Consider the following 115,343-nt stretch of genomic DNA (forward strand, 5'->3'; position numbering starts at 1 on the left):
GAACTACTACGGCGCACACGCTGAGTGGGCCGCGCACCTCGCCGCCCGGGTCTGGACCATCGTCGCCACCGCGGAGCGTAACGGCCGTGAACCCCTCGCGTTCCTGACCGGCTACCTGAACGCCTGCGCCACAGCCGGCGGGAAAGCACCCGCCGGCCCCGCCCTCGAACCCTTCCTCACCTGGCAGACCACCACCCAGACCGGCAGCCCTCCCAGCACCGACCCACCCCAGGACGGCCCACCCGACGGGCCCGAGCCCTAACCCCACCCACAAGCCGAAAACCACCCGACCGGCAACACCGGCCGGGCCTTCGGCCCGCCCACCCACGCCATCACCGAACTCTTACCAATCACCAGTCTGCCGACCCACCAGGCCAGCCACGACCTTCTCACCAGCCTCACCCGCGGCCGCTGGTCCATGGAGAACCGGCTGCACCGGGTGCGCGATGTCACCTACGACGAGGACCGCCACCAAGCCCGCACCGGCAACGTACTCCAGATCACGGCCAGCCCGCGCAATCTCACGATCACCATCCTGCGCCTGACCGGAACCGCCAACAATTCGACGTGAGAGTTCACCCCACGACGGCTGTTCTGCGCTCTGGAAGGCAGCAAGTACGCGGCGATCACTGCGGCCGGTCAGGACGCCAGTTGGCTGGTCGCGAGATGCAAGGACCGGCCCAGATGTCGCATCGAGATCACAGATTAGTGTCGGGCTGCTCTCACTCAACTTGAAGTTGACCCGATTCTGTTCACACCTGGGCTCTTAAAGATAATGGCCCCAGGGAGGAGTGCAGGTGCCGAGATCAAAACCGCCGTGCATTGCAGATTTCCGCCGGCATTTGGTAAATCTTGTCCGTGCCGGTCGGATGCCCGAGATCCTGTCGAAGGAATATGGCCCGCCGGGACAATTGATCCGCAGCGGGGCCCAGGACGTCTCCCGGGAGGAAGATGCCGCAGTGGATGAGCTGACCACAGCCGCATGCGAGGAGTTGAACCGTCTCCGGAAGGAGAACCGGCAGCTCCGCGAGGAACGCGACATCCTCCGTGTGGGCGATCTCGTTATTCCCCAGGGGTTGCGAGCAGGTAATTCCCCAGGTGGCCCGTGGTGTTGATGTTAGCGGGTGGTCTCGGTGGCCGGGGGGATCGCGGCTGTTCGTGGGCGTTTGTTGGGTCGGTAGCTGTGGCCGTTCATGAAGATCTGGTGGCTGGCGTTGACGAGCCGGTCGAGCAGGGACTCGGCGACGACGGGGTTCGGGAACAGCGGGTACCAGTCGACGGGTGACCGGTTCGACGTCAGGATCATCGACTTACCGGCGCGTTCCCGGACGAGTTCGTAGAGGTCGTCGGCTTGGGTGGCGGTGAGCTCGCGCATCGCGAAGTCGTCGAGCACGAGAACGGCGGGTCGGGCGAGTTCGGCCAGGCGGCGGGTCCAGGTGCCGTCGGCGTGCCCGCCGGCGAGGTCGGCCAGAGCGCGGGACAGGGTGGTGAAGCGGACGTCGGCGCCGGTCCGGACGGCTTGGTGGCCCAGCGCCTGGGCGATGTGGGTCTTGCCGACGCCGACGGGGCCGAACAGGATGACGGACTCGCCGTTACCGAGCCAGCGCAGGGCGGCGAGGTCACGGATGGCGGCGGCGGGCAGCTTCGGGTTGGCGGTGNAGTCGAACCCTTCGAGGGTGGCTTGTTCGGGGAAGCGGGCGCGGCGTAGCCGGCGGGCCAGGGCGGTGGCGTCGCGGCGGGNGATCTCGTCGGNGCAGAGGACCTGGAGGAACTCCAGGTGGCCGAGCTGGCCGGCGGCGGCTTGGGCGAGACGGGCATCGAGGGTGTCGAGCATCCCGGACAGTTTCAGCGCGCGCAGCGTGGTCTGAAGGGCGGCGCGGTCGACGACGGCGGGCGGAAGGGTGGTGGTCATGGTCGGGTGTCCTGCCTGCTCGGTGGCGGCTGGGGGGATCACGGTGTTCGCGACGCTGGTGGCCAGGGCCGGCGGGTTCGGGCTGGTCACGACGCCTCCTCGGCCGGGTCGGGGCCGGTCGTGGTGGCCGGGTCCGTGCCGGTGGCGGTGGGCGGGACGGCCAGGGGGATGACGTCGGCGAACAGCGCCTGGGGGCCGTGGAGGAACGCCGCCGCTCCGCCGTCCCCGCTGCTCGGGGGCGCCGGAGCGCGCTCGGTGCCGGCGGCGAGGATGCCCTTGACGGTGCGGTAGGACGGATCCCCGACCGTGATGGCCTTGACGCAGGCGGCCTCGAGCCTGCCCGGGTCGTGCCTCTCGGCGAGGCCGATCACCCCTTGGGCGGCGCGCAGCCGGTAGAGAGCGTTGTCGGCGAGTAGGGCGGCGATCAGCTCGACGCAGGCCGGGCCGATCTTCTCGGCCTGGGTGCGGCACCAGGTCGGAGTCCGCAGGTGGAAAGCGATCTTCTCGGGTGGGTAGTCGTTCAGGTCGGTCTGCTTGCCCCTGTCCTTGCGAGGATGGGTCTTGACGAGCTGCCCGTCGACGAAGAACTGGACCATGGCCGCGGTCTGGCGGGCGTGCACGGTCTGCCCGAGGTAGCGCCAGGGCAGGGAGTAAAGGACACCGTCGACGCGGGCATGGATGTCCGGGCCGACCTTCGCCGTCGACCAGCGCGCCGCCACGAACGGTGCCGGCGGCAGCGGTCGCAACGCCTCCCGCTCCGCCGCGGTGAACACCGCCAGCGGGGCGGCGCCGTCCAGTGGCCGGCACGCCCGGGCACCTGCGACCTCGATGCACCAGGTCAGGGCGGCCGCGCGCATCTCGGGCAGCGAGGCGAAGTCCCGTCCGCGCCAGAAACTGTCGCGGACGTAGGGCATCTGCCGCTCGACGTGCGGCTTGTCGCGGGGCTTGAACGCCCGCGCCGGATCGATGAGCACCCCGTAGTGCGCGGCGAGCTCGGCATAGGCCCGGTTCAGCTTCGGATCGTAAAGATCCGAACGGTCCACCCCGGTGCGCAGATTGTCCGGCACGAGCCGGCCCGGCGCGCCACCGAAGAAACCGAACGCCTCGACGTGCGCGACCGTCCAGGCATGGGAGTCCATGGTCAGAACCGGTCGGACGAACATGTGCCGGGAGAACGCGAGCACCATCACGAACGCCCACACCGTCCGCCGTCGCCCCGACACCGGGTCGGTCCACATCCCGAGCCGGCCGTAGTCGACCTGGGCCTGCTCACCCGCCTCGGTCGGGGTCAGCGCGCGGACGGTCACCCCCGCCCGGCGGGCCTCCTCGGCGACGTTCGCGCGAATGTAGCGGCGCAGCGAGGCCACCGACACCGCCAGGCCATGCTCGTCGACGAGCCGCTGGTGGATCGTCGACATCCGCACCCCCGCCCTCAGCTGGCCGGTGATGAACTCGTGATGGGCGCCGATCGCCGGCCACGTGACCTGCCGCAACCGAGTGTCGGCCAGCTCCGGGAACCAGCCGCGCACCCGCGCGGCCCATTCCGTCTCCGACAGCCCAGGTCCGCCCGGGGTCAGACCGGCGGCCTCCGCCGGGGCCAGGTACTTGCGGATCGTCTTGCGGTCCACGCCCAGACTCGCCGCGATCTCGTTGCGCGACCGGCCAGCGTGCCAGTGAACCAGGATCTCCACAATGTCGATCACTTCGAAGGTTCTCCTCGCCATCGCACCCCCCGCCTGACCTGCGCAGACGAGGAGCAACTGTGCTCCAACGGGAGGACCACCCCAAGCCCGACACGCACCCCGTCCCCCCGGGGAATTACGTGATCCGGCTNGGGAATTACGTGACCGTCAGCCCCTCNCGACTGAGGAATTACGTGATCGTCCACATCCGTAAGGCCACGATTTTTTACGCGTGGCCTGTCCTGTGATGTGCGGCCCCCCGCCGGGTCACGGCCGGACGGCTGTGTGGCCTGATAGGAGCCTGCCTGGTGCCCAGGGCCGCGGCAAAGTTGCTGGTTAGCAACTGATCTTCTTGATTGTTTCGAGTGGTCGTTGTGGTCGGCGGGCGTGGTGGCGTAGCGCTTGGGCGATGTTGGTGGTGCCGGTCAGGCGCAGGATGGTGATCGCGAGGTTGCGGAGGCTGGCCATGACCTGGGGTGCGTTTCCGGTGCGGGCGCGGTGGTGGTCCTCGTCGTAGGTGACGTCGCGGACCCAGTGGAGCTGGTTCTCGATCGCCCAGTGCCCTTGGGCGAGTTCGGCGAGTTGGGCCGGGCTGGCCTGGTGGGAGGGCAGGCTCGTCACCGCGTGGATGGTCTCGCTGGTGACCGCGCCGCTGGTCAGCGACCGGCGGCGGCGGGTGATCCGGACGGCCTGGACGGCGTGCGGGAAGTCGATCCCGGCGCGGATCTCGGTCGCCTTCACGGTCCGGCGTTCGGCGCGGCCGTGGCCGCGGCTGGTCGTTGTCGACGCGGTGCGGACCTTCGTCCAGGGCAGGGCCGTGAGCTGGGCGTGCAGGGTCGGCCGGTTCGCCTTGACGACCATCAGGTAGTGGGCGCCGCGCTCGACGAGCCAGGCGGCGGTGTCGTCCTGGGTATGCAGCGCGTCTTATGGTGACGTCTTCGTTATGCCGACGTGCCGTGGTCGCCGCTGGTGGGGGCGGTGGCCACGGCCGTGAGGTCGGGATAATGCAGAGGTTTTCGAGGAAGCTGATGATGGGGTCTGGTGGCTGGTATCGGCCGGGGGTTGTTCCGGCTGGCGCGGTGCGGGCGAGGGCTTTCTCCTTGAGCGCGAGATCGGCGTGGATGTAGATCTGGGTCGTCGCGACGTTCTCGTGGCCGAGCCAGAGCGCGATGACGGTGATGTCGACGCCGGCGTGCAGTAGCCCCTGGGAAGCCACCCGCGGCCCGTCGCCCACCGAAACCTGACTTCGCCGGCCTGCCTCTGATCGACGGCATACAGAGAGCCGGCGGCCCGACTCCCTCTGCGGGGGCCGGGCCGCATTTAGCATGATCATTGTGGTCGCGATGTGGGCGCGGACAACGCGGTCAATCCGCGCGGGGCACGTCCGGGCACTACGCGCCGCCAACCACGCTGGTAACGNCTTTGTCGACCTTTGGCGGCGGACACCTGGCCAGGCCTGCTTTTAACGTACTGGCGGAATAGGTCAGAGCGCGGCTCCCCCGCGCCGTTCCCTCCGCCAGGGGCCGCTTCGGCGCAGCGGCCCGGCCCTCACACGGCGGCCGGATCCGTGACGACAAGCCGGGCCAGATACGCGGCCGTCGGCCCGCCCGCGGCGGCGATCTCCTCGGGCGGGCCCTCCGCACAGATCCGTCCGCCGGCATCCCCGCTGCCCGGTCCGAGATCGACCACCCAGTCGGCGGCCGCAGCCACGTGCAGGTCGTGTTCGGCGAGGACCACCGTGCTTCCAGTATCGAGAATCGCGTCGAAGGTATTCACCAGCCGCTGGACATCGTCCGGGTGCAGCCCGGTCACCGGCTCGTCTAGCAGCACGAGACCCGGCCGCCTGCCCCGAGAGCCGCGGGTGAGCGTGGCCGCGAGCTTCAGGCGCTGGGCCTCGCCGCCGGATAGCTCCGTGGAGCTCTGCCCCAGTTGGAGGTAGCCGAGCCCGACCTGGCGCAGGGTCCGCAGCACCGCAGTCAGTGCCGCAGGCTTCGTCAGAACCTCGGCGGCCTCGTCGACNGTGAGAGCTAGGACCTCGTCGACGGAGAGGCCGCAGTACCGGACCGAGAGGACGGCCGGACCGAACCGCCGGCCGGCGCACGCCTCGCACACCACAGTGACATCCGGCAGGAAATGCATGTCCACGGAGCGGAGGCCGTAGCCGGCGCAGGCCTCGCAGCGGCCCCCGCCGGAGNTGAAGGAGAAGTCCGCGGCGCTGAGGCCCTTGGCGCGGGCCGCGTCCGTGTCCGCAAAAAGCGCTCTAATGGAGTCGAACGCCTTGGAGTATGTCGCAGGATTAGACCGTGGCGTGCGGCCAATCGGTTCCTGGTCGACCAGACTGACCCACCCAACGGCTTCCCCGCCGCGCAGACTCCCGAGCGAGCCGGACCGTCTGCCTTCGATCACAGTGGCGACACCGTCGCCGAGGCAGTCGCGAAGCAGGCTGCTCTTCCCGCTGCCACTGATCCCGGTCAGGCAGGTGAGCACACCGAGCGGGAGCCGGAGCTCGGGCAGGTGCACGTTGTGGCTGCGGGCGTCGAGGAGGGTGAGCCAGCCGAGTGCCGGCGCGCGGCGAGGCCGCGACACGCGTGGCTTCACACCGGACAAGTAGGGGGCCGTCCGCGACTGCGGGAAGTCGGCCAGCTCCGCCGGCGGGCAGGACGCCACTAACGTTCCGCCGCGCTCGCCAGCGCCCGGGCCGATCTCGACGACCCAGTCCGCCTTGGCGATGAGTTCGGTATCGTGTTCGACGAGCAGGACGGTGTTCCCTGCGTCGCGAAGGCCGCAGATGATGTCCACTAGGTGCACCTTGTCCGCCGGGTGCAGCCCGCTGGTCGGCTCGTCTAGGACGTACACGATCCCGGTGAGCCCGCTGGCGAGTTGCCCAACCATCCGGGCACGCTGCAGCTCCCCGCCGGACATCGTCGGGGCCGGCCGGGAGAGCTGGATGTGGCCGAGGCCAAGCTGACCGAGCAGCCCAACCCGGCCGGCCAGCTCCGGCACGAGCGCCTGCGCGACCTCGCGCTGGATCGACGTCAGATCGGTTTCGATCCTGGCGAGCCACCCTGCGGCTTCGCTGACCGGGCGCCCGACGACTTCCGCATAGGTAAGACCGCCGACCCGCTCGGTCCGGCTGTGGACGCCAAAACCGGTGGCGCCACATTCAACGCAGTCCACCATGCGCATGTAGGGGAGATAGCGCTGCTTGGCGCTTTCTGTCTTCGCCGCGGCGAACAGCCGTTCCACGTCGGCTACCGCGCCGATCAGGGGCTTGGACCAGCGGACGGTGACCTCGCTGTCGGAGTTCTTGTTCGGCAGGTCGATGCTGACATCCACGGCCTGGTCGCCGGTGCCGTGGAGAAGCGCATTCCTGAACTCGGCCGGCAGGGTCCGCCAGGGCTGCTCGAGATCCGCGCCGTACCGCCCGGCGAGGAAGGGCACGGCGGCCTGCTCGCCGGACCGGAACCGGTCGAACCAGGTGGACGCGCCCTTGGCCAGCGGTGCGTCAGGATTGACGATGATGAGGTCAGGATCGGCGCTCAAGGTGACCCCGGCCCCGCTGCAGGCCGTGCAGCCGCCGTCGGCGCTGTACCTGTCGAAATGGGAGGACGAGAGCTCGGCGACCTTGTTTCCGCCTCCGGCCAGCGACGGTATCCGCGAGTACAGCAGCCCGAGGTAGGCGTCCACGCCTGTGAGCGTGGCCAGCGTGGACCGGCTGTTCCGATTGAGACGCCGCTGGTCCACGGCCAGGGTCGCGCCGAGGCCGGTCACCCGGTCGACCTGGGGTCGGTCGCGGGGGGAGATGTACTGCCGGACGAACGGCGCCAGCCCCTCGATGTAGCGCAGCTGGGCCTCGGCGTGCAGCGTGTCGATGGCTAGCGATGTCTTGCCGCTGCCACTGACCCCGACGAAGGCGACGACGGCATCCCGGGGAAGGGTGACGTCCACGCCACGAAGGTTANGGGTGCGCGCGCCGGTGACGGTGATCCATCCGGTAGTGCTTGCGCGGGACGCTTGCGTTGCCATCCCCTATCGGTTCCTCACGGTGAGCCCGTGGTCCGGGCGCCACGACTCGATGACGAGGTGGCGGGACGGCCGCGAAACGGTAGTGGTGAGTGTCACGCCGACGATGTCTACCTGGAAGTAGTGCAATCCCTGACGTCCGGGCTCTGGGATCCCGACGGCGAGCCCGGCGATCTCCGCGTCGTCCGGTTGGGTGACCAGATCGTGTTCCGACGGGTCTGTGGAACCGCTGAACAGGGATACCCGAGGGTCGCGGTGCACGTCCATGNCCTCGACGGAGCCCGCCATCAGGAGCATCACCAGGTCATCGCCGCTGAAGTGGGCCTCGACGGCGCTGATGCGCGGTTCACCGTCCTGCCGCAGCGTGGTGAGTGTCTTGTGTCGGCGGTCCCCGAACCGTCGCCGTACACGGTCCGCGAACTCCGGCTCAGCCGCTGCGATTGCCCGCCACGAGGCCATGCGCACTCCCCAGTCATCAACTAGTTGACGTTACGTGACCACCATGTTTGACCACATGTGACTCTAGTACGACCGGCCGAGTGCTCCGCCAGAATGGTCGCGCGGGTTCTCGGTGATCGCTGGCGGCCGTTGCGCCGGCGGCCTGTGGCCAGTCCGGAAGACCCGCGGGCCATAGATGATCTACGGGCTGGCGGCCGCTGGAACTACGGGCCCATGGGCGGCCGGCGGCAGACGCTGGGGCGATGGTCCGCGACGGTGGAGCAGCCCGCCTTTCTTCTTGTCTCGGCATGGTGATCGTCAACGCGGCCCCGGCCGATCGGTCACCAAGAGTGCCCGCCAGGGCCCAGGTTCACTTGACAGCCTTGCGCACGCGCTCTAGTCGCTGACCTGCGGATTGACCTAGCATGACTAAGTAAAACCCACTTCTTGACAAAACTTGTTATCAACTTTAATGTCTTCATGACAATGAGGAGTCACGATCTGTTGACCGATGGCCTGATGTAGCCCATACGTCGACATGGAGTCAGCACGACCCAGGAGACCGCCCGTGAGCCGCATTGCTTCGCCTGGGCAGTCCACCGCGACCATCGCCGAGGTGCCCGACCTCGCGGTGGGCGGGTGGCCTGAGCCGGCTTGGAACGCAACCGACCGGGATCTAGGAGAGGCCACCTTCATCTCGCTGTTCGAGGCGCAGGTCACGCGCACCCCTGATGCTCCCGCGCTCTGCTTCGAAGGACGCGAACGCAGTTACGCCCAGGTCAACGCCGACGCCAACCGCTTCGCCCGACGGCTGGTCGAGCTCGGTGTCGGGCCGGAGCGGCTCGTTGCGTTGATGCTGCCGCGATCGGACGACGCCGTGGTCGCGATCCTCGCCATCCTCAAGGCAGGTGGCGCGTACCTGCCCTTGGACCCTCGGCATCCGGCCGACCGGACCGCGTCGATGCTGGCCGACGCCCGTCCGTTTCTCCTGTTGGTAGTCCGCGACACCCCGAATCCGGACAGCGCCGCGCGCACCCGGACACCCGTCTGGCGGCTCGACGCCCTGCTCGCGGCGGCGGCGGCGGAACGCGGAACCGACCTCACGGACCGGGAGCGACGAGCGCCCCTGCACGTCGATCATCCCGCCTATCTCATCTACACCTCGGGCTCGACCGGCAAGCCAAAAGGTGTGCTTGTGTCCCACCGGGGCATCGCCAGCCTGGCCACCGCGCAGGGCGAGGCGTTCCAGGTCGGGCCGGGCAGCCGAGTGCTGCAGTTCGCCTCGCTGGGCTTCGACGCGGCGGTATCCGAGCTCAGCATGACGCTGCTGCGCGGCGCCGCCCTCGTGGTCGCGCCGCAGGAGCGCCTGGCGCCGGGTGCGGCCCTTGCCGAACTGATGATCTCAGCCGGCATCACCCACGCCACCCTGCCGCCGGCGGTGCTCCCGCTGCAGGAGGGCGCGGACCGGCTGCCGGCAGACCTCGCGCTGATCGTGGCCGGTGAGGCCTGTCCGNCCGACCTGGTCGCCCGGTGGGCGCAGGGGCGGATCATGATCAACGCGTACGGCCCGACCGAGTGCACCGTGTGCGCGACCATGATTCGGCTGGCGCCGACCGACACGCCACCCCCGCTCGGGCGGCCGATCGCCAACACAAGAGTGCATCTGCTGGACAAGTGGCTGCGTCCGGTGCCGATCGGTACGCCGGGAGAGCTGTTCATCAGCGGGCACGGCCTCGCGCTCGGCTACCTGCGGCGGCCGGATCTTACCGCGGCGCGCTTCCTCGCGGATCCCTTCGGCGCCGCCGGCGCGCGGATGTACCGCACTGGCGACCTGGCACGGTGGCGGCCCGACGGCGCCCTGGACTTCCTCGGCCGGGCGGACGAGCAGATCAGCATCCGCGGGCATCGGGTGGAGCCCGCCGAGATCGAGGCCGTGCTCGCAGAGGACCTGGACGTCGCCCAGGCGCGCGTGACGCTGCGCCACGACGCGGGAGACCCGCAACTAGTGGCGTACGTGGTGCCTGCGGCCGACTGCCTCGTTCATCCATCCGGTCTGCGCCGCTTGGNCGCCGCCCGGCTCCCTGACTACATGGTTCCGCTGGCCTTCGTCGAGCTTGAGCGGCTTCCGCTGACCGCCAACGGGAAGCTCGACCACGCGGCTCTCCCGGCACCGCGGGTCGTGGCCGGCCAGTCCGCAGCGGCACCGCGGACTCCGCAGGAGGAGATGCTCTGCCGGCTGTTCGCGGAGGCGCTTGCCCTTCCCCGGGTCAGCGCCGACGACCACTTTTTCGAGCTCGGCGGGGACTCCCTACGGGCCGCCCACTTGGTGGCGCAGATGCGGACCACCTTCGGCGTGACGCTCCCGCTATCCGCCGTCATCGAGGCCGGAAGCCCGGCCGGCCTAGCCCGTCGGCTGGGCGTGGACAGTGCGGACGCCGCGCTGGCCCCGCTGCTGCGCCTGCGCCCCGCCGGCAGCCGGCCGCCGCTGTTCTGCGTGCATCCGGCGGGCGGCATGAGCNGGTCCTACGCGGGCCTCCTCCCGCATATTGATACCCGTCATCCCGTCATCGGGCTGCAGGCGCACGGTCTGGTCGACGGGCAGCTCCCGCTGCGCGGTCTTGACGAAATGATCGACAAATACCTGGCCGCGATGCGGGAGACGCAGCCGCACGGTCCCTACCATCTGCTCGGCTGGTCATTCGGCGGGCTCGTGGCGCACGCCCTAGCCGCGCGGATTCAGCGCGAGGGCGGGGAGGTCGGACTCCTCGCGCTGCTCGACGCCTATCCGGTGCTTCCTCCCGACCTTTTGCATGAGGACGACGAGCCAGCCTTTCTCGCCGACCTTCTGCATTTCATCAATGTTCCTGCCGGCGATTTGCCGGACCGGCCAGTGGACCGAGCGCTGGTCCTAGAAGTCGCCCGCCGCGAGGGCAGCGCGCTGGCGAGCCTCGATAGCCGTACCATCGAGCGGGTGATTGACGTCTTCGCCGCCAATCACGAGCTGCTGCGCCACTACGAGCCACAGACCTACCAAGGCGACCTGCACTTTTTCACCGCTGTTCGGGGTCGCCGCGACGGGTTGTCGGCCGCGCAGTGGAGCCCTTTCACACACGGGGAGATTCGCGAGCACGAAGTGGACTGCGAACACCGGGACATGGGGCAGACGGGGCCGATGGCGCAGGTAGGCCTAGTTGTCGCAGCCCAGCTCGCCGCGCTGGGCGAGCTGACCGGCCGTCCCACGACCTAGCGCCGTACCGCTTCCCGGTCAGTAGCTACAGCCAGAACCGATCAGGAGGAGAAATGAGCGCACCCACGGCGGAGCTCTTCGACGTCGTCGTCATCGGAGGCGGGCCCGGCGGATCGACGGTCGCCACGCTCACCGCCAAGAGCGGCCACCGCGTACTGCTACTCGAACGCGAGCGCTTTCCGCGCTATCAGATCGGCGAATCCCTACTTCCGTCCACGGTACACGGGGTCGCCCGGCTACTGGGGGTAGACCAGAAGCTGCGCGAAGCCGGCTTCACCCGGAAGCAGGGCGGCACGTTCCGTTGGGGCAGCAACCCCGAGCCCTGGACCTTCTCTTTCGCGGTGTCGCCCCGGCTCGCCGGTCCCACGTCGTTCGCCTATCAGGTCGAGCGGATGAAGTTCGACCAGATTCTGCTGGACAACGCGCGCGAGAACGGTGTCGAGGTCCGTGAGTCGTGCGCCGTCGTAGACGTGACCGAGGACGGCGAGCGGGTCACCGGTGTGCGCTACGCGGACCCGTCCGGACACGAGCGCACCGTGGCGGCGCGCTGCGTCGTCGACGCGTCCGGCAACAAGGGCCGCACCTACCGCCACGTGGGAGGTGAACGGCATTATTCCGAATTCTTTCAGAACCTGGCACTGTTCGGCTACTTCGAGGGCGGGAAGCGGCTGCCCCCGCCCTCGTCGGGCAATATTCTCTCGGCCGCCTTCGACGACGGCTGGTTCTGGTACATCCCGCTGACTCCGGACCTGACGAGCGTAGGCGCCGTGGTCCACCGCGACTCGGCGGAGAAGGTGCAGGGCGATCCCGAGCAGGCGCTGCAGAGCCTCATCGACTCCTGCCCGCTAATCAAGGAGTATCTAGCGGACGCGAAGAGGGTTACCAGCGGGCCCTACGGCGAGCTGCGGGTGCGCAAGGACTACTCGTACTGCAACACGCGATTCTGGCGTCCTGGCATGGTCCTCGTCGGGGACGCGGCCTGTTTCGTCGATCCGGTCTTCTCCTCCGGCGTTCACCTGGCGACATACAGCGGAATGCTCGCCGCCAGGTCCATCAACAGCCTCTTCGCGGGGACGGTGGGCGAGCAGGAAGCGTTCGATGAGTTCGAACGACGGTACCGCCGTGAATACGGCGTCTTCTACGAGTTCCTGGTTTCCTTCTACGGCATGCAGGCCAACGAACAGTCATATTTCTGGGAGGCCAAGAAGATAACGAACTGCCCGCTGTCGGAGTTCGAGGCCTTTGTGGAACTGGTGGGCGGCGTCGCGTCCGGCGAGGAGAAGCTGGCGCCAGGTGCGGTCGCGCGGCATCTCGCCACCACTTCCCGCTCGCTCGCGGACGCAGCCGAGGAACTGACTGAGCAGCGCGGAACACTGCACGCCGCCGGCGTCGTGGCGAACGCAATGGCCGAGGGAGTCCGCGTCCAGGCGCAGGCGTGGTTGGGCGCCGAGGCAGGCGACGAGACACCCCTGTTCCCCGATGGGCTGGTGAGCTCGCTGGACGGGCTGCGGTGGGTTCNCCCGCGCAGCTGATCCCGGCGCCTAATTCCGTCACCCCTTCCTCGGCGACACAGGAGGAACACAATCAACGGTCATCTCGTTCCGATGCCAGACTGGCAGGCGCTGCAGCTTGGCGTGTCCGGCGCGGTGGTGCTACCCAGCGACGCCGGCTACGATGAGGCTCGGAGCCTCGCGGACCGGCAGTTCGGCTCCGTCCGCCCCCAAGCCGTCATCTACTGCGCGTCGCCCGAAGACGTCGCGGAGGCACTGGCGTTCGCCCACAGGTTTGCCATCCACGCCGTGCCTCGCAGCGGGGGCCACAGCTTCGCGGGTTACTCCACCACCTCCGGAATGGTGGTGGATGTCTCCCAGATGAACGCGGTAGAGATCGACGGCGGCGCCGTGCGGGTGCAGGGCGGCGCGCAGATCGTCGATGTCTACGACCGGACGCTGCCGAGCGGTCTGGCCGTGCCGACCGGGTGGTGCCCCACCGTCGGGATCGCCGGGCTGGCGCTCGGCGGCGGCCTCGGCCTCGAGGGCCGCCGCCACGGCCTCACCGTCGACCACGTCCTCGGCATCGAGGTAGTGCTTGCCGACGGCCGCGTGGTGCGGTGCGACGAGCACGGCCACCCGGACCTGTTCTGGGCGATGCGCGGCGGTGGCGGCGGTAACTTCGGGATCGCCACCTCCTTCACCTTCCGGCCCGTGCCGGTGCGGGAGATGACCAACTACTCGCTGAGCTGGGCGTGGTCCGATGCGGTAGCGGTCGTCGAGGCCTGGCAGCGCTGGGCGCCCACTACGCCGGACGAGATGACCCCAGTGCTGAGCATCGAGCTCGAGGATTCGGCCGACGGCAACGAGCCCCATCTCAACGTGCACGGCGCGTGGCTCGAACGGCCGAGCGACCTGGACGGTCTGCTGCGGGCCCTGGTGGACGTCGTCGGGATCGAGCCGGAAAGCTTCTCCCAGCAGACCGGTCCGTATCTGGACGGGTTGCTGCACTGGTTCGGCTGCGAGGGAATGACTACGGCCGAGTGTCATACCGTCGGTCACAACCCCGAGGCGAAACTGCCCCGGGTGGCCTTCGCGCGGGCCCGCGGCAACTTCATCCGCGACGCGATCCCCGGAGAAGGGATACGGGTGATGCTCGGGGTGTTCGACTCGGCCCGACAGGCGGGCCAGATGCGCAATCTGGACTTCCTGACCTTCGGCGGTGCCATCAACCGGGTGCCGCCCGACGCCACCGCTTTCGTCCACCGGGACAGCCGGTTCTACGTGGGCTACGCGGTCGGCATGGTGGAGAGCGTTCCCGACGTGGAACAGAAGGCCGCTGCCGAATGGGCCGACTCCTGCTGGGCAACGCTCCAGCGCTGGGCCTCTCCGTACACCTATCAGAATTTCACCGATCCCGCGCTGCCAGACTGGCGCGAGCGGTACTACGGCTCGAACTACCCGCGGCTGGCCCGGGTGAGGGCTGCCTACGACCCGGCCCACTTCTTTCGCTTCCCCCAGGCCATCACATGACGGGAGCAACTGTCTCTCGCCTCGCCCGCGGGACGCGGCTGGCTGCGACCGCCAACCGCCTGCTGCGCCCTCTTCTTCGAGGCGGGCGATTCCTGCCCGCTGCGGTGGCGATCAGCACCGCGGTGGCAGCCGCCCGCGCGATGCGGCCGCCGCGTGCCGCCGGTACCGAGGCGCCGGCTGACTGCTTTTCCGCCGGCCGGGCGGCGGACCATCTGCGCGAGATCGCCGCCGAGCCGAGGCCGGTCGGCTCACCGGCCAACGACCGGGTGCGCGAGTGGCTCGTGAGCCACATGCGCGACCTAGGCCTGGAGGNGGAGGTCCAGGTCGGCGCGGCAGCGGTCGATCTCGGCCCCGCACCCTACGGCGTGCGTTACCGGGCGGGGGGCCGGGTGCACAATATCGTCGCCCGGCTGCCGGGAACCCAACAGGGTCCGGCGCTGCTCCTGATGACCCACTACGACTCCGTGGAACACAGCCCCGGGGTGAGCGACGCCGGGATGCTCATCGCGGCGGTGCTGGAGACCCTGCGGGCCCTGCGCACCGGGCCTCCGCTGCGCAACGACCTGATCGTCGTCCTGACCGACGGGGAGGAGGCCGGTCTGCTCGGCGCCCGGGCGTTCTTCAATGACCATCCGGCCGCCGCACGCGCCGCGGCGGTGCTGAACTTCGAGTCTCGCGGGACGAGCGGCCCAGCGCTGATGTTCGAGACCGGCCCGCGCAGTGGCCCCCTGGTCCGCAGGCTGGCCCTTACTCCGCACCGTGCGTTCGCGAGTTCGCTGTTCGACGAGGCCTACCGCAGGATGCCGAACACGACGGACTTCACGCTGGCGAAGGAGCGCGGGCTACCCGGCCTCAACTTTGCCAACATCGGTGGGTTCATCCACTACCATGGCCCCGGCGACGACTTCAGCCATCTCGACCCCGGCACCCTCCAACACCAGGGCGAGAACATGCTTAGCCTGGTCCGGGGCCTAGGCCAGGCGGACCTGAACAGCCTCGACGGCCCAGACGAGGTGTATTTCAGCCTGGGCCGGGGTTGGCTCGTGCATTATCCGGCACGTGCGGCACTGCCGTTGGCTCTCGTCGGCGCCTCGGCGGCGGCCGCCGCGCTCCTCGGGCGCCGCACGCCCGAGGGCGGTCGATGGANCNCCGGCNGGGCCGNCNCCGCTCAGNCCGCCCGCCTGCTCGCCGGCCCTGCCCTCAGCACCGGGCTGACCTGGGTGCTGGGCCACCGCAGCCCGCATTTCCGCAGGTCCGGCGACTTTCACCGGACCGACGAAGTGTATGCCGCGATGATCGGTGTAGCCGCGTCGCTGGCCCTGGTAGGCGATGCCACCAGCGCCGGCGGCCCCTGGCAGCGTCTGGGCGCCACCTTGCCGCCGCTGGCGGTGTCGTCGGTGCTGCTGTCAGTCGCGATGCCCGGTGGCAGCTACCTGACCACCTGGCCGCTGCTCGGTGGCACGGTTGGAGTGCTGGCGGGCAGCGGCCATCCCACGGTGGCTCGGCTCGGCGCCGCGACCGCAGCGGCCAGCGGCATGATGCTGCTGAGCCCGCTATCGCGGCTGCTCTATGAAGGTCTCACGCCGCGTCTCGCCGCCGCGCCGGCGCTCGCGTGGCAGCTGTGCGCAGAGATCGCCGCGCCTGCTCTTTGGACGTTGCCACCACGGGCTCGCGCGCTCGTCGTCGCCCTGGGGACGGCGACCGCAGCGGGTGTGGTGGCCTACCGGCTGGCACGTCCAGCCGGCGGCGCGACGCCTCCGGAGACCTTGAGCTACCTGTTGGACACGGACACGAAGGAGGCGCTGTTCGCCAGTAGCGACGCGGCTCCCAGCGCATGGACCAGGCGCTGGCTGGGTGACGCACCACGGCGTGGTCGCCTGCCGCTGTTTTTTCCCGGGTGGGAGCGCGACTTCCTCTACGCCACGGCCGATCCGGTCGACCTGCCTGCCCCTGCCGCAGAGATCCTCGCCGACGTGCCGAGCAGGGTTGGTCGGCGTCAGGTCAGGCTCCGGGTGGTTTCGAAACGAGGCGCGCGCCAGATCTCCGTCGCGGTGCCGCGGGGAGCCGTGCACACATGGTCCCTGGAGGGCCGGTCGACCGCCGCCAGCGCAGGACGGGCCGACGACCGGCCATGGGAGCTGTGGATCTATGCCCCCGGGCCGAGCGGGGTGGAGGTGGATCTCGAACTGGACGAGGCTCCCGTATGGGTGCGCCTGATGGATCGTACCGACGGGCTGACGGTCGGCACGGCCGAAGACGAGCCGGGACCAGGACATCCCGCCGCGGCGTTGGACATTGACGCGTGGGGCAACGGCACGTTCGTGGTCACGTGGCTAAGGCTTTGAGCCGCCACGTGGTGAGGCGAAGTTGCCGGGCCTGACCATTCATCTGTCGCGCGTGGTCAGCGCCGGTAGAGCTCGGCGGTGAAATTCTCCCAATGCGGCTGCCTCCCGTCGATGTCGGTGAAGCCATACCGCTCCATGAGGTGCCAGGAAGCCAGCGGCTGGCCGGCCAGCTTGGCGATGTCCGGGTCGGCGGCAAGGGCTGCCACGGCCCGCCCAATATAGTGCGGCGTCTCCGAACCAGCGAAATGGCGATCCCGGGCGACGCCGTCGCNCCAATTCTCCTCGGTGACGCCGAAGTTATCCAGCATCGCCTCCGAGCGCAGGAATCCCGGCGTGACAGCGAGGGCGGTCACACCGTAGTCCCGTAGCTCCTCCGCCATCGCGAGGGCTAGCCGGATGACAGAGGACTTCGCCAGGTCGTAGAAGAGGTTGCCCCGGTAGTCAGGCTTGTAGCCATCAGTGATCTCGATGATCAGTCCGCTGCGGCGGCCCACCATCAGCGGCGCGCCATAGCGAGAGGTGATGATGTGCGAGTGCACGGCTCGTTGCTGCATGAGAAGGCCCTTGGCTAGGTCCAGCTCCCAGAATGGCGTCTGCCACGAGGTGAGCTCGTCGCCGCCCCAGACATCGTTGACCAGAATGTCGAGCCCGTCCTGCTCCCCCCGGATCCGCTCGAAAAGCGCCTCGACCTGTTCGGGAACGGTGTGGTCGACCTGGACGGCGATGCCGACGCCACCGTCGCGGGCGACGAGTTCCGCCGTCTCCTCGATGGTCTCCGGGCGGTTCCCACTGGCGGGGNGACCGGCGATGCTACGTCCCGTGCAGTAGACGGTAGCGCCCTGGGCGCCCAGCTCACGCGCGATGCCTCGGCCTGCTCCGCGGGTCGCGCCTGCCACGACCGCTACCTGGCCCTTGAGTGAGTTAGACAACGTACTCCTTAGCTGAATCGAGAACCTGCTTGGTGGGGTGGCCATTGACGATGGCTCCCGCTTCAGTCTACGGAGCGGGCGGACCGTCTCAGCTCTGCGCAGCGCGCGTGTCAGGGGGCGTGCATCGCGGGCAGGTGCGGGAGATGTGCGGCCATGATAGCGGCGCAAAGGAATCGCAGGATCGCCGGCCTGCACCGCGACGCTCTCAGCGCTCCACTCATCCCGTGGCGACCGAACCCTAGTTCGACTGGTGCGCGGTTGATCGCGGCGTCGTAGATGGGGCGGCGGCCTGCGAGGTCACCCTCGGGCTCCGGACCGGTGGCTGGGCGCTGGCGCTACAAACCAGGTCCTCGGGATTCTCTATGACCTCAGAACTGGTGGTTCCGGGTGTCCAGGGCCAGGGACCACGCACGCTCTCTACGGCGGGGNGGGCAGGGGGCGGTGTGTCGCCGGGCCAGCGCTCTGATGGCGAGGCGCTCGCCAATACCGATGCCGATGCCGATGCCGGTCAGGACCGCGTGGAGGTAGCCGTGGCAGGGCCTGCCCGCAGCCGAAGTGGAGCGGTCCCGCTTCCGTGGACAGCGAACATGAGGTTCACTGGTCCATAGGGAAGGATCGTGATGGGATCAACTCGCCGGAAGTTCACCCAGGAGTACAAGGCCGAGGCGGTAAGGTTGGTGCTCGACTCGGGCCGGCCGGTCGCCGACGTCGCGAAGAGTCTGGGTATCCACGAGGCCACGTTGGGGAACTGGGTGAAGAAGGCGAAGGACGACAGCGAGGACGAGGAACGGCCGCTGTCGGTGTCGGAGCGCGCGGAACTCGAGGAGCTCCGGAAGAAGTACGCGCAGGCCCAGATGGACATCGCCTTCCTAAAAAAAGCGGCGAGCTTCTTCGCGAGCGAGCAGAGGTAAAGTTCGAGTTCATCTCGACCCATGCTCCGAGGAAGCCTGCCTCCGCCGACGGCGTGCACACGTTCCCCGTCGACTACATGTGCCGGAAACTCGACGTCTCCCGGCAGGGCTACTACGCCTGGAAGAAACGCGGCCCGTCCCAGCGGGACAAGGACGACGCGACCCTGTCCACCATGATCCGAGCCGTGTTCGACCGCCACCAGGGACGCTACGGCGTCCGGCGGATCTTCCACGAGCTCCGCCGCCAGGGCGTCGCCGTCGCCTACAAGCGGGTCCACCGGCTGATGGTGACGATGGGCCTGGTCAGCGTGCACCCCCGGCCCCGCCGGCCGGTCACCACGGTGCAGGCCGCCGCACCCTCGGCGCTGCCGGACCTCGTCGGCCAGGACTTCACCGCGGCCACACCGAACCAGCTGTGGTTCGGCGACATCACCTACATTCGTACCTGGGACGGCTGGGTCTACCTTGCCTCCGTGATCGACGCGTTCTCCCGGAAAATCGTGGGATGGGCTGTCGCCGACCATATGCGCACCGACCTCGTCCTCGACGCCCTACGTATGGCCATCACCNCCCGACGGCCGCCCGCCGGCGTCATCTTCCACGCCGACCGCGGCAGCCAGTACACCAGCCACGAGTTCGTCGCCTTCTGCCGCGCCAACAACGTCCGGAACTCCGTCGGCCGCACCGGGATCTGTTTCGATAACGCCGCCGCCGAGTCCTTCTGGGCCACCCTCAAGAAGGAGTTGATCCACCTCCACCCGTTCGACACCCTCGACCGCGTCCGAACCGGAGTCTTCGAATACATCGAGATCTACTACAACCGGCAGCGGATACACTCCGCGATCGGCTACCTCACCCCCGTCGAATACGAGGAGAAATTTGACAGACAAGTCCTTCGTGTAGCATAGTCAGTACTGTCCACAAAATCGGGAACGCTCCATCCGTCCCGACCGCCGACGTCACCCGACGCCGCCATCCCGGACACCCGGCCCGATCGAACCGTTTCCACTGTCGTGCGGCCTGCCACGATCACCTCGACCGCACGACTCCCCGACCACCGACGGCCGGCGAGGCCGCGGCGTGGCACCCCTGTGCCCGTAATCCGGGACCGCCCGTCCACCCGTCGGCACGGAACCGGGCAGAGCACATCACGCCGTTGCCACGGCCCGGCAAGGTCAGAGCCGGAGAGAGCCCGTTCCGCCACGTCTACCGCGGGCAGGGGCACGAACTCTACGGTCGGGCTCTCCCGACCGTAGGAGCGACGCGCGGTTCCTTCAATGATCTAAGCCGGCGTGTCTGGAGTCCAGCGGACGTCATTCAACAGATCGGTCAAATCGGAAGCTCGCCCCGATACTGCCCGCACTGTGGATCACAGTGGATCACAGCCAACCTCGGCCACGGCTCGCTGACAGTCTCAGCGGCCGACCTGCTCCCAGGCGGGNACGCCAAGGGCTGGGAAGCCTCGGGAGCCGGGAACCCTCAGGAGCCGGGGGTGTTGAAATCCTCCGGGGAGATCGTGTCAAGGAACTCCCGGAACTTCTCCAGCTCGCTCTCCTGTTCTTGTTCCTGTTCCTCGGGAACGGTGATCCCGGCCTCGGCCAGGACCGCCTCGACCCCGTAGACCGGCGCTCCCATCCGCATCGCCAACGCGATCGCGTCGGACGGCCGGGCGGAGACCTCCACCCCGTTGCCGAACACGAGCGTGGCGAAGAAGACGCCGTCCTGGAGGTCGGTGATGGTCACCCGGGTCAGGTCCGTCTGCAGCGCACGCNACACGTCCCGCATCAGGTCATGGGTCATAGGTCGAGCCGTCGTGATGCCCTCCTGGGCGAAGGCAATCGCCGTCGCCTCGACAGCACCGATCCAGATAGGCAGATACCGCTCACCGCCCACCTCCTTGAGCAGGACGATCGGCTGCTTCGACGGAAGCTCGACTCGCACGCCGACGATGTCCAGCCGATGCACCGATCTACCTCCTCGCAGGTGGGGCGGGGCGGGATGTTGTGACCGGAGCCAGAAAACCCCACAGGGGAGACAGTATCCCCGCTTCCGTCCGGCGTCAGCGCGCCCACCGGTTCGGCTGTCCGGCAAGGCACTCCGAGCGCAGCCCCGACAGCCTCCTCNCCTTGGTCTCAACTCGATCGTCCCGCCGCCAGCCGGGAGCGCAACAGGGCCGCGTGCAAGCGGACCAGCAACGCCGCCAGCTCATCGGCGGTCTCGGCGTGCCGTCCCNAGCCCTCACCACCGCGCTGGCCCCGCAACGGGGCGACGGCGGCCTCGATGAGACCAGCCTCACGGTCGGCCACCGTACGGGCGGCCCGCAGATGCCGGGGCTGCACGCCGTGGCCGGCCAGCAGCGCCACGGTCCGCGCGACGAGCAGGGCGTCGGAATCGTAGTACCCGCCGCCGGCGATCGGACCCACCAGGCCGTGCTGTTCCAGCTCGGTCAGGGCCTCGTCGCCGAGCCCCGCGGCGGCGAGAAGCTCCCGGCGCGACATTCTGACCCTTTCCGCCCCGAGGAACGCGTCCAGGCCGGTAGGGGCCGGATGCGGGGGCAGCGCGCGGGGTCCAGGCCGATGCACCGGGGTCTCACCGCGGTCGAGCGACGCCAGCTCCTCCTTGATCACGCGCAGCGGAAGAAAGCGCTCCCGCTGCGCGTGCAGGACGTAACGGAGCCGGGCGACGTCGTCGACCGAGTACTTGCGGTAGTTCGCGCTGGTACGGGCGGGTTCGACGAGTCCCTCCGCCTCGAGATAGCGGATCTTCGACAGGGTGATGTCGGCGAAGTCCGCCCGCAGACGGTCGAGAACCTGGCCGATGTTGAGCACCTTCGCGTTCTGTCCGGCCTGGTCCGAGCGCGTTGCGCCCGAACGCGGGGCCGACGATGCCGCGGCGAGGCCGCCGCTCACCGTGGGTCCTTCCTCGTCACCGTGCCGCTGACCCCCCGTAGCTCGCGCCAGTCAGGAACACCAGTCGGAACTTGCCGATCTGTACCTCGTCGCCGCTGGTGAGCTCAGCCGAGTCGATCCGCTCGCGGTTGAGGTAGGTACCGTTCAGGCTCCCGACGTCGCGAACCGAGAAGCCCTTGGTGTACGGCGAGCGATGGAACTCCGCATGCCGACGGGAGACGGTCACATCGTCGAGGAAGATATCGCTCTCGGGATGGCGGCCGACGGTCGTCATGTCGGCGTCCAGCAGAAAACGACTCCCCGCATTCGGCCCCCTCTTGACGACGAGCAACGCCGAGCCGGGAGGTAGCGCGTCAACGGCGGCCACGGCGTCCCGCTCGGTCGACTCGTCGACGTGATCGCCCTCGATGCCGGACAGCGCGGCCGCCAGGTTCAGCGTTGACGTCTGCTCCGCGGGTCTCTCCGGCGCCACGGGCTCACCCGGACGTACCAGAGGAGACCCGCACCGCGCGCAATACAGCGCGTCGGACGGGTTCTGCTGTCCGCACCTCGTGCAGAACACAGTCGCGTCCGCTTCCTGCCGGGATCCCGCACGGGCGGGGTACCCCAGCCGCTTCGGCCGCCNCCGGACGGGCGGCGGGAACGTCTCTGCCAACACTGCGATGGTGGTAGCCAGACGTCCGCAGCCCACCCCCATCACCAGGATGATCACATGGCGACGGTCGGGCCGTCCACGATCGTGCCCCGGTGCACTCCGAGGCTAGTGCATCGCGGGCACGGTCGTGAAAAGAGTGCGACCCGTGTTGTTCGGCGTGGCGTGGCCCACCACCCACCAGAAGCACAAACCAGATACTCTCAGTTTTCCTTCACGTGCTCCGCGTACTCTTCGGCGGTCAGTAGGCCGGTGACGTCGGCGACATCCGCGACCGTGAGCTCGACGAGCCAGCCTTCCCCATAGGGATCAGAGTTGATCAGTTCCGGCGCACCGGCAAGTGCCTCGTTGCGCGCCGTCACCTCTCCGGCGATCGGCGCGTAGATCTCGGACACGCTCTTGGTCGACTCGACCTCTCCGAAGGACTCACCGGCCTGGACCGCGGAGCCGAGGTCGGGCAGAGAGACAAAGACGATGTCGCCCAGCGCCTCCTGCGCGTAGGACGTGATGCCGACCCGTGCCGTGCTCCCGTCGAGCCGGATCCATTCGTGCTCACGGGTGTACTTCAGGTCGTCCGGGTACACCGGAGATCGCCTCCCCTTGCTCTGACCACTGCGCGGACCGCTCTGCGCCGCCCGGCCCGACGCCATACCGTGCCGCGCCGCGCCGTGAACTCCACCAGGAACCACGTTCCTCGGCTGGCCCGGGGACAGGGGGTCTCCTATCCGGCCGGACGGGCGTAGCGAGGACTCGGAGCGGGTCGCAGCGCACGGATCTCGATGTGCTCGGAGGTCCGAACGGTCGCCTGCGCCCCGTCCCGTGCCGCTACCGTATCGAGCACCCCGCCGGGGATCCGCATCGCCTGGTCCAGCGTGTGGGCGTCGCCCACCACCCGCAGCACGTACGGCGGCGCGATCGACGTGCCGTCGACCACCAACCCCCGCCCGGGCTCGTCGGCCACGTAGGNCGAGACGACCGCTCGGACCCCGGCGATCTCGATCGCCTCGGCGCCCGCGTCCCGTAGCTCCTGCAGGGCGTCGACGAGGATCGAGGCGTCGACCGCGCGGTGAGNGTCCTGGATCGTCAGCTCGAGCCCCGATCCGGTGACCGGCACCATGCCGGTGAGGATCGCCAGCCGGTCGGCCTCGCGACGCACCTCGTCCGGCCCGGCCGCCGGGGCCGGCACCGACGTCGGCACGGGCGGCATCATCGGTTCCGCCTCCCGGCGGAGCTGCTGCTCCCGGGCTGCCAGGGACCGGTCGACGGCGCCGATCGCACCGAGGGTCGCGGCGAGCTCGTCCGGCCGCGCGGTGGCGAGTCCGAAGGACGGCTGCGCGGACCGGGTCGCGGCGACCGCGGCGAAACCGAGACCGGCGAGCAGGACCAGACTCAGGGCACGCCGCGTCCGGGCACGACCCGGCCGGACGTGCCCCGGAACCGGGCTCGGTGTCGGCTCCGACGCGACAGGGACCACGACGGGCGACGTGGGCGGGTCCGACGGCGCATCGGAGACCGGCACCGGATCGGATGCGGACTTCCGTCCGGGCCCGGATTCCGAAGGGTCGCCTGTCGAGGTCACCGCCATCGTCAGACCTTGATCAGATGTTGGCGCAACGCGGTCGCGGTGGTGAAGATGCGGATGCCCAGCACCACGACCACCGCGGTGGACAACGCGCCGCCGAACCCGATCAGGTCGCCGAGCAGCACCATCAGGACGGCGATCGCGACGTCGAAGACGAACGAGACGATGAACACCCGGTCGTCGAACACCCTCTCCGCGACGGCCCGCGCGCCGCCGAGAGCAGCGTCCACCGCGGCCACCACGGCGACTGGGAGGTAGGGATCCATCCAGTCGGGGACGGTCGGGCCCAGCACCAGGCCGGCCGTCACGCCCAGGGCAAGGGCTACCACGGCGATCATGATTCGCTCCGTCGAGCATGCCGCAGCACCTGGGGATCGGCCGCGGGCAGGGTCAGGTTTCTGACGGTGACGACCGACAGGGAGGTCACCGGTGAGTCGGGACGATGCCGCAGCCGGTCGATCACGGCGGACTCCTCGAGACGCCGCACGAGATCGTCCGGATCACCCACCGCTTCGACGGTGTACGGCGCGATCATCGGTACGAATCCGACGAGAATGAGATCACCGGCCGCCCGGATAGCGCTGAGAGCCGTCAGGCGGACGCCGTTGACCGCGACAGCCTCGGCACCCGAGATCCACAGCACGTTGACGAGATCGGCAAGATCTCGATCTTGAATCCGGGTCCAGTCGGACGCCGGTGCGGGGTGGGGACCGGCGAGCCCGGTCAACGGGCGCAGCGGGGTGGGTGCCGTTGACGCACGAGGTGCCGACGGTGCCGACGGTGCCGACGGCCCGGGGGCGGTCCGGTCCGCGAGCTCGATCCGGGCACCCGGTCCACGCACGGGGGACCAGCCTGCCGCCGGCCCGAGATCCGACAGCGCCGCCGTGGCCCAGGCCAGCTCACGCTCGGCCCGGGCGCGCTGTTCCCGCGCCGTCTTCACCCGCAGGCGCAGCTCGCCGACCCGGGTCGCGGCCGCAGTGGTCACGGCGGATCGCTCATGTATCTTCGCGCGCAGGGCCGCGACGAGCTCCGCACGTTCCCCGGCCGTCGTCGCGGCACGCCGGGCCCCGGTCGCGATCACCAGGCCGAGCAGGCCGAGGACGAGGGCCAAGGCGAGGGGACGCTGCCAAGGGCGACGGGGCCGCCCGGAGACTCCGCAGGGATCCGAAGGGCCGGCGGCCCCGGGGCATACCGGCCCTCGGCGTGGCCATCCGGTCCGTTCTCGCACATTCGGCATTCTGACCGACCGGACACCGAGCGCCGCCGACCAAGGCCTCGCCGCGCGTGCCGCGGCTACCGCGCCTCGACCACCTCGACCCAGCGCCGCAGCAGCACGTGGGCCTCCTCGATGTCGGCGCCCTCCGACCACAGGTGGGTGACCGCCTCGCTCGGGTCAGGCAACACCAGGATCCAGGAGCCGTCCGGACCGACGATCCGAACCCCGTCCGTGGTGTCGATGACATACCCCGTATCCGGGTCGACCGACTCCACCACGCGACGCATGACGGTGCCCTTGACCGCCCACGGGGTGGGCACTGAACGGCGCAGGATCGCCACCGAAGGTATCCGGGCGTCGATGGTGCTGAGTGTCAGCCGGGTCCGTGCCACCAGGGCCAGCAGTTTCACGAACGCCGCGATCCCGTCGATCGCGGGGGCGAACTCGGGGACGATGAAGCCGCCCCGCCCGTCGGCGGCGAAGACGATGCCGTCGTCACGGGCGACCCCGGTCAGCGCCGCCGCCGACAGGGAGGTCCGGCGTACCGTCAGCCCGTGGAAGCGGGTGACCTGGTCGGCTACCCGGGTGATGGTCACCGGGAGGGCTACCTCCGCGCCGGGATTCTCCGCCGCGACGAGGTCGAGGAACACCAGCAGGGCCCGGTCATCGTCGATAAGGTCCCCCCGCTCGTCAACGATCGTGACGCGCTCGCCGACATGATCGAACCGCACGCCGAAGGCCGCCCCGGAGCTGGCGACGAGGGCGCCCAGGCGGTCGGTGGCCCGCAGATCCTCCAGGGCGCTGCGGGGCGGGATGGTCTCGTCAACGCGTCCGTTGACGGTGAGCACGTCAACGCCGAGCCGGCCGAGCAGTGTCGGCAGCACCAGGGACGCCGAGCCACCCGAGGAATCAACGACGATCTTGAGATCCGCCTCGGCGACGCCGGCGGTATCGACCCGGTCGAGCAGATCCTGGATGTAGAGATCCATGGTACGGGCCGGGAAACGCAGGTCACCGATCTCACCGGGAAAGGCCCGGCGGAACTCCTGGCGGGAGAAGACCCGGTCTAGCTTGCGCTGTGCCACCGGGGAGAGGTCGTCGCCGTCGGCATCCAGGAAGATGATGTCGATGCGTTCCGGGTCTCCGGGGGTGGTGCGCAGCATGATCCCCCCGGCGGCGTTGGACGAGCGGACGTCGAAGCGGGTGACCGGCATCGGTGCCACCTCGAGATCACGGACGTTGATGGCGCCGGCGGTCAACGCGCTGATGACGGCCCGCTTGAGGGCCCGGGCGGCGCGGGAACCGTCCCGCGCGGTGGTGACGGTGGCCCCCTTCTTCAGGGTCGTGGCGTAGGCGCCGGCGAGGCGCACCACCAGCTCCGGGGTGATCTCCGCGTTCACCAGGCCGGACACCCCGCGCGGCCCGAACAGGGTCCGCTGGCCGCGGGACTCCCAGATGACGGAGGTGTTGACGACCGCGCCGGCCTCGATCGTCTTGAACGGATACACCTTCACGTCATGGGAGACGAACGCCTCCTCGCGGACGACGCACTCGTCTCCGACGACGGCGCCCTCCTCGATCCTGGCCGCCCGCAGCACGTCGGTGCTCTTGCCGATGACGCAGCCGCGCAGGTTCGTCTGCGGGCCGATGAGCGCGTTGTCCTGGACGATCGCCCGGTGCAGGAACGCGCCGCTCTTCACCAGCACGTTGCTGCCCAGCACGGAAAACTCCCGCAGCTCGGCGCCGGCCTCCACCTTGCTGTAGTCACCGACCACGAGCGGCCCCTTGAGGATCGCCTCCGGATGGACCTCGGCGTCCTCACCGATCCACCCCCCGGGGGACCCCTCAAAACCGCCGATCTCCACGTCGACCTGGCGGTTGAGCACGTCGGCCTGGGCCCGTTGGAAGCTCGCGATGGTGCCGACGTCCTCCCAGTACCCGGACGCCACGTAGCCGTACACCGGGGCACCCGCCTCGACCAGCCGGGGGAAGATGTCGCCGGACCAGTCCACCGCCTCGCCGGGCGGCACCTGGGCAAGCACCTCGGGCTCCATCACGTAGATGCCGGTGTTGACGGTGTCGGAGAACACCTGCCCCCAGGTCGGCTTCTCCAGGAAGCGCTGGATCCGTCCGTCCTCGCCGGTGATGACGATGCCGAACTCGAGCGGATCGGGGACGGATTTCAGCGCGACGGTGACGAGCGCGCCCTGACGCCGGTGGAAGGCAACCAGGTCGGTGAGGTCGATGTCGGTCAGCGCGTCCCCGCTGATGACCAGGAACGCCTCGTCCCGCAGGGCGTCCTCGGCGTTCTTCACGCTGCCGGCGGTGCCCAGCGGGGTCGTCTCGGTGGCGTACGACAGGTGCATCCCGAGCTCGTCACCGGAACCGAAGTATGTCCGGATCATCGAGGCCAGAAACTGGACGGTCACCACCGTCTCGTCGAAGCCGTGCCGTTTGAGTAGGCGCAGCACATGCTCCATGATCGGCCGGTTGACGACGGGGAGCAGTGGTTTGGGCAGGTTCGCGGTCAACGGACGCAGCCGGGTGCCCTCGCCACCGGCCATGACGACGGCTCTCACCGGTCACCTCCCACTTGCGCTGGTCCGGGCGTCCGCCCGGAAGCGCCGGACGAGCTGGCCGGCCTGGACGAAGTACAGAAGACCAGACCACCAGTACAGGGCAGTACCCCAGATCGCGAACGCCCATCCGACCGGGCGTGCCGCGGTGGCCAGCCAGGAATCCCCGGCGGACAGCAGCAGGAGAGGGAAGGCGTACAACAGGTTGAACGTCGCAGCCTTGCCCAGGTAGTGCACGGGCAGCGTGACGCCGACCCCGATCCTGCGCAGCAACGGCGGCAGCGCCAGCAGCGCCACGTCGCGGGCAAGGAGCAGAACCGCGAACCAGACCGGCACGATCCCGCGGAGGGTCAGAGCGACGATGGTGGCGAGGATGTAGAACCGGTCGGCGAGGGGATCCAGCAGGACGCCGAGGCGACTCGTCTGGTTCAGCACCCGCGCGAGCTTGCCGTCCAGGTAGTCGCTGATTCCGGCGAACGCGAGAACGCCGAGCGCCGCACCGTCCGCCTTCGGACCCAGCACCAGCCAGAGGAAGACCGGCACGCCGAGCAGCCGCAGGGCGGACAGCGCGTTCGGAACCGTCCAGATCCGGTCCGAGGCGGTGGGCATGGTCATGCGGCCGTCTCTCCTCCACCGGTTGGGCGGCGCGACGCGCCGCGAAGGCGGTGAACGGCAGCCCACCGCACCCGGCGCTCCCGCAGGTCCCCACCCGACGGGTTCGGCGCCAGTGGGGACGTCCGGGCCCGGTGGGGGCCGCAACGCCCCGCCGACGGGCCGGACATCGCTGACGCTAGCGGATCGTGGGACACGGGGAGCGGAGAGGGATCCGCCGGCGGGGTACCCCGGCGTTCGGACCGGGTCGGATGGGACCGGGCTCAGAGGATGCGGCCGACCTTGTAGGTGGAGCTGTAGATGGGCCGCAGCGACACGACACCGCCGGTCTGCGGGGCAGCCCACATATACCCATTCCCGGCATAGATGCCGACATGGTAGATATTCCCAGGAGTACCGTAAAAGATCAAGTCGCCGGGCTGCTTGCCGGACTGGGGCACCTTCATCGAGACCCGGTACTGGTCCTCGGCCACGCGCGGCAGCGAGCGGCCGAGTTGTTTGAAGACGTACTGGACGAGTCCGGAGCAGTCGAACGAGTACGGACCCTCCGCGCCCCAGACATACGGCTTACCCTTGTTCAACGACGCGAGGTAGACGGCCTTCTCCCCGATCGAGCTACCCGGGATGACCTTTGGGATCGCCTGGTCGATGACGGAACCCGACCCTCCCGAACCCGACCCTCCCGAACCCGACCGTCCCGGACCCGTCGGACTCGCGATCGTCACCGTGGCGGCACCGGCCACGGAGGGACGCAGGGCGTTCGATCCGTCGAAGACCGCGGTGATCATCGTCGTGGAGAGCAGGCGCGCGGTGATCTGCGCGGCGCCGTTCGCGTCGGTCCGCAACCTCGTGGAGGTCTGCCACTGGGGACCGTTCACCACGACGATACGGACGTCCTGGTTCGCGAGCGGGGTGCCGCTGTCCGATTCCAACGCCCGCACCGTGAGCACCACCGGGGTGTTGGGCGCGACCGAGGTCTTGTCCGCGGCGATCGAGACGCTGGTGAAGACGGGGTCGTGGTCCGCGATGGCGGTGGCCAACGGGGCGAGCCTGCGGGCCGAGGCCGCATCGCCGCCGGTGGCGTGGTGTCCCGGGACGAGCGCGGCTTCCTGGGTGAGGGAGTTCGACTCCAGTGACGAGGTTCCGTCGGCGCCCCCGGGGACGGTGGCCGCGAAGGCGGCGGTCGAGGCCGCGATCGTCCCGGTGGTGAACGCGGCGATGGTGACCGCGCGTCGCGGAGGAGGAGTGGTACGGCGGCGAGCCGCGCCGGAGCCTGAGGAGCCGTGGGGCGCCGGCGGGCGCTGACGATTCCGGACGAACTGGTCCCAGTCCTCCGGAAGCCAGGCCATACCACGACGGGGCAAGACGTGTCCTTCCCGTGCGCCTACGAGGGAGCTGTCGGGTTCGGGCTGGCCAGCCCGGCGGCCGACGACCCGGTCAGTGCCGTCACCGCCAGAACGCGGCCGGATCCGCCGGCCACACCCGGAACCACGGCTCCCCGCACCTGCCCCGACATACTCGGAGGGGCCGCCGAACCGGGGGCAGGACCAGGCACATCGGTCCGACGGGTATCTCTATCAAAATAGGTATATCTGTATGACATGTAGCAGACACTTCATAATCCGGACACCTATGGATCGGTAGAACAGAAGTGCCGTTGATGACCATAGTGGACATACCCGGGCGGCTCGCAATCACCCCCACCCCAACGCTTGAACACGGCACCAGAAGACCGTCGCTACTCGGCAAGAAGTACGGATGCCGTCACGCCGGGTGTCCGTCGGCGGCTTGATCACGCCACCTCGCGTCAGGTCGTCACGACGCCCCGAGCATCGACGTGTCGTAGATCTCGCCGGCTGTCTCGTCGGCGATCCGGCAGCGGAACGGGCCGGGTCGTCAGGGTGCGGGCGGCGGGTTCACGCTCGGGACGGAACCGACCTGCGCCGGCGGCTGCCCGGGCGACGGCTGCCCGGGCGATGGGTGCCCGGGCGATGGGTGCGCGGGCACGGGCCCCCGCGACGGATCCGGCGGAAGCACGCTCGCCGCAGACCGGGCCGGCACGACGGGCGCGGCTCCTGCCGAGGATTCGGCGTGCGCGTACACCACCAGGTTGTTGAGATAGTGCCTGGCCTTCCGGTCGAAGGCGCCCCCGCAGGTGATCAGGCGCAGTTCAGGGCGGATTACCGGTCCGTAGACCCGGTTCGTCGGGAACCTCGNCTTCACCACGTTCTCCGCGCGATCGACGACGAACGTCGTGGACACGCCGGTCGGCGAAGCGACCTCGATACGGTCGCCGGGCACGAGCTCGTGCAGCCGGTAGAAGACCGCCGGGCCGGTGGTGGAATCGTAATGGCCGACGAGCACGGCAGGGCCGATGCCACCAGGCGCCGGACCGCGGTCATACCAGCCGACATCTCCCCATGCCTTGGGCACCCCGAGCGTGCCATCCGGGTTCAGACCCAGATGAATGATCGGAGCGTCCACCCTGATCCGGGGGATGCGCAGCCGGGACGGATTGTTGACGACCACCACTGGCTGCTCGGGGACGGCGGGAGGTAGCCCGAACCGGCCGGTCGTCGGCACGGGGGTGGGCGGCGGCGGGACGTCGGCGATGTCGGCCGTCGCGTCCGCCCCGGGAGCGCCATGGACGGCATCGAACGCCGGTTCCGCCAGCCGGAAACCGCTGCCGAGGACGAGGACCGCCCCGACGAGGAGAAGCCACCGCCAGAGCGGGATGCGCCGACCCGCGACGGGTGTCCGGACGGAGAAGGCCGTCGGTGCGCCGTTCGCGGGCCGCTGGTTACCGCCGCCCGTCCCACCTTTCACAGCTCCTCCCGCCATCCCGCCCGTCGATCGTCCACGTACGCGTGCGGATCGCTCCCGAGGTGGATCGTCCGGCGCCCCGCCCGCGGCTCCGAACCGTCACGTGCCAGGGTCACGAAACCACCGACGGTGACTCTACCAATCAGTGAAGATACTTTCCGTGAGCGGCATGCTTGTGAGCGAGGTGTACCGGTCTCAACGATTCCGAGATCACCGAAAACTGGACNAACTAGACCGAAAAAGCAACCCGATCGCCGCCACAAGGAGGTCGATCCGGCCGCACCACGCCCGGGCGGTTAACCCGCATCCCCACACTCAGTCGCTATGGTATCACTCGCAGTAACGAATAGATCACCGTACGTGAGAGAGGGGACCAGATGAAGAAAGGTATGGGTCGAAGCGCCGCCGTTCTCGCGATATCAAGCGCGGCGAGCGTCACCCTAACCTTCGGGCCCGGCCTGGCCGCTGCCCACGCCCTCGACGACAAGGACAACCACCGGTGCGACGACAAGAAGGACGGGTGGGGCCTCTTTGGCGACAAGGACAATCTGGACGGCAAGGACCGCGACCGCGATGACAAGATCGACGGCGACAAGCGGNTCCGGGCCGATCGGATCGACGACGGCAGGGACGGCCTGGACGGCAAGAACGGCAAGGACGGTCTGGACGGCAAGGACGGTCTGGACGGCAAGAACGGCAAGGACGGCAAGGACGGCAAGGACGACTGGTTCAACTGGGACGACAAGAAGCGCGACTGCGCCATTGCCGGCGTCGGTGCCGGCGTCGGTGCCGGCGTCGGTGCCGGCGTCGGGCCGGGGGGCGGGCCGGGGGGCGGTGTCGCCGCAGGTGGCGGCGGGATGGCCGACCCCGGGTCCTCGCCCCTGCTCCCGCTGGCCGGTGCGGCAGTGGGCGCCCTGCTGATCGGCGCCGGGGTTACCCGACGGCGCGCCCAGGGTGCGAGCTGACCCTGCTGTTCGGCGGCCCTGCGGCGTGCGGACACCCTCGTGGGTGACGGCCTCGGCCTGGTCCCACGCGGGGCCCACGCACGAGGGTCGGGGGTCGCGTCGTCAACGACGCGACCCCCGGTCACCGTAGTGGTCGCCGGTACGGTAATGTGGCTGCTGTACGGGACGTGGCGCAGCTTGGTAGCGCACCAGACTGGGGGTCTGGGGGTCGCAGGTTCAAATCCTGTCGTCCCGACAGAGGTGGTAAAACCCGTTGCTCAGGCAGGTGAGCCTGCTCAACGGGTTTTTTCGTCGTAAGCCGCCGTCACGCCGGTCCGGCCGGACCGGAAAGCCCACCCGGCTGACGGCCGGAACCCGGTCCAACCGTCAGCCGCCGCCCCTGCGGTCGCCGCGTTCACGCACCCGCACCGAGATCGAGATGGGCGAACCGGCGAAGCCGAAGTCCTCCCGGAGCCGGCGTTCCAGGAATCGACGGTAGGACGACTCCAGAAAACCCGTCGTGAACACCACGAACCGCGGCGGGCGCACTCCGGCCTGGGTCGCGAACAGGACCTTCGGAACCCGCCCTCCACGTGCTGGCGGCGGGGTCGCGGCGACGACCTCACCCAACCAGGTGTTCAGCCGGCCGGTCGGGATCCGGGTACCCCAGGACTCCAGCGCGGTGCGCAGCGCGGGGGCGAGCCGGTCGGTCGCACGCCCGGTACGGGCCGAGACGTTCACCCGCGGCGCCCACGCGACCCGGCCGAGGTCACGGACGATCTCCCGTTCCAGGGTGAGCCGGCGGTCGGTGTCCACCAGGTCCCACTTGTTGAAGGCGAGGACGAGGGCCCGTCCCGCGTCGACGACCATCGAGATGACCCGCTGGTCCTGCTCGGTCACCGGCTCGTCCGCGGCGAGCAGGACGATGGCGACCTCGGCGGCTTCCAGGGCCGAGGCGGTGCGCAGCGACGAGTAGTACTCGGCGCCGGAGGCCTCCCGGACGCGACGGCGCAGCCCGGCGGTGTCGATGAACATCCACTCCTCGCCGCCGACCGTCACCAGCTCGTCGACCGGGTCCCGGGTGGTGCCGGCGACGTCGTGCACCAACGACCGCCGGCTGCCGGCGAGCTTGTTCAGCAGACTCGACTTGCCGANGTTGGGCCGGCCGATCAGGGCGACCCGCCGTGGGCCGTCGGACTCGGTGAGGATCTCGCGCGGCGCCTCGGGCAACGCGGCGAGCACGGCGTCGAGCAGGTCTCCACTGCCCCGGCCGTGCAGGGCCGAGACCGGGTGCGGCTCGCCGAGCCCGAGGCTCCACAGCGCCGCCGCATCAGCCTCGAATCGTACGTCGTCGACCTTGTTCGCCACCAGGATCACCGGCAGCCCGCAGCGGTGCAGCACCCGGGCGACCGCCTCGTCGGCGTCGGTGGCACCGGTGACGACGTCCACGATGAACAGCACCGCATCGGCGGTGTCGAGCGCCGCGCGGGCCTGCTCGGAGACCTGGGCGGCCAGCCCCGTCGCGTCGGGTTCCCAGCCGCCGGTGTCGACGAGGGTGAACCGCCGCCCGCTCCAGACCGCGTCGTAGGCGACGCGGTCACGGGTCACCCCGGGGACGTCCTCGACGACCGCGGCCCGCCGGCCGAGGATGCGGTTGACCAACGTCGACTTGCCCACGTTGGGTCGCCCCACGACGGCCACCACCGGTTGACCGATCCCGGGGCCCGCGAACTCGCCGTCGAGCTCGCCCGCGAACCCATCGGGGCCGCCGACGTCATCGCCGAGGCCACCGTCGGCAAACCGGTCGAACCCGGCCGCGCCGAGGTCCGTTGATAGGTCTTGTCCGCTCATCACTGTCACTGCCAACTGTCATCGTGGGACGGGGATCGCCTGTGATTCCCGGGCTCGGCGCCGGACACGCGAGCGTGGTCGGATCGCCGGGGGCTCTCACCCGCCCGTCCGGAGCGAGCAGCGATCTTGCTCAGATTNCCCGGCGCCGGCCCGGTCAGCTCCGCCGGTCCCGCCCGCCTCGCCGCAGGCCTTTCCGGCCCGGACGGTCGCCAGATGGTCGAGCAGGCGCACCCGGATGTCCTCCGCGACGGCGGCCAGCGCCTTGCGCGAGCGTGGGTTCGCCGGGACCTCCACCGCGAACGGCGCACCGAAGACCACCCGGATCGGCACCGACCGGCGCGGCCAGCGCGCCCCCCGGGGCAGGGCGGCACCGGTGTTGATGCAGGCCACCGGTAGGACGCGGCAGCGGCCGTGCACCGCGAGGTAGGCGATGCCGTGCTGGACCGCCGCCATCTCCCCGCTGCCCCGGGTGCCCTCGGGGAACAGCCCGATCGCCCCGCCACGGGNGAGCTCGTCCAGCGCGGTGTGCAGGGCCTCCCGGTCGGCCCGATCACGATCGATCGGAATCTGACCGCTGAACAGCAGCGCCCGGCCGAGCACCCCCCGGTACATCTCGACCTTGCTCAGGCAGCGCACGGTCCGTGGGGACTCGATCACCACCAACGGGCCATCCAGCCAACTGCTGTGGTTCCCAGCGAAGATCAACGGCTCGTCGAAGGGGACGTTCTCAAGCCCCTCCAGGCTGATNTGCATGACCACCCGGTTGAGGAACCAGCGGACCCCGGGCTTGAGGACGCGGTGCGGGAGGTCGTTGTAGATCGGTGACGCGGCACCCCGGTGGACCGGTCCACGCGCCACCCGGGCGGCCCGCCGGGCCGCCTCCGCGGCACGTTCGCCGGCACCGTCGTCCGGCCGAGCGGCCTCAACGCGGGGCGCCTCAACGCGGGGGTTCGACGTGGTCATCTCGTCCGGTTCGGCAGCTGCTCGCAACGCCGAAGCACCTCGTCGACGACTTCGGACACCGACAGGGCCGTCGAGTCCAGAACCACCGCGTCGGGCGGGATGGCCAGCGGGTCCGCCGCCCGGTTGCTGTCGAGCGCGTCGCGCCGGTCGAGTTCGGCGAGGGTCCGGGCGACGTCGTCGACGCCCTTCTCCCCGAGCTGGCGGGAGCGACGCAGCGCACGGACCTCGGTCGAGGCGGTGAGGAAGACTTTGATCTGGGCGCCCGGCGCCACGACCGAGCCGATGTCGCGACCCTCCACGACGATGCCGCCGGCCGGCAACGCGGCGGCGATCACCTGACGCTGTTGGGTGACGAGCAACGCCCGCACCGCCGGCACCGCCGCGATCGCACTGACCGCGTTGGTCACCGCGCGGGTGCGGATCTGGGCGTCCACCCCGACACCGTCGATGGCGATCGAGGGCTCGTCCGGGTCCGTACCGACCGAGATCACCGCCCGCTCGGCCAGCTCCGCGACCGCCGCCGAGTCCTCGATGTCAATCCGCTGTTCCAGCGCGAGCTGGGTGACCGCGCGGTACATCGCCCCAGTGTCGAGGTACCGCAGGCCGAGGCGGCGGGCGATCTCGCGGGCCACGGTGCTCTTCCCCGACCCTCCGGGACCGTCGACCGCCACGATCAGACCCTCGGCCCCGCCTTCGTGGACCGCGGGACCATCTCCCTCGGACCCGAGCGGCGCAGACGTTCCCTCCCGGCTGTCGGTGACCGTGCTTCCCGCCGACAGCGCAGACCCGTGGTCGGGCTTCACCCGATTCCTCCGTCCCGGTCACATAAAGAGTCGTCGGATCGCGCCCCCGCGGATGCCGACATGTGCAACCCGGATCAGGCTACTCGGTACGGCATCAGGATCGCCGGTATGCCGTCCAGCCGTTGAGCGTCAACCGGTCGACGAGCTCGTCCGCGGCCGTCGGATCCACCGCGAGCTCGACNATGCCGGCGGGTGCGTCAAGGCTGTGCTCGAAGGGCCCGACATCCTCAATGTTGATCTGCCACTGGCTGATGAAGCCGACGAGCGCGGCGAGCTGGCCGGGTCGGTCGTCGAGCACGACCCCCACCCAGCCCCAGGACTGCGCCGGGGCGCCGGGCTTGCGCGGAAGCAGCGCACGGCCGGCCTGGCCGCCCCGCATGAGCCGGGAGACCGCGGCGGTGACCTCGTCACCGGAACCGGTGTCGAGGACGTCGGCGAGCGCGGTGAGCTGGGCGCCGAGGGAACGCACCCGCTCGGCGATCGGGCCGCGGTTACCCTCGATGATCCCCGACCACAGCTCGGCGTCGCTGTCGGCGAGCCGGGTGGTGTCGCGGAACCCCTGCCCGACGAAGGGCACGTCCCGTTCCGGCAGCCCGACGAGCGCCCCCGCGAGCGCGCTCGCGACGATCTGGGGCACGTGGGAGACCGACGCCATCGCCGCGTCGTGACGCTGCGGGGTGGTCCGCACCGGCGTGGCCCCGCAGGCGAACGCCAGCGCCACCGTGGCGTGCACCGCGGCCGACCCGGTGTGCGGGACGGGACAGACCGCCCAGACCCGCTCGGCGAACAGGTCCGCCCGGGCGGAGACGGCCCCGTGCCGTTCCCGGCCGGCGATGGGGTGGGCCGGGCACCACGTCGTGAGGTCGCAGCCGAGCTGGACTCCCTCGACCAACGGTCGGACCTTGACGCTGCCGGCGTCGCTGATCGTGTCCGCGAGGCCGGAGCGGGCCAGGGCGCGTACCTGGACCGCGACACTCGGCAGTGGGGTGGCGACGACCGCATGATCGACCCGCTCCCCCGCCCACGGCCGCCCGGCCCCCATCTTCTCGGCAAGCGCGACCTGTGCCTCGTCCACGTCGCGGAGCAGGACCTCGACGCCCCTTGCCGACAGCGCGAGACCGATGCTGGTCCCGATCAGGCCCGTGCCGACGACCCCGACCCGGCGCAGGCGCGGAAGGCGTGCGGCATCCCATTCCAACCCGACCATGGCCTTGATCCTAAAGCCTCGGGCCTAGAGACCGACGCCGTGATACAGGGCGCCGATCTCGTGACGGGTGAGGTGACGGGCCCGCCCGGCGCGCAGGGTTCCCAGCGACACCGCCCCGAACCGGGTGCGCACCAGTCGATGCACCGGGTGGCCGACGGCGTCCATCATCCGGCGGACGACGTGCTTGCGCCCTTCGTGCACGACGACCTCGACCATCACCCGTCCGTTCGCGTTGTCGACGATGCGCGCCGAGTCCGCGCGCACCGGGCCGTCGTCGAGTTCGACCTCCGCGCGCAGCTGGCGCAGGACGTCACGGCGCAGCGGACCGGACACCTCGACGAGGTAGGTCTTGGGGACGGCGAACGAGGGATGGGTGAGCCGGTGCGCGAGCTCTCCGTCGTTGGTGACGAGCAGCAGCCCCTCGCTGTCGGCGTCGAGCCGGCCGACGTGGAACAGCCCGCCGCCGAACTCCGTGAGCAGATCCGCGATCGTCGGCCGACCCCGGTCGTCCGACATCGCCGAGAGCACCCCGCGCGGCTTGTTCAACGCCAAGTGGACCAGGCCCGTCCGGGTGACGATCCGCTCACCGTCGACCTCGATGAGGGCGGTTTCGGGATCGACCCGGCGGCCCTGCTCGCGCACCACGGTGCCATCCACCCGGACCCGACCGGCAGCGATCAACTCCTCGCCGTGCCGGCGGGAGCCCACCCCGGCGGCGGCCAGCACCTTCTGCAGCCGGATGCCCTGGTCCTGGGGCCCGTCCGGGCGGTCACCGCTACTCATGACGGGAACCTGGTACTCATGACAGCAGCCCGATACTCATGACGGGAACCTGGTACTCATGACGTAACAATGTCATCAATCTCATCGATACCGGGCAGCAGGGGGGCAAGCGGCGGCAGTTCGTCGAGCCCGCGCAGCCCCATCCGTTCGAGAAAGTAGTCGGTGGTGCCGTAGAGGATCGCGCCGGTCTCCGGATCGTGCCCCACCTCCTCGACCAGGCCGCGGGCGGTGAGGGTGCGGATGACGCCGTCGGCGGAGACNNNCCGCACNGCCGAGATCCGCCCCCGGCTCACCGGCTGCTGGTAGGCGACGACGGCCAGGGTCTCCAGCGCGGCCTGCGACAGCCGGGCCGACTGGCCGGCGAGCACGAAGCGCTCGACCCAGGGGGCGCACTCGTCCGCGGTGTAGAAGCGCCAGCCGCCACCGGTGTGCCGCAGTCGGAAGCCACGGCCGTCGCGGACATACTGCTCGGCGAGCTGCGCGAGCAGCCGCTCGACCTCCAGCGCCGGGGCGCCGAGGCCGGTCGCGAGCTCCGCGACGCCGACCGGCTTCTCCGCGACCATGAGGACCGCCTCGAGCAACGCGCCCAGCGGCGGCCGGGCCTCCCCGGCAGCCCCGGCCTCCCTGGTCACGACGCCACCTCCCGCGACTCCTCCTGCGCGTCCCCACCGTACCGATCAGATCCGAACAGCCCGTGGCCGATCGGCGGGGCGTCCGCCTCGACCGCCGGATCCAGGGCGATCCAGCGCACCGTCAGCTCGCCGAGCGGGACCTGCTGGTCGAAGGAGATCCGGCCCTCGCGGAAGAGCTCCAGCAGCGCCAGGAACCGGGCCACCACCTCGATGGTCTGCCGACAGCCGACGCACAGCATCCCGAAGGTCGCGGTGCCCACCTCGCGCAGCATCGCGATGACGGCGAGCATGTGCTCCCGCACGCTGATCCGGGGCAGGTGCACGTGATCGGTCGCAACCAGCGGCGGCAGCGGCGGCTCACGCAGCCGGGCCGCGAGCGCCGCGAGCTCCGTCGGGCCGATGCCGATCTGGACCTCCGGCAGCGCGGCGGCGTAACGGGGCTCCAGGGGTACCGCCCGGGGGGTGTGGCGCGCCTCCAGGGCCATGAGGCCGGCGAAGAGCGCCGCAGCCTCCTTGTACGCCTTGTACTGCAGCAGCCGGGCGAAAAGCAGGTCGCGGGCCTCCAGCAGGGCCAGGTCCGCCGACTCGTCCTCGGACAGGGCGCCCGGCAGCAGCCGGGCCGCCTTCAGGTCGAGCAGGGTCGCCGCGATCACCAGGAACTCGGTGGCCTGGCCGAGGTCGAACCGGTCCCCCAGCCGCCGGATGTGCGCGACGAACTCGTCGGTGACTTGGGAGAGCGCGACCTCGGTCACGTCGAGGCGATGCTTGGCGATGAGCGAGAGCAGCAGATCGAAGGGGCCGGTGAAGTTGTCGAGTTCGACGACGAAGGTCTCCGTGCGCCCACCACGACCCGTCGGCACGCCGGTGCGCGGGGCGGCCTTCCCGTCGGTCTGGTCAGCCGGAGCGGCCTGGTCAGCCGGGGCGGCGCGAGACCGGGTCATGGCGCCACGCTACGCCCCGGCGGCGTCGACGTGATCATCATCACCCCAGGTTGAGGCCTATCAGCGAGGCGAGTCCCCGCAGCAACGGGCCGATGAGCTGGCCGACGACCGAGGGGAATCCGACGAACAGCACCGGCAGCAGCAACAACGCCAGCAGGATGCCCAACCCGATGTTGCGCTCGGCCAACTGGTACCGGGCGTTGCGCCAGCCAGCCGTGGTCGGACCGAGCAGGAACAGCAACCGCCCGGCGTCTGTCGGGGGGACCGGGACGAGGCTGATGATGAACATCGACCCGAACGTGACGGCCATCCACAACGCGAGCTCGGCACCGAAGCTGTTCGGCACCGTCACCTCGGTGACGCGGTCACCGAGTCGCACCAGCCCCGGCTCGCCGAGCGGCTGGAACACCGCCAGGGAGGCCAGGGCGAGCAGGAGATACGTCAGCGGCCCGGCCAGGACGGCAGCGGCCACGTGGAACCGGCGGCGCCGCCACACGTCGTTCATGGGCACCGACTCGGCCCAGCCGTAGCCGACGACGAAGACGGCGACTGCGCTGAACGGGCTGAGCCGGTCCTTCAGGCCCGTCATCATCCGCCCCGAGCGCATCGGGGTCGGGTCACGGACCAGCCGGGCCACGAGCACCTGGGCGGCGTCGTGGGCGAAGATCCCGATGAGGAAGGCGAGGAGGATCCCGAGAAGCGCCGCGGGTTCGGCAAGGTGGAACAGCACGTCGCTACCTTTTCGCCCCGATCGCCTCGTTGTCCCGGTTCAGCCGACGGCTGGCGGCGTGTCGTGCCGGACCATCAGTTCCCGGGCGAGTCGCCGGTAGCCGGCAGCCCCCACCGACGTCGGGGCGTAGGTGGTGATCGGCTCGCCGGCCACCGTGGTCTCCGGGAACCGAACCGTCCTGTTGATCACAGTGTGGAACACCTCGTCCGGGAACCGTTCGACGACCCGGGCCAGCACCTCCCGGGCGTGCAGGGTGCGGGCGTCGTACATGGTGGCCAGAATGCCGGCGAGCTCCAGGCGCGAGTTGAGCCGCTCGCGCACCTTGTCAATGGTCTGCAACAGCAGCGCCACTCCCCGCAGCGCGAAGTACTCGCATTCCAGCGGGACGATGACGGCGTCCGCCGCCGTCAGCGCGTTCACGGTCAGTAGGCCGAGCGAGGGCTGGCAGTCGACGAGGATGACGTCGTACTCGTCGAGGATCGGCGCCAGCGCGCGGGCGAGGCTGTGCTCGCGGCCGACCTCGGTGACCAGCAGCACCTCCGCGGCGGACAGGTCGATGTTGCTCGGCAGCAGGTCGAGCCCATCGACCTGGGTCTCGACGATCACCTCGCGGACGTCGGCGTCCCCGCCCAGCAGGAGGTCGTGCACTGTCAGGTCGAACTGCATCGGGTTGACGCCGAGCCCGACCGACAGCGCACCCTGAGGATCGAAGTCGACGAGGAGTACCCGCCGGNCGTACTCCGCGAGAGCGGCACCCAGGTTGATCGTACTGGTGGTCTTGCCGACCCCGCCCTTCTGGTTGCACATCGCGACGATCCAGGCGGGACCGTGCGACGTCAGCGGGGGCGGGACGGGAAACGACGGCAGCGGCCGTCCGGTGGGTCCGGGCTCGCCCNCCCCCGCATCGACACTCTCACCGCCGGCCTCGAGCCGCCCGTCCTCGGACAGGCGGGGATCACCGACCGTCACCTCCCCATAGAAGCGGCGGGTCGGTGAGGCGACGGACGACGTGTCGGTGAAACGGACCACTGAGGGATTGCTCCTTCTACAAAGAGCAGAAACGGACCGGTAGGAGCGTACCGACACCGACCCGTTCTCGGTGGCGCCGGGTGGCCGTAAAGCGGCGTGTCGCGCCATGAGCGGCGTGACCACGTTGGACGGACCCCACCTGTGTTGGACGGACCCCACCAACGGAGGTAGGAAATCAGACACCGGGGGGTGACCGCTCCGGTTCGACGAGGGATTCATCTCTCCGATCAGTGCTCGAGGAGACTCGAGGAGAAGGGATCCGGGATGGGCGCGCAGACGGTGGAAGCGGTGGTGGCCCGGGAGAAGGGCGCCGCGGTCTCGCTGGAGCAGATCGTTGTTCCAGATCCGGGTCCAGGCGAGGCACGGGTACGGGTGCGCGCCTGCGGCGTATGCCATACCGACCTGCACTACCGCGAGGGCGCGATCAACGACGACTATCCGTTCCTGTTGGGGCACGAGGCGGCCGGCACCGTCGAATCGGTGGGCGAGGGCGTGGTGGGTCTGGCCCCGGGTGACTACGTGGTGCTGGCCTGGCGGGCCCCCTGCGGAACCTGCCGGGCCTGTCGGCGCGGCATGGCCTGGTACTGCTTCGACTCCCGCAACGCGCGAAATCCGATGACCCTGGCGGACGGGACGCCGCTGGCGCCGGCGCTGGGCATCGGCGCGTTCACGCCGCTGACCCTGGTCGCCGCGGGCCAGTGCGTGCCGGTGGACCCCGCGGCCCGGCCAGAGGCGGCCGGGCTGATCGGCTGCGGGGTGATGGCCGGTTTCGGTGCCGCCGTGAACACCGGCAGGGTCACCCGGGGTGAGACGGTGGCGGTGATCGGCTGCGGCGGGGNCGGCGGNGCGGNGNTCGCCGGCGCCNCGATCGCGGGAGCGCGGAAGATCATCGCGGTCGATGTCGACGACCGGAAGCTCACCTGGGCCCGACGCTTCGGTGCCACCGATGTCGTGAATGCCACGGCAGACGATCCGGTGGCGGCCATCCGGGCGCTCACCGACGGCTTCGGCGCCGATGTGGTCATCGATGCGGTGGGCCGCCCGGAGACCTACCGCCAGGCCTTCGACGCCCGCGACCTGGCGGGGCGGCTGGTCCTGGTGGGTGTACCCGNCCCGACGATGACCGTGGAGCTGCCGCTCGCCGAGGTCTTCGGCCGCGGCGGTCACCTGTCGTCGTCCTGGTACGGCGACAGCCTGCCGAGCCGCGACTTCCCGATCCTCATCGACCTCTATCGCCGGGGCCGACTCGACCTCGACGCCTTCGTCACCGAGACCATCGGGATCGGCGACGTCGAGGAGGCGTTCACCCGGATGCAGCGCGGCGACGTGTTGCGCAGCGTCGTCATCCTCTGAGTCGTCGTTCACCGGGCCGCCATCTACTGAACCATCGTTCACCAAGCCTTTGCTCACTGGCGAGCTTCGTTGGCGGCGGGTCCACCCGGAGCCGGGAACCGCCGGATACGGTCGACCCCACCGGGTGCACCGCCGTCCGACGGCACCCGCGACACGCGCAGCGGGCAGCGGGCAGACCGATCGGGTCGAGGAGGGGACGCAATGATCGTCAATACCGGGCTTCGGGTGGATCGGGTGATCACACGCGGCGACTTCACGCTCGACGGTCAGTCGTTCACGGTCGACAACAACGTCTGGCTCGTGGGAAACGACGACGAGGTACTGGTCATCGACGCCGCGCACGACCCGTCGGTGATCGCGGCGGCCATCGGCACCCGCGTGGTCACATCGATCATTGCTACACACGGTCACAACGACCACATCAATGCGGCGACGGAGCTCGCGGACCTGGTCCGGGCGCCCATCGCGCTGCACCCCGCCGACGTGGTGCTGTGGAAGGCGATCTATCCGCACCGGGCGCCCGACCACGCGCTCGCGGACGGACAGCTCATCAGCCTGCCCGAAGGTGGAGCGCTGCGCGTCCTGCACACCCCGGGCCACTCTCCCGGCGGGATCTGCCTGTTCGGGGAGATCAACGGCGACCCGGTCCTGTTCAGCGGCGACACGCTCTTCCGCGGGGGTCCCGGGGCGACCGGGCGATCCTACTCCGATTTCCCGACCATCCTGGCCTCGATCCGTACCAGACTGCTCACCCTGCCCGCGCACACCGTCGTGCACACCGGTCACGGCGACGACACGACCATCGGCGAGGAGGGTATCGACTACGACGACTGGGTGAGCCGCGGCCACTGAGCGGCCACTGAGCGGCCACCGAGCGGGCGCAACCGGCGCGGGCACGACCGAGCCGGTCAGCGGCCGCTGACCGGCCGCTTCCCCGCATCACCGCCTGGTGTGCGCACCGGACCCCGGGTGTGCGCACCAGGCTAGAGTCGGCCCGCGGTGCGCCGGGTGCCGCTGCTCTGCCCGCGACGCGCCGCCCACATCGGGGAGACGATCGCGACTAGCGCGACCGCGACACCAACCTGCAGGATGTGCCGGATCCAGNCGAAGCCGCCGGTGTGGCGCACGCCGAGCGCGCTCGCGATTACGTTACCCACCAGCGCGCCGATGATACCGAACCCGACCGTCAGCCAGAGTGGGATGTTCTGCCGACCCCGGACGATCAGACGGGCCAGAAGACCGATCACCAGACCGGCCAGAACGATCCAGAGAATTTGGAACACCGAACACCCTCCAGAGCCTGAGTCTGCCTCCTCTTCGTCTCCATGAACCCGGCTGCACAAACACCGCGGGCACCCGACCTGCACCGGATGCACAAACCTTCCTTATTTGGTTTTTTCCTGGAAAATAGGCCCAATCCGGCGGAACGCCGCCCGTCCGTCAACGCGGAAGATCCCGGACGTCGACGGCCCGCAGATTGATGTTCGCGAATCCCTGGTGCATTCCGGGTACCAGGTCGACCCAGAAATAACCACGCAGCCGGTAGGAACCCTGCACGTAGCCGAAGGAAGCACCGCTGTGCGCCATCTCGGCAAGGCGGTACGTGCTCCCGAAGCACTCCTTCCCCGGCTCGAAGCCGGGCGGCTCCCCCGGCCCGNGCGCCCCGCACGCGTCGAAGAGGGTGAAGTTGGGCCGGTTGTCCCCCCCAAAGTCCGGTCCGGGGTAGAAGGCCCCTTCGTTACCCTCGGCGAGGGTGGAGATGTCGAGGAAGATGATCTGGGTGTCGTGGGCGGCGACGAAGTCGGTGAACGCCTTGGCCTGTGTGAGCTGGCCGACCGTGCCCCGGAACCCGGGGATCGGCCGCCCCGACGACAAACCGGCGGGAGGAACGATGACAGAGGGTGAGGGGAGCCCCAGTGGCCCAGGAGTACGTCCCGATCGGGCCGGGACGTCGTCACGCGACGACGGGGTGGGTGGCACGTCGTGCGGGCCGGGCTCCAGTTCCCCGCCCGTCGCCCGGGAGCTGGCGGCCGTCCCGGGGGCCCGCGGACCGAGGTCGCTGGCGGCCTCGGATGCGCTCAGGGCGGCCAGGCCCGCGAGTGTCGCGGCCAGGGCGGCCAGACCCGCGGTCCGGCGCGGGTGGCGTCGGGCGCGGGCCCGCCGGCCGGACAGGGGCCGCTTCGCCCCGGCGGAAGCTACCTCGGCGGAAGCGGCCACATCATGATCATCTCCAGTCGGCCGGCCACCGGCCGGACCGTCATCCTCGCCGGGCGCGGACCCGCGGACCCGCCCAAGCTCGCCAACCTGCCCGGACTCGCCAACCTGCCCGGACTCGCCCGCCGGACCACCGGTCCCGAGTGGCGCCCGGTCCGCTGTCCCCGCGCCGTTTGTCCCCGCGCCGGCGCTCTCCGGCGCATCGAGGCGGATCTGCGTCTTGGCGTCGTGGGTATCCTCCTCCACGGCCGGCAGAAGGCTCCTCACACGGGTCGCCACCGGTGGAGCGAGCCAGGCGTCCCGCAGTATCCGGCGTGTCTCGCGCCCCGGGTCGCCAGTAGACCCGATCAGCACGCGCAGCAACGCGTGGGCGCTCGGCCGGGCCATGGGCTCCTTGAGCAGCGCCGCGCGGACCGCTGGGCGCAGGGCCGGCGGAACATCCCCGGTGTCGGCCTCGTCGTGGACCACCCGGTACAGCAGTGCGTCGGGCCGGCCGGTGCCGAAGGGGGGTCGCCCCGACGCGGCAAACAGTACCGTCAGGCCCCAGGCGAAGACGTCCGCCGGCGGGCCGATCTCGCCGCGTCCAGTGACCTGCTCCGGGGCCATGTAACCCGGGCTGCCCAGCAACACCCCCGTCCTGGTAGCGGCCGTCGCGTCGACCGCCGCCGCGATGCCGAAGTCGATCACTTTCGGGCCGTCCTCGCTGAGGATCACGTTGCCCGGTTTCAGGTCCCGATGGACGATGCCGGCGTCGTGGATGGACTTCAGGGCCTCGGCGAGCCCGGTCGCCAGCGCCATGACGACCGGCATGGCCAGCGCGCCCCGGTCGGCGATCGCCTCGGCGAGGCTCTGGCCGTGGATGTGCTCGGTTGCCATCCACGGATCCTCGGCGTCGGGATCGGCATCGACCAGCCTCGCGGTGCAGGCACCGTCGACCGCCCGGGCGGCCGCGACCTCGCGACGGAACCGGCTGCGGAACTCGGGATCGGCCGTGAAGTCCGACCGGATCACCTTGAGGGCGACCGGCCCTCCGGTCTCGTCGTCGATGCCGAGGTAGACGACTCCCATACCGCCGGAGCCGAGCCGCGCGGTGAGCGTGAACCGGGCGATCCGCTCCGGATCGCCAGAGCGCAGCGACATCGCCGGCACCGCGCCCTCCCTTCCGTCGAGCTTTCCGCCGCGAGCCGACCGACAGCCGGCGAGGATTGGCCGCCGGGGCCGACCGCAGCTCCGAACGNTCCGACGCAGTGGCCGAGGCAACGGTCGATGGAGCATCCCGACAGGCCCGGAGCTCCCGGCCGAGGCACAAGCGGTCGATCCCGACCGATCGGCCTGGCCTGCCGGTTCCAATCAGTTCCGGGGAGCCGACCCAACGACTCGATCCCGGTTGCCACGTCCACCGTGCCAGCTAAATCTGTGACGGATCTGTGACGGAGATGTGACGGTCCGCGCGGTCGAATCACAGCGAGCAAACGAGTCCTGCCCGTGAGCGGATTCCGAGATTCGGAGATCAGGAGATTCGAAGATCAGAAAATAGTTTGATGTTCGCGTAGCCGGATCAGGTCCGGATCCTGCTCGATCGCCTGGATGTCCTCGGCCCGGGCATGGGTGACGAAGTGCTCCATGGGTACTTCGACGAACAGCCCTCGGGCCCGGACCGCGACCCGTCCGGTAGGGCTGTTCAACCGTCCCTCGCCACTGGCGTAGACCCGCCGGCCGAGCACGCCCTCGACCCGCGCGCTCAGGTGCAGGACAGTGCCCACGGGTACCGGCCGCAGGAAGTCCGTCTCCAGCCGGCCGGTCACCAGGCTGGTCCGGGTCAGATGCCCGAGCGCACCCAACGCCTCGTCGAGGGCGCAGCTGAGCAGGCCCCCGTGGGCGAGGCCCGGCGCTCCCTGATGATGCTCGGTCACCTCGAACGTCGCGCACAGCGCGAGCCCGGCATCGGCGTCGACCCGTAGGTGCAGTCCGTGGGCGGACTGGTCACCGCAGGCGAAGCACCGCACGTAGTGGGACGGCAGCACGGTGCCAGGCGCCGGTGCGTTCGCTGGACGTGGCGGGAGTTGTGCTCCCGGTGGCAGATCTGTTCGCAACGGCGTCACGACCCGGACTGTACCGACGCGGTGGGATCCGCCTGGCATCTTGCCGACGTCCCTTCCACCAACCGGCTACACCAACCGGCTACCGGCCGACCCGCGGCCAAGGACTCCGCTCAGCTACCGGCGGCTGGCCGCGCGACGCAGGTGGCGCAACTCGCGGCGCAGCCTGATCTGAGGAATGACACCGATGAGTAGGCCAACGACGAGACCGGCGGCGGCCGAGGCGGCCAGTGCACCCGCGACCGACATCTGCTTGGTCGAACCGAACAGCCAGATGCTCACGCGCGCGTCGTTCTGCACGACGAAGACCACGACAGCGATCGCGATGAGCAGCACCAGCACGGTGATCGCATAGGTGGTGTAGGCAACCCCGCGACGCGGGGGCCGGGCGCCGCCAGTGGGCGCACCCGGGACGCCGGGAGAATCCGGTGCGCCCGGGTGGACCGGCTGGTGCGGCACGGGCGCCACCTCGCCTGAACCACCCGGACCGCCCGGACCGGCTCGACCAACCGAACCAACCGGAACCTGGCCGGCGGGCGTTCCAGGAGGCGAGGCCGCGGGGGTCTGCCCGGCCGGCGCAGGCGCCGCGGGCGCGGACGGAACGGCGGACGGAGAGGCCACACGCCCCGCGTCGCCGAACCCTTGGCCCGGCTGCTTCGGTCCCGTCATGATCTTCCTGTTCCTCGACCCGCCGCCATCCCGCCCGATCGGCCGGCTCCGCGCACCGACAGCCCGATCAGCCCTACGCCCAGGAAGCGTGGACCGGGAAGCACTCTATACTGAAGGAAGCGGACGAGTTGGCCGGGCGGCCGCGTCGGCGCCGGCCGGTCCGGCGTCGCCGAGGAAAGTCCGGGCTCCACAGGGCAGGGCGGTGGGTAACACCCACCCGGGGTGACCCGCGGGACAGTGCCACAGAAAACAGACCGCCGGTGCCGGTCCCGGCGCCGGTAAGGGTGAAACGGTGCGGTAAGAGCGCACCAGCGCCCAGGGTGACCTGGGCGGCTCGGTAAACCCCGCCCGGAGCAAGGTCAGAAGGCCCGTGGCCGTCACAGGTCGCGGACCGCGCAGGCGTTCGAGGGCTGCCCGCCCGAGCCTGCGGGTGGACCGCTGGAGGCTGCCGGCAACGGCAGCCCGAGAGAGATGGTCGCCGCCGGCGAGCCGTGAGGCGAGCCGGTACAGGACCCGGCTTATAGGCCACCTCGTCCGCCTCAGCGGCCCGACCGCTCCCCGGTTTGTACAATCTGGGGATGAGTGAGATGCCGATCAGCGAGGCACGCGACCACCTCGGCGAGATCGTCTCCAAGGCGGAGCACGCCCGGGAGCGGATCGTCCTGACCCGTCACGGTCGCGCGGTCGCGGCAGTAATCTCCATAGAAGATCTCCGTGAGCTGGAAGCGGCAGAGGACGAAGCGGATCTCGCCGTCGCCCGAGAGGCGCTGGCCGCCGAGGAGCCTCGCGTACCCCATGCCGACGTCCTCGCCGAGTTCGGCCTGAACTGACGTGGCGCACACCGTCGAGTGGGCGACTGCGGCGCTGCGAGAGCTGCGCAAGCTCGACGCCTCCGCCGCTCGACGGATCCTGATCGCGGTGACACGACTCGCGGCGGAACCCCGCCCCTCCGGGGCCCGGGCCCTCACCGGCCAACCCACCGGGATACTGCGGATCAGAGTTGGTGAATATCGGGTGATCTACCAAGTCGACCACACCCGCGTTCTCGTCACGATCGTTCACGTCGCCCATCGACGTGAGGTGTACCGGCACCTCTGACCCGAGCGACTCGACACAGTGATATCAAGATCGCCCATCACCTGCCTACGTCCACGACAGGGCCGCTGTCCATGGCGCGCGTTCTATCGACGGATCGGGCCGAACCTGGTCATCGGTGTCGAGGCCGACACCGATCNGAAAAGCCGTCAGGTCGGCCGAAGAACGTCTCGACGACGTGGAGGGTGACGCATGAAGCTCGCAGCTCTCAAGCCTCTCGACCAGGTCATTGAGGACAACCGCGCGGATGCCGAGTTCCGTGACGCACCGGACCGCAGGGCTTNCGCCCGCGACGTTGCGAACAAGGTGGTGCGATACCGCACCGAGCACGGTCTAAGTCAGCGTCAGCTGGCGGCTGTCGTCGGCCTGGTGCAGCCCCAGATCGCCAGGCTGGAGAGAGCCGACCACCAACCCTCCTCCGACACTCGGCGCTGATCATCTCTGGAGGGATCGAAACGCTGGGTCGCCGTCCTCACCTGACTGGTCGTTTCTAGCCATGATGTGGTGACACTGCTACGGTAGGTGGCAATGTCGATCGAACGGCCGGATGCGAGCGTCGATGCGCCGGCCGCTCCCTGGAGACCGNGGGCTGGGCCGAGCCAGGCCGAGGTGAAGGCGCGGCTGCTCGACCGGCTCACATCACCGGAGGCAGGCTCCCCCGTTTCCGCCGACGGCACCGAATCCGATGGCTTGGCATCCGCAGGCTCGGCCCCTGAAGGCTCGGCGCGGCCGGAGACGGAACGTTCCAGGATCGACGCCAAGCTGGACGCGCTCGACCGCCGGAACACCTCGGATGATCGTGCCCCGTGGCCGGCCGACCGTCGGTCGGTAGAGGACACGCGGTCCGCCGATCCTTCGCCGGTGGAACGCAAGCTCGCGCTGCTCGACCGCGGGCCCGGCGGTGAGATGGACGCGGCCAGGAAGCAGGATCGGCCGGCCGGACCGGAGAAGCTGGGGTGGCGGCTCACGAGGATCTGGCGGGAAAGCCTCCCGACTCGAGATGGACGCGCCTTCTTCGAGAAGTCCGACACGGACATGCGGAGGACCGCGATGGCCGCCGAGCCGGTCCCGGGAACCTACACAGCCGACCTGCATGGCGACCCGTCGGGATTCCGGGTCGGCAAGGTCGCGCTCGACGCCCGGCAGCTCGGCGCGCTCATCCGCGCCGACGAGAACTGGCGCGGCCGACCGGTGCGGCTGCTGTCCTGCGAGACCGGGCAGGGCGACAACCCCGTGGCCCAGAAGGTCGCGGACGAACTCGGGGTCGCGGTGACGGCACCGACCGAGCTGGCCTGGGCCGACGACCGCGGTAACGTGTGGACGACATCAATGACCGAAAATGAGTACGGTCGTCTGGTGCAAACCGTTCCCCATGACGGCTCCTGGATCAATTTTCATCCGAGAGGCGAGGGCAAACAGAATGCCTGAGGTGTTCGGCAACATTAAGATAGCGAAACTGTTCGACGGCACCCAGGACGGCACCCCCTTCGCCGCCGATCGTCCGAAGCTTCCCGCCGGCCGCGAACGGGCAGCATTTCTCGCCTATCTCTGCAAGGGTGAAGTCATCCTGCGCGCGGCGGGCCTCTCGGTGGACCGTTTGGACGAGTCACGCGGGAAGCAAGTTCCCATCGTGTTCTTGACAGACGGGGAATGGGTGTGGAGCGCATCGATCGCCTATTATCTGGAGGAGCACGATCTTCCGCCGGAGCCGGCGTTTCTCGACTATCTCCGCGGCCGGGACTTCACGTATGTGGCGCCGACGGAGGAACAGGTCAGCGCCGCGGCGGCGGCCCTGCGGGCGCGGTAGCGCCGCGGGGCCGGCAGCCTCGGCCCTGACCCCGCATCAACCCGCCTGAGCTGCCCCTATTCGCCGTAGATCGTCTGGCCCGCCAGGTGATGGGTGTCGTTGAACCCGCGTAGCACCGCCGGGCCGTCGGAGTACCAGTCGATGGTCGTCATCGACACCAGATCCAGGTGGAGGCGGTAGAGCACGGCCGGTTCCGCCGCCAGCGCCAGCTGGGCCAACCCCTTGATCGGCGTGACGTGTGAGACGATGAGGACCCGCCCGCCTGGCTGCTCGGCGAGCAGCCGGTCACGCACCCGCGCTACCCGGGCCACGGTGGCGATCAGGCTCTCCCCGCCGGGCGGCGGGACGTGCGGGTCGGCGAGCCAGGCATTGAGCTCATCGGGGAACTTCTCACGCACCTCGGCGAAGGTCAGCCCCTCCCAGGCGCCGAAGTCGGTCTCCCGCAAATCGTCGACGACGACGTAGTCGCGGCCGAGGGCCTCGGCGGTCTGCCGGGCCCGCTTCAGCGGCGAACTGACGACGAGATCGAACGGCTCGTCGCGCAGCCGGTTCGCTACGGCCGCGGCCTGGCCGAGCCCGACGTCGGTCAGGGCCGCCTCGACCGTCCCGCTGAAGCGCTTCTCCACCGAGAGCGGGGTCTGCCCGTGACGCAGCAGCACGGTCGTCGTCGGCGGTGCGGGCGGCGCCATCCAGCCGGAGAGCCGGTTCGTCGTCGGCGCGTGGTGCGGGACCGGGTCCGGGGACTGCGGGACCGCGGGTTCCCAGGCCCGCCCGGCGGCGGCGGCGTCCATCGCCTCGTTCGCGAGCCGATCGGCGTCGGCGTTGCGCGCGCGGGGCACCCACTGGAAACGGACCGCGGGGAACCGGGCGGCGAGTTCCGTCGCCTCGGCCACCAGCGGCCGCATCGCCGGATGCTTGACCTTCCACCGGCCGCTCATCTGCTCGACGACGAGCTTGGAGTCCATCCGGACCTCCAGCTCGGCGTCCGGGGCGATCTCAGCGGCGGCCCGCAGCCCGGCGATCAGCCCGGAGTACTCGGCGACGTTGTTCGTGGCGCGCCCGATCGAGTCCGCGCGCTCGGCCAGCAGCTTCCCCGAGCCGGCGTCGCGGACCACGGCCCCGTAGCCCGCCGGGCCCGGGTTACCCCGCGACCCGCCGTCGGCCTCGATGACCAGCCTGCGCACGGTGCCCATCTACATGCTCCCCTCGTCTACCCCCGAGGCGGGGGTCCCGCCGACGGTGTTACAGCCCCGATTCGGGGGTACGGACCAGGATGCGCCGGCACTCCTCACAGCGCACCACCTCATCCCCCGGCGCCGCCGCCACGGCGCGCAGGTCGCCGCCCGACAGCTCAAGATGGCAGCCCTGGCAGCGGCGGCGCAGCAGGGCCGCGGCGCCCACTCCGCTGGAGGACGCCCGGATCCGCTCGTACAGCGTGACCAGCGCCTCGGGCAGCTCCGGGACGAGAGCGTCGCGGTCATGGNGCAGCCGCGCCACCTCGGCATCGAGCTCGGCGTAGGCCTTGTCCCGCGCGGCCACCGCCGCGTCGAGCTCGGCCTGCAGGGCTGATCGCTGCTGGGACAACGCGGAGAGCCGGCTCTCCAGGCCCTCGACGATCTCCATCTTCTCGAGCGCGTCGTCCTCGAGCACGCCCTGACGACGGGTCAGCGAGGCGAGCTCCGCCTGCAGGTTCTCCAGCTCACGCGGCGTCGAGACGGCGCCGGAATCAAGCCGCTGGGAGTCACGGGCCGAACGGGTCCGCACGAGGTCGATCTCGTTCTCCAGCTTGCGCTGGGCACGCGCGACGTCGCTCAGCTCGGTCCGCACCCCGACGACCTCACCGTCCAACGAGGTCAGCGCGGCGGTGCGCTCGGTGATGACGGCGTGCTCCGGCAGACCGCGTCGGCGGGCCACCGACCGGTCGATACCGGTGTCGAGCGCCTGCAGATCGAGCAGGCGGAGCTGAACTGCTGGATCGGCCTTCATCGATTCCTCACTGGTACGCCTGAACGACTACACCTGGCCGACCTGACCAGACCCGACGCGGCGCCCTCCGTGACCCGGGCCTCCGCGTGACCCGGGCCTCCGCGCCGCCGGCACCGCCTACCGGGACGGAACGTGCACCCGCCAGGGATCGGTCACGATAGCGGATACCGACGTGCTCACCGTACGTCCCCTCGCACGCAGACCGGTGTGCAGGCGGGTGGCGGCCTGGCTCAGCCAGGGCCATTCACTCGCCCAGTGGGCGACATCGACCACCACGACCCCATGCGCACCGACGGCGTCGAGGACGTGGTGATGCCGGCCGTCCGCGGTGACGAGGACGTCCGCTCCCGCGGCCTCGGCTGCGGCGACCAGTTCNCCCCCCGAGCCGCCGCACNCCGCGATCCGCCGGACGAGCCGGTCCGCGGTACCCGTCGCCCGGACCCCGCCCGCCGTCGCCGGCAGCGCTCGGACGACCCGGGCGCAGAACCGTTCCAGGGACTCGGCCGCGGGCAGGTCACCGATCCGGCCGAGGCCCCAGCACACGCTCGCCCCGCCGACACCGCCCTCATCACCGACACCACCCTCATCACCGGCGCTGCTCCCGGCACCGCCCTCGTCGGCCCCGGCACCGCCCTCGTCGGCCCCGGCACCGCCCTCGTCGGCCCCGACGTTCGCCGGGGCGGACAGCGGGGCCGGGGCGGACAGCGGGGCGACGTCACGCAACCCCAGCGCGTCGGCAAGCGCGTCACTCACGCCCGGCGCGGCGACATCGGCGTTCGTGTGCACGGTGTACAGGGCGACGCCGGCCCGGATCAGGGTGGCAACGACCCGCCCGCCCGGACCGGTCTCGGCGACGCCGTGCACTCCCCGCAGGAACAGCGGGTGGTGGGTGACGAGCAGCTGAGCTCCCGCCGTGACGGCCTCGGCCGCCACCTCGGGGGTCGGATCCACCGCNAACAGGACCGCCGAGGCCGGCGCGTCCAGATCNCCCACCGCCAGTCCCACCGCGTCCCAGGACTCGGCCCAGGACGGAGGGAAGAAACGCTCAAGCACGGCCACACAGTCACGCACTGTCGCTGACGGAAAGGTCACCACCGTGACCCTACCCGCTTCGTCGCAGCGACCTGCCAGCCGGTCACGCTGTCCGGTGCCACACCCGGGCGCCGTGGGGGCGGTCGTTCCGGCCCCGTAACGTCACCGGTGGCAACACGCCTGCGATGTGCTGGCGAGCCGCGAGGAAAGGGCAGTCGTCATGGCGGACGTTTCGGTGCGATTCCAGGTGGCGGGGGATGCCGAGATCGTGCTGAACCTCGCGACCCCGCAGGCTGTCCGGCTGGTGGAAGCCATCATGCGCAAGGTGGCCGAGGCCATGGGTGCGCCGGAACGGCCCGCCGTCGGGGCCATGTGGCCCGACGTGCCATCGGCGCAGGCATCGTTCGCTCCGGACCGGCGCNGAGGCGCTGAGGCACTGAGACGCNGAGACGCCGAGACGCCGAGACGCCGAGACGCCGAGCCACCCGGGCGGCTGCCCGGCTCCGGCCGGGTGGACGCCCGCCGCCGGCTATGTTGGCGCAATCCCTCTGAACAAAGCAGGCGAAGGCACCAGATCGGCACTCTGCGTACTTGTTTTCACAAAAGCCGGCACAACAAAGCCGCAACACGATACAACTCCGCACAGCCATCCCCACCGAAAGGAAAACGATCAAGTATGGCGGGGGNCGTACCGGCCGACGAACACGCGCTCATCATCTCGGCCGGAGGGGAGACGGGCCGAGCACTCCGTGCGGCGTTCGCGGCGATCGCACCCACCGACGCGTCCTCGGATGACGGGGTAGACCAGACCGCCGAGGGCGACGGCTCGCCAGCCGATCCCACCCTGGCCAACGAACGACGGCCGCTGCACCGCTACGGCAGGGTCCACGTGTTGGGCCAGCCTCGGGGCACCTCCACGGCGACGGCGGAGCGCACCGCCGCCCGGCTGGCGGCGGCGGTACTCCCCCCCGCGGACGGCAGCGTCGTGTCGACCACCGGGGTGTCGCCCGGGCTGAACCGCGCCGAGACGCTCGGGCTGGACGCCTTCCGCCTGCGGGCCAGCGCCGCCTACCGGCAGCTCAAGCAGGAACGTCCCCGCGACGGCCGGCCATGGGACATGGACCGGCCCTGCACCGACATCCCGCCGCCCCGGGGCAGCTCGCCTGATCCGGACCAGCCGACACCACATGCCCAGCCGACACCGCATGCCCAGCCGACACCGCATGCCCAGCCGACACCGCATGCCCAGCCGACACCGCATGCCCAGCCGAACGGGCGGGCCGAGGCCCAGAGCCCGACCTCCGCGCCCACGGACACCCGGGCCACGGACACCCGGGCCACCGCGCAGATCGCCCAGGCGTCCTCCCCCACCAGCGCGGCGCTGGAGGGATCGGTGGCCGTCGGGCTGATCCTCGTGGAAGGGCCGACCACCGCGCTGCAACTGACCGCCGCGGAACGCACCAAGATCGTAGCTGAGGTGCAGAACGGGTTGTCCTGGTACGCAACCACGAACCCGGCTGCCGACCTGACCTTCCACTACGACATCCAGATCGTGCGGCTGTCCGTCCCACCGGACCCGAACGCGCCCGACCTCGAGGCGCTGTGGCGTGACCCCACCATGAGCCGGCTCGGCTACGCGGCCAGCTTCGACGGCGTCTACGACTACGTCGACGCGCTCCGGTCCCGGCTCGGCACCCGGTCCGCCTACTGCGCGTTCTTCACCAAGTATCCGCTGGGATACTTCGCGTACTCCTCGGTGGGTGGCCCCCGGCTCGTGATGTCCGTCGACAACGACGGCTGGGGACCGGACAATATCGACCGGGTCTTCACCCACGAGACCGGCCACATCTTCGGCGCTCCGGACGAGTACGCGGGCGCCCAGTGCGACTGCGGCGGTCGGTGGGGGGCGTTCCACGCCCCGAACGGCAACTGCGACGCCTGCGCGCCCGCGCCCGTCGACTGCCTGATGCGCTCGAACAGTTTCGCGCTGTGCCGCTACACCCCCAGCCACATCGGCTGGGGCCACGGAGTAAGCGGCAACCCGGCGCTCGTCCAGGCCAGGGGGCTCGGCCAGATCGGCAACTTCGACGCCGTCGTCCCGTCGGCCTTCGCCGGGCTGACCCACGTCTGGCGGGACAACGACGCGGCTGGCTTCCCCTGGATGGCCCCGTGGCAGACGGCTCAGGAGCTCGGCCGGATCGATGCCGCCACCATGATCCAGAGCACCCTGGCCAGGCCGGGACCCCTCGAGGTCGCCGTCCGGGTCGGCTCGACGCTGTACTTCCTGTGGCGGGACTCCACCGGCGCCTTCGCCTGGCACCCGCCGACCCGCCTCGTCCAGGGGGTGGGGGGCGTTCCGTCGCTGGTGCAGAGCCGGCTGGGCACCAAGGGCAACTTCGAACTGCTCGTGCCCGCCGCGGACGTCGGCATCCTGCACCTGTGGCGCAACCATGACATCCACGGATTTCCGTGGAGCACTCCGAAGCTGTTCGGCGCGAACCTCGGGCGCGTCGACGCCGTCAGCCTCATCCACGGCACGCTGGGCGGCGGCAACGGGATGCTGGAAGCGGTCGCCCGGGTCGGCAACCGGCTCGTGCACCTCACCCGCGACAACGGGGCGGTCTGGCGCACCGGCCCCGTCTTCGCCGAGGGCGTGACGGGCAATCCGGCGCTCATCCAGAGCGCCTTCCCCGACGGCTCCCGCAACTTCGAGGTGGTCGTCCCCGCCGCGGACCGCGGGCTCATCCACTTCTACCGGAACAACGGCGCGCCCTCCCCGGGCTGGAGCGGACCGCGGCCGTTCGCACCGGAGCTGGGCCGGGTGGACGCCGTCTCGATGATCCAGAGCNACTTCGACGGGCATCTGGAGGTGCTCGCCCGCGTCGGCGACCGGCTCCACATGGTCTGGCGTTCGTCGGGCCCCGGTGCAAGCTGGTCGGTCCCCCGGCGCGTGTTCTGAGCCGCCGCGCGTGTTCTGAACCGCCGCGCGTGTTCTGAGCCGCCGCGCGTGTTCTGAGCCGCCGCGCGGGGTCATCCGGCCGGCGCCGCCCCGGGTGGCCGGTCGGGCGGGAGGTACCCCGGCGTGTCCCAGGGCTCACCACCTGCGGGATCGCGGCGCTTGGCGCCCCTCCGCGCCAGCCAGCCGTCGACGAACAGGCTCTCGGCTGCGGTGAGGGTCTCCCGCAGCGCCGGGGGAACCTGATCGATGAAGACCCCGCACACCCCGGGCAGGGCAGCCACCTCCGGCGCCCGGGAGGGGGGCAGCGCCACGAGAGCCAGCCGGGGGCGCAAGGCCGAGGTCACGGTGCCGAGGACGGCCAGTTCGGCCAGTGGGTCGACACCCGTGCCGGTCGAGAAGCCCCGGTCCGGCCGATGGAAGACGACCAGTAGCTCCGGCTCGGTTTCCCACACCGGGCCATTGTCCCGCGAACGAACCCGGATGGAAGGTCCCCAGGCACCGACGGTCCACCGCCCGAACCCGCGCCCGAACCCGCGCCCGAACCCGCGCCCGGTGAGAATCACAGCCCTTCGTGGATGGACACCATGGCTACCGGGGGACAGGGTTGGGACAAACGTCCGACTCCTGGTCGTGGACCCGCCCCAGGCGGTCCTCGCCCGACCGCCGCCGGCCGCTTCCGGTCCCGTCCGGGGCCGGAGAGGGCAGGGCAGGAAGAAGGCACCGCAGTTGAGCGAGCGGCTTCCTCTGTTCCCGCTCGGGACGGTCCTGCTCCCCGGGCTGGTCCTACCCCTGGAGATCTTCGAGGAACGGTACCGGATCTTGGTGCGGAAACTGCTCGAGCAGCCCGCCGACCAGGTCCGACGGTTCGGAGTGATCGCCATCCGGCGAGGCCGGGAGGTGGGTCCGGCCCTGCCGGCGATCCACGACGTGGGCTGCACCGCCGTGCTGCGGCGCGTCCAGGAACACTCCGACGGGCGGTTCTCGCTCATCACGGTGGGCGGTGACCGGTTCCGGATCCGCACGGTGGACCGGCACAGCGAGCCCTACCTCGTCGGGGATGTCGACTACCTGCCGGACGACGTCGGCGACACCGACGACACCGACGACACCGTTCCGGCAGTCCAGCGTCTGCTCCGAACCTACGCCGACCGGCTCGCCGCCACCGGCACCGTGCAGATCTCGCTGCCGGACCTCCCCGACGACCCGATCGCCCTTTCGTACGTGATCGCCGCCGCCGCCGTCACCGACGTCACCGAACGTCAGGGGCTGCTCGCCGCGCCGGACGCGGCCAACCGACTGCGGGCCGAACGGGCGCTGCTCCGCCGGGAGATCGGCCTCCTGGAAAAGATCACCACCATCGGATCGAGCGAGTTGCGCCGGGTCGATCCCAGCCCGAACTGACCCCCGCCCGAACTGACCCCAGCCCGAACCGTGGGACGTTCGCCACCCGGGGGATCGACGCTCAGTCCCCAGCCCCGACCTCAGCCCCAGCCCCGTGGCCGGGCGCGTCGCCGGGCGCGGTCGGACCCCGCCTGTCCTCGGCGGCGTCCGACTGGGCCCGCGAGGTCACCCACAGCCCGACGAGGAGTACGAGCAGGGCGGTCACCGGCATGACAAAGTAGAGCCCGCCCGCGCGGACCTTCATGTCCACCAGGTCGGTGAGCAGCGGAGAGGCGTCCTTCGGCAGCGCGTGCAGCAGCTGGGGCGAGCGCCGCAGGTGGCCGATCCAGCCGGCGATCAGCGAGCCGCCGATACCGCCCGCGGCGAGCCCGACCGGGACCGGCCATCCCGCGTCCCGGACCCGCCAGCACGCCACGGCACCGCCGATCACGCCGGCGACCGCGCAGATCAGGGCGAACCGGACGTCGATGTCGCTCTGGACCGTAAACGCCGATTCATGCCCGTCCAACGCCACGGCAAGATCCAGATGCGGCGCGGTCGCGGCCCAGAGCAGGCCGAGCGGGAAGCCGGCGAGCGCCATCGCCGCCGCGCAGATCAGGCCGGCGACGGCCGCCGAACGAGCACCGAACGCCCGGCCCGGGTTCCGCCCGGGCGGCGCCGGTTCNCCGGCCGCGGGGACGGCGATCGCCGGATCGAGGGTCGGCTGACCAGGGTGGTGCGGCCCGTCCCCGGGTGGGACGTCCCCGGGTGGGACGGACAGCGCGACCGGCTCGACTCCGCGGATGCCCGACGACCGCTCCATCATGACGCGCTTTCTGCCACTGGCTGTCTGTCTCCTCGTCCCCGGCCTACCAGCATCCCCGGCCTACCAGCATCCCCGGCCTACCAGCGCGTTGTCGCCGACCGGCCGCAGGCCGTTGACCCTACCGCGCCGGTCGGTCCCGCGGCAGTCCTGCTACTACGCTGGCCCCGCTAACTATGACGCCCTCAGGACGTGCCGACACGGCGCAGTGCCATCGCCGCGACAGACAGCGCCACCATCCCGACGGCGGCGCAGATCCCGAGGTCGAGGACCACCTTCGCCCAGTCGACACCGGGTTGGAAGGCGGCCGCGAGGGCGTCCACCGCGTAGCTGCTGGGCAACGCGTCCCGCGCCCAGCGGCCGACCTCGGGCAGCCGGCCGGAGGGGATCACACCGAAGAACAGCACGATGCTCATTCCGAGCTGGCCGGCGACGGTCGCGAGCTCCGGCCGAGGGGCGAGCAGGCCGATCGCCGCCCCGAGCCCGGACAGGCAGATCCCGGCGAGCGCCACGACGGGCAGCAGCAGCCACAGGCCGGACAGCGGCAGCCCGTAGAGCAGCGCCCCCAGCACCGCGGTGACGACAGTGCCGGGCGCCGCGAAGGTCGCGTACGAGGCCGCCGTGCCCAGCACCACCGCGACGCCGGGCACCGGCAACGTGAGGTAGTAGTCCAGGGCACCGGCCGCCCGCAGCGCCCCGAACCGCTGGGCCAGCAGGTTCAACGCGACGAAGGCGACCACGAGCACCGTGGAACCCGCCACGACCTGCCCGGCGGCCGTGGTGTCGCCGACGTCGAGGATCCCGCGCAGCAGCACGAGGATCCCGACCGACTGGAACGACGCGACGAACAACAGGGGGATCCGTCCCACCTTGGAGCGGGCGAGCTGCCCGCGGTAGACCGCACCGAACGCGGTGCGGAACGACGTCGGCGGCGGCAGCTGCGGCGGGGCACTGCTCGGCGGGGCGGAGGCCGACACCGGCCGCGTGGCGGGNGCCGGGCGGCCATCCGCGACCGATGGCGCCGGCACCCCGGGTGCCCCGCCACCGGGTGCCCCGCGCGCGTCCGGAACGACGGTCACCGGAAAATCACGATCATGCGCGCTCCAGGTCCCGCGACCTGCCGCCGAGGGTGAGGTACACGTCCTCCAGCGAGGGGGTGGCGAGACTGAAATCGTCCAGCGCGGCGAACGCCGGGCCGGCGGTCAACCGGCCGAGGGCGTCACGGGCCGCGGCCGGAGCCAACCGGATGGTCCACCGCCGTCCGTTGACCACGGCGAGCGCGGCCAACGTCGCGACGGTGGGGTCGTCCGCGGGCGGGTCGTGGCGCCACGCGAGGTCGAGCCGGACGTCACCGGACAACGATGCCTTGAGCTGGCCCGGAGTGTCGCAGGCGATCACCCGCCCGGCATCCAGGACGGCGACCCGGTCAAGCACCGACTCCGCCTCGAGGACGTTGTGCGTGATCAGCAGGACGGTGACACCGACGGTGTCCCGGCGACGTTGCAGCGCCGACCACACGGCCCGCCGGGCGACGGGGTCGAGGCCGGTGGTCGGCTCGTCGAGGACGAGCATCGGCCGGTCCCCCACCAGGGTGGTAGCGACACACGCCAGCCGGCGTTGCCCACCGGACAGCTTCGACAGCGGGCGATGCGCCACCGCCTCCAGACCGAGCTCGCCGAGCACGGCGTCACGGACCGCCCGCACGGCGGAGCGGGGGACGCCGCGCATGCGGGCGGTGGTCGCCACGGCGGTGGCGACCGGCAGCTCGGCCAGCGCGAGATCGTCCTGGCCCAGATAGGCGGCGAGCCGGGCCGGCAGACCGCGGGCGGCCAGCACGTCGCGGCCAAAAAGGGTAATCGTGCCCGCGTCCGGCCGCAGCAGACCCATCAACTGGCGGACCAGCGTGGTCTTCCCGGCGCCGTTCGGCCCGAGCACCCCGAACACCTCGCCCTGCCGGACGTCGAGATCGATCCGATCATTGGCGAGAACGGCATGCTCACCCGTCCCGTGCCGCCGGGTGAGCCCGCGGACCGCGTAGCTCAACACATCGACCATTGTCGCAGTCGGAGCCGGTCGATGGTCCCGGGCCGACAACGGGCGCTGATCACACCGCGCTGCTCATCCACACCACGACGTCGAGCATCCGCAGCGGGGTGATCGGGGGACCCGCGACGGGTACCAGCGCCCCGAGCCGGCGGAACTCCTCGGCGTTCTCCCGCAGGTCGTACTGCATCGCGCGGATGAGCAGGCCCATGTACTGCCGCCAGGACCGCCCGTCCCGCGGCGACGGCGGGACGCAGTCCTCGTGCTGGTAGAAGATCCTCACCTTGGAGTCGAACAACGGGACCAGGGCGGGCCGCTTGCGGTGCAGCACCTTGGCGATGAGGGAGCCCTTGACGTCCCGGTCGGAGACGTCCGGGTCGTCGAGGGGGTCGTAGAGCGCGGCGACCAGATCGAGGGTGACCTCGTCGGCCTCGATGAGCTCGATGCCGGGAGGAAGCCTGTCCAACGCCCGCTGCAGCAACGGCATCAGCGCGGTGAGCGTGTGCATCCGATCCAGGTCCACGTGGACGCCGAGCAGGCACGGGGCCAGGAGATCCCCGGTGCACAGCAGATCCGGATCACTATTGGTGACCAGGCCGTCGTAGTACGGGTAGGCGTAGCGCAGACCTCGCTTGCGCGGCCCCAGGTACTCCTCGAGCAGGCTCTCCGCGTCGAAGACCTCCCGGGTGCCCTTCGCCAGCTTCAACCTGGGTCTCCTCATCATGATCCGTGAACTCCCCGGCCGGTCGCAACCCCAGGTGACGAAGCCGGTCTCGCCCCTCATCCTCTCCTGTCCCGGTCGACGATGGCGCAGGGGTCGGATGCCNCGCCAGAACGGTCACCGTCCGCCACCCGTGCCCGGCACGCCGTCCGATCATGCGGACGGCTCAACCGGATCAGCGACGGTCCGGGGACAGTGGGATGAATCTCACACCCGGCGGCCCGCTTCCCGGTGGGGCCGGATCCACCACCCGCACCCGGGGATCGGTTTCGAGCTGCGAGAGCCGGCCGGCCGGGGCGCGGACCACCACGGCGAACAGACACCCGCACCCGGCCCGCAGGTCGTTCGCCGCTCGCGGTCGGCGGCGGCGGTGTTGCCGACCTGTGTGTCGGCGGCGGCTCGGGCGTCCGCCTGGGCCGCCGCCGACCCGAAGGCCGCCCGGACGTCGGCCACCGGATCGCGCACGACGGCCTGCTCCTGTTCACCCCCGATACCGGCGGTGAAGAACACCTGGACGGTCCGGAAGTCGCCGAACACCTCGAGCAGGTCGGCGGGGGNGCGGGGNGCGGNGAGACTGGCCACGGCGTAGAGATCGGCGCCGGGGGCGGCCGAGGTCAGCAACGCGAGGTTCTGCCGGCTGGCGCCGAGGTAGTCGGCGACCGGGTCGTTCGGCCCGGGGCCGATCGTCACCGCGGGCAGCGCGGGCGCCACCGGCTGGTCGGGCGCCGCCGGCTGGTTCGCGGACGTCGCTGCCTGCTCGGTCGCCGAGGAGGACGGTCCGGACGACGGAGCATGATCGACGCCCTGCAGGATCGCGGCCGTCGCGCTCACCACGATCAACGCGACGAGTCCGAGGACGAGCATCCGGACGCCCCAGTCCACCACCCCGCCGGGCGTGACTCCGGCCACGTCGAGCAGGGCCGGCGGACCGTCATCGTCGTCGGAGCCGGCAGGCGAGGGCCGGACCCGGTCCCGGGTCCGCCGGACCCGGTCCCGGGTTCGGCGGACCCGGTCCCGGGTTCGGCGGACCCGACCGATCTCCCGCTCCGCCAGGCCCACCATCCACGCCCGGACGATCGCGATCGCGCGAGAGGTCGCCGGCAGCGTGCGGGCGTCGACCCGATCGAGCAGCGCCCCCAACCCGTGGACCGGTGGGCGCACGGTGGACCACCCCCGGCAGGCGGGGGCCGGGGCCGGCACCGCTCCCCCGGGTGCCGCGGGAGCGGGCACCGGCGCCGAGGTCGCCTCCCCGAGCGTCGCCGGCTCCGTCATGGCTGGTCCCGCAGCCGTTCCACCGCCTCGGCCAGGTCAGCCGGGTCCGGACTGGTGAACTCGACCCGTCCGCCGTGACCGGGATGATCGAAGGACAGCCGCGCCGCGTGCAGCCACTGGCGGGTCAGGCCGAGCCGCTCGGCGAGCGTGGGATCGGCCCCGTAGGCGAGATCCCCGACACACGGGTGCCGCAGGGCGGACATGTGCACCCGGATCTGGTGGGTGCGCCCGGTCTCCAATCGCACGGACAGCAGGGAGGCGGCCCGGAACGCCTCCTGGAGGTCGTAGTGGGTGATACTCGGCTTGCCGTCCGCGACGACGGCGAACAGCCCCGGCCGGCGCGGATGCCGGTCGATCGGGGCGTCCACGGTGCCCCGCAGCGGATCGGGATGGCCCTGCACCACGGCCCGGTAGCGCTTGTCCACCGTACGGTCACGAAACGCCCGTTTCAGCAGGGTATATGCGCGCTCGCTCTTGGCGACCACCATCACCCCGGTGGTACCGACGTCGAGACGGTGCACCACCCCCTGACGCTCGGCCGCGCCCGAGGTGGAAATGCGGTATCCCGCGGCGGCCAACGCCCCGATCACGGTCGGTCCGGTGAAGCCGGGCGCCGGATGGACGGCGACCCCGACCGGCTTGTCCACCACGATGATGTCGTCGTCGTCGTAGAGAATGCCGAGAGCCTCGACCGGCGTGGGTTCCACCGCCACCGGACGCGGCGGAGCGGGCAGCCGGACCTCCAGCCAGGCACCGCCGCTGACCCGGTCGGACCGGCCCCGGACCTTCCCGTCGAGGCTCGCCTGGCCGTCGTCGACGAGCGCGGCGGCCACGGTCCGCGACAGCCCGAACATCCTCGCGATCGCCGCGTCGAGACGGACGCCGTCGAGCCCGTCCGGGACCGGCAGGGACCGCAGGTCACCGCCCGTGATGGTCACTGCCCCCGCCGGGGGGATGATGCTCGGCGTAGCGCGTGCCGTCCAGACCCACGCCGCGCAGGGACAGGATGACCGCGAGCACGCCGCCGCAGACGATCNCGGAGTCGGCCACGTTGAAGATGGGCCAGTAGTGGAGGTGGACGAAGTCCACGACGTGACCGCGCAGGGGACCGGGCGCGCGGAAGAGGCGGTCGGCGAGGTTGCCCACCGCCCCGCCGAGCAGGGCGCCGAGCACGAGAGCCCACCCCACCGACCGCAGCCGGCGGGCGGTGAACACCACCACCGCGACCACGGCCAGGGCGACCAGGCTGAGTAGCACCGTCGCGCCGCCCGCGAGGCTGAAGGCCGCTCCGGAGTTGCGGGTGAGCTCCAGGTCGAGCAGGCCGGGGATGACCTCGACAGGCCCCCGGTCAGACAGGGTGGCCACCGCGACATGCTTGGTGAGGATGTCCGACAGCAGGACGATCGCCGCCGCGACCGTCAGCGTGGCCACCGCCCGGCGGGAACCGGCGGTAGGGCGAGCCTCGTCCCGCCCGTGCGGCACCGGCGTCGACCCCCCGGGCGGGGCCGAGGGCTTCGTCGACATCGCCGGCGCGACGGACCCCGCGCCCGGGGTGACGCCCCCCGGCGCGGTCACCGCGTGATCGACGGGATCTTCGGACACACCGCTCCCGATGGTCGGCACCTCTCCTACCGGACCACTCTACGGCCCCGAGTCCCGACGATGAACCGGCCGCGCGGCGAAGGGCCGAGCCGGGGACGGGACCACTCGTCCCGCTGAGCTACGCTGATGGACAGCGGTACGGCGTGGACGGGGACGAGTAGCGGCGGGCGCAGCCCGAGCGAGCCGGGGTCGGTGGAAGCCCGGTGGCCAGCGCGTCGCGAAGATCACCCCCGAGCCGCCGGAAGAACGGAATCCGGTCGACCATCGGGTCCCCAGTAGATCCGGCCGCCGCGAGGACAACGAGGGGCCATCCCTCGGCCCGATCCGGCCGAGCGGGTGCGCAAGGAGGGTGGTACCGCGGTACCCCCGGTCCGGGTAGGACAGGCGGCCGGCGCATCGGCCGGATGGTCACGCCCGGGACCGGTGAGGCGTCGTCCCTCCGTTGGAGAACCAGCCCGACGGAGATTACGACTATGGAGACCGGGTCCCCACGATGAGCACCCCTCTGCGGCATCCCACCTTCGCTCCGCTGCCCGCCCAGGTGGACCTGCCCGCCCTGGAGCGGGAGACGTTGGCCCGCTGGCGCGACACCAAGGTGTTCCACCGTTCGCTGGAGGCCACCGCGGACCGCCCGCTGTGGGTTTTCTACGAGGGCCCACCCACCGCCAACGGCAGGCCGGGGGCGCACCACGTGGAGGCCAGGGTCTTCAAGGACCTGTTCCCCCGCTACCGGACGATGAAGGGCTACCACGTTCCCCGGCGGGCGGGCTGGGACTGCCACGGGCTGCCCGTCGAGCTCGCGGTCGAGAAGGAGCTCGGCTTCACCAGCAAAAACGACATCGAGGCGTTCGGCATCGCCGAGTTCAACGCCCGGTGCCGCGAGTCGGTGCTGCGCCATGTCGCGGACTTCTCCGCGATGACCGAGCGGATGGGCTATTGGGTCGACCTCGATGGCGCCTACCGCACCATGGACACCAGCTACGTCGAGAGCGTCTGGTGGTCGCTCAAGCAGATCTTCGACCAGGGCCTGCTGGTCGAGGACTTCCGGGTCACCCCGTACTGCCCGCGCGACGAAACGCCGCTTAGTGACCACGAGGTGTCCCAGGGCTACTCGGACGTCGACGACCCCTCGGTCTACGTCCGTTTCCCGCTCGTCGCCGACGCCCTGGGCCTCGCCGGGCAGGGTGCGCAGCTGCTGGTATGGACGACGACCCCGTGGACGCTGGTGTCGAACACGGCGGTGGCCGTTCATCCGGAGGNGGAGTACGTCCTGGCCCGCGCGGGGGNCGGGGAGTTGTTCGTCGTCGCCGAACCACTGGTCACCGCGGCCCTCGGCGAGGACGCCGAGATCGTCGAGCGGTTCCGCGGGGCGGAGCTGGCCGGTGCCCGCTACACCCGCCCGTTCGAGCTGCTGGCGGCCGAGCGGTTCGCGGCCGGCACCGGCGTCCCGCACTCGGTCGTGCTCGCCGACTACGTGACGACCACGGATGGCACGGGCCTGGTCCACCAGGCGCCAGCGTTCGGCGCGGAGGACCTCGCAGTCTGCCGGGCGAGCGGGCTGCCGGTGGTGAACCCGATCGGGACGGACGGTCGCTTCCTCGCCGACGTCCCCCTGGTCGGCGGGATGTTCTTCAAGGATGCCGACGCGCCGCTGACCGCCGACCTGCGCGAGCGGGGCCGGCTGTGGCGGGCGTCGACGTATACGCACAGTTATCCGCACTGCTGGCGCTGTCACACACCGTTGATCTACTATCCGCTGCCGTCCTGGTACATCCGGACCACCGCCATCCGCGACGAGCTGCTGGCGCAGAACGAGCGGACGACCTGGCACCCCGAGCGGATCAAGACCGGTCGGTACGGCGAGTGGCTGCGCGGCAACGTCGACTGGGCGCTGTCCCGCAACCGATACTGGGGGACACCGCTGCCGGTCTGGCGCTGCGACGACGACCCCACCCACCTGGTGTGCGTCGGGTCACTCGCGGAGCTCTCCGAGCTCGCCGGGCGGAACCTGGCCGACCTCGACCCGCACCGCCCGTTCGTCGACGAGGTCACCGGGACCTGCCCGACCTGTGGCGGCGCCTCGCACCGGGTGCCCGAGGTGATCGACGTCTGGTATGACAGCGGCGCGATGCCGTTCGCCCAGTGGGGCGCCCCGCACCACAACCTCGCGGCGTTCACCCGGCAGTACCCGGCGCAGTACATTTGCGAGGCGATCGACCAGACCCGCGGCTGGTTCTACACGATGATGGCGGTCGGCACGCTGGTGTTCGGCCGCTCCTCCTACGAGACGGTGCTCTGTCTCGGCCTGCTCCTGGACGCCGACGGCCGCAAGATGAGCAAGCATCTCGGCAACGTGCTCGATCCCTTCGAGCTGTTCGAGCGGCACGGCGCGGACGCGGTCCGCTGGCTGATGCTCGCCGGCGGCTCGCCGTGGGCGGACCGCCGGGTGAGTCACGAGGCGATCGAGGACATCGTCCGCAAGGTCCTGCTCACCTACTGGAACACCTCGTCCTTCTTCGCTCTCTATGCCGGGGCAGCCGGCTGGCGCCCAGGCGCGGACCCGGCCGCGGACCCGGCCGCGGACCCGCGCGCGACACCGCCGGCCCGACGGCACGTGCTGGACCGCTGGGCGCTGTCCGAGCTCGCGGCCACCGTCGCCGAGGTGGACGATGCGCTGGAGAACTTCGACTCGCTGCGGGCCGGGCGGCGGATCGCCCGGTTCGTCGACGACCTGTCCAACTGGTACGTCCGCCGGTCCCGCCGCCGGTTCTGGGCCGGCGACGCCGACGCCCTGAGCACCCTGCACACCTGCCTGGACGCGCTGACCCGGGTGATGGCGCCGTTCACGCCGTTCCTCACCGACTGGCTGTGGTCACGGCTGTTCGCCGACGCATCCCCGCGGACCCCCGACTCGGTGCACCTGGCCGCCTGGCCCGAGCTCCCGGCGGGGCTGCACACGCCGGAGCTCTCGGAGCAGATGGATCTCGTCCGGCGGATCGTGGAACTCGGCCGCGCCGCCCGGGCCGCCAGCGGGGTGCGCACCCGCCAGCCGTTGCCGCGGGCGGTCGTCGGCGCGAGTGCCTTTGACGAGCTCTCCCCCGAGCTGATCGCGCAGATCACCGAGGAGCTCAACGTGACCACGGTGGAGCCGGCGACCTCGGAGGTCGTCGACATCTCGGTGAAGCCGAACTTCCGGGCGCTGGGGCGGCGCTTCGGCAGGAACACCAAGGCGGCCGCCGCGGCCATCGCGGCCGCCGGTCCTCCCGTCAACGGACGGCTCACCGTCACCGTTGACGGGGAGGACGTCGAGCTGTCCGGGGACGAGCTGATCATCACGGAGACGCCGCGGCAGGGCTGGGCGGTCACCGCCGAGTCCGGGCTCTCCGTCGCCCTCGACCTGGAGATCTCCCCGCAGCTCGCCCGCGCCGGGCTCGCCCGCGACGCCGTCCGGGTGCTCCAGGACGCGCGCAAGGCGGCGGGGCTGGAGATCACCGACCGGGTGGACGTCTCCTGGGCGGCGACGCGCGAGGAGACCGCGCTCGCTCTGCGTACCCACGGTCAGACGGTGGCCGAGGAGGTGCTGGCGGTCTCCTTCACCGAGGCGGCCCGCACGGAGCTACCTGCGGCGCAGCCGCGCGAGACGGCAGCCCGCTCGGCGGCCGAGGAGCTGGGCCTGGCGTTCACGCTCACCCGGCACGAGACGACCGGCGGCTGAGACCGAGGCCCGGGGTCAGCGAGAGGCCCGGGGCCAGCGAGAGGCCCGGCGTACTGCTCCCGCCGGGAGCAGCGCCGCGGCGGCCAGCGTCAAGATCAGGGACGCATAGACGAAACCGCTGCCGGCGAGGATGCCGACCACCGCAAGAACCGTACACAGAGCAAGAACCGCTCCACAAAGCGTCAGCATCTCTCGATCNNCCCATCACGAGACCGGCCGTCCGCGCCGGTGCCGAGGGCCACGCCGGACCCGCCGAGGGCCGCGCGGTGGATGATCAGAACTCCTGCATTCCCGGGGCGTCCCGCCGGGTGGCGTCCATGTCCGGCCGGCCGTGACCGTTGTCGCGGGCCATGGCGGCGCCGGCGGGCAGGGGCGGACCGGGCGGGAAGGTCGGCTGGTGGGCGGGGCTCTGCGCAGCGCCACTGGGCCCCATGCCCACCGCGGGCGGTGTGGGTCCNCCNCCCGGGTTGAGGCCCGGCCGCGGAGGCCCGCCGGCACCGACGGCCGGCTGGGTCGGCATGCCGTCCAGGTCCCGCAGCTGCATCTCCAGGTAGGCCCGCAGCCGGGTGCGGTACTCCCGCTCGAACGCCCGAAGCTGCTCGACCTGGCCCTCGAGACGACGCTTGTCGTCCTCCAAGCCGCCGAGCTGCTCGGCCACGTGCGCCCGGGCCTCACCGATGATGCGGTCCGCGTCCGCCCTCGCCTCGCGGCGGGCGCGTTCGGACTCCGCGCGCGCCTCGCGCAGCGCCTCGTCCGCCGTGCGCTGGGCCAGCACGAGGGTACGGGCGACCCGCTGCTCGATGTCGGCCTCCACCTGCGGGTTGCCGCCGGCCCGGGCGGGCGGTCCGGAGGTACCCACCGCCGAGATCACCGTGGTGGGGGCGCCACCCTGCTGCGGCGCGGGGGGCTGCGGCTGCTGGCCCCGCTCCCGGGCAGCCTGGGCGGCCTGGGCCTGCGCCTGGGCGATCTGGCGACGCGCCTCGTCGAGCTGGCGGCGCAGGCCCTGGTTCTCCTCGAGGATCTGCGCGGGCACGCCCGGACCACCACCGCCGGAACGCCGGGCCTCGTCGAGCTGCCGGCGCAGGTCGCTGTTCTCGTCCAGCAGCCGCGTCAGCTCGGCCTCGACCTCGTCGAGGAAGGTGTCGACCTCATCCTCGTTGTAGCCCGTGCGAAACCTCGTCGGACTGAAGACCTTGTTCTGAACGTCCTGTGGTGTCAGAGCCACGTCGCCTCCTCGTGCGGCATCGCCGCTCCCCGAAGAGAGGGCGGTCTGCGGGCAGTCTGCCGCGCCCGCGCTCGCGGTGTGCACAACAACCCCGTCACAGCCTCTGCGCATAGCTTCGAAGCACGATGACCACTAGGAAGAGCAGCAGGAACCCGAGGTCAAGCGCAACGCTACCCACCCGCAACGGCGGAAGAAATCGCCGGATGAATCGTAACGGAGGGTCAGTTACCGTGTACACGATCTCGAAGACCAGTACCAGCGGGCCGGTCGGGCGGAACGATCGGCTGAGGGCAAGAACCAGATCGATGATCCATCGTGCTATCAGGAGCAACAGATAGACCGTCAGCACCCAAAAGATCAAGCTTCCTACTGTGCTGATGGTGCTCTCTCCTGAGAAACGGGGGGGACGCGAACGCCCCCTGACTATGACTGGTTGTAGAACCCACCCTCGCGGATGCGTCGCTTGTCCGTCTCGGTGACCTCGACGTTGTGCGGCGAGAGCAGGAAGACCTTGTTTGTCACCTTCTCGAGGTCGCCCCGCAGCCCGAAGATCAGACCTGCGGCGAAGTCGACCAGCCGCTTGGCGTCGGCATCGTCCATGTCGGTGAGGTTCATGATAACGGGCGTCCCGTCCCTGAACTCCTCGCCGATCTGGCGCGCCTCATTGTAGCTGCGTGGCTGAAGCGTGGTGATCCGGTAGGGGTGCGACTCCTCCACCGCGGCCACCCTGCGCATCGGCACGGGACCGGCGGGACGCAGCGGTTCGACCGGTGGACGTCGCGGCATGGCGACCGGCTCCTCACGTGCGTCTATCCGACGGACCGTACGGTCCATCGGAACCGGTTCGTGCATAGCACGCCGGTCGTCACGACCGACCGCACGACCGTCGTCATAGTCGTCGTCGAGATAGTCCTCATCCTCCTCGGCCAGACCGAGGTAGACCATCGCCCTGCGCCCGAGCCCCATGGGCGCGACTCTAAGGGACACCAGGCCGTTCACCGAACAAAGCGGTGCCGATCCGAAGGTGTGTCGCGCCTTCGGCCACAGCGTCCTCAAGATCTCCCGACATGCCGGCACTGATGACGGTGGCCTGGGGATGCCCCACCTTCAGGCGTTCCGCCACCTCACGCAGTCGCGCGAACGCAGGTCGTGGCTGCCCCCTCCGGGGGGCGACAGCCATCACGCCTCGCAGGGCCAGTCCCGGCGCCTCCTCGACAAGATCGGCCAGGGCGGAAAGGCCGGCCGGATCGATCCCTCCGCGCCTCGAGCCGGCGATCGACGCGCCGATCTTCCCATCGGAAGCACCAGGGAGGTCCAACGAGACCTGGAGACAGATCGACAGCGGGCGGCCGCGTTCCATTGCCAGCCGGGAGAGCACTGGCACCAGGCTCACCCGATCCACCGACTGCACCCAATCCGCCCAACGAAGAACGGATCTGGCCTTGTTGCGCTGCAGTTGTCCCACGAAATGCCAGATCGGATCGTCGGAACCGGTGGCACCGGAGGACAGGCCGTCACCGGTTCCCTTGGCCGGGACGCTCCGTTCCCCGCCGATCAGCCGGGTGACGAGACTCACCTTCGGCCCGGCCTCCTGCTCCCGGTTCTCGGCGAAGTGCCGCACCCCGAGCGTGTGCATCATCACAACATCCTGGGGTGGGTAGGTTTTACTGACCGCAATGAGGGTGAGGTGGTCCGGATCACGGCCCGCGGCCCNGGCCGCCCCCGCGATCCGAGCCCGGACCTCGGCCAGCCGCTGCGTCAACCGGTCCAGGCGCGCCGGATCGAGCTCGATCGGGGCGGGCCGGTCCGGGGCGGGCCGGTCCGGGGCGGGCCGGTCCGGGGCAGGCCGGTCCGGGGCAGGCCGGTCCGGGGCAGGCCGGTCCGGGGCAGGCCGGTCCGGGGCAGGCCGGTCCGGGGCAGGCCGGTCCGGGTCGAACGGTCCGTCGGACTCCCCCGAGCCGGATGCGCCATGCCTCGCGGGCATCTCGGGCCGGTGGATCATGGCGTCGGCCCGAGCCAGGCCAGACCGGCGAAGCGTCCCGTCCGACCCTCTCGACGGTAGGAGTAGAGCTCCGGATCCTCGGCGGTGCATCGAGCAGAAATTGTTATATCGGTCACACCGGCGGCGGCGAGTTGACGACGGATACCGGCACGCAGGTCGATCGCCGCGGTGCCGACGCGGGTGGTGGCCGCACTCCCCGGCACCTGGGTATCCACCTCGCAACGAAGATCCTCCGGCACCTCGTAACAGCCGGCACAGATACATGGACCGATGGTGACACGGAGCTCGTCCCGGGCGGCGCCGAGCCGCTCGAGGACCCCAAGAGTGGCGTGTATCACGCCACTGGCCATCCCAACCCGGCCGGCGTGCGCCACTCCCACCACCGCGGGGGCCTCGAACAGCACCGGTGCGCAGTCGGCAACCATCACGGCGAGCACGAGGCCGGGGACATCGGTCACCAGCGCGTCCGCCTGTGGAGGCGGCCCGTGCCGACGCAACACGGCGACCTGCCTCCCATGCACCTGCCGCATGTACTGGACCGGCATCCGCAGCCGGTCGACGAGCCGGCGTCGGTTGACGGCGACGGCCTCGTCGGCATCCCCGACGTGGTCGCCCAGATTGAGTCCCTCGAACGGCGGGTCGCTGACCCCNCCCGAGCGCGAGGNGACGAGAACCGGCATGCCGGAAGTCTGCCTGGCACCGGCTACTTGAGGAAGTCCGGCACGTCCAACTCGTCGTCGTCGGCCACCGGCCGCACCGGCCGGCGAGGCGGGTAGGTCGGCCGGGGAGCAGTGCGCGGCGGCTCCGGGCGGTGCTGACCATAGGCCTGATCGACCGGCGGCTCCACCGGTTCACGGTTCGGCGGGGCGAGGCGAGACTCGATCGTCGGGATCACGGTCGATTCGGCCGTGGCGGCCGCAGCGGGTTCGTTCGAGGCCGGCGCCCCCGGCAGCGGTTCCGGGTGGTAATGACCGACGTTCGACGGCGCGATCGGCGGCGGGGGTGCCTGCAGGTAGCTCGGTGTGGGCGGCGGGACCGGCGCGACGGGCGGGGGCGCGGCGGGGGTGGCGGGGGCGGCGGGCGGCGTCCGAGACGGGACTGTGGAGATCGTCGGCAGCGGCGGCAGGATCGTTGTCGCGGGCGAGGTGGCCGGGGCGGCCACCGTCGGCGGCCCGGCAGCCGACCCGCCGGCCGGCCCCGGCGGGCGCCGCTGCCCCGCCGCGTTGAGGGTGCGGGTCCGCCGGTCCTGGACGGTGTCGAAGCCGGCGGCGATGACCGTCACCCGCACCTCGTCCCCGAGTGCGTCGTCGATGACCGCACCGAAGATGATGTTCGCTTCCGGGTGGGCCGCGTCGGCGACCAGCTCGGCGGCCGCGTTGATCTCGAACAGGCCGAGGTCCGACCCACCCGAGATGTTGAGCAGCACCCCCTGAGCCCCGTCCATGCTCGCCTCGAGCAGGGGGGACGCGATGGCCTGTTCGGCGGCGACGGTGGCCCGGTCGTCGCCGCGGGCCCGTCCGATGCCCATCAGGGCGCTGCCGGCATGGGACATGACCGTCTTGACGTCGGCGAAGTCCAGGTTGATCAGGCCGGGCGTGGTGATCAGGTCAGTGATGCCCTGGACACCGGAGAGCAACACCTGGTCGGCGCTGCGGAAGGCGTCGAGAACGCTGATGTCCCGGTCCGTCATCGCCAGCAGACGGTCGTTCGGGATGACGATGAGGGTGTCGACCTCATTACGCAAAGTGTCGATACCGGTGTCGGCCTGAGTGGCCCGGCGCCGACCCTCGAAGGTGAACGGCCGGGTGACCACACCGATGGTGAGTGCTCCGAGGGAGCGGGCGACGTTCGCGACGACCGGCGCACCGCCGGTACCCGTGCCACCACCCTCACCCGCGGTGACGAAGACCATGTCGGCCCCCTTGAGGACCTCCTCGATCTCCTCCCGGTGATCCTCGGCAGCCTGGCGGCCGACCTCGGGGTCGGCTCCGGCGCCGAGGCCTCGGGTGAGCTCACGGCCGACATCGAGTTTCACGTCGGCGTCGCTCATGAGCAGGGCCTGGGCATCGGTGTTGATGGCGATGAACTCGACGCCCTTGAGACCGACTTCGATCATCCGGTTGACGGCGTTGACGCCACCACCACCGATCCCGACGACCTTGATGACCGCGAGATAGTTCTGTGGGGCAGCCATGCGGTGTCGGTCCTCCAGCGGCGTCGGTGGTCGGACGGGGGTTACCCCGCCCCTGCGCCGCCGCGGGAAGGCGGAGCCGCGCGGCGAGCGAGGAAAGCAGTCGAAGTCTCAACCTTCACCGTCAGCTAGACGGTTACAGTTATGTCAACTTCCGACTGTGGATCGGACAGTAGGCACGGCTTCGGCGGTGGTCAAGGACGCTGTCGGCGCGTCACGACTTTCCCCGCATGGTGGCTTCGCCACAATGCGGGGACCCCCGCCCCGGAAGGAGTCTGTGGTAACCGTGACTCGCCTCCGGCGACCTTCCCGGCGCAGCCGACGGGGGCTTCGTCTCNATGTACGGACCCCGATCAATGTACGGATCCCGACGCCTGGCCGTGCCACGGATCAAGAGACCTCACCACCACCGGGGCCGATGATGGTGTACTGCCTCCCGTGACCGGTCAGCGCACCCAGCACGTCCATTTCCTCGGCATCGGAGGCAGCGGCCTGTCTCCGCTGGCCCAGATCCATCTCGCGGGCGGCGGGACGGTGAGCGGCAGTGACTCCGAAGACTCGCCCCGGGTGGCGACCCTACGCGCACGGGGGGTACCGATCCGGATCGGGGCCACGCCCGGTCCGGCCGCCTTCGCCGCCGAGCTCGCCGGTGCGGATGTCGTGGTCGCGTCCAGTGCGCTGCCCGACGACCATCCGGAGATCGTCGCCGCCCGCGCGCTCGGTCTGCCCGTGCGCCGCCGTTCGGAATGGCTACCGGAGCTCNCCGCCGGCTACCGGCTGGTCGCCGTCGCCGGTTCGCACGGCAAGTCGACCACCTCGGCGATGCTCACCCTGGTCCTGCGCGCCGCCGGGCTGGATCCCACGGCGGTCATCGGCGCGGAGGTGTCACAGCTGGGAGGGAACGCGCTGGCCGGCTCCGGCGACGTCTTCGTCCTGGAGTCCGACGAGTACGGCGGCGCCTTCGCGGGCCTCGACCCGAGCATCGCCGTCATCACCAACGTCGAGTGGGAGCACCCTGACGTCTTCCCCGACGAGGCATCGGTCCGGACGGCCTTCGCCGCGTTCGCCCGACGGGTCCGGCCGGGTGGACGACTGGTCGTCTGCGGAGATCATCCCGGGGTGGTCGCCGTCCTCACCGAGCTGGGTCGCCAGCGGCCCGGCAATGACGTCGCGGTGAATGACGTCGCGGTGATCGACTACGGCTTCGGTGCCGAACGCCACTGGCGCGCCGTCGACGTCGTCACCACCGCGGGGGACGACATGACCAGGGCGACCGTCCTGCGGGCCGGTCAGGAGATCGGCGCGCTGACCCTGACGGTACCCGGCCGGCACTCGGTGCTGAACGCGCTCGCGGTCCTCGCCACCGCCACCGAGCTGGGAGTCGCTCCCGCCCAGACCCTCACCNCCCTGACGACCTTCACCGGCGCGGCCCGACGGTTCGAGTTCGTGGGCTTCTGGAACGGCCCCGCCGACAGCACCGGCGTCGGACCCGCCGGAGGTCCGGGCAGCCTGGAGGTGATCGACGACTACGCGCATCATCCGACGGAGGTCCGTCTGACGCTCGCCGCGGCCCGTTCACGGGCTCGGGGACGGCAGATCTGGACGGTACTCCAGCCACATACGTTCAGTCGGTTCGCCGCGCTACTGGACGACTTCGCGGCCGCGTTCAGCGACGCCGACCGGGTGTACGTCACCGACATCTATGCCGCCCGCGAGACCGACGACCTCGGTCTGCATGCCGTCGACCTGGTCAAGCGGGTGAGCGAGCCGGCGGCAACATACTACGTGTCCTGGCCCGAACTCGTCGAACGACTCGCCACGGACGTCCGCGTCACCCTGAGCGACGAGGCGTCGCGGGGGATCCTGCTGCTCACGCTCGGAGCGGGAACGATCACCACGGTCGGTCCCCGGCTGCTGGCCGCCCTGGGCTTCTCGGCGGCCGGTTGACCGTTGCATGTGAGCGTCCAATGGCGCTCTCATGCCGCCTTACCTCGCCGCGACGGGTACTCCCCCACGGCCGTCCGAACGGCGGTGAGGNACCGCGGNGGGGNACCGTCGAAAANAAGAAGGGCTTCAATTCTCTCGTACAAAGAAGTGCCATCCGATGCCCGTGAGACGGCGCCTCCTCCCCGGCGTGAAAGCGGCACCGCGCCGCGGACCCGTAACGCCGACGCGACGTCCCGGGCGATGATCCTGCCGGCTGTTGCCCGGCGTCGATGGTTGACTGCCGCAACACGCCCCCGCCGGCATGGCCGGCGGCGACAGGTGAGGATCGAGACGATGGCCGACACGCAGGACCCGCGCAGACCTGGCTTCGACGTCAGGGCGGTCAATCAGACCGTGATCGCCGAGTACCGGGCGACTGGCGGCGTGTTGGAGAAGACGCTGCCCGGTTCCAGGCTGGTGCTCGTGACGACGACCGGGCGGCGCAGCGGGAAGGAGCACACCACCCCGCTGGGGTACGTCATGGACGGCGGTCCCGGCCGCATCGTCGTCTTCGCGTCCAACATGGCCGCCCCACGGCATCCGGACTGGTACCAGAACCTGACGGCCGAGCCGAAGGTCGTGGTGGAGCTCGGCACCGACCGGTTCGAGGCCGAGGCGTTGACCGCCACCGGGGACGAGCGGCAGCGGCTCTACGAGGCACTGGTCGAGACGATGCCGGGGATCCGCGGCCACCAGGAGCAGGTGGAACGGGAGATCCCGGTGGTCGTGCTGGTCACGCTGTGATAACCGGCCAGCGTTGGACACCCCCTGGCTGTCCAGCGGCCGGGGACGGCGGAGCGGTCAGGGAGCCGCGTGCCGCGGGCGGGATCGCCGCCGGGTGGCGGCGGCGTCCCGGATCATGGCGACGATCGCGGCGGCGGCCTGGGGATGGCCGCTGCCGGCGCAGGCGGCCGACATCTTCGCCAGCCGTTCGGCGGAGATGAGCACCGGCAGCGCGTTCTCGAGCAGCCAGGACGCGCTGAGCTCGGCGTCGTCGACGAGGAGACCACCGCCGGCCTCCACCGTCGGCAGCGCGTTGCGGCGCTGCTCACCGTTGCCGTGCGGCAGGGGGACGTACACCGCCGGGAGCCCCGCCGCGGCGAGTTCCGCGCATGTCATCGCGCCCGACCGGCACAGGGTCATGTCGGCCGCGGCGTAGGCCGAGGGGATGTGGTCGAGGTACGGCCGCAGCTCGTATGGCGTGGGCAGGTCGAGGGGCAGCGCCGCGGCGACCTCGTCGAAGTTCTTCGGTCCGGTCGCGTGCAGCACCTGGATCCCGGCGGCGGCAAGGGGATGCGCCGCCGCCGTCATCACCTGGTTGAGCGAGCGGGCGCCCTGCGAACCGCCGAAGACGAGCAGGGTCGGCCGGTGCGGGTCGAGCCCGTAGCGCGCCCGGGCGGCCCGCATCGCGGCCGGGGAACGGTCGAGGGTGAGGATCTCCCCCCGCAGCGGGATCCCGGTGAGCGTCGCGCCGCGCAGGGGCGTGCTCGGGTAGGACGTGGCGACGAACGGGGTGAGCCGGGCGCCGAGCCGGTTGGCCAGTCCCGGCAGCGGGTTCGCCTCGTGCACCACGATCGGGATGCCGCGGCGCCGGGCGGCGAGGTACGCGGGCGCGGACACGTATCCACCGAACCCCACGACCACGTCCGCCCGAACCAGGTCGAGGGTCTCCCCCGCCTGACAGATCGCGTCGAGGAACCGGGCGGGCAGCTTGAACACGGCCGGGGTGGGGCGGCGCGGCATCGGGACCTTCGGCACCGTCGCCAACTCATGGCCCCGGGCGGGCACCAGGCGCGCCTCCAGACCGGTCGCGGTGCCGAGCAGGGTCAGCCGTACCCGGGAGTCGGTCGCCCGCAGCGCGTCCGCGACGGCGAGTGCGGGTTCCACGTGGCNGGCTGTCCCGCCGCCGGCGAGCACTACGCTTCGCAACATCGGTCAAGACGATGACACATCACGCCGTCTCCCGGGCAGCCCGGCCCCGGTCACCCGGGCCCGCACACGGGATGATATGCGCCCCGACGAACGCCCCGACCCGGACTCCGGCACCGGACCCACCGGACCCGACCGCGCGTCGTCGACCGGTACGAGGCCGAGGTCCGGTCGGTGGCCCCGGCGGCCGGGCGGCCGCCTCTCCTCCCGCGGTATCACCCCGGTGGCATCGGCGCGCCGCTCCCGGCCGCGGCGCCAGCGCTGGCGGCGCCGGCCGGACGCGGCGAGACGCGCGGCGTGGCGTTCCTCGGCCCGTCGGGACAAGAATTCGGCCGCGGCCGGCTCGGACCGGGCGAAGGAGAGCAGCATGCCGAGGGCCGCGAGGGTCGGCAGCAACGCGGAGCCACCGAACGACACCAGCGGAAGGGTGACGCCGGTAATCGGCAACAGACCCACGACGGCACCTATGTTGACCACCGCCTGGACGAGGATCCAGGCGGTGACCCCCGCTGCGGCGAGCCGGACGAACAGCTCGTCACAACGGTGCGCAATCCGCAGGCCCGCGTATCCCAGCACGCCGAACAGGCCCACCACCACCAGGCTGCCGACCAGCCCGAGTTCCTCGCCGATGATCGCGAGGATGAAGTCGGTGTGCACCGCGGGCAGTAACTGCGGCCACTTCTCCCGGGATGCGCCAAGGCCCTCCCCCCACCAGCCGCCGGTCGACAGGGCATAGATGCCCTGCACGGCCTGGAAGCCGTCGCCGTGCGCGTCGGCGAACGGATCGGTGAACGACAGCAGGCGCCGGACGCGGTAGGGCTCGACCACGGCGAGGACCGACGCCGCCGCGACCATCGATCCCAGGATCCCGGTGTAGAGGCGCATCGGGGTACCGATCACCCACAGCACGGTCAACGGCACGACGGTCACGCAGATCGCCCCGCCGAGATCCGGTTCCAGCAGCAGCAGCAGGTCGATGAACAGGAACACCGGGACCAGCGGAACGAGCAGGTGTTTGGGGTCGGACAGCAGCCGCCGTTTGCGGACAAGCAGATCCGAACACCACAGCGCAAGGGCGATCTTCGCCAACTCGCTGGGCTGGATCGTGATCGGCCCGACGACGATCCACTGGCGGGCGCCACCACGCACGCTGCCGATACCCGGGATGAGCACCGCCATCAGCATCAGCACGGTCCCGAGCAACAACGGGTAGGCAAAGGCGCGGAAGACCCGCACAGGCAGCCGGGAGGCGACGGCGACCACCGGCAGACCGATCGCGACCCAGATCACCTGCCGGATGAACAGCGTGTAGGAGGAGCCGAAGTCGGCGTAGGAGCGCACGCTCGACGCCGACAGGACCATGACCAGTCCGAGCACCAGCAGCAGAGCGGCCGAGGACAGCAGCAGGTAGTAGGACGCCAACGGCCGGTCGAGCAGCGGCAGCCGTGCTTCGGCCCCGTCCGCCGCGCCGGTTCCCCCGCCGGCGGAGTCGGGCTCGGCCGCGGAGCCGGTTCGCACGGCTTTGGGCCCTCGCGCCGCCCGCGCGGGCCGCGCCGACGTCCCGGTGGACGGCGGCGACGACGCTCCCGACCCCGCCACGGTTACCCCTCTCGTGCGCGGACCGCCGCCGCGAACAGATCTCCGCGCGCCGCGTAGTCCCGGAACATGTCCATCGAGGCCGCGGCCGGCGCCAAGAGCACAGTGTCACCGGTGGTCGCGAACGCCGCCGCAGCCTTCACCGCATCGTCCATGCCGTCAGCCCGTTCCACGGGGACATCGGGGGCGTGTCGGGCGAGAGCGGCGGCGATCTCATCGGCGCAGCGCCCGATGAGGACCNCGGCGCGCAGCACCCGGCGCGCGTCGCGGACGAGATCGTCGAAGGCGAGGCCCTTGTTGAGGCCGCCCGCGATCCACACCACCGAGGGGTAGCCGGCCAGCGACGCGGCGGCGGCGTGTGGGTTCGTCGCCTTGCTGTCATCCACCCAGCGGACCCCGTCGATGACGGCCACCTCGGCGTTGCGGTGGGCGCCGGGCCGGAAAGCGACGAGCGCCGCGCCGATCGCGGCCGGGCCAACGCCCTCGGCGCGGGCAAGCGCGGCGGCGGCCAGCGCATTGGAGATCATGTGCGGACTTGTCAGCACGAGGTCACGGACGGCGACCAGCCGCCCGCCACCGAAGGCGTCGTCGACGAGGTGGCCGTCGACGACGGTCAGGCCGGGCCGCGGCCGGGCCGCCGGGTCGAGACCGAACAGGACCCGCCGCCCCGGAGCGGCGGCGAGCAGGTCCGCGCTGGTTGCGTCGTCGGCGTTGCCGATCGCGGTCGTCCCGGGACGACGCCAGATCCCCGCCTTCGCTGCCGCATAGGCCGCCGCGCCCCCGTGCCAGTCGAGATGGTCGGGGGCGACGTTGAGCACGGCCGCGGCGAGGGGGGCCATGGTGTGGGTGTAATGGAGCTGGAAGCTGGACAGTTCCACCGCGAGGGTCTCGTAGGGCGGCTCGGCGGCAACCGCGTCCACGATCGGGGTCCCGATGTTCCCGGCGGTGGTGGATCGCCGGCCACCGGCGGCGAGCATCGCGCCGAGCATCTCGGTGGTCGTCGTCTTGCCGTTCGTTCCCGTGACGGCGAGCCACCGGCTCCCACCCCGCCACCGCCAGGCGAGCTCCACCTCCCCCCAGACCGGGATCCCGGCGCCGGCCGCCCCGGTGATCAGCGGGGCCGTCGGCGGGACGCCGGGCGAGGTGACGACGAGGGCGCTGTCCCCGGGGCCGGCCGGCAGGCCGCCGAGGTTCACCTCGGCCCCGAGCGCCCGCAGCGTCGCGGCCGCACCCTGGTGACGTGGGGAGTCGCCGGCGTCGACGACCCGGACCCGCGCACCGCGGGCAAGCAGCGCCCGGGCCGCGGCGAGCCCGGAGACCCCGATCCCGACGACCAGCACGGGCAGGCCCGCCCAGGAGATCGAGGTCGTGAGGTTGCCTGGGCCCTGACCGTCGCCCGGGCCCTGACCGTCGCCCGTCATGGCGTCAGCCACCTCCGTGGGAGAGGAACTCCGCGTAGAACAGGCCCAGGCCGAAGGCCACCGCGAGTCCCGAGACGATCCAGAATCTGATGATCACCGTCGTCTCGGGCCATTCGGCGAGCTCGAAATGGTGATGGATCGGCGCCATGTTGAACACGCGTTTCTTCGTCGCCTTGAAGAACGCGACCTGGATCATCACGGACAGGGTCTCGATGACGAACAGGCCGCCGAGGACGACGAGAAGCAGCTCGGTCCGGCTGACGATCGCGATACTGGCGAAGGCACCGCCCAGCGCGAGCGACCCGGTGTCCCCCATGAAGATCTTCGCCGGGCTGGCGTTCCACCACAGGAACCCGAAACAGGCCCCCATCGCCGCCGCCGCGACCAGCGCGACGTCGAGGGGATCACGCACGAGGTAACAGCCCGCCTCGGCCGCGTGCGGCTCGCACAGGTTGCCGAACTGCCAGAAGGAGATGATGACGTACGCGCCGAACACCATTGCCGAGGTGCCGGCCGCGAGGCCGTCGAGGCCGTCGGTGAGGTTCACCGCGTTAGAGGTCGCGGCGATGATGATCCAGGCCAGCAAGGGAAAGGCGATGATGCCGACGGAGAGACTCGTGTCCCGCACGATCGAGATGTACGTCGAGCCGGGGAGCAGCCCGGCGTCGTTCTTGAACCGGACGGCCAGCAGGCCGAAGACGATCGCGACCGCGGCCTGCCCGGTGAACTTCATCCGGGCGGTGAGCCCGAGGCTGCGCTGCTTGCGGATCTTGATGTAGTCGTCCAGAAAGCCGACCAGGCCAAGCCCGGTCATCACCATCAGCACAAGCAGACCCGACGCGGTGAACCCGATGCCGGTCACCAGGTGGGCCAGGAAGTACCCGGCCAGGGCAGCGACAATGATGACAGTGCCCCCCATCGTGGGGGTGCCCCGCTTGGTCAGGTGGCTGGACGGCCCGTCCTCGCGGATCTCCTGGCCATATCCCTGCCGGCGGAAGAGCCGGATCACCCAGGGTGTGCCCAGCAACGACACGACCAACGCGACCATGGCCGCGATAAGAACGCCTCTCACGCGTGCGTCACCCGCGCGGGTCCGCGTGTGTGAAGCCAGCCGTCCGCCGTCATGTCCCCTCGATCCCGGCGCCGAGGACGCCGAATCTGGTCACCAACGCCTCGGCGACGCGCTCCAGACCGAAGGACCGGCTGGCCTTGACCAGTACCACGTCGTCCGGTCCGGCCTGCGCGGCCACCAGGGCCACCGCCTCCTCGGCGTCGGTCACCTCCACCGACTCCCCGTCCCAGGAGCCTTCCAGCGAGGCGCCCAGGTGGATATGGCGGGCCGCCGGACCCACCNCGATCAGTCGATCGACCCCNAGGCGGACCGCGAACCGGCCGAGCACGTCGTGCTCGGCGGCGGCGGCGTCACCGAGTTCCCCCATCGGACCGAGCACCGCGAACGCCCGGCCCTTCCCCCGCATGTCCACCAACGCCTTCAGCGCCGCCCGCATCGACTCCGGGTTCGCGTTGTAGGCGTCGTTGACGACCACCACCCCGGCCGCGGTGGAGGTCACCTCCATCCGCCACCGGCTGCGCGGGCGGGCGGCGGACAGCGCCGCGGCGACCCGGTCCGGGGACAGCCCCAGCCGGATCGCGACGGCCGCCGCGGCCANCGCGTTCGGCACCTGGTGCGCGCCGACGAGCCCGAGGGTCACCCGATGGTGCTCGCCGTGCGCCAGCAGGTCGAACGAGGCGCGGCCCAGCCGGTCGACATCGACGGCACCGGCCCGCACGTCGGCCCGTCCACCCTCCCCGAAAGTGATCACTTCGGCCGTCGTCCGAACCGCCATCGCCGCGACCAGCGGGTCATCGGCGTTGAGCACGACGGCCTCGCTCGCGGCCTCGGCAAGCTCGCCCTTGGCCGCGGCGATCCCCAGCCGGCCGTCGGCGTANTCGCCCAGGTGGGCACTGCCGACGTTGAGGACCACCCCCACAGCCGGGCGGGCTACCGCGCAGAGGGTGGCGATGTGCCCCGGACCGCGGGCACCCATCTCCAGGACGACGAACGCCGTGTCCGGCTCGGTGCGCAGCAGCGTCAGCGGCAGTCCGATCTCGTTGTTGAAGGAGCCGGGCGCGGCCACCGTCGGGGCGAGCCCGCCCAGCACGTCGGCGAGCAGGTCCTTGGTCGTCGTCTTGCCCGCCGACCCGGTCACGGCGACCACGGTGGCGGCGGCCAGATCACGGACGTACGCGGCGAGCGCGGCGAGCGCCGAAGGCGGATCGGGAACGATGACGGCCGGCTCGCCCACCGACCGGGCGGCGAGCACGGCGGACGCGCCGGCGGCGACGGCGGCGGCGGCGAAGTCGTGCCCGTCGACCCGGCTGCCAGCCAGGGCGACGAACAAGGCGCCGTCGCGGACCTCGCGGGAGTCGACGACGACCGAACGCACCGTGACGCCCGGGTCGGGCACCGCGTCGAGCCGGCCGCCGGTCGCCGACGCGACCTCGGCCAGGGTCAGCGGGATCATCTCCTCTCCACCGAGGAGAGCGCGGCGCGCAGGGCGACCCGATCGTCGAAGGGGGTCNCCNCCCCCGCCTGTTCCTGGCCCGACTCATGACCCTTGCCGGCGACAACGACGGCGTCCTGAGGTCCGGCCTCGGCCACGGCGGCCGCGATGGCCGCGGCGCGGTCCGGTTCGACCAAGACCGTGGCCGAGGCCGACAGCGCCGTGACCCCGGCGAGCATCTGGGCGAGGATCTCCGCCGGATCCTCCGAGCGCGGATTGTCGTTCGTGAGGATCGCGACGTCGGCGAGTGTCGCCGCGGCGGCCCCCATCAGCGGGCGCTTGCCGCGGTCGCGGTCGCCACCGCAGCCGAGCACGACGATGACCCTGCCCTTCACCAGCGGGCGAACCGTCTCGAGCAGCGTCGTGACCGCGTCCGGGGTGTGCGCGAAGTCGACCAGGGCCAGGAACGGCTGGCCGGCGTCGACCCGCTCCATCCGGCCGGGCACCCCGGGCAGGGAGCCGATCCCCGCCGCCGCCGTGGCCGGGGGGACCCCGATGGCGACGAGCAGCGCCAGCGCGCCGAGCGTGTTGGCGACGTTAAAGGCGCCGGGCAGCGGCACGGACAGATCCACCCGCAGCCCGTCCGGACCCTCGGCGCGCAGCAGTGTGCCGGTCGGCCCGTAGGAGACGTCCCGGGCCGTCCAGTCGGCCGGCCCCTCGACGGCGAACGTGATCGCGCCGGGATGCCGTTCGGCGAGCCGGCGGCCCCACCGGTCCGCCACGCCGATCACCGCGACGGCGGTCCGGGCCGGGTCGAACAGGGACGCCTTCGCCGCGAAGTAGTCCTCCATGGAGGAGTGGAAGTCCAGATGGTCCTGGCTGAGGTTGGTGAACACGGCCCCGGCGAAGTGCAGGGCGTCGGCCCGGTGCAGGGCCAGCGCGTGGCTGGACACCTCCATCGTGGCGGCCCCCACGCCACGCTCGACCATCGTGGCGAGCAGGGCCTGCAGGTCGCTCGCCTCCGGGGTGGTGCGGGCGGAGGCCAGCCGTTCGTCGGCGATCCGGGTCTCGATCGTGCCGATCAGGCCCGTGGTGTGGCCGGCGGCGCGCAGCCCGGCGTCGAGCAGGAAGGCCGTGGTCGTCTTCCCGTTGGTGCCGGTGACGCCGAGCAGGCGCAGCGCCGCAGAGGGATCACCGTAGATCCTCGCCGCCACCGGGGCGAGGTCGCGCCGTGGATCGTCGCTGACAAGCACCGGGACTTCCCCGGGGGGGCCGGGCGGCATGGCCGCGATCCGGCGGGCGCCCTCGGCGTCGGTGAGCACGGCGACGGCGCCGCCGGCCACCGCGGCGGCCGCGAAGGCCGCACCGTGCGTGTGGGCACCGGGCAGTGCCGCGTGGAGGTCGCCCGGCCGGACCGCATGCGAGTCGTGGGTGACGCCATGCACGATCACGTCCGTGTCCGTGTCCGCATGTGTGTCCGCATGTGTGTCCGACGGCGAATGTCCCGCACCCGCGAACGCCGCCGGCTCCGGGACGGGCGCCACGGCCGCGAGCACCGCGCGCAGATCGGCGAGGCTGCACGCGGGCGGGGCAGCCGGTCGAGGTGCCGGAGAGGTCACGGTCACGACCTTAGTGGGGGCGGGCACGGCCATCCCCACGGGCGCCCGGGCACGGCGGTGGTCCAGCCGACCTTCCCCGCCCACCACGTCCCGGCGCGGATCGCGATCATCTGTCCAGGTCGAGCAGGAGCGGTGCGGGCCTGGTGATCGGCTGTGGCACGCCGAGGGTGGTCAACGCGAAGGACATGACACGTTGGAACACGGGCGCGGCGACCTGACCGCCGAAGTAACCCTTCTTCGGGTTGTCCAGGACGATCTCCACCACCACCCGCGGATCATCCGCCGGGGCGAACCCGATGAACGAGGGAACGTAGCCCTGGTAACCGCCGTGCACCGGGTCGGGCCGTTTGGCGGTGCCCGTCTTGCCGGCCACCCGGTAACCGGGAACCTCGGCAAGCGGCGCCGTGCCCTCGTTCGTCGCCACCGCCTCGAGCATCCGGGTGAGCGTGGCCGCGGTCTGCGCGCTGACGACGCGCTGACCAGGCGGTTGGGGAGTCNCCTTGACGACGCCGNCCGGACNGGTGATGGCGTCGACAAGCCGCGGGGTCACGCGAACACCGCCGTTCGCGATAGTCGCGTACACCGAGGCCATCTGGAGCGCCGTCGCCGACATGCCCTGCCCGTAGGAAATGGTGGCGGCCTGGCTGCCCGACCAGTCCCGGGCTGCCGGCAGCAGGCCGGCGCCCTCGCCGGGGAAGTTCAGACCCGTGCGGGCACCGAGCCCGAACGAGCGCAGCGCCTGCTCCAGCCCGATCCGCCCGACCCGCTCGGAGATCTCCACGGTGCCGATGTTGCTGGAGCGGGCCAGGACGCCGGCGGCGGTGAGATGTTCGACGCCGTGCGGCTCGGAGTCCTCGATGCGTACCCCACCCCGGGTGATGAACGGCGGGATGGTCATCGGGGTCTCGGAGGNGATCAGACCGCGGTCCAGCGCCGCGGCCATCGTGATCACTTTGTTGACGCTGCCGGGCTCGTAGGCGTCCCGCGTGGACCGATTGCCCAGCGCCGGGGTGTCCCGGGCGGTGATGTTGTTCGGGTCGAACTGCGGCGCGTCGGCCATCGCGAGGATGTCCCCGGTGCGGGGGTCCATCACGACGGCCGTGCCGCCGTCGGCCTCGGAGGTACGGACCGCGTCGGCGATCGCGTTCTGGGCGTTCCACTGGATGTCCCGCTCGAGGGTCAGGCGCAGCGAAGAACCCGGGATCGGGTCCTTCTCGCGGCTCTGGCCCGAGGGGATCTCGATGCCCGCCGGGTTCGCCTCCAGTCGGCGAAGGCCGTCGGTACCGCGCAGCACCTCGTCATACGCCAGCTCCAGCCCGCCGCCGCCCTCGAGGATGTCACCATCGCCGTGCCGCATGAACCCGATGACGTTCGCGGCCAGTTCCCGGGACGGGTAGGTGCGTCCGCGTTCCTCGGTGATGCCGATACCGCGCAGCCCCAGGGCGCTGACCTTCTCCGCCACGTCCGGAGTGAGCCCGCGGGCGAGGTAGACGAACTTGATGTGCTCGGCCGGGTCGGTGGTAAGCCGTCTGCGCAACGCCTCGGTGCTGTCGTCGAGGACCGGCGCGAGCTTCGCGGCCGTCCCCGCGATGTCCCTGACGTTCGTCGGGTTCGCGTAGACGGCCCGCAGCTCGACATACTGCGCGAGCGTGTGGCCCGCCCGGTCGGTGATGGCGCCACGCGCCGCGGGCAGCACGATGGTCCGCAGCCGCTGGGCCTCGGCCTGGGCCGCGTAGGTGGAGGCGGAGAAACCCTGCAGCTGGGTCAGGCGCAGCCCGAGGACACTGAGGACCGCGCACATGAGCACGATGGACACCCGCAGCCGCCGACGCGGGCTGCCCAGCCGGTAGGCGCGACGAGCCGGGGGGTGCCGCGGCCGGCTGACCCGACCGGGACGCCAGGGCACCGAGCCTGGCCGGCCCACATACCGGCCGCCCGGATACCGGCCGTCGTGCTCCTCGTCGCCGTACTCGTCCGCACCGGGCCCGTCGCCGACCGCCCGACCCGGGTCGTCGACATCCCTCCGCAACCGACCGCCATACACTGAAGGTGGCGGTGGAGGAACAAGGCGTAGCCGTCCGCGGCCGCGCTGAGGGGAGCCCGGGGGCGTCGAGCTCACTGCCCGGCTCCGGCCTTTCCCGCCGCCCCGATCGCGGCACCACCGGCCGCGGCAGCGTTCGCCCCGGTGGCGGGAAGGTGGGCGTGAGCGGTTCCGCCGGCACCACCCGCCGTCGCGCCGGCCGCTGGCTGACCGTTCTTCCCGGGACCGCCGGTCTTCCCGGGACCGCCGGCCGGGCTCGGGCCGGGCGATGCGGGCACGACGATGATGACGGATCCGCTGCCCGGTTCCCGGGCCAGGGTCCGGGAACCAACGGGCAGCGGAGCGCCCGGCGGAAGGTATTCCGGTATCCCGCCGGGGATCATGCCGTAGCGGGAGGCCTGCGCGGCCAGCGACGCCGGATCGGAGAGCTGGTCGGCATGCACCGACAGCGCCTGTTCCTCGTCGGCCAGGGCGGACGCCCGATTGCGCAGAGTGTTGGCCTGGAACGAGTTCTCCATCAACGCCAGGTTCAGCAGCAGCAGGCAGAGCAGACCAGCGCCCAGCAGGACCAGCAGCAACACGACGAAGGGACCCTTGCGGCCCCCGTCCGGCGCAGGCCGGACCACCGCGAGCCGCGCCCGGCTCGACGCCCGGCGCGGCTGCGGGCCGATGGCCGGAGCGGTCGCGGCGGCCGAGCGGGCCGCGGGCCGCCCCGTCGAGGGGGTCGGGGCGCTTGTCATCCGCCCAGGGCCCCCTTGCCCGGAGCCGGTCCGGGCGGAGCCGGTCCGGGCGGAGGCGGAACCGGAACGCCCGGCGCGGGCGAGCGGCTGCGCGGGAGCGGTCACGATGCACCTCCGGTCGGTTTCCGGGTGTGGTCCGGGTTCGGCGCGGTACGTTCGACGGCACGCAGGCGGACGGAGGCCGCCCGCGGGTTCTCGGCCTTCTCGGTCTCGCTCGCCGGTTCCGCACCTCGGGTCAACCAGCGCAACCTGGGGCCCGCGCCCTCGGGCACCACCGGCAGGTCCGGCGGGACCGAGGCCTCCGCGTAGCCGCGNAGTTGCCGCTTGACCAGCCGGTCCTCAAGCGAGTGGTACGACAGGACGACGAGCCGGCCGGACACGGCCAGCGCGTCGAAGGCCGCGGGCAACGCCCGGGCGAGCACGTCGAGTTCGGCGTTGACCTCGATACGTAACGCCTGGAAAGTGCGTTTTGCCGGATTGCCGCCGGTCCGCCGGGCCGGCGCCGGGATGGCGTCGCGTACCAGGTCGGCGAGCCGCGCCGAGGTGGCGAACGGGGTGACGGCCCTGGCCTGGACGATCGCACCGGCGATGCGGCGGGCGAAGCGCTCCTCGCCGTATTCCCGCAGGATGCGGGTCAGCGCGTCGGCATCGTAGGTGTTGAGGACGTCGGCGGCCGTCCTGCCCCGTGTCTGGTCCATCCGCATGTCCAGCGGCGCGTCCCGGGAGTAGGCGAACCCACGGTCGTCCGTGTCCAGCTGCAACGACGACACGCCGAGGTCGAACAGGATGCCCTGCACCACCGGATGACCGAGCCGGTCCAGGATCTCGGCCACCTCGTCGTAGACGGCGTGGACGAGCTCCACCCGNCCGGGGGCGAGCCCGTGCAGCCGCTCACCGCTGCGCTCCAGGGCGTCGGGGTCGCGGTCGAGCCCCACCAGCCGTACGTGCGGGAAGGCCGTGAGCACAGCCGCGGCATGCCCACCGAGACCCACCGTCGCGTCCACCACGATCGCTCCGGATGCCCGCAGGGCGGGAGCCAACAAAGTCAGTACACGGTCGGTCAGCACAGGCGTATGTGTGGCGTTCAGTGCTGAGCCTCCCTCGACCGCTCGTGGACCTCGTCTTCAGATGTGCTGACGGGCATGGGGGCTTCGTCGGCGGAAGCCACCGGGCGGCGGGCCCGGGTCGGGTGACCGGGGCCGACCGCCCTCGCGTACGTCCCGGATGCCGGCCGCCGGGGAAGGGACAGCCGGAGGGGACGGTGCGCGTGGCGAGCCCGCGGAGCACCCGGATCCATGAACCCAAGGCAGCTCAGATCACTCCGGGCAGGACCTCCTCGGACAGCTCGGCGAAGCTCTCCTCCTGGCTTTCCAGGTAGGCCTGCCACCGCTGGGCATCCCAGATCTCAATCCGGGTGTTGGCCCCATTGACCACGCAGTCGCGCATCAAGCCCGCGTAGGACCGCAGCGGAGCCGGAACCGTGATCCGCCCCTGCCGGTCCGGCACGTCGTCCGCGGCCGAGGAGAAGAACACCCGACTGTAGTCACGCAACGCCTTTGCGGTAACCGGAACGGTACGGAGGGACTCGCTGATCCGAGTGAACTCCGCCATCGGAAAGACGTACAGGCAGCGTTCCTGCCCCTTGGTGATCACAAGCCCCCCCTCCAACTCGTCGCGGAATTTCGCGGGCAGCGTCAGTCGCCCTTTGTCGTCGAGCCGCGGCGCGTGGCTGCCGAGAAACACCGGCAACCTCCTCGCCACTGCGAGGAAGACAGCGACAGGTCACCCCGCGACGGCCACCCGTAAGCTGCTGTCCCCCACTGCGCGCCACTCTACCCCACTCCCCCCCACCCGACACCCCCTCAACACCCCGCACCACCCCACCGAACCCCCTCTATCGGGGGTCGCCCGCGATACCTAAGAAGAAGGTGGTATAAATCGCAAAAAATCAGTACAAATGACTCTGGTGGGCGAAGGAACATTTGGTCTCACTCGCCGTCCCGGCGAGGCCGGTCAGCTACGGACACCTACCCCTCAATCTCCTGTCGGGTTCCGCTTCGAGGCATGTTTCCTCGACCACCACGGCCTGCGCGCCCGCGGTGGATGTCACACTCGGGGGGGGACAGGTCCCACCGGGGCCGGGTCCGCGCATCCCGACGCGCGACGCATCCCGACACTCGACACCCGGAGGGGGGCCAACCTCGTGGTGACCGACCCTGGTCTTCTGCACTGGCGTGACCCGGTGACCGACATCGGCCATCTCGCCGACGTCACCAATCGAGTGCGGACCAGCGTCGAGACGGTCATCGACGGCAAGTCCGAGGCGATCACGACGGCCCTGGTCGTGCTGCTGTCCGAGGGTCATCTGCTGATCGAGGACGTCCCCGGGGTCGGCAAGACCATGCTCGCCAAGGCCCTCGCACGGTCCATCGATGCCCGGGTGCGCCGCATCCAGTTCACTCCGGACCTGCTCCCCGGCGACGTCACCGGAGTCAGCATCTACAACCAGGGCACCCGTGACTTCGAGTTCCGTCCCGGCCCGGTGTTCGCCAACATCGTCGTCGGCGACGAGATCAACCGCGCCGAGCCGAAGGCGCAGTCGGCGCTCCTCGAATGCATGGAAGAACACCAGGTCACGGTCGACGGCGTCACCTACCGGCTCGAGTCACCCTTCATGGTGATCGCGACCCAGAACCCGGTGGAGATGGAGGGCACCCGGGCGTTGCCGGAGGCCCAGCGCGACCGTTTCACCGCCCGGATCTCGATGGGCTACCCCTCCCCCGCGGCCGAGCTGGAGATGCTCGACAGCCACGGCAACGCCAACCCGCTGGCCGGCATCACCCCGGTCACCGACGCCGCCGAGATCGCCAAGCTGATCGCACTCGTCCGCACGGTGCACGTCTCGCCCGAGGTGCGCCACTACATCGTCGACCTGGTCGGCGGGACCCGCACGCATCCCGAGATCGCGCTCGGCGCGTCCCCCCGGGCGGCGCTGCATCTCATCCGTGCTGCCCGGGCCCGCGCGGCCCTGGACCAGCGCGGTTTCGTCCTCCCCGACGACGTTCAGGAGATGGCTGTCCCGGTCATGGCGCACCGCCTACTGCTGCACCCCGAGATCATGCTCTCCGGGGAGCCGACGATCGAGGTCGCCGCCCGCATCCTGACCGACGTCCTGCGCCGGATTCCGATCCTTCGCCCCGGTACGGCACGCCCGACCCGGCACGGCCGTTAGAGCTCCGTGTGCGGANCCTCCGGGTGCGGAACCTCCGGGTGCGTGACTTTGTCGCGGCGCTGCGTGGCCTGACGATCCGCGGCCGGTCGTTCGTCGCCGCCGGCATCGCCTGCGCGGCGTCCGCGGCCGTGCTCGGCGAGCAGGACCTGCTGCGGATCGGCCTGCTCGTCATGCTCCTCCCCGTGCTCGCGGCGGCCTTCGTCTGCCGGACCCGCTACCGGCTCGCCTGCACCCGCCGGCTCGAACCGAGCCGGGTGACCGCCGGGGACCGGGTCTCGGTCCAGATCAGGCTGGAGAACGTCAGCCGGTCGCCGTCGTCGGTGCTCCTGCTGGAGGACGCTGCCGCGGACGGGCTGGGCGGCGGGGCCCGGTTCGTACTCGACCGGATCGAGCCCGGTGGCAGCCGGGACCTGTCCTATGTCCTCCACGCGGGGATGCGCGGCCGCTACCAGATCGGACCGATGGCGATCCGCCTCGGTGACCCGTTCGGGCTGTGCGAACTGTCGCGCAGTTTCCGCAGCCTGGACGAACTGGTCGTGGCCCCCCCGATCGAGCGGCTGCCGCCGGCCCGCCCGACCGGTGCCGCGCGCGTCAGCACCGAGCTGCGCCGCGCGACCGGGCTCGTGGGTGAGGACGAGACGACGACCCGTCCGTACCGGTCCGGCGACGACCTGCGCAAGGTGCACTGGAAGACGACCGCCCGCCGCGGCGAGCTGATGGTCCGGCGCGAGGAGCACCCGCGGACGGGCGGGGCGACCATCCTGATCGACACTCGGGCCCGGGCGTGGCCTGACGGGGGCCCGTCAGCGTCGTTCGAGTGGGCGGTGAGCGCGGTCGGGGCGATCGGCGTCCACCTCGTCCGGGGCGGGTACCGGGTCCGGCTGCTGACCGATCAGGGGCTGGCGGCCATCGCCGCGGAGGGTACCGTCGGCGGGCTCCTTGACGAGCTTTCGACGCTGACGCCCGCCCCCACCGAGTCCCTGTACCCAGCGCTCGCGGCCGGCCGCGGGCGAGTCGATCGCGGCGGCATGTTCGTCGCCGTCCTCGGCCGCACCGATGCGCCCACCGCCACCGCGCTGGCCGGGCTGCGGCCCCGCAGCGCCCCGGCGATCGCGGTGCTCGTCAACGTGGCCAGCTGGAGCACCGCCGCGGCGGCCCCGAAGATCGCCGCCGACCTCGAAACGACGCACGCGGTGCTCACCCGCGCCGGCTGGGCGGTCCTCGGCGCGGCGGCGGGCACCAGCCTCGCGGCGATGTGGCCGCGGGTCGCCGCCCGGGCCCGGGGCCCGGGCGGCGTCGGTGCCCCGGGTGCCGCCGGAGTCTCCGGACGTCCCGGGGCCGCGGGACTCACCAGGACCGTGGGACTCACCGGGGCGACGGGACTCACCGGGGCGACGGGACTCACCGGCGATCTCCACACCGGCGGACGGTCGGTGCCGTGAACGCCCGCCCGGTGCCCACAGTGATCGCCACCGTCGCCTGTCTGCTGTCCACCAGCGCGCTGACCCGTCTGTTCGAGGGTGTCCTCTGGTGGTTCGGGCCGGTGCTCGTTGCCACGACCGTGGCCGTCGGGACGGGGGTGGCGAGCCGCCTGCTCCGGCTGCCGGCGGCGGCCGAGATCCTGCTCAGTCTGGTCGGCCTCATCGGCACCGTCACCGTGCTGTCCGCGCGGTCGACGGCGTTGCTGGGCTTCCTGCCGACCGCCACCACGGTCGAGACGCTGCACACGCTCATCTCCGCCGGCGGCTCCGACATCTCACGGCTGGCCGCGCCGGTGCCCGCCCGGCCGGGCCTGGTGGTCCTCACGGTGATCGGCGTCTACCTCCTGGTGATGATCGTCGATCTGATCGTGGTGAAGTTCGACCACCCGACGCTCGGCGGCCTTCCGCTGCTGGCGCTGTATGCGGTGTCGGCGGCGATTCTGCCCGGGGGGGTCGGCGTGGTGCCCTTCCTGCTCGGCGCGGTGAGCTTCATCGCCCTGCTCCTGCTCGACGGGCGGTTGGCGTACGAGCGATGGGGCCGGACCGTCTCCGACCAGCGGAGGGCTGGCGTCGAGATGTTCGGCGGTCGCATCGCCGTGGGCGCGCTCGGGGTCGCCGTCACCGCGCTGGTCGCCGCGATCGTGGTGCCGCTTGGCCTGCCGTCCCTTGACGGCGAGGGACTGGTGTCGCGCAAGGGTGGATCCGGTGCCGGGGACGGTCCGAGTTCGGCCAGCGTCGTGCAGCCGATCGTCTCGGTGAGCCAGCAGCTGCACGCCAGCACGGAGGTGCCCCTGCTTCGGCTGCGCTCCGACGAGCCGAAGTATCTGCGACTGACGGCGCTGGAGAACTTCGACGGCCAACTGTTCACCCTGCGGGCGTTGAATGCCACCCGGGAAGACCGGGTCAGCGAGGGATTACCGAAACCACGGACGGGCGGCGCTACCCAGTCGGTGCGTGCGGAGGTGGCCGTCACCGGGCGGTTCAACGAGCTGTATCTGCCGGTTCCGGGCATCCCAATCCGGATCGAGGGGCTGACCGGCGACTGGCGGCTGGCGAGCCCGACAGGCACGATCTTCTCGACCCGGACCTCGACGGCGAACGCGCACTACCAGGTGGACGCGGTGGTGCCGAATCCCACAAGCGCGCAGCTTCAGGCCGCGACCGGGCCGATCCCGGACTCGCTCGGCGTCGCGACCGCGCTCCCTGACAATCTCGATCCCCAGCTGCGTCAGCTCACCAAGGCCGTGACCGCGGGTGCGCGCACCCCCTATGAAAAGGTGTACGCGATCCAGGAATACCTGCGGGGGCCGCAGTTCACCTACGACCTCCGGGGCGCCCCCACCACGCAGGAGGGCGCGCTCAGCCAGTTCCTGTTCGACACCCACCGCGGCTACTGCGAACAGTTCGCCTCGGCCATGACGGTCATGGTGCGGATACTGGGCCTACCCGCCCGGGTCGCGATCGGCTTCGTCCCCGGGGAGCGGCAGAGCGACGGCAGCTACGTCATCACCAACCGGCAGGCGCACGCCTGGCCCGAGGTCTGGTTCCCGTCGATCGGCTGGATCAGCTTCGAGCCGNCCCGCCGCAGCGACGGAACCACCTCGGCGCCGTCCTACGCCCCCGCCGGGCCCGAGGACCCCGACAACGACGCCGCCCTGCCGGAAGAGCAGGCTCAGGCCGAACCGCAGGCAGTGCCCGAGCCGGTGCCCGTGCCGGATACCTCCACGCCGGCTCCCGGCGACGATCCGACCGCGATGGGCGCTGCGCGGTCAGGTGACGACGCATCGACCTCCACCGAAATTCCCTCCTGGGTGGTCTGGCTGTGCGCTGCCCTGCCCGTCCTGGGCCTGCTAGCCGTTCCGGCGATCATCCGGATCCGGCGGAGGCGGGTCCGGCTGCGCCCGGCCGAAGACGATCCCCCAGATCCGTCTGGGGCGACGGNGGAACGGGNCCACGACGCCTGGGCGGAACTGCTGGACGTCGCCGCGGACCTGGGAATCATGATCCGGCCGAACGACTCGCCGCGGGCCGGAGTGGCCCGGCTGACCGCCTACCTGGACGCCGAGCCGACCACCGCACAGGCTCCGGGATCCGGCCCGGAACCGTCTGCGTGGCAGTCCGGGGGCAGCGAGCCCCCCACGACCTACCCGCAGGCCCGCGCGGCACTCGCCCGACTGGCCTCCGCGGAGGAGCGGGCCCGCTACGCGCCGCCGGAGATGGCCGCGCCGCCGTCCGTCGCAGACCTCAGCGAAGATGTCGTCCTGGCCACCACCACGCTGTTGGCGCTGGCACCGCGGGCCAGGCGGATGTTGGCGCGGATCGCCCCGGCATCGGTTCTCCGGCGCGCCGCGCCGGCCTCGGCGCGCGGANGGTCGAGGANGGGANGGGGAGGNGGNAAGGACGACGGACCCGCCACGCCCACCACGGTTCAGAACGAAGACAATCAGGACAATCAGGACTGGCTGGACGCGGTCAGGGACGGTCCTCCCAGCGCCGCCGCCACCGCTCCTCGACCCGTTCCATGAACGGAGCCCTAGCCCGCGGCTTCGGCTTCGATCCCCCCTGCACGCCGCCCGGCCGCCGGTGACCGGTGTCACGGCCGCTGATCCGGCGCAGGTCTGCCGCACCGCGCAGCGCGGCGAACAACATCATGAGGAAACCGAGGATGCCGAGGATCACCGTCAGCGGTACCCGGTTGAGTACCACACCGACGACCAGGACGGCCAGACCGAGGACGAAGACGACCGCGCTGCGGCGCACCCGGCGCAGCAGATAGGTACGGGGGTCCGTCGAACGCACGGTACTGGCAAACTTTGGATCGTCCTGTACGAGAGCGCGCTCGATCTGCTCCAGCAGGCGCTGCTCGTTCTCCGAGAGCGGCATCGACGCTCCTCCCACGACCTGTAGGCCCGGCGGACGGAACCTGATAACCAAGGATAGGCATGTGCGGGCGGGNGCGGTAGGCAACCTGTCATGCTGGTTGGAACCGAGCGATTCCCGTCACCTGGTCCGTGCCCGAACTGGGGTCTTTCATACCGGGAAATCCACGGTCACGGGANCCCGGCGGCGCCGGCTTCGCGAGCGGTACCAGCGGCACGACGGCGGGCAAGCACGTGCAGCTGTGCCGCGAGGTCACGGAACGGCTCCAGGGCGGCCGCGGCCAGTTCCAGGCGCAGCAGCCGCTGCGCGGTGAAGGGATCGGAGTCGACCCGCGCCCCGGGGACCAGGTCGGCGAACACGCGCACCCCGTGGACGTCGACGACGTCCGCGCCCGCCGCGTTCACCAGCGCGACGATCTCGGCGGTGGTGAACCCGGCGGGCGTCCGGGGCGCCCCNGCGCCCTGGCCGGTCAGCACGGCCTGCGCCTGCTCGAAGCGACCCGCCAGGGCGCGGGCGAGCACCGTGGCAGCCCGGCCCGCGACGACGAGGCTGAGAACGCCTCCCGGGCGCAGCACCCGCAGGGCCCCCGCCAGCGCGGCCTCGGGATCGTCAACGACGTCGAGGACGGAGTGGCACAGCAACAAATCGGCGGTCTCGGCTCCGACGATGCCGGTCAGGTCGGCCAGATCGCCCTGCTCGGCCGTGACCCGGTCGGCGACGCCCCGTTCGTCGGCGCGACGGCGCAACGCTGCCAGGGCGTCCGGCGACGGGTCCACGACGATCACCAGGTAGCCCTCGACCGCCAGGGGTACGGCGAAGCCACCACTCCCACCGCCCGCGTCAACGATGATCGGCGGGATGGCTGTGGCCGTCGGGGCCACCGACCAGGCCGGAACCCCCGCTGCCGATCCGGGCAGGACCGTCCGCAGGCCGTGCCAGATCGCGGCCTGCCGCAGATCCGCGCCGGTGACATGGCTGGTCATGCGCGTCGCGCCTCCTCACGCCGGCATCGTCGGCGCCGCCGTCAGCCCGCTCGCCCACGCCGGAGGACCAGGCGCGTCACCGACCCACGGTGAGGCCTATGGCGACCCCGACGACCAGCCCGCCAGCCGACAGCCCTACGACCCGCAGTACCCAGATGTTGCGACGCGCAACGGCGGACGGCACGGCCCGATGCGCGCCGCGGTGCCGATGCTCAGAACCGGTGAGGACCATCGATGATCTCCTGCTCCGCCAACCACTACCCCTCGGAAGGTAACCGATAGTGACCGATGCTCACCGTAAACGCAACCGCTCGTCACCCACCCGGGGCGCCGCCGGGCCGACCACGGTCAGCCTGCCCTCGGCCCGGCGACATGACCATCGTGACCTCCCCAGGCCCGACCGGACCGGTGCCGGCGATCATCGGTTGGGACGGGAGGCCCAGTACGCCCTCGACAACCCCGACGAACAGATCGACCTGACGGATCAGATCATCGGCCTCCCGCCTGGTCACTACCTTCAGCCCGGCCTCGGCCGCCGANCGCCGGGCGGCCCCCGCCGCGAAGAACTCCGCCCACTCCGCGAGCTCGGGGGCCACCCGGACAAGCAGGCACCAGGCACTCACGGGCCGACCGCGACGACCGGGACGGGGCCGGGCCCGGTCCGCCAGGACAGCGGCCGCCGCCCGCAGCGCCGCGAGGTGGGCGAGGGCGTAGCGCTCCCCGGCCGTCTGGGCGCACTCGGCCTCACCGAGACCGCGCCGGGCGGCGACCAACAGATCGTCGCGGGAGCGGCGAGGCAACCCCGCCGCCGGCACCAGGGTCCGTCCAACCGGCCCGGTGGATCCACCGTGCGGCCCGGTGGATCCACCGGGGCCGCCAAACGCACCCTTACCGCGGGCCGCTCCTCCCGCCGGGTCCGAGCCACTGTCCGAGCCACTGATCGGCCGACTGGTCACGGTGGTCACAACACCTCCCGAGTCTCGAACATAGGTTCGATCACGAAGTAGTGAACCCTCGCCAGCGCCGCCCGTCAAGCATCGAGGTATCGAACACGCGATCGAGCAGATCCGGCGACCTCGGACTCGACCACCCGAAGAAACCNGCCGAGGACGAGCAGGGCCACCACGTCGGGAACCCATCCCAGCCGCGGNTCCGCGACTTTCCCCCGACAGACATGTCCCGAATCCGCACCTGTCGTCCGGGCCACCCGGGTGACCCTCGGGTCGAGCGCATCCGGATCGGCCACGACAAGCGCCGTTCCGTCCAGCGCAAACCGGATGATGTTCACATCACGGTGACCCACGAGCCCGCTGGCGAACTCGCCGCGGGTCGGCCTGAGCCAACGCAGCGTGGCACCGTCCGACAGGCGCACCCAGCCCCCGTGGCGGCCTGGCTCGAAGGCGGCCAGGGGCACCCGTCCCATGGGTTCGACCAGACGGATCCCGAAACCGTCGAGGTCGGTCTCCAGCACGAACGGCCGGCCGGCCGCCATCAGCTCGACCCGGCCCCGCGACCACCAGTCGGCCAGCACCGCGCCCTCGTCGGTCTCGACGTGCACGTGCCGGACCGAGGCGTGCCGGGATACCGACTCGATCCGGAAGATCAGCTCGTGCGGCAGTCCGCCGGCCCGCCGCGGGAGAAGGTCCGCCCCGGCCGTCGTCCGCGGTGTCCGGGTCCGGGTCACCGCCGGGGTCACCGCCGGGGTCACCGCCGGGCCCGCCGCCGACGCGGGCCGCCTCGCCAGGCTCCTGGGCACCGTGATCGCCATGTTCCCAACCCCCTCCGCCTCGCCGGCCGTCTCCCGGCCGTCTGCCGCCTCGATTTCGTGGACTCAGTGCACCTCCAAGCGATCAACACCCACTGCACGCACAATCACCAGAACCATTGAGAATGTGTTGATCGGAACACCTGGATTCCGCGATCGGGTCACACGACACCCCACGGAGTCGGACCCCCACCCGCGTCGCACCGGACACCGGACACCGGGCGCCGGAGCAGGCCTGACGCGGAAACGACAGGGGGCCGTTCCAGATCGGTAGTTGCCGCCATGTCCCCTCCCGGCGCACGCTGCGGTAATACAGACATCACCGGGGGTCGTACGAGAGGACCAGATGCCTGACCGCGACAGCCTGCAGTTCGCCATCCTCGGCCCGTTGGAGATCACTGCCGGGGGAGCACCCATCGTGCTCGGCGGCACCCAGCGCAAGGTGCTGATNGCCGCGTTGCTGCTGGAAGCCGGTCAGGTGGTGCCCGGTCACCGGCTGCTGGAGGTGATCTGGGGGGACCCACCGCCGGAGAAGGCGCTGGCCACATTGCGCACCCATGTCAGCGAGCTGCGGCGGCGGCTGGAGACCGGTTCCGAGGTGCTGTTGCGCAAGGGGACCGGGTACGTCCTTGACGTGCGCCCGGAGCAGATCGACTCCGAGCAGGCCCGTCGGCTGCTGGAACAGGGCCGGCGCGCGGTGGATGACGGTGACCCGGTGAGCGCGATCGCCCCGTTGCAGGAGGCCCAGGCCCTCTGGCGGGGACCGCCGCTGGTCGACCTGATCGACTACCCGTTCACCCGGGCCTACGTGGACGCCCTCGACGAACTCCAGCTCGACATCGCCAAGACCCGGATCGCCGCCGATCTCTCTCTGGGTCGTCATCGCGAGGTCATCGGGGATCTGCGCGTGCTGGTGACACGGCACCCCCACGACGACGGGCTGCGCCGAGAGCTGGTTCTCGCCTTCTACCGGGACGGTCGGATCGAGGACGCGGCCCGGGCCTGCCGGGAGGGCCTGGAGGCGCTGCACGACCTGGGGCTGGACTCCGCGATGTTGCAGCAGCTGCAGGAGGACGTGCTGCGCGGCGCGTCCAGCCTGGCCTGGACCCCGCCCCGCTCGCTCGACCGGCGGGTCTCCGTGGCGCCCACGAGCCAGGGGGGGTACCAGCTGCCCCCGGACATCCGCGAATACACCGGGCGCGACACGATCCAGGCCCAGGTGCACGCCATGCTGACCGATCCGGTCGGGCTGTCACGGGGAACCGTGGTGGCGGCGTTCGCGGGTAAGGCCGGCGCCGGCAAGACCGCCCTGGCCGTGCACATCGCGCATCGCGTCCGCACGGGGTTCACCGACACGCTGTACGTGGACCTGCGGGGCAACAGCACCCCGCTGGCCCCGGCCCGGGTGCTGTCCCGGTTCGTCCAGACGCTCGGGGTCAGCCGCTCCGCGGTACCGGCCGACCCCGACGATCTCGGCGAGATGTACCGGGAGCTGCTCGCGACCCGCAAGGTCCTGATCATCCTCGACAACGCGGGGGGCGAGGCACAGATCCGGCCGCTGCTGCCGACCAGCCCGGGCTGCGCGGTCATCATCACGAGTCGGTNGCGGCTGCACGGTCTGAGCGCCCCGTACTGGATGGTGGACGTCCTGCTGCCCAGTGACGCGGTGGAGCTGCTGGCCAAGATGGTCAGCACGCAGCGGGTCGACACCGAGCCCGAGGCCGCGCGTGACATCGTCGGCCTGTGCGGCTACCTACCGCTGGCGATCCAGATCGCCGGGCGCAAGCTGGCCGCCCATCCGCACTGGAAACTGGCCCGCCTGGCCGGGCGGCTCGCCAACGAACGCGACCGGCTGTCCTGGCTGGAGGCCGGCGACCTGGAGATCCGGGCCAGCTTCTCGCTGAGCTACGAGGGCCGGCCGCCGGACGAGCAGCGCGCCTTCCGGCTGCTGTCGCTGCCCGCGATGAGCGATTTCGCGCCATGGGCCGCGGCGGCGGTCCTCGACCTCGACCTCGACGAAGCCGAGGACGTCGTCGACCGGCTCGCCGACGCCCAGCTACTCGAACGACGTGGCGCCGACCGGACGGGAACCGAGCGCTACCGCTTTCACGACCTGCTCCGGGTGTTCGCCCGGGAGCGCGAGACCGGGGTCGGCACCCCGCTCGGCCACCCCGCGGCCCCGGGTCGGATCCCCGAGGCCGGCGGGGACAACCGTCACACCGGCAACGGGCACACCGGCAACGGGCACACCGGCAACGGGCACCACGACGCTGCCGGGGCCCCCTCCGCCGGGGCCCCCTCCACCGAGGCCCCCTCCACCGTGTCCGGAGAACACCGGGCGGCCTTGGGGCGGCTGCTGTACGCCTATCTGGCGATGCTGCGGGAGGCGGTCGACACCTTCAGCCCCGGCGGGGTGCGCACCCTCACCCCCGCCGCCGAGGACGCGGCGGCGCTCACGACGGGGGCCGTGTTTCGGTTTGAACAGGCAGGCGTCGCCGACCTGGTCGGTCGGCCGCTGGTCTGGTTCGGCGGGGAACGGGGAAACCTCCTGAGCCTGATCGACCAGGCCCACGCGGCCGGTCTCGACGAGCCGACCTGGCTGCTCGCCACCGAGGCCGCCGAGTTCTACGCCTTCGCGGCGCACTGGGGCGACTGGGAGCAGAGCCACGTCCTGGGGCTGGCCGCGGCCCGCCGGGGCGGGCACCGCCTCGCCGAGGCGACGCTGCTGACCAACCTCGCCGAGCGCGACATCACGCTGGCCTTCGAGGACGCCTTCTGGCGACTGGACGCGGACGGCACGGACCCCGACGGTCAACCGGCGGTCGAGGTCTACCGGGCTACGGTCGACCACCTGGCGCTGGCCACGGAACGCCTCACCCGCGCCCGGAAGATCTTCGTCGACTTCGGCGACGAGCTGGGTGAGGCCCGGACGCTGCGCGGGCTGGCCGACGCCTGCCGCGGTCGGGGGGAGTTCTCCGCGGCCCTGGTCCACTTCGAGGCCGGCCTGGAGATGATGCGCCGGGGCGGCGCCCGCAAGGCCGAGGCGGAGACCCTGGTGAACGTCGCCATGGTCCACGGCGACCGGGACGAGCTCACCGACGGCATCAACTGCCTGACGATGAGCCTGTCGATCGCCCGCGAACTCGGCAACCGCCCGCTGGAGGCGCTGGCCCTGCGCCGGTTGGGCGATCTCCACCGTTTCCAGTACCGGTTGGACCGGGCTCTGGCAAGCTACAACGAGAGCCTGCCGCTGCTCGCCGAGCTACCCGACACCCGCTGGGAGCCACGCGTGCTCATCCGCCGGGGTGACATCCTCGCCCAGATGGACGACCATCCGGCGGCGCGGCGATCCTGGCAGCAGGGCATCACGCTGCTACGTCAGCAGGGCTCCCCCGAGCTGCCGGCCGCCGAGGAACGGCTGAGCGCACCGGTCACGGCCGAGCCCACCCAGTTCACCAGCGGGCGGCTGCTCAGCACGTTCGACCCGGCGTACTTCATCGCCCGGATCGCATCGTCCCGGCGCAGCGTCCGGTTACTCAACACCTGGACGGATCTGGCGACCCCCGAGCACCGGACCGCCTTCGCCGACGCGGTGCTCGCGGCGGTCGACGCCGGAGCGATCATTCAGGTGCTCCTACTCGACCCGGACTCCCCGGCCGTGGCCGGACGAGCCGCCGACCTCCTGCACAGCGTCGACGTACCGGGCATGATCCGCTCGAACCTGCTGGTCCTCGAGGCACTGCGGGATCGGCTCGCTCCCGTCCTGCGCTCCCGGCTCGCGGTGCGTCTCTACACCGAACAGCCCCTGACGACGTATCACCGCTGGGACACCGGGGCGCTGGTCTCGACGTTCCCCGTCGGGTACTCCTCGGCCGCCGCGACCCAGCACGAGGCGGCCGTCTCCTCCACCCTGGTCCAGTTCGTCGAACAGCACTTCGAGCGGCTCTGGAGTCTGGAAGGGAGCACCGCCTTGGACGACTATCTGCGGGTGCCGCTGCGCGTCTCCCCGTCGGACGCGGGCCATCTCGAGGTACAGGCCGAGTTCGTGCGCCTCGACGGGGCGGTGTACGTCTCCTCCCCCGACCTCGTCGCGCTGCTGGGCCGCGGCGGTCCGGACGGCCTGCTCGCGGAGGTGGCGGGCGACGGTCGGCATGTACTGGCTGGAACCGGACGGTGCCGGATGGTACCCCTGCGCGACAACGACGGCGCCGGGGCCGTGGCCACGGCCTTCGCCGACAAGTACGGGGCCGCCCGGGACAGCTTGCTGCGCCTGTCATCGGTGCGGCGATGAGCACGCTTGTCACCGTCGACTTCTGGCGGGTGCCCCGGCGACGGATCGGTTACGCCCTGGCGCGGATGGCCGCCGACCGTACCGCCCTGCGGCACACACCGGGACTGACCTTCGCAAAACTGCTGGGCACCGGTTCGGCGAGCAGTTTCACCCTGCGCGACGCCGATCCGTGCCAGTGGGCGATGGTCGCCGTCTGGTCCTCCCCGTCGGCGGCCCGTTCCTTCGAACGATCCGCGCCGGTGCGGGCATGGTCGTCGCTGGCCGAAGAACGCTGGCGGATCGACCTTCACCCGCTGTCGTCACGTGGGCGGTGGTCACGGCAGGAGCCCTTCGGCGACCCGGCGGCGTCGAACGTTCCGCCTCCCGCGAGCGCCCCCGCGGCGGTCGCGGTGATCACCCGGGCCCGCATCGCCCTGCGGCACACCCTCGCCTTCCGCCAAGCGGTGCCGGCGGTGGCGGNCGACCTCGCCGAGGCCGNGGGNCTGATCTTCGCGGCTGGCATCGGGGAGGCGCCGATCGGCTTACAGGGAACGTTCAGCCTCTGGCAGGACGCGGCGTCGCTGCGCAGGTTCGCTTACGGCCGCCCCGCGCACAGCGAGGTCGTCCGGCGCACACCGATGGTCGGCTGGTACAGCGAGGAACTGTTCGCGCGGTTCGCGGTGCTCGGCTCGCGGGGGACGCTGGGCGGGCGGGATCCTCTCCTGCAGGTCAGCCCCGGGCCGACGTTGACGCCGCGTTGAAGATCCGGCCACGGCCCCCCGCCGTATCCGGGCGGGGACACGGCCTGCTTTGACACCCCGTTGAACGGCACCCGCCACCGTGGAGGGGCCGCCCGTACCTTCCCACGCCCCGCACCTTCCCACGAACCGGGTGAAGCAAGCCGCATGTCGATACCCCGCGAGCAGGCGCCCTGGACGCAGCCCCCCCGCCGTCGGGTTCTGATCGCGACACCGGTGAGCGAACGGGTCGCGCGGCTCGTCACTCGGCACGACGCCGCCCGGCTACGCCCGGAGCTGGCCACCCGGCCGACGGGCCTGGCCGACGCCCTGGTCGAACTGCGGCCGCACACCCTCGTCGTCGGGGTGAACGCGGTGGATGGACCGGCACTCGAACGGTGGGCCACCGCGGTCCGCACGGACCCGGCGGAGGCCGGCCGGGACCGACCCCTGCTGCTGGTCCGCCGGGGCACCTCCCTCGCTGCCGTCGACCTGGCCGCCGCGGCCCGCCACCGGATCGAGGTGCGCAACACCCCCGAGGTCAACGCCCGGCACGTCGCCCGGTTCATCGTCGACCGGCTGTTCGACCCGCTCGGCCACGCACCCGGCGCCGAGTCGGCCGGGGCCGCCACGCGCACCGATCGGCCGGGCGTGCTCGGCCTCGTCGGCGCCGGAAACATCAACAGCCGGGTCGCCCGGGAGGGCGTCGCACGCGGCTGGCACCTGGCCGTGCACGCTCCCTCACTCGCGGCGAGGCCGGCGACGGTCGCGCTCTGGGCGGCGAAGCACCGACTGCCGGTAGACCGGATCCACGTCGCCCGCACCGTCGAGGACGTCCTCGACGCCGCCGATCTGATCAGCATCGCCGCGCCCCTCGTGCACGACGGGCCCCGGATATCCGCGGGCATGATCGACATGCGGCACGTCAAGTCGTTCACCGGCCGCCGACTCGTGTCGGTCAGCGAACCGCACGTCTTCACCGACCGGGCGCTGGTCGACGCCTACGACCGCCGCGACCTGGAGGTCGTGATCGACAACGCCCCCCGGTTCCTCGGCCCGGTCCGCGAGCTGCTCGCGGGGCGGATCGCCGAGGACGGCGGGGAGCCGCGGCGCGGATTCACTCTCTGCTCCGTGGCGATGCACAGTCCCGCCTGCAGCAACGATCTCGATCAGGCGTTCCTCGCGGTGGTCGGACGGGCCGACCTGGACGACCTCACCGGGAACGACCTCACCGGGAACGACCTCACCGGGAACGGCCTCACCGGGAACGGCCCGAAGGACGATCGTCATGACCTGGCCGATCGCCGGGGCGATCGGCGGGGCACCGGCCGCCGGGCCGTCGAGGACCCGGCCTCTGACGGTTCCGCCGTCGACAAGCACGACGTGGTGGTCGTCGGCGGCGGGATCGTCGGACTCACGATCGCGCTCGTGCTGCGGCTGCGGGGCCACCCCGTCCGGGTCCTCGACGCCGCGCCTGCCGACCGGGCAGACCCTGCCGCCCAGGGCACGACGTTCGCGGGGACGAACGGTCGGCACCTGTCGGCGACCGAGACCCTGCCGCAGGCGGACGCGAGCCGCGCGGGTGTCCTCGATCGCGATCCGACGCACGGCGGCTGGCGGCTACGGGACCCGGAGTCGCTGTCGGAGCCGGAGAGGGCCTGGGCCGGCGCCTTCGAGCAGTGCGCCGACCGTCCCGGGCTGCACGCGGTGGCCCGGGACCTGGTGATCGCCCTGAACCGGCTGGGGTTGCGCGGGTGGGAGCATCTTTTCGCGCTCGCCGACGGCGGGGACGGGCTCGCTGCCGGGTGCGGGTTGCGCTGGGACGCCCGCATCCCGCGGATCTATCTCGGTCCGGACGACCTCGCCGCGGGCGAGCGGCTGCAGCGGTCCGCGGGGGGGCGGGTCGTTCGGTTGTCCCGGGCGGACCTGGTTCGCGACTGGCCCGCGCTGGGCCGCTCGGTCCCGCTGCCCGACGGCGTCCGGGAGGTGACCGCAGCGGTCGAGGTGGACGGCTACGCGGTCAACATCCACGATCTGGCCACGGTACTCATCGACCGGCTGCGGGCCGCGGGCGTCGAGGTGCGCGCCGGCACCCGGGTGGAACGCATCGAGACCGACATCGAGACCGACATCGAGACCGACATCGACGGGAACCTCGACGGGAACCCCGACGGCAACGGGAACGAGGCCGGGCACGAAATCGGGANCGGAGCCGGCAGCGGGGTCCGGCTGCATCTCGCGGACGGCTCGACCCTGCGCACCGGCTGGGCCGTGGTGACCGTGGCCGGCCGCGACCTGCAGCGGCTGCTGGGCGCCGCCTGGCCCGGCGCCGGTGCCGTCGCGCATCTGCTCGGCCTCTCGCTGACCCTGCCGAACCCGGGTCTGCGACGGCCGGTGAAGGTCCACGCCGGAGATCCCCTAGGTGTGATCAATGTGACGCTGTCCGCCGATGGTGCCAGGATCCATGTCAGCGGCGGATTCGGGTATCTGGGCACCGCCGTGCGGGCGGCCGCGGACAGCGGCGTCGCCCGTCTGCGCGCGGTTTTCGAGCAGGCGGTCGCCGGCCTGTTCCCGACGCTGCGCCGGCCTGACGGCAGCGTGGAGATGCTCGACGTCCGCGTCTGCGAGCGCCCGGCGACCCCGGACGGCCTCCCCCTTGTCGAGGCCGTGGCAGACCACGGCGGCCGGGTGATCGTGGCGGCAGGGACGAACGCGGGTGGCACCGTGCAGGCCCCGGCGGTGGCCATGCTGGTGGCCGACCTCCTCGCCGGCACGCCGCGCTGCGCCACGCTCGCCATGGCCGGTGATCGGGCCGGTCTCCCACCCATCCGGAGTTAGCACCCTCCACATCAGTGGAATGACGTTACGTAGCAGTAATTCCCATCGCCGAGCGGTGCCGGCGGGCGGCGAGTTATCGTCGAGCGACGTGATGGTGCGCCCCAGCCTCCTGGCTCGCCGGACCCGACTCGTGGGGCCAGGTCGGCGATCCGGGCGCGGACAGGAGGCGACGCCGGTGACCGACGTGGACGTGAGGGTGGTCCGCTGGTCCCCGAGCCGGATGCGCACCCGGCTCGACGATGTCATCGCGGTCTACAAGGCCGCTTTCCTCGATCACCACGAGCCTGACCCGCAGCGGGCCGCCCGGGACCGGGCCGCCCATGCGCGCCGGCACTTCGAGCGGCGGGACCTTCGTGCCGTGGCGGCCGTCACACCCGACGACGAACTCATCGGGATCACCTACGCCCTGCCCGGCCGGGTCGGCCAGTGGTGGCACGACGTCGTCGCCGGCGCGCTCCCGCCGGACTCGGCCGCGTACTGGCTCGACGACTGTCTCGAGATCGTGGAGCTGCACGTCCTGCCCGCCTACCAGGGCCGGGCGATCGGGCGCACCATACTGCGGGAGCTGCTGCGCGGGGCCCCGCAACGCACGGCCGCGCTGTCCGCCCTCGAACCCCCGGGCAGTCCGGCGCGCCGGTTGTACGATCATGAGGGATTCGTTCCATTGTTGTCCGACTTCCAGTTCCCCGGGACCCTCACCCCCTACGCCGTGCTCGGCAAGGAGCTCCGCGGACGCTCCCCCGCCCGTCCCGACGCTGCCTCCGCCCAAGGAGCCGACCGGCACGCACCGGTACGATGACCGCCGACGCGCTCTTCACCGGATCGGCGCGGCCGGCGCGGCCCACCGCGGTGCCGTGGATCTTCGCGGCGGCCACCGTGGCGGTGCAGCTCCCCTGTCCGTTGGTCACCGGATCCGCCGGGGCGGCGCTCGCCATCGCCTCGATCGTGCTGTTCTTCGCCTCCTCGGTGAGCCACGCCCTGCTCACCCGTGGCCGAGCGTGGACCGCCGGGTTTCTCGCCGTGACCGTCGGCGGCGGGCTGCTCGTGGAGACCGTGGGCGTGCACACCGGCTGGCCCTTCGGCCGCTACGTCTACGGCNNNNCCCNGGGCNCNNGCCTGTACGGCGTCCCGGTCGTGGTGCCGATGGCCTGGGCGATGGCGACCTACCCGGCGTATGTCCTGGCCCGTCGCCACCACCGCGGCCGGGCGCGCACCGTCGTGCTGGCCGCGCTCGTCCTCGCGGCCTGGGATCTTTTCATCGACCCGCAGATGGTCGCCGCGGGGTACTGGCGGTGGCTCGGCGGCGGCCCGACGCTCAACGGAATCCCACTCACCAACACCGCCGGCTGGGTGGCCGTCGCGATCGCCATGACCGCGGCGTTGACGGCGCTTCCGGACCAGGCCGGGAGCACGGCTCGCGACGAGCGCGCCCCGCTCGCCCTTCTCCTGTGGGCCTACGTCTCCTCGACGCTGGCGAACCTCACCTTCTTCGACCGTCCCGGTGTGGCCGCGGCCGGCGGGATCGCGATGGGGGCTGCGCTCGTCGCGGCGGCCCGGGCCGGACCCCGGGACCGTGCCCGGGCCGGGGACCGCCCGGTCCCGGCGGGCTCCCCACCACGATGACGGCGCCGTGGCGGACAGGGCACGGGACGAGGCACCGGACGGTACCGAGATCCCCGGCCCGGTGGCTTGCCGGGCGATGCTGGTCGGGTGCGGTACGGTCCGCCGCGGTGGCGTCCACCGCCATCGCCGTGCACACGGCGGTGAACGCGCGGCTGCTACGCGTCCCACCGCCGGCCCGGCCGGTACGCGAACGGGTGACGGTCGTGCTACCCGTCCGCGACGAGGCCAGGAGCCTGCCGCGGTGCCTGTCGGCCCTGCTCGGCTCACGGTGGGTGCCCGACCTCGAGATCCTCGTCTACGACGACGGTTCCACCGACGGCACCGGGGAGATCCTCGCGCGGTGGGCGGCGAGGGACAACCGGATCGTCGCGCTGCGCGGTGCGGAGCCGCCCGCCGGCTGGCTCGGCAAACCGCACGCCTGCGCCCGGGCCGCGGCGGCGGCCACGGGCACGGTCCTCGTCTTCGTCGACGCCGACGTCACGGTGGCCCCCGACGGCGTCGCGCGGACCGTTCTCCTCCTGCGGGACGCCGGCCTCGACCTCGTCTCGCCCTACCCGCGTCAGGAGGCGGCCGGTGTCGCCGAAAGGCTGATCCAACCCCTGCTCCAGTGGTCGTGGCTGGCGCTGCTGCCGCTGCGGCTGGCCGAACGCTCCGCCCGGCCGTCGCTTTCGGCGGCGGGCGGACAGCTGCTGGCCGTGGACGTGGCGGCCTACCGCCGGGCCGGCGGCCACGAGGGTGTCCGGGACCAGGTCATCGAGGATGTCGCCCTGCTGCGCAGGCTCAAGCGTGCCGGCGGGCGGGGAGTGGTCGTGGACGGCACCGATCTCGCGGTCAACCGGATGTACTCCGGATGGTCACAGCTGCGGGACGGCTACGCGAAGTCGCTGGCCGTCGCCGGTGGAAGCACGCTCGGCAGCGTCGGGCAGATCGGCATGCTGGCCTGGCTGTTCGTCGTGCCGGCGGTGGCGGCACTGGGTGGCTCGGGCCCGGGCGCGGTCGGGTACCTCGCCGGGGTCGCCGGCCGGGTGCTCGCCGCCCGCCGCACGGGCGGCCGGAGCTGGCCCGACGCCGCCGCTCATCCGGCTTCCGTGAGCCTGTTGGGCTACCTGACTGCGGTGTCGTGGTGGCGTCGTCGGCGGGGTACCGCCCGATGGAAGGGACGACCGGTTACCCGCTGCCCCTGACCACTGGTCCGCACCCCGCACCCCGCACCCCGCCAGGAGCTTCCCTTGCCCCTCCGGCGGCTTCCTTCTTCTTCCCGAGGCTTCGATGCCCGTTTCCTTCCTCGTGGATAACCGGGAAGGAGCAGCTCGTACAGTCGTNGCATGGCCCGTGTTGTGGTGATCGGCGCCGGTGTGGGCGGGCTGGCGGCCGCGGCCCGGCTCGCCGCCACCGGGCATGACGTGACGGTCTGCGAGCAGTCGTCGCGGACCGGAGGCAAGCTCGGCTGGTACGAGCGCGATGGGTTCGGCTTCGACACCGGTCCGTCCCTGCTGACCATGCCCGGCGTGTTCGAGGACCTGTTCACCGCGACCGGCGGGCCGTTGCGCGGCGAGGTGGAGCTGCGTCGGCTGGACCCGATCGCGTCCTACCGGTTCGCCGACGGCACGACGCTCGCCGCACATGCCGACGACGACGCGTTCGTGGCCGAACTGGACGATCGGATCGCCCCCGGGTCGGGCGAGGACTGGCGGCGGCTCGCCGACCGGGCCTGCCGGGTCTTCGACGCCGCCGAAGGACCGTTCCTGTCCAGTCCCGTGTCGGCGACCGGGCTGGTTCGGCTCGCCTGGTCCGCACCCGGTGACATCGCCGCGATCGCGCCCGGCCGGAGCCTGCGCCGGCTGGGCCTGCGCTACCTGCGTGATCCCCGGCTGCGGATGATCCTGGACCGCTATGCCACCTACTCCGGGTCCGATCCCCGGCACNCCCCCGCCGCTCTGGTGTCGGTGGTCCACGCGGAACGGCGCTTCGGGGGCTGGTACGTCGCGGGCGGCCTGCGCCGCCTCGGGGATGCGCTCACCCGCCGCGCCGAGGAACGCGGCGTCCGGATCCTGCTCGACGCGCCGGTGCTGGCGGTGACCCGGGCCCCCGGCGGCCGGGTCGACGGGGTCCGTCTCGCCGACGGTATCCGGCTGCCCGCGGACGTCGTCGTCGCGAACGCCGACGCGGCGGCGCTCTACGGCCGGCTGGTGAACGATCGGGTCGGCCGCCGGCGGCTGCGGCGGACTGTACCGTCGATGTCCGGCTTCGTGCTGCTGCTGGCCCTGACGGGTCGCACGCCCGGGCTGGGGCATCACACGGTCACCTTCCCCGCCGACTACGATGCCGAGTTCGATGCCGTCTTCGCGGGCCGGCTGGCGGCCGATCCCACTATCTATCTTGCCGCGCCCGCCGACCCGGCCTGCGCGCCGCCGGGCTGCGAGGCGTGGTTCATCCTGGTGAACGCGCCCCCGCATCGCGGCGCGGGCGGCCACAACGGCGCAGGCACCCTGGACTGGGACCGTCCCGGGCTCACCGACGGCTACGCCCGGCGCATCCTCGACGTGCTCGCCGCCCGCGGGTTCGACGTCCGCTCCCGGTTGCGCTGGTACGAGACCATCACCCCGGCGGATCTGGAACGGCGCACCGGGACGGTGGGCGGATCCATCTACGGTGGATCCTCGAACGGCGTGCGGGCGGCCTTCCTGCGGCCTCCGAACGCATCCCGGGTACCCGGCCTGTTCCTCGTCGGTGGGTCAACCNATCCCGGCGGCGGGCTGCCGCTCGTCGTGCTCTCCGCCGGCATCGTCGCCGGTCTCATCGGCCCGGCCTGACCCGGCGGTCAGGGCCGCGTGGACCGTGGCCGTGAGCTGAAGGAGGCCGATGGCGCAGACCGCCAGCGTCGCGGTCGTCGCGATACTCGCGGCGAGGTTCGCGAGGCCGGGCACCAGACCCGCTCCGAACGAGCCAACCGCGGCGATGATGATCCGGGTCGGCCGCTCCCCGACGGTCACCACACCGATCTCGTCGAAGCCGGCGTTGCCGGCCCGGGCCCGGGTGTACTCCAGCAGTCCCAGCATGCTGCCTGCCGCGATCACGAGGCCGCCGGGTGCGCCGAGACACCACAGGGCCAGCAGGTAGGCCAGGTCACCGCAGCGGTCCACGACGGAGTCCAGGACATATCCCCAGGCGCTCGCGCGTCGGGTGAGAATCGCCACCGCTCCGTCGAGGTTGTCGGCCAGGCCACTGAGCACGATCACCAGAGCCCCCAGCAGTGGCCACCGGCCACCGGCCACGGCCGGGGGAATCGCGAGGGCGGTGAGCACGGCCCCCCCGGCGGTCACCGCCGACGGGCGCACCCGGCGGGCGGCGAGCGGCCTGGCCAGCCAGTAGACCACCGTCAACCAGGCACGAACGAGCCATAGCCCGCGCGCCAGGTCGTAGCCGCCGTGCAGGGCCGACCATTGGGCAAGGTAGGTGTCCCGACCGGGTAGCGGGGTGCTCACGTCGTCCATCGTGCCCGTCGTCCATCCCGTTCCGCCATCCCGTTCCGCCCGGTACGGCCAGCGCCCCGCCCGGTACGCCGCCATCCGTCCGGTACGCCGTCTCGCGCTGGGACATGCTGGGACATAGAGTCTCGTCGTCCCCTACCGCGAGCCGTAGCGGCACCCTGCGTCCGGCCGGCGACCAAAACCGAAGGCGTCGATCGGTCACCGGACCGGCCCGAGGTGGGGAGACGCGGTGTCGGAGGAACAGCGGTGTCACGAGAGAACAGCGGTGCCACCCAGACGTGGCGGGAGTGACGTGTCCGAACAGGTAGGCGGCGTAGTGGAGACCCTTGAGGACCTCGACCCGCGGGCGGTCTTCTCCGCCCATCGCGACCAGGTGATCCTTGCGGTACGGATCACCCCGATCTTCAACACCCTTGATCTCAGCCTGGTGACGGCGGTGGTGGACGCCGCCAACCAGGCCGGGTTCGCGCTGGTCCGGGAGCATTCGCTCCGCGACGAATGGCTGCTGTGCGTCTTCGATGCCTACGACGAGCACGACTGAGTGCCGGCCCGGCGGCATGAGCGCGGACGGGTCAGGCGAGCGGCCCACCCGTCATGCGCCACCGGGACACCCCGCGGATCGGCCACCCCGCGGACCGCGGCCGGCTATCGGACCGCCTGGTAGATCTCTCGGGTGGCGCTGGAGCGGTTGAGGGTGATGAAGTGCAGGCCCGGTGCACCGCCGTCCAGCAGGCGACGGGACAACTCGGTCGCCACCTCGACCCCGATCGCCCGCACGGCCGCCGGGTCGTCGGCGACGGCCTGCAACCGGGAGGCCAGCGCCGGCGGGAAGGCCGCGCCGGACAGCTGCGCCATCCGGACGATCTGCGCGACGTTCGTCACCGGCATGATCCCAGGAATGATCGGCTTGTCGCAGCCCAGCCGGCGGACCCGGTCGACGAGACGGAAATAGTCGTCAGCGCCGAAGAAGAACTGGGTGATGGCGTAGTCCGCGCCGGCGTCGAACTTGCTCACCAGGTAGCGCGCGTCGCTGTCGAAGTCGACCGATCGTGGGTGCTTGTCGGGGAAGGCTGCCACGCCGACGCAGAAGCCGCCGACCGACCTCACCAGGCGCACGAGTTCGTCCGCGTGCCGCAGGCCCGCGGGATGGGCGGTCCAGGTGCCCTGCGGATCCCCTGGCGGGTCGCCGCGCAGGGCCAGGACGTTGCGCACCCCGACGCCGGCGTAGTTGCCGATGACCCGGCGCAGCTCGGCGACGGAGTGGTTGACCGCGGTGAGATGGGCGATCGGCGTGAGGGTGGTGTCGGTGGCGATCCGCTCGGTCACCCGGATCGTGCCCTCGCGCGTCGACCCGCCCGCCCCGTACGTCACCGAGACGAACGAGGGATGCAGCGCCTCGATCTGGCGCAGGGCCGTCCACAACTGCCGCTCGCCGTCCGGCGTCTTCGGCGGAAAGAACTCGAAGGAAAAGGACGCACGACCGGTGGCGAGGTACTCGCCCATCGTCGTGGGTTGCGTGCTCAGACTCCGGACCGCCGCCATGGCACGAGGGTAGACCGAGCGTGGCCACGATCGAAGACGGACCCCCGATCGGAAACACGACCGATCAGGCCCCGACAGCGGGCAGCAACATTTCCCCGGCGTGATCCCATGAATCCCCAGCGTGATCACGCGAGAGTCATGATCCGTCGATTCCACCAACGTGGGTGAGCAACCCGGCTGAAACGGGCTCGTTGGGCGGGACCAGCTGGGACAACCCAGATGGACGGTAGATGGACAAGAGACGTCAGATAGACAAGGGTCCCAGCGGCGCGGCGAGACCGACCCGTACCCGCCCGGACACGCTGCGCGCCACCACCTGGCACGCCGCGTGCGCCGACGGGGTCAGCTCCACGTCGGCCGCCCCGGGATCGGCGGTCTCCACCTCCACCCCGTACTCGCCGTCGGGCAGCATGACGGTGACCATGCCTGTCTCGCTCTGCGCCCGCACGCCGTCCGGCGGTTCGCTGAAGTGCAGGTTGACGTCGCCGTCCCGGCTGCGCGCGGCGACCGGACCGCGCGTGAGCTCCCGCCCGGCGATGGTGCCATCGCGGGTGACCAGGGACAGTTCACCGCCTACCCCCCACAGCGTGATTTCGCCGGCGAGCACCTCGGCCCGCACCCGGACCCGTGGCGGCACGGTCAGCCTGACCCGCACGTCGCTGGCCCGGCCGTCGATCCGCAGCGTGCTCCCGGCCCTCGTGAGCACGGGTACGGACCGACCGGGACGACGCCGCACGGTCAGCGCGACGTGCACGTCCTCGCGGTCCCGCCCGGAGATCTCGACGCGGCCGGCGGCCACCAGAACCTCCACGGCGTCGATACCGTCGACAGTGTGAGTCAGCTCCGCGGGTGGCAGCCGCAACAGGGTCAATCCGCCCAGTGCGGCGGCGACCAGCAGAACGGCGACCACGACGACGGCGGTGTCGAACACGGGCACACCGCACGGTACCCCGGGCGCCGGCCAATCCCCGGCCACACCACGGTGCCGGACCACACCACGGTGCCGGACCACACCACGGTGCCGGACCACACCACGGTGCCGGACCACACCACGGTGCCGGACCACACCACGGTGCCGGACCACACCACGGTGCCGGACCACACCACGGTGGATGTGCGCCGGCGGGTCTCCGCCGTGTTGCGGCGCTTCGCCGGTTCGCGCGGAGCGCTCCTGCGCGGAATCGACGACGATCTGATCCCGTTCGTCCGTATCGCCACCGAATTTCTGCTGGCGGAGGGCAAGCGGTTGCGTCCCGCCTTCTGCTACTGGGGGTGGCGGGGCGCGGGCGGCCCGGACTGCGACGAGATTGTGACCGCCGCCGCCGCCATCGAGCTGCTGCACGCCTGCGCGCTGATCCACGACGACGTCATGGACGCCTCCGACACACGGCGCGGCAGGCCGGCCGCGCACCGGCGCTTCTCCCGGGTCCACCGGACCGCCGGCTGGCGGGGTGATCCCGCCGACTTCGGCCGCTCGGCCGCGATCCTGCTCGGCGATCTGTTCCTGGCCTGGGCCGACGAACTGCTCGCGGCCAGCAGGATGCCACCCGAGGCGTTGGTCCGGGCCTGGCCCACCTACGGGCGGATGCGCAGCGAGCTGATGGCGGGGCAGTACCTCGACCTCGTCGGCCAGGCCGAGGCCGGTCCGCACGGCGGCCTCGATCCCGGGCGGGCGGTCCGCATCGCCCGGTACAAGACCGCCGGTTACACGGTGGTCCGTCCCCTGCAGCTCGGCGGTCTGCTCGCGGGCGCGCCGCCGGACCTGTTGGCGGCCTATGCGGCGTTCGGCCTGCCGCTCGGCGAGGCGTTCCAACTCCGCGATGACCTCCTGGGCGTGTTCGGCGATCCGGCGGTGACGGGAAAACCCACCGGGGAGGATCTGCGTGACGGGCGGCCCACTGGCCTGCTGGCGCTCGCGCTGACCCGTGCGCAGCCGGCCGCGGCGGCCCGGCTGCGCACGCTGATCTCCCCGCCGGTCCGGCGCGCCGGGCACCCTGAGGATGCGGGACAGCCCGAGAATCCCGGGTATTCCGGGGGACCCGGATGTTCCCCGGGATTCGGGCCCACCGAGAACCCCGCGGCCCGCGCCGCCCGGGTCGCCGAGGCCCGCGACATCATCGCCGCAAGCGGAGCGGTGGCCGCCGCCGAGGAACGGATCGCCGCCCGGACCGCCACGGCGGTCGAGGCGGCCCGACGGGCGGATCTGGACGTCACAACCCTCGCCGCCCTGACGGAACTCGCCATGGCAGCGACTTCGCGATCACATTGAGCAACCGACCACATCGGGTAACCGCACCATCGACAGGGAAGTCCATCGACCAGGAAGCAGGTGGCAGGTGCGCACGGTGACCGGAGCGACGGATCACGTCGTCATCGTCGGGGCCGGTCTCGCCGGTCTGTCGGTCGCGCTGCGCCTGGTCGGAGCCGGCCGGCGGGTGACGGTGCTCGAGCGGGATGCGACCCCCGGCGGTCGGGCCGGCCTGCTCGCACTGGGCGACTATCGTTTCGACACCGGACCGACCGTCCTGACCATGCCCGAGCTGATTGCCGACGCCCTGGACTGTGTCGGGGAGGATCTCGACCGCTGGCTGTCACTGACCCGGCTCGACCCGATGTACCGGGGGTTCTTCGCCGACGGTTCGTCGCTGGACANCCGCGCCGNCCCCGCCGACACCGCACAGGAGATCCGGGCGCTGTGCGGCCCGGCGGAGGCGGCCGGCTTCGAGCGGTTCGTCGGAATCGTCACTGCAATGTTCCGCACCCAGCTGCGCCACTTCATCGACGCGCAGGTCGACTCCCCGCTGTCGTTGCTGCGCCCGCAGCTCGCCCGGCTGGCCGCCCTCGGCGGCTTCCGCCGGCTCGACACCGTCGTCGGCCGCCATCTACGGGACCCGCGGACCCGGCGGATGTTCTCCTTCCAGGCGATGTACGCCGGGCTCGCCCCGCACGACGCACTGGCCCTCTATGCCGTCATCTCCTACATGGACTGCGTCGCCGGGGTCTACCACCCGGCCGGCGGCATGCACGCCGTCGCCGAGGCGCTGGCCGGCGCCGCGGCCAAACACGGTGCCACCCTGCGCTACGAGACCACGGTGACGCGGGTGGAGGTGCGGGGCGGCCGGGCGGTCGCGGTGCACACCGCGGCGGGGGAGCGCATCGGCGCCGACGTGGTGGTGCTCANCCCCGNCCTGCCGATCGCCTACACCGAACTGCTGCCTCCCTCGACGGCGCCGGCCCGCCTGCGCCGCCTGCGGTACTCGCCCTCGTGCTTCCTCCTGCTGGCTGGGGCGCGCGTGGAGTACCCGCACACCGCGCATCACACCATCCACTTCGGCCGGGCCTGGCGGTCGACCTTCCGCGAGATCATCGATCGCGGCGAGCTGATGAGCGACCCGTCCTTCCTCGTCACCACCCCCTCACGCACCGAACCCGCGATGGCCTCGGCCGGCGGCCACACGTACTACGTGCTCTTCCCCACACCCAACCTCACCGCCCCGCTCGACTGGTCGGTGCTGCGCTCGCGCTACCGCGACGAGGTGGTCGCCACCTGCGAACGCCACGGCTACCGAGGCTTCGGCGACGCCATCGAGGTGGAGCAGGTCACCACGCCCGCCGACTGGCGGGCCCGCGGGATGGCGGCGGGCGCCCCGTTCGCGGCGGCCCACACCTTTCGCCAGACCGGTCCGTTCCGCCCCTCGAACCTGGCCCCGGGCC

The 115,343-nt window shown here is 71.3% G+C and carries 96 protein-coding genes, 1 tRNA gene, 1 other RNA gene and 2 pseudogenes (1 of these 100 running past the window's edge); 37 read left to right on the forward strand and 63 right to left on the reverse strand.

Annotation, left to right across the window (positions count from 1 at the left end; genetic code table 11):
• Positions 1 to 262: pseudogene (locus CED_RS04095) on the forward strand (IS66 family transposase); the annotation flags it as partial.
• Positions 263 to 439: 177 nt separating this feature from the next.
• Positions 440 to 571 carry a hypothetical protein gene (locus tag CED_RS25730; protein WP_255361088.1) on the forward strand — a complete coding sequence of 44 codons (132 nt, stop codon included), beginning with the start codon at positions 440 to 442 and terminating at the stop codon, positions 569 to 571.
• Between the two features lie 546 nt (positions 572 to 1,117).
• Here the strand turns inward: CED_RS25730 and istB are convergent.
• From istB to CED_RS04120, 4 genes are all read right to left on the reverse strand, one after another.
• A complete protein-coding gene (gene istB, locus CED_RS04105) occupies positions 1,118 to 1,912 on the reverse strand; it encodes an IS21-like element helper ATPase IstB (protein ID WP_051868669.1) in 795 nt (264 codons plus the stop codon).
• Positions 1,913 to 1,998: 86 nt separating this feature from the next.
• On the reverse strand, positions 1,999 to 3,615 hold the full coding sequence (gene istA / locus CED_RS04110; protein ID WP_063613402.1) for an IS21 family transposase: 1,617 nt from the start codon (positions 3,613 to 3,615) through the stop codon (positions 1,999 to 2,001).
• Positions 3,616 to 3,930: 315 nt separating this feature from the next.
• Positions 3,931 to 4,512, reverse strand: a complete 582-nt coding sequence (locus CED_RS04115) for an ISAs1 family transposase (RefSeq protein WP_152569692.1) — start codon at positions 4,510 to 4,512, stop codon at positions 3,931 to 3,933.
• A 630-nt stretch (positions 4,513 to 5,142) separates the two neighbouring features.
• Positions 5,143 to 7,620, reverse strand: a complete 2,478-nt coding sequence (locus CED_RS04120) for an excinuclease ABC subunit UvrA (RefSeq protein ID WP_035908701.1) — start codon at positions 7,618 to 7,620, stop codon at positions 5,143 to 5,145.
• A 1,003-nt stretch (positions 7,621 to 8,623) separates the two neighbouring features.
• On the opposite strand from CED_RS04120, the gene CED_RS04130 reads away from it, so the two are divergent.
• The 4 genes from CED_RS04130 to CED_RS04145 all read left to right on the forward strand — a co-directional run bounded on the left by CED_RS04130 (position 8,624) and on the right by CED_RS04145 (position 16,670).
• Positions 8,624 to 11,302 carry an amino acid adenylation domain-containing protein gene (locus CED_RS04130; protein ID WP_160172361.1) on the forward strand — a complete coding sequence of 893 codons (2,679 nt, stop codon included), beginning with the start codon at positions 8,624 to 8,626 and terminating at the stop codon, positions 11,300 to 11,302.
• A 53-nt stretch (positions 11,303 to 11,355) separates the two neighbouring features.
• Positions 11,356 to 12,834, forward strand: coding sequence for a tryptophan 7-halogenase (locus CED_RS04135; protein WP_035908703.1), 1,479 nt, complete (start codon positions 11,356 to 11,358; stop codon positions 12,832 to 12,834).
• Positions 12,835 to 12,906: 72 nt separating this feature from the next.
• Positions 12,907 to 14,325, forward strand: coding sequence for an FAD-binding oxidoreductase (locus CED_RS04140; RefSeq protein WP_035908705.1), 1,419 nt, complete (start codon positions 12,907 to 12,909; stop codon positions 14,323 to 14,325).
• On the forward strand, positions 14,322 to 16,670 hold the full coding sequence (locus CED_RS04145; protein ID WP_152569693.1) for a M28 family peptidase: 2,349 nt from the start codon (positions 14,322 to 14,324) through the stop codon (positions 16,668 to 16,670). The genes CED_RS04140 and CED_RS04145 overlap by 4 nt, the downstream gene beginning before the upstream one ends.
• Positions 16,671 to 16,726: 56 nt before the next feature.
• Here CED_RS04145 and CED_RS04150 read toward each other — a convergent pair whose 3' ends face one another.
• Positions 16,727 to 17,599, reverse strand: coding sequence for an SDR family oxidoreductase (locus tag CED_RS04150; RefSeq protein ID WP_035908707.1), 873 nt, complete (start codon positions 17,597 to 17,599; stop codon positions 16,727 to 16,729).
• A 620-nt stretch (positions 17,600 to 18,219) separates the two neighbouring features.
• On the opposite strand from CED_RS04150, the gene CED_RS25005 reads away from it, so the two are divergent.
• Positions 18,220 to 18,510 (forward strand): transposase, encoded by a 291-nt coding sequence (locus CED_RS25005; RefSeq protein ID WP_035908708.1) that lies wholly within the window; start codon positions 18,220 to 18,222, stop codon positions 18,508 to 18,510.
• 11 nt (positions 18,511 to 18,521) lie between these two features.
• The gene (locus tag CED_RS04160) at positions 18,522 to 19,418 is read left to right on the forward strand and encodes an IS3 family transposase (protein ID WP_235186891.1); all 897 of its coding nucleotides are present in this window, start codon (positions 18,522 to 18,524) and stop codon (positions 19,416 to 19,418) included.
• A 571-nt stretch (positions 19,419 to 19,989) separates the two neighbouring features.
• On the opposite strand, the gene CED_RS04165 is transcribed toward CED_RS04160, so the two are convergent.
• The 11 genes from CED_RS04165 to CED_RS04215 form a co-directional block, all read right to left on the reverse strand.
• Positions 19,990 to 20,475 carry a bifunctional nuclease family protein gene (locus CED_RS04165; protein ID WP_035908710.1) on the reverse strand — a complete coding sequence of 162 codons (486 nt, stop codon included), beginning with the start codon at positions 20,473 to 20,475 and terminating at the stop codon, positions 19,990 to 19,992.
• Positions 20,476 to 20,642: 167 nt separating this feature from the next.
• Complete coding sequence (locus tag CED_RS04170) at positions 20,643 to 21,419, reverse strand: MerR family transcriptional regulator (RefSeq protein WP_035908711.1); 777 nt, start codon at positions 21,417 to 21,419, stop codon at positions 20,643 to 20,645.
• Positions 21,420 to 21,435: 16 nt separating this feature from the next.
• Positions 21,436 to 21,981: an FHA domain-containing protein gene (locus CED_RS04175; RefSeq protein ID WP_009739506.1), complete on the reverse strand. Its 546-nt coding sequence runs from the start codon at positions 21,979 to 21,981 to the stop codon at positions 21,436 to 21,438.
• A gap of 293 nt (positions 21,982 to 22,274) precedes the next feature.
• Positions 22,275 to 22,655 (reverse strand): glycine cleavage system protein GcvH, encoded by a 381-nt coding sequence (gene gcvH / locus CED_RS04180; RefSeq protein ID WP_035908712.1) that lies wholly within the window; start codon positions 22,653 to 22,655, stop codon positions 22,275 to 22,277.
• A gap of 137 nt (positions 22,656 to 22,792) precedes the next feature.
• Complete coding sequence (locus tag CED_RS04185) at positions 22,793 to 23,545, reverse strand: DUF881 domain-containing protein (protein WP_235186882.1); 753 nt, start codon at positions 23,543 to 23,545, stop codon at positions 22,793 to 22,795.
• Positions 23,546 to 23,658: 113 nt separating this feature from the next.
• Positions 23,659 to 23,991, reverse strand: coding sequence for a small basic family protein (locus CED_RS04190; RefSeq protein ID WP_011435907.1), 333 nt, complete (start codon positions 23,989 to 23,991; stop codon positions 23,659 to 23,661).
• On the reverse strand, positions 23,988 to 24,764 hold the full coding sequence (locus CED_RS04195) for a DUF881 domain-containing protein (RefSeq protein WP_235186883.1): 777 nt from the start codon (positions 24,762 to 24,764) through the stop codon (positions 23,988 to 23,990). The genes CED_RS04190 and CED_RS04195 overlap by 4 nt, the downstream gene beginning before the upstream one ends.
• A 182-nt stretch (positions 24,765 to 24,946) precedes the next feature.
• On the reverse strand, positions 24,947 to 27,433 hold the full coding sequence (locus CED_RS04200; protein ID WP_035908715.1) for a mannose-1-phosphate guanyltransferase: 2,487 nt from the start codon (positions 27,431 to 27,433) through the stop codon (positions 24,947 to 24,949).
• 18 nt (positions 27,434 to 27,451) lie between these two features.
• Positions 27,452 to 28,060, reverse strand: coding sequence for a CDP-alcohol phosphatidyltransferase family protein (locus tag CED_RS04205; RefSeq protein WP_011435904.1), 609 nt, complete (start codon positions 28,058 to 28,060; stop codon positions 27,452 to 27,454).
• A 260-nt stretch (positions 28,061 to 28,320) separates the two neighbouring features.
• The gene (locus CED_RS04210; RefSeq protein WP_035908716.1) at positions 28,321 to 29,421 is read right to left on the reverse strand and encodes a C40 family peptidase; all 1,101 of its coding nucleotides are present in this window, start codon (positions 29,419 to 29,421) and stop codon (positions 28,321 to 28,323) included.
• Between the two features lie 532 nt (positions 29,422 to 29,953).
• Positions 29,954 to 30,883 carry a class F sortase gene (locus CED_RS04215; RefSeq protein ID WP_035908718.1) on the reverse strand — a complete coding sequence of 310 codons (930 nt, stop codon included), beginning with the start codon at positions 30,881 to 30,883 and terminating at the stop codon, positions 29,954 to 29,956.
• Positions 30,884 to 31,257: 374 nt separating this feature from the next.
• Between CED_RS04215 and CED_RS04220 the strand changes: the two genes are divergently transcribed.
• Complete coding sequence (locus tag CED_RS04220; protein ID WP_035908719.1) at positions 31,258 to 31,845, forward strand: hypothetical protein; 588 nt, start codon at positions 31,258 to 31,260, stop codon at positions 31,843 to 31,845.
• Between the two features lie 161 nt (positions 31,846 to 32,006).
• Positions 32,007 to 32,080, forward strand: a tRNA-Pro gene (locus CED_RS04225).
• A 131-nt stretch (positions 32,081 to 32,211) separates the two neighbouring features.
• On the opposite strand, the gene der is transcribed toward CED_RS04225, so the two are convergent.
• The 9 genes from der to CED_RS04270 form a co-directional block, all read right to left on the reverse strand.
• A complete protein-coding gene (der, locus tag CED_RS04230) occupies positions 32,212 to 33,675 on the reverse strand; it encodes a ribosome biogenesis GTPase Der (protein WP_035908720.1) in 1,464 nt (487 codons plus the stop codon).
• Between the two features lie 96 nt (positions 33,676 to 33,771).
• Positions 33,772 to 34,638: a 1-acyl-sn-glycerol-3-phosphate acyltransferase gene (locus tag CED_RS04235; protein ID WP_051868659.1), complete on the reverse strand. Its 867-nt coding sequence runs from the start codon at positions 34,636 to 34,638 to the stop codon at positions 33,772 to 33,774.
• On the reverse strand, positions 34,635 to 35,441 hold the full coding sequence (gene cmk / locus CED_RS04240; RefSeq protein ID WP_011435898.1) for a (d)CMP kinase: 807 nt from the start codon (positions 35,439 to 35,441) through the stop codon (positions 34,635 to 34,637). The genes CED_RS04235 and cmk overlap by 4 nt, the downstream gene beginning before the upstream one ends.
• Positions 35,442 to 35,535: 94 nt before the next feature.
• Positions 35,536 to 36,648, reverse strand: a complete 1,113-nt coding sequence (locus CED_RS04245; protein ID WP_035908721.1) for a prephenate dehydrogenase — start codon at positions 36,646 to 36,648, stop codon at positions 35,536 to 35,538.
• A 24-nt stretch (positions 36,649 to 36,672) separates the two neighbouring features.
• On the reverse strand, positions 36,673 to 37,431 hold the full coding sequence (locus tag CED_RS04250) for a pseudouridine synthase (protein ID WP_011435896.1): 759 nt from the start codon (positions 37,429 to 37,431) through the stop codon (positions 36,673 to 36,675).
• Positions 37,432 to 37,487: 56 nt separating this feature from the next.
• Positions 37,488 to 38,063 (reverse strand): SMC-Scp complex subunit ScpB, encoded by a 576-nt coding sequence (scpB, locus tag CED_RS04255; protein WP_035908722.1) that lies wholly within the window; start codon positions 38,061 to 38,063, stop codon positions 37,488 to 37,490.
• Positions 38,060 to 39,004 carry a ScpA family protein gene (locus CED_RS04260; RefSeq protein WP_011435894.1) on the reverse strand — a complete coding sequence of 315 codons (945 nt, stop codon included), beginning with the start codon at positions 39,002 to 39,004 and terminating at the stop codon, positions 38,060 to 38,062. Before CED_RS04260 ends, scpB begins: the two co-directional genes overlap by 4 nt.
• Positions 39,005 to 39,044: 40 nt before the next feature.
• Positions 39,045 to 39,734, reverse strand: coding sequence for a M50 family metallopeptidase (locus tag CED_RS04265; protein ID WP_011435893.1), 690 nt, complete (start codon positions 39,732 to 39,734; stop codon positions 39,045 to 39,047).
• Between the two features lie 39 nt (positions 39,735 to 39,773).
• The gene (locus CED_RS04270; protein ID WP_035908723.1) at positions 39,774 to 40,763 is read right to left on the reverse strand and encodes a ParA family protein; all 990 of its coding nucleotides are present in this window, start codon (positions 40,761 to 40,763) and stop codon (positions 39,774 to 39,776) included.
• A 264-nt stretch (positions 40,764 to 41,027) separates the two neighbouring features.
• On the opposite strand from CED_RS04270, the gene CED_RS04275 reads away from it, so the two are divergent.
• Together CED_RS04275 and CED_RS04280 are read left to right on the forward strand one after the other, a co-directional pair.
• A complete protein-coding gene (locus CED_RS04275) occupies positions 41,028 to 42,116 on the forward strand; it encodes an S-(hydroxymethyl)mycothiol dehydrogenase (protein WP_035908724.1) in 1,089 nt (362 codons plus the stop codon).
• A gap of 201 nt (positions 42,117 to 42,317) precedes the next feature.
• On the forward strand, positions 42,318 to 42,968 hold the full coding sequence (locus CED_RS04280) for an MBL fold metallo-hydrolase (RefSeq protein WP_011435890.1): 651 nt from the start codon (positions 42,318 to 42,320) through the stop codon (positions 42,966 to 42,968).
• A gap of 131 nt (positions 42,969 to 43,099) precedes the next feature.
• Here CED_RS04280 and CED_RS04285 read toward each other — a convergent pair whose 3' ends face one another.
• The 4 genes from CED_RS04285 to CED_RS25010 all read right to left on the reverse strand — a co-directional run bounded on the left by CED_RS04285 (position 43,100) and on the right by CED_RS25010 (position 46,888).
• Entirely contained in the window at positions 43,100 to 43,399 is a 300-nt protein-coding gene (locus CED_RS04285; protein WP_035908725.1) for a GlsB/YeaQ/YmgE family stress response membrane protein, read from the reverse strand.
• Between the two features lie 157 nt (positions 43,400 to 43,556).
• Complete coding sequence (locus CED_RS21325) at positions 43,557 to 45,470, reverse strand: serine/threonine-protein kinase (protein ID WP_051868660.1); 1,914 nt, start codon at positions 45,468 to 45,470, stop codon at positions 43,557 to 43,559.
• A 386-nt stretch (positions 45,471 to 45,856) separates the two neighbouring features.
• Complete coding sequence (locus tag CED_RS04295) at positions 45,857 to 46,471, reverse strand: PaaI family thioesterase (protein ID WP_011435887.1); 615 nt, start codon at positions 46,469 to 46,471, stop codon at positions 45,857 to 45,859.
• A 75-nt stretch (positions 46,472 to 46,546) separates the two neighbouring features.
• The gene (locus CED_RS25010) at positions 46,547 to 46,888 is read right to left on the reverse strand and encodes a lipopolysaccharide assembly protein LapA domain-containing protein (protein ID WP_023840523.1); all 342 of its coding nucleotides are present in this window, start codon (positions 46,886 to 46,888) and stop codon (positions 46,547 to 46,549) included.
• Positions 46,889 to 47,222: 334 nt separating this feature from the next.
• Between CED_RS25010 and rnpB the strand changes: the two genes are divergently transcribed.
• From rnpB to CED_RS04325, 6 genes are all read left to right on the forward strand, one after another.
• An RNA gene (gene rnpB, locus CED_RS21340) (RNase P RNA component class A) lies at positions 47,223 to 47,635 on the forward strand.
• A gap of 41 nt (positions 47,636 to 47,676) precedes the next feature.
• Positions 47,677 to 47,928 (forward strand): type II toxin-antitoxin system Phd/YefM family antitoxin, encoded by a 252-nt coding sequence (locus tag CED_RS04305; RefSeq protein ID WP_232234943.1) that lies wholly within the window; start codon positions 47,677 to 47,679, stop codon positions 47,926 to 47,928.
• Between the two features lies 1 nt (position 47,929).
• Entirely contained in the window at positions 47,930 to 48,196 is a 267-nt protein-coding gene (locus tag CED_RS04310; protein ID WP_023840524.1) for a type II toxin-antitoxin system RelE/ParE family toxin, read from the forward strand.
• Positions 48,197 to 48,385: 189 nt separating this feature from the next.
• Positions 48,386 to 48,628 carry a helix-turn-helix transcriptional regulator gene (locus CED_RS04315; protein WP_035908726.1) on the forward strand — a complete coding sequence of 81 codons (243 nt, stop codon included), beginning with the start codon at positions 48,386 to 48,388 and terminating at the stop codon, positions 48,626 to 48,628.
• 93 nt (positions 48,629 to 48,721) lie between these two features.
• Positions 48,722 to 49,621 carry a hypothetical protein gene (locus CED_RS04320; protein ID WP_035908727.1) on the forward strand — a complete coding sequence of 300 codons (900 nt, stop codon included), beginning with the start codon at positions 48,722 to 48,724 and terminating at the stop codon, positions 49,619 to 49,621.
• Positions 49,614 to 50,000 (forward strand): hypothetical protein, encoded by a 387-nt coding sequence (locus tag CED_RS04325; RefSeq protein ID WP_011435881.1) that lies wholly within the window; start codon positions 49,614 to 49,616, stop codon positions 49,998 to 50,000. The genes CED_RS04320 and CED_RS04325 overlap by 8 nt, the downstream gene beginning before the upstream one ends.
• A 56-nt stretch (positions 50,001 to 50,056) precedes the next feature.
• On the opposite strand, the gene CED_RS04330 is transcribed toward CED_RS04325, so the two are convergent.
• The 3 genes from CED_RS04330 to CED_RS04340 form a co-directional block, all read right to left on the reverse strand.
• Positions 50,057 to 51,193, reverse strand: coding sequence for a bifunctional RNase H/acid phosphatase (locus tag CED_RS04330; protein ID WP_011435880.1), 1,137 nt, complete (start codon positions 51,191 to 51,193; stop codon positions 50,057 to 50,059).
• Between the two features lie 49 nt (positions 51,194 to 51,242).
• On the reverse strand, positions 51,243 to 51,986 hold the full coding sequence (locus CED_RS04335) for a zinc ribbon domain-containing protein (protein ID WP_035908728.1): 744 nt from the start codon (positions 51,984 to 51,986) through the stop codon (positions 51,243 to 51,245).
• A gap of 117 nt (positions 51,987 to 52,103) precedes the next feature.
• Positions 52,104 to 53,078 carry a Nif3-like dinuclear metal center hexameric protein gene (locus CED_RS04340; RefSeq protein WP_035908819.1) on the reverse strand — a complete coding sequence of 325 codons (975 nt, stop codon included), beginning with the start codon at positions 53,076 to 53,078 and terminating at the stop codon, positions 52,104 to 52,106.
• A gap of 160 nt (positions 53,079 to 53,238) precedes the next feature.
• On the opposite strand from CED_RS04340, the pseudogene CED_RS26020 reads away from it, so the two are divergent.
• Together CED_RS26020 and CED_RS04345 are read left to right on the forward strand one after the other, a co-directional pair.
• Positions 53,239 to 53,439, forward strand: a pseudogene (locus CED_RS26020) (hypothetical protein); the annotation flags it as partial.
• A 255-nt stretch (positions 53,440 to 53,694) separates the two neighbouring features.
• The gene (locus CED_RS04345) at positions 53,695 to 55,977 is read left to right on the forward strand and encodes a hypothetical protein (RefSeq protein WP_035908729.1); all 2,283 of its coding nucleotides are present in this window, start codon (positions 53,695 to 53,697) and stop codon (positions 55,975 to 55,977) included.
• A 71-nt stretch (positions 55,978 to 56,048) separates the two neighbouring features.
• Here the strand turns inward: CED_RS04345 and CED_RS04350 are convergent, their stop codons facing one another.
• Positions 56,049 to 56,429, reverse strand: coding sequence for a hypothetical protein (locus tag CED_RS04350; protein ID WP_023840530.1), 381 nt, complete (start codon positions 56,427 to 56,429; stop codon positions 56,049 to 56,051).
• A 274-nt stretch (positions 56,430 to 56,703) separates the two neighbouring features.
• On the opposite strand from CED_RS04350, the gene CED_RS04355 reads away from it, so the two are divergent.
• Positions 56,704 to 57,378, forward strand: a complete 675-nt coding sequence (locus CED_RS04355; protein WP_011435874.1) for an LON peptidase substrate-binding domain-containing protein — start codon at positions 56,704 to 56,706, stop codon at positions 57,376 to 57,378.
• Positions 57,379 to 57,439: 61 nt separating this feature from the next.
• Here the strand turns inward: CED_RS04355 and CED_RS21330 are convergent, their stop codons facing one another.
• From CED_RS21330 to CED_RS04390, 6 genes are all read right to left on the reverse strand, one after another.
• Positions 57,440 to 58,183 (reverse strand): hypothetical protein, encoded by a 744-nt coding sequence (locus CED_RS21330; RefSeq protein ID WP_011435873.1) that lies wholly within the window; start codon positions 58,181 to 58,183, stop codon positions 57,440 to 57,442.
• Positions 58,184 to 58,365: 182 nt separating this feature from the next.
• On the reverse strand, positions 58,366 to 59,259 hold the full coding sequence (locus tag CED_RS04365) for an ABC transporter permease (RefSeq protein ID WP_076804224.1): 894 nt from the start codon (positions 59,257 to 59,259) through the stop codon (positions 58,366 to 58,368).
• Between the two features lie 13 nt (positions 59,260 to 59,272).
• Positions 59,273 to 60,235, reverse strand: coding sequence for an ABC transporter ATP-binding protein (locus CED_RS04370; protein ID WP_011435871.1), 963 nt, complete (start codon positions 60,233 to 60,235; stop codon positions 59,273 to 59,275).
• Between the two features lie 49 nt (positions 60,236 to 60,284).
• Positions 60,285 to 60,929 (reverse strand): DUF6308 family protein, encoded by a 645-nt coding sequence (locus CED_RS04375; RefSeq protein ID WP_035730575.1) that lies wholly within the window; start codon positions 60,927 to 60,929, stop codon positions 60,285 to 60,287.
• A gap of 1,283 nt (positions 60,930 to 62,212) precedes the next feature.
• Entirely contained in the window at positions 62,213 to 63,154 is a 942-nt protein-coding gene (locus CED_RS04385; RefSeq protein ID WP_011435868.1) for an RluA family pseudouridine synthase, read from the reverse strand.
• On the reverse strand, positions 63,135 to 63,818 hold the full coding sequence (locus CED_RS04390) for a signal peptidase II (RefSeq protein WP_369807783.1): 684 nt from the start codon (positions 63,816 to 63,818) through the stop codon (positions 63,135 to 63,137). Before CED_RS04390 ends, CED_RS04385 begins: the two co-directional genes overlap by 20 nt.
• 493 nt (positions 63,819 to 64,311) lie before the next feature.
• On the opposite strand from CED_RS04390, the gene ileS reads away from it, so the two are divergent.
• Positions 64,312 to 67,533 (forward strand): isoleucine--tRNA ligase, encoded by a 3,222-nt coding sequence (gene ileS / locus CED_RS04395; protein WP_035908824.1) that lies wholly within the window; start codon positions 64,312 to 64,314, stop codon positions 67,531 to 67,533.
• A 274-nt stretch (positions 67,534 to 67,807) separates the two neighbouring features.
• On the opposite strand, the gene CED_RS04400 is transcribed toward ileS, so the two are convergent.
• The 6 genes from CED_RS04400 to ftsZ all read right to left on the reverse strand — a co-directional run bounded on the left by CED_RS04400 (position 67,808) and on the right by ftsZ (position 72,954).
• Positions 67,808 to 68,758 (reverse strand): DivIVA domain-containing protein, encoded by a 951-nt coding sequence (locus CED_RS04400; RefSeq protein ID WP_011435865.1) that lies wholly within the window; start codon positions 68,756 to 68,758, stop codon positions 67,808 to 67,810.
• 94 nt (positions 68,759 to 68,852) lie between these two features.
• On the reverse strand, positions 68,853 to 69,107 hold the full coding sequence (locus CED_RS04405) for a YggT family protein (protein WP_035730579.1): 255 nt from the start codon (positions 69,105 to 69,107) through the stop codon (positions 68,853 to 68,855).
• A gap of 74 nt (positions 69,108 to 69,181) precedes the next feature.
• Positions 69,182 to 69,724 carry a cell division protein SepF gene (locus CED_RS04410; RefSeq protein ID WP_023840535.1) on the reverse strand — a complete coding sequence of 181 codons (543 nt, stop codon included), beginning with the start codon at positions 69,722 to 69,724 and terminating at the stop codon, positions 69,182 to 69,184.
• Between the two features lie 10 nt (positions 69,725 to 69,734).
• Complete coding sequence (locus CED_RS04415) at positions 69,735 to 70,742, reverse strand: YggS family pyridoxal phosphate enzyme (protein ID WP_235186884.1); 1,008 nt, start codon at positions 70,740 to 70,742, stop codon at positions 69,735 to 69,737.
• Between the two features lie 14 nt (positions 70,743 to 70,756).
• Positions 70,757 to 71,440 carry a peptidoglycan editing factor PgeF gene (gene pgeF / locus CED_RS04420; RefSeq protein WP_035908730.1) on the reverse strand — a complete coding sequence of 228 codons (684 nt, stop codon included), beginning with the start codon at positions 71,438 to 71,440 and terminating at the stop codon, positions 70,757 to 70,759.
• A gap of 23 nt (positions 71,441 to 71,463) precedes the next feature.
• On the reverse strand, positions 71,464 to 72,954 hold the full coding sequence (gene ftsZ, locus CED_RS04425) for a cell division protein FtsZ (protein ID WP_011435860.1): 1,491 nt from the start codon (positions 72,952 to 72,954) through the stop codon (positions 71,464 to 71,466).
• Positions 72,955 to 73,389: 435 nt separating this feature from the next.
• Here ftsZ and murC point away from each other — a divergent pair, with 435 nt between their 5' ends.
• Together murC and CED_RS04435 are read left to right on the forward strand one after the other, a co-directional pair.
• The gene (gene murC / locus CED_RS04430) at positions 73,390 to 74,898 is read left to right on the forward strand and encodes a UDP-N-acetylmuramate--L-alanine ligase (RefSeq protein WP_035908731.1); all 1,509 of its coding nucleotides are present in this window, start codon (positions 73,390 to 73,392) and stop codon (positions 74,896 to 74,898) included.
• A gap of 333 nt (positions 74,899 to 75,231) precedes the next feature.
• Positions 75,232 to 75,681: a nitroreductase family deazaflavin-dependent oxidoreductase gene (locus tag CED_RS04435; RefSeq protein ID WP_011435858.1), complete on the forward strand. Its 450-nt coding sequence runs from the start codon at positions 75,232 to 75,234 to the stop codon at positions 75,679 to 75,681.
• Positions 75,682 to 75,738: 57 nt separating this feature from the next.
• On the opposite strand, the gene murG is transcribed toward CED_RS04435, so the two are convergent.
• The 10 genes from murG to mraZ all read right to left on the reverse strand — a co-directional run bounded on the left by murG (position 75,739) and on the right by mraZ (position 88,530).
• Complete coding sequence (gene murG / locus CED_RS04440; protein WP_035908732.1) at positions 75,739 to 76,869, reverse strand: undecaprenyldiphospho-muramoylpentapeptide beta-N-acetylglucosaminyltransferase; 1,131 nt, start codon at positions 76,867 to 76,869, stop codon at positions 75,739 to 75,741.
• Between the two features lie 3 nt (positions 76,870 to 76,872).
• Positions 76,873 to 78,465, reverse strand: a complete 1,593-nt coding sequence (gene ftsW / locus CED_RS04445; protein WP_011435856.1) for a putative lipid II flippase FtsW — start codon at positions 78,463 to 78,465, stop codon at positions 76,873 to 76,875.
• Between the two features lie 2 nt (positions 78,466 to 78,467).
• Entirely contained in the window at positions 78,468 to 79,883 is a 1,416-nt protein-coding gene (gene murD / locus CED_RS04450; protein WP_051868671.1) for a UDP-N-acetylmuramoyl-L-alanine--D-glutamate ligase, read from the reverse strand.
• Positions 79,884 to 79,887: 4 nt separating this feature from the next.
• Positions 79,888 to 80,955, reverse strand: a complete 1,068-nt coding sequence (mraY, locus tag CED_RS04455) for a phospho-N-acetylmuramoyl-pentapeptide-transferase (protein WP_011435854.1) — start codon at positions 80,953 to 80,955, stop codon at positions 79,888 to 79,890.
• A gap of 49 nt (positions 80,956 to 81,004) precedes the next feature.
• Positions 81,005 to 82,408 carry a UDP-N-acetylmuramoyl-tripeptide--D-alanyl-D-alanine ligase gene (murF, locus tag CED_RS04460; protein ID WP_035908733.1) on the reverse strand — a complete coding sequence of 468 codons (1,404 nt, stop codon included), beginning with the start codon at positions 82,406 to 82,408 and terminating at the stop codon, positions 81,005 to 81,007.
• Positions 82,405 to 84,039 (reverse strand): UDP-N-acetylmuramoyl-L-alanyl-D-glutamate--2,6-diaminopimelate ligase, encoded by a 1,635-nt coding sequence (locus CED_RS04465; RefSeq protein ID WP_083969863.1) that lies wholly within the window; start codon positions 84,037 to 84,039, stop codon positions 82,405 to 82,407. Before CED_RS04465 ends, murF begins: the two co-directional genes overlap by 4 nt.
• 73 nt (positions 84,040 to 84,112) lie before the next feature.
• Positions 84,113 to 86,035 (reverse strand): peptidoglycan D,D-transpeptidase FtsI family protein, encoded by a 1,923-nt coding sequence (locus tag CED_RS04470; protein ID WP_369807784.1) that lies wholly within the window; start codon positions 86,033 to 86,035, stop codon positions 84,113 to 84,115.
• A gap of 86 nt (positions 86,036 to 86,121) precedes the next feature.
• Positions 86,122 to 86,892, reverse strand: coding sequence for a hypothetical protein (locus CED_RS04475; protein WP_023840961.1), 771 nt, complete (start codon positions 86,890 to 86,892; stop codon positions 86,122 to 86,124).
• Complete coding sequence (rsmH, locus tag CED_RS04480) at positions 86,889 to 87,875, reverse strand: 16S rRNA (cytosine(1402)-N(4))-methyltransferase RsmH (RefSeq protein WP_035730593.1); 987 nt, start codon at positions 87,873 to 87,875, stop codon at positions 86,889 to 86,891. Before rsmH ends, CED_RS04475 begins: the two co-directional genes overlap by 4 nt.
• A gap of 223 nt (positions 87,876 to 88,098) precedes the next feature.
• Positions 88,099 to 88,530, reverse strand: coding sequence for a division/cell wall cluster transcriptional repressor MraZ (gene mraZ / locus CED_RS04485; RefSeq protein WP_011435848.1), 432 nt, complete (start codon positions 88,528 to 88,530; stop codon positions 88,099 to 88,101).
• Positions 88,531 to 88,990: 460 nt separating this feature from the next.
• Here mraZ and CED_RS04490 point away from each other — a divergent pair, with 460 nt between their 5' ends.
• The 3 genes from CED_RS04490 to CED_RS04500 all read left to right on the forward strand — a co-directional run bounded on the left by CED_RS04490 (position 88,991) and on the right by CED_RS04500 (position 94,025).
• Positions 88,991 to 90,019, forward strand: a complete 1,029-nt coding sequence (locus tag CED_RS04490) for a MoxR family ATPase (RefSeq protein WP_011435847.1) — start codon at positions 88,991 to 88,993, stop codon at positions 90,017 to 90,019.
• Between the two features lie 38 nt (positions 90,020 to 90,057).
• On the forward strand, positions 90,058 to 91,461 hold the full coding sequence (locus CED_RS25855) for a DUF58 domain-containing protein (protein ID WP_035908834.1): 1,404 nt from the start codon (positions 90,058 to 90,060) through the stop codon (positions 91,459 to 91,461).
• Positions 91,458 to 94,025: a transglutaminaseTgpA domain-containing protein gene (locus tag CED_RS04500; RefSeq protein ID WP_235186885.1), complete on the forward strand. Its 2,568-nt coding sequence runs from the start codon at positions 91,458 to 91,460 to the stop codon at positions 94,023 to 94,025. The genes CED_RS25855 and CED_RS04500 overlap by 4 nt, the downstream gene beginning before the upstream one ends.
• On the opposite strand, the gene CED_RS04505 is transcribed toward CED_RS04500, so the two are convergent.
• From CED_RS04505 to CED_RS04525, 5 genes are all read right to left on the reverse strand, one after another.
• A complete protein-coding gene (locus tag CED_RS04505) occupies positions 93,973 to 94,383 on the reverse strand; it encodes a DUF3040 domain-containing protein (protein ID WP_011435844.1) in 411 nt (136 codons plus the stop codon). The two genes, CED_RS04500 and CED_RS04505, sit on opposite strands and share 53 nt — an antisense overlap.
• Positions 94,384 to 94,550: 167 nt before the next feature.
• Positions 94,551 to 95,363: a bifunctional 2-polyprenyl-6-hydroxyphenol methylase/3-demethylubiquinol 3-O-methyltransferase UbiG gene (locus CED_RS04510; protein WP_035908735.1), complete on the reverse strand. Its 813-nt coding sequence runs from the start codon at positions 95,361 to 95,363 to the stop codon at positions 94,551 to 94,553.
• 76 nt (positions 95,364 to 95,439) lie between these two features.
• Positions 95,440 to 95,595, reverse strand: a complete 156-nt coding sequence (locus tag CED_RS24600; RefSeq protein WP_023840958.1) for a hypothetical protein — start codon at positions 95,593 to 95,595, stop codon at positions 95,440 to 95,442.
• A gap of 82 nt (positions 95,596 to 95,677) precedes the next feature.
• Positions 95,678 to 96,319: an SAV_6107 family HEPN domain-containing protein gene (locus CED_RS21815; RefSeq protein WP_011435842.1), complete on the reverse strand. Its 642-nt coding sequence runs from the start codon at positions 96,317 to 96,319 to the stop codon at positions 95,678 to 95,680.
• Positions 96,320 to 96,393: 74 nt separating this feature from the next.
• On the reverse strand, positions 96,394 to 97,131 hold the full coding sequence (locus CED_RS04525) for a hypothetical protein (protein ID WP_035908736.1): 738 nt from the start codon (positions 97,129 to 97,131) through the stop codon (positions 96,394 to 96,396).
• A 343-nt stretch (positions 97,132 to 97,474) separates the two neighbouring features.
• Here CED_RS04525 and CED_RS04530 point away from each other — a divergent pair, with 343 nt between their 5' ends.
• The 7 genes from CED_RS04530 to CED_RS04560 all read left to right on the forward strand — a co-directional run bounded on the left by CED_RS04530 (position 97,475) and on the right by CED_RS04560 (position 109,409).
• Positions 97,475 to 101,419: a BTAD domain-containing putative transcriptional regulator gene (locus CED_RS04530; RefSeq protein ID WP_035908737.1), complete on the forward strand. Its 3,945-nt coding sequence runs from the start codon at positions 97,475 to 97,477 to the stop codon at positions 101,417 to 101,419.
• Complete coding sequence (locus tag CED_RS04535; RefSeq protein ID WP_035908739.1) at positions 101,416 to 102,159, forward strand: hypothetical protein; 744 nt, start codon at positions 101,416 to 101,418, stop codon at positions 102,157 to 102,159. The genes CED_RS04530 and CED_RS04535 overlap by 4 nt, the downstream gene beginning before the upstream one ends.
• Before the next feature lie 213 nt (positions 102,160 to 102,372).
• Complete coding sequence (locus CED_RS04540; RefSeq protein WP_235186886.1) at positions 102,373 to 104,973, forward strand: FAD-dependent oxidoreductase; 2,601 nt, start codon at positions 102,373 to 102,375, stop codon at positions 104,971 to 104,973.
• 220 nt (positions 104,974 to 105,193) lie between these two features.
• Positions 105,194 to 105,772: an N-acetyltransferase gene (locus tag CED_RS04545; RefSeq protein ID WP_232234953.1), complete on the forward strand. Its 579-nt coding sequence runs from the start codon at positions 105,194 to 105,196 to the stop codon at positions 105,770 to 105,772.
• Positions 105,769 to 106,596 (forward strand): bisanhydrobacterioruberin hydratase CruF, encoded by an 828-nt coding sequence (gene cruF / locus CED_RS04550; RefSeq protein WP_035908742.1) that lies wholly within the window; start codon positions 105,769 to 105,771, stop codon positions 106,594 to 106,596. Before CED_RS04545 ends, cruF begins: the two co-directional genes overlap by 4 nt.
• Entirely contained in the window at positions 106,593 to 107,780 is a 1,188-nt protein-coding gene (locus CED_RS04555) for a glycosyltransferase family 2 protein (protein ID WP_011435835.1), read from the forward strand. Before cruF ends, CED_RS04555 begins: the two co-directional genes overlap by 4 nt.
• Positions 107,781 to 107,921: 141 nt before the next feature.
• Positions 107,922 to 109,409 carry an NAD(P)/FAD-dependent oxidoreductase gene (locus tag CED_RS04560; RefSeq protein WP_035908744.1) on the forward strand — a complete coding sequence of 496 codons (1,488 nt, stop codon included), beginning with the start codon at positions 107,922 to 107,924 and terminating at the stop codon, positions 109,407 to 109,409.
• Here CED_RS04560 and CED_RS04565 read toward each other — a convergent pair.
• A complete protein-coding gene (locus CED_RS04565; RefSeq protein WP_051868672.1) occupies positions 109,332 to 110,090 on the reverse strand; it encodes a CDP-alcohol phosphatidyltransferase family protein in 759 nt (252 codons plus the stop codon). The two genes, CED_RS04560 and CED_RS04565, sit on opposite strands and share 78 nt — an antisense overlap.
• A 289-nt stretch (positions 110,091 to 110,379) precedes the next feature.
• Here CED_RS04565 and CED_RS04570 point away from each other — a divergent pair, with 289 nt between their 5' ends.
• Positions 110,380 to 110,628 (forward strand): hypothetical protein, encoded by a 249-nt coding sequence (locus CED_RS04570; RefSeq protein WP_011435832.1) that lies wholly within the window; start codon positions 110,380 to 110,382, stop codon positions 110,626 to 110,628.
• A gap of 104 nt (positions 110,629 to 110,732) precedes the next feature.
• On the opposite strand, the gene metF is transcribed toward CED_RS04570, so the two are convergent.
• Together metF and CED_RS04580 are read right to left on the reverse strand one after the other, a co-directional pair.
• The gene (gene metF, locus CED_RS04575; RefSeq protein ID WP_035908747.1) at positions 110,733 to 111,629 is read right to left on the reverse strand and encodes a methylenetetrahydrofolate reductase [NAD(P)H]; all 897 of its coding nucleotides are present in this window, start codon (positions 111,627 to 111,629) and stop codon (positions 110,733 to 110,735) included.
• 244 nt (positions 111,630 to 111,873) lie between these two features.
• Positions 111,874 to 112,560: a hypothetical protein gene (locus CED_RS04580; RefSeq protein WP_023840952.1), complete on the reverse strand. Its 687-nt coding sequence runs from the start codon at positions 112,558 to 112,560 to the stop codon at positions 111,874 to 111,876.
• 141 nt (positions 112,561 to 112,701) lie between these two features.
• On the opposite strand from CED_RS04580, the gene CED_RS04585 reads away from it, so the two are divergent.
• Positions 112,702 to 113,898, forward strand: coding sequence for a polyprenyl synthetase family protein (locus tag CED_RS04585; protein ID WP_049761056.1), 1,197 nt, complete (start codon positions 112,702 to 112,704; stop codon positions 113,896 to 113,898).
• 67 nt (positions 113,899 to 113,965) lie between these two features.
• On the forward strand, positions 113,966 to 115,343 hold the 5' portion of the coding sequence (crtI, locus tag CED_RS04590) for a phytoene desaturase family protein (protein WP_035730607.1). 134 nt of this gene lie beyond the right edge of the window; only the first 1,378 of its 1,512 coding nucleotides appear in the window; its start codon is at positions 113,966 to 113,968; its stop codon lies off the right edge, out of view.

This window comes from Frankia sp. CeD (assembly GCF_000732115.1).
GTDB classification, from domain to species: domain Bacteria; phylum Actinomycetota; class Actinomycetes; order Frankiales; family Frankiaceae; genus Frankia; species Frankia casuarinae.

Bases quoted from the DNA above. Each gene is read 5' to 3' on its own strand.
- CED_RS04140 (WP_035908705.1), top strand. From the start codon at position 12,907: ATGCCAGACTGGCAGGCGCTGCAGCTTGGCGTGTCCGGCGCGGTGGTG.
- CED_RS25005 (WP_035908708.1), top strand. From the start codon at position 18,220: ATGGGATCAACTCGCCGGAAGTTCACCCAGGAGTACAAGGCCGAGGCG.
- CED_RS04190 (WP_011435907.1), bottom strand. From the start codon at position 23,991: ATGATCGCCGTGGTAGCCCTTGCCCTGGGCGTGACGGCCGGCCTGGTG.
- CED_RS04200 (WP_035908715.1), bottom strand. From the start codon at position 27,433: ATGGCCGGTGGCGAGGGCACCCGGCTGCGTCCGTTGACCGCGAACCTG.
- CED_RS04205 (WP_011435904.1), bottom strand. From the start codon at position 28,060: ATGACCATGCCCACCGCCTCGGACCGGATCTGGACGGTTCCGAACGCG.
- CED_RS04250 (WP_011435896.1), bottom strand. From the start codon at position 37,431: ATGAGTAGCGGTGACCGCCCGGACGGGCCCCAGGACCAGGGCATCCGG.
- CED_RS04260 (WP_011435894.1), bottom strand. From the start codon at position 39,004: ATGACCCGGTCTCGCGCCGCCCCGGCTGACCAGGCCGCTCCGGCTGAC.
- CED_RS04280 (WP_011435890.1), top strand. From the start codon at position 42,318: ATGATCGTCAATACCGGGCTTCGGGTGGATCGGGTGATCACACGCGGC.
- CED_RS04295 (WP_011435887.1), bottom strand. From the start codon at position 46,471: ATGCCAGGCGGATCCCACCGCGTCGGTACAGTCCGGGTCGTGACGCCG.
- CED_RS04305 (WP_232234943.1), top strand. From the start codon at position 47,677: ATGAGTGAGATGCCGATCAGCGAGGCACGCGACCACCTCGGCGAGATC.
- CED_RS04325 (WP_011435881.1), top strand. From the start codon at position 49,614: ATGCCTGAGGTGTTCGGCAACATTAAGATAGCGAAACTGTTCGACGGC.
- CED_RS04330 (WP_011435880.1), bottom strand. From the start codon at position 51,193: ATGGGCACCGTGCGCAGGCTGGTCATCGAGGCCGACGGCGGGTCGCGG.
- CED_RS04370 (WP_011435871.1), bottom strand. From the start codon at position 60,235: ATGGTCGATGTGTTGAGCTACGCGGTCCGCGGGCTCACCCGGCGGCAC.
- CED_RS04410 (WP_023840535.1), bottom strand. From the start codon at position 69,724: ATGGGGCTCGGGCGCAGGGCGATGGTCTACCTCGGTCTGGCCGAGGAG.
- ftsZ (WP_011435860.1), bottom strand. From the start codon at position 72,954: ATGGCTGCCCCACAGAACTATCTCGCGGTCATCAAGGTCGTCGGGATC.
- CED_RS04435 (WP_011435858.1), top strand. From the start codon at position 75,232: ATGGCCGACACGCAGGACCCGCGCAGACCTGGCTTCGACGTCAGGGCG.
- CED_RS04505 (WP_011435844.1), bottom strand. From the start codon at position 94,383: ATGCCGCTCTCGGAGAACGAGCAGCGCCTGCTGGAGCAGATCGAGCGC.
- CED_RS24600 (WP_023840958.1), bottom strand. From the start codon at position 95,595: ATGGTCCTCACCGGTTCTGAGCATCGGCACCGCGGCGCGCATCGGGCC.
- CED_RS04545 (WP_232234953.1), top strand. From the start codon at position 105,194: ATGCGCACCCGGCTCGACGATGTCATCGCGGTCTACAAGGCCGCTTTC.
- CED_RS04555 (WP_011435835.1), top strand. From the start codon at position 106,593: ATGACGGCGCCGTGGCGGACAGGGCACGGGACGAGGCACCGGACGGTA.
- metF (WP_035908747.1), bottom strand. From the start codon at position 111,629: ATGGCGGCGGTCCGGAGTCTGAGCACGCAACCCACGACGATGGGCGAG.